This window comes from Winogradskyella aurantiaca, assembly GCF_003362725.1.
Lineage (GTDB): Bacteria > Bacteroidota > Bacteroidia > Flavobacteriales > Flavobacteriaceae > Winogradskyella_A > Winogradskyella_A aurantiaca.
This window is the reverse complement of sequence record NZ_QKTV01000008.1, coordinates 1-115,343: the sequence shown is the minus strand read 5'-3', so window position 1 is coordinate 115,343 and position 115,343 is coordinate 1. Positions and strand designations below refer to the sequence as shown.

At 38.8% G+C, this 115,343-nt stretch carries 110 protein-coding genes and 1 other RNA gene (1 of these 111 running past the window's edge); 45 read left to right on the top strand and 66 right to left on the bottom strand.

All coding sequences use genetic code 11. From position 1 onward, the window contains the following. The 5 genes from DN064_RS12905 to tpx all read right to left on the bottom strand — a co-directional run. Positions 1-1,103 carry the 5' portion of an LptF/LptG family permease gene (locus DN064_RS12905; RefSeq protein WP_115463081.1) on the bottom strand. 886 nt of this gene lie to the left of the window's left edge, so the window shows 1,103 of its 1,989 coding nt (coding positions 1-1,103); its start codon is at positions 1,101-1,103; its stop codon lies off the left edge, out of view. A 2-nt stretch (positions 1,104-1,105) separates the two neighbouring features. Then, complete coding sequence (locus tag DN064_RS12900; RefSeq protein WP_115463080.1) at positions 1,106-1,747, bottom strand: LolA family protein; 642 nt, start codon at positions 1,745-1,747, stop codon at positions 1,106-1,108. A 13-nt stretch (positions 1,748-1,760) separates the two neighbouring features. Further along, positions 1,761-4,160: an FtsK/SpoIIIE family DNA translocase gene (locus tag DN064_RS12895; RefSeq protein ID WP_115463079.1), complete on the bottom strand. Its 2,400-nt coding sequence runs from the start codon at positions 4,158-4,160 to the stop codon at positions 1,761-1,763. A gap of 63 nt (positions 4,161-4,223) precedes the next feature. Continuing rightward, on the bottom strand, positions 4,224-4,589 hold the full coding sequence (locus DN064_RS12890; RefSeq protein WP_115463078.1) for a diacylglycerol kinase: 366 nt from the start codon (positions 4,587-4,589) through the stop codon (positions 4,224-4,226). Next, complete coding sequence (gene tpx / locus DN064_RS12885; protein WP_115463077.1) at positions 4,589-5,095, bottom strand: thiol peroxidase; 507 nt, start codon at positions 5,093-5,095, stop codon at positions 4,589-4,591. Before tpx ends, DN064_RS12890 begins: the two co-directional genes overlap by 1 nt. A gap of 95 nt (positions 5,096-5,190) precedes the next feature. On the opposite strand from tpx, the gene DN064_RS12880 reads away from it, so the two are divergent. Continuing rightward, positions 5,191-5,679 carry a cupin domain-containing protein gene (locus DN064_RS12880; protein ID WP_115463076.1) on the top strand — a complete coding sequence of 163 codons (489 nt, stop codon included), beginning with the start codon at positions 5,191-5,193 and terminating at the stop codon, positions 5,677-5,679. Here the strand turns inward: DN064_RS12880 and pheT are convergent. Beyond that, complete coding sequence (gene pheT / locus DN064_RS12875) at positions 5,676-8,102, bottom strand: phenylalanine--tRNA ligase subunit beta (RefSeq protein ID WP_115463075.1); 2,427 nt, start codon at positions 8,100-8,102, stop codon at positions 5,676-5,678. The genes DN064_RS12880 and pheT overlap by 4 nt on opposite strands. Positions 8,103-8,217: 115 nt before the next feature. Here pheT and DN064_RS12870 point away from each other — a divergent pair, with 115 nt between their 5' ends. Then, positions 8,218-9,435 (top strand): peroxiredoxin family protein, encoded by a 1,218-nt coding sequence (locus DN064_RS12870; RefSeq protein WP_115463151.1) that lies wholly within the window; start codon positions 8,218-8,220, stop codon positions 9,433-9,435. Here the strand turns inward: DN064_RS12870 and DN064_RS12865 are convergent. The 6 genes from DN064_RS12865 to DN064_RS12840 all read right to left on the bottom strand — a co-directional run bounded on the left by DN064_RS12865 (position 9,424) and on the right by DN064_RS12840 (position 15,037). Further along, on the bottom strand, positions 9,424-10,155 hold the full coding sequence (locus tag DN064_RS12865; protein ID WP_115463074.1) for a DUF6624 domain-containing protein: 732 nt from the start codon (positions 10,153-10,155) through the stop codon (positions 9,424-9,426). The two genes, DN064_RS12870 and DN064_RS12865, sit on opposite strands and share 12 nt — an antisense overlap. Before the next feature lie 201 nt (positions 10,156-10,356). Then, a complete protein-coding gene (locus DN064_RS12860) occupies positions 10,357-11,343 on the bottom strand; it encodes a hypothetical protein (RefSeq protein WP_115463073.1) in 987 nt (328 codons plus the stop codon). Positions 11,344-11,460: 117 nt separating this feature from the next. Further along, positions 11,461-12,021, bottom strand: a complete 561-nt coding sequence (locus DN064_RS12855; protein ID WP_115463072.1) for a DUF4870 domain-containing protein — start codon at positions 12,019-12,021, stop codon at positions 11,461-11,463. A gap of 4 nt (positions 12,022-12,025) precedes the next feature. Continuing rightward, positions 12,026-13,288, bottom strand: coding sequence for an NAD(P)/FAD-dependent oxidoreductase (locus DN064_RS12850; RefSeq protein WP_115463071.1), 1,263 nt, complete (start codon positions 13,286-13,288; stop codon positions 12,026-12,028). A 143-nt stretch (positions 13,289-13,431) separates the two neighbouring features. Then, positions 13,432-14,373, bottom strand: a complete 942-nt coding sequence (locus tag DN064_RS12845) for an alpha/beta fold hydrolase (protein ID WP_157962318.1) — start codon at positions 14,371-14,373, stop codon at positions 13,432-13,434. 10 nt (positions 14,374-14,383) lie between these two features. Further along, complete coding sequence (locus tag DN064_RS12840) at positions 14,384-15,037, bottom strand: hypothetical protein (RefSeq protein ID WP_115463069.1); 654 nt, start codon at positions 15,035-15,037, stop codon at positions 14,384-14,386. Between the two features lie 153 nt (positions 15,038-15,190). Here DN064_RS12840 and DN064_RS12835 point away from each other — a divergent pair, with 153 nt between their 5' ends. After that, entirely contained in the window at positions 15,191-15,625 is a 435-nt protein-coding gene (locus tag DN064_RS12835) for a hypothetical protein (RefSeq protein ID WP_115463068.1), read from the top strand. Next, entirely contained in the window at positions 15,625-16,326 is a 702-nt protein-coding gene (locus DN064_RS12830; RefSeq protein ID WP_115463067.1) for a helix-hairpin-helix domain-containing protein, read from the top strand. Before DN064_RS12835 ends, DN064_RS12830 begins: the two co-directional genes overlap by 1 nt. Positions 16,327-16,382: 56 nt before the next feature. On the opposite strand, the gene DN064_RS12825 is transcribed toward DN064_RS12830, so the two are convergent. The 17 genes from DN064_RS12825 to recG all read right to left on the bottom strand — a co-directional run bounded on the left by DN064_RS12825 (position 16,383) and on the right by recG (position 36,327). Beyond that, positions 16,383-17,279 carry a hypothetical protein gene (locus tag DN064_RS12825; protein WP_115463066.1) on the bottom strand — a complete coding sequence of 299 codons (897 nt, stop codon included), beginning with the start codon at positions 17,277-17,279 and terminating at the stop codon, positions 16,383-16,385. A 48-nt stretch (positions 17,280-17,327) separates the two neighbouring features. Continuing rightward, the gene (locus DN064_RS12820; protein WP_115463065.1) at positions 17,328-18,917 is read right to left on the bottom strand and encodes a phytoene desaturase family protein; all 1,590 of its coding nucleotides are present in this window, start codon (positions 18,915-18,917) and stop codon (positions 17,328-17,330) included. Between the two features lie 79 nt (positions 18,918-18,996). Then, complete coding sequence (locus DN064_RS12815; protein WP_115463064.1) at positions 18,997-20,664, bottom strand: ArnT family glycosyltransferase; 1,668 nt, start codon at positions 20,662-20,664, stop codon at positions 18,997-18,999. Positions 20,665-20,783: 119 nt separating this feature from the next. Then, entirely contained in the window at positions 20,784-21,407 is a 624-nt protein-coding gene (locus DN064_RS12810) for a hypothetical protein (RefSeq protein ID WP_115463063.1), read from the bottom strand. Positions 21,408-21,477: 70 nt separating this feature from the next. Then, positions 21,478-22,017: a hypothetical protein gene (locus DN064_RS12805; protein ID WP_115463062.1), complete on the bottom strand. Its 540-nt coding sequence runs from the start codon at positions 22,015-22,017 to the stop codon at positions 21,478-21,480. Positions 22,018-22,052: 35 nt separating this feature from the next. Continuing rightward, positions 22,053-23,000 carry an alpha/beta fold hydrolase gene (locus DN064_RS12800; protein ID WP_115463061.1) on the bottom strand — a complete coding sequence of 316 codons (948 nt, stop codon included), beginning with the start codon at positions 22,998-23,000 and terminating at the stop codon, positions 22,053-22,055. After that, positions 22,918-23,787 carry a hypothetical protein gene (locus DN064_RS12795; RefSeq protein ID WP_115463060.1) on the bottom strand — a complete coding sequence of 290 codons (870 nt, stop codon included), beginning with the start codon at positions 23,785-23,787 and terminating at the stop codon, positions 22,918-22,920. The genes DN064_RS12800 and DN064_RS12795 overlap by 83 nt, the downstream gene beginning before the upstream one ends. A gap of 91 nt (positions 23,788-23,878) precedes the next feature. Beyond that, positions 23,879-25,264 carry a S41 family peptidase gene (locus tag DN064_RS12790; protein ID WP_115463059.1) on the bottom strand — a complete coding sequence of 462 codons (1,386 nt, stop codon included), beginning with the start codon at positions 25,262-25,264 and terminating at the stop codon, positions 23,879-23,881. Positions 25,265-25,340: 76 nt separating this feature from the next. Further along, positions 25,341-26,195, bottom strand: a complete 855-nt coding sequence (locus tag DN064_RS12785) for a DMT family transporter (RefSeq protein ID WP_232827494.1) — start codon at positions 26,193-26,195, stop codon at positions 25,341-25,343. Positions 26,196-26,287: 92 nt separating this feature from the next. Next, the gene (locus DN064_RS12780; RefSeq protein WP_115463058.1) at positions 26,288-26,653 is read right to left on the bottom strand and encodes a cystatin domain-containing protein; all 366 of its coding nucleotides are present in this window, start codon (positions 26,651-26,653) and stop codon (positions 26,288-26,290) included. Between the two features lie 453 nt (positions 26,654-27,106). After that, entirely contained in the window at positions 27,107-27,784 is a 678-nt protein-coding gene (locus DN064_RS14185) for a DUF4377 domain-containing protein (RefSeq protein ID WP_157962317.1), read from the bottom strand. Between the two features lie 68 nt (positions 27,785-27,852). Further along, complete coding sequence (locus tag DN064_RS12765; RefSeq protein ID WP_157962316.1) at positions 27,853-28,200, bottom strand: DUF2541 family protein; 348 nt, start codon at positions 28,198-28,200, stop codon at positions 27,853-27,855. Between the two features lie 39 nt (positions 28,201-28,239). After that, entirely contained in the window at positions 28,240-29,994 is a 1,755-nt protein-coding gene (locus tag DN064_RS12760) for an amidohydrolase (RefSeq protein WP_115463055.1), read from the bottom strand. Between the two features lie 26 nt (positions 29,995-30,020). Beyond that, positions 30,021-31,790, bottom strand: coding sequence for an amidohydrolase (locus DN064_RS12755; RefSeq protein WP_115463054.1), 1,770 nt, complete (start codon positions 31,788-31,790; stop codon positions 30,021-30,023). Positions 31,791-31,830: 40 nt separating this feature from the next. After that, entirely contained in the window at positions 31,831-33,222 is a 1,392-nt protein-coding gene (locus tag DN064_RS12750; RefSeq protein ID WP_115463053.1) for a short-chain fatty acid transporter, read from the bottom strand. Between the two features lie 355 nt (positions 33,223-33,577). Further along, the gene (locus tag DN064_RS12745) at positions 33,578-34,198 is read right to left on the bottom strand and encodes a class I SAM-dependent methyltransferase (protein ID WP_115463052.1); all 621 of its coding nucleotides are present in this window, start codon (positions 34,196-34,198) and stop codon (positions 33,578-33,580) included. Continuing rightward, positions 34,195-36,327, bottom strand: coding sequence for an ATP-dependent DNA helicase RecG (recG, locus tag DN064_RS12740; protein ID WP_115463051.1), 2,133 nt, complete (start codon positions 36,325-36,327; stop codon positions 34,195-34,197). The genes DN064_RS12745 and recG overlap by 4 nt, the downstream gene beginning before the upstream one ends. Positions 36,328-36,406: 79 nt before the next feature. On the opposite strand from recG, the gene DN064_RS12735 reads away from it, so the two are divergent. Next, a complete protein-coding gene (locus DN064_RS12735; RefSeq protein ID WP_115463050.1) occupies positions 36,407-38,356 on the top strand; it encodes a M1 family metallopeptidase in 1,950 nt (649 codons plus the stop codon). A gap of 68 nt (positions 38,357-38,424) precedes the next feature. Here the strand turns inward: DN064_RS12735 and DN064_RS12730 are convergent, their stop codons facing one another. Then, the gene (locus DN064_RS12730; RefSeq protein ID WP_115463049.1) at positions 38,425-38,946 is read right to left on the bottom strand and encodes a DUF7935 family protein; all 522 of its coding nucleotides are present in this window, start codon (positions 38,944-38,946) and stop codon (positions 38,425-38,427) included. Between the two features lie 44 nt (positions 38,947-38,990). Continuing rightward, the gene (locus DN064_RS12725; protein WP_115463048.1) at positions 38,991-40,259 is read right to left on the bottom strand and encodes an amidohydrolase; all 1,269 of its coding nucleotides are present in this window, start codon (positions 40,257-40,259) and stop codon (positions 38,991-38,993) included. 131 nt (positions 40,260-40,390) lie between these two features. Here DN064_RS12725 and DN064_RS12720 point away from each other — a divergent pair, with 131 nt between their 5' ends. Further along, entirely contained in the window at positions 40,391-42,733 is a 2,343-nt protein-coding gene (locus DN064_RS12720) for an ATP-dependent helicase (RefSeq protein WP_115463047.1), read from the top strand. Here DN064_RS12720 and DN064_RS12715 read toward each other — a convergent pair whose 3' ends face one another. Further along, positions 42,734-43,678 (bottom strand): hypothetical protein, encoded by a 945-nt coding sequence (locus tag DN064_RS12715; protein ID WP_115463046.1) that lies wholly within the window; start codon positions 43,676-43,678, stop codon positions 42,734-42,736. It lies immediately after the preceding gene. Then, complete coding sequence (locus tag DN064_RS12710; RefSeq protein ID WP_115463045.1) at positions 43,662-44,630, bottom strand: pepsin/retropepsin-like aspartic protease family protein; 969 nt, start codon at positions 44,628-44,630, stop codon at positions 43,662-43,664. The genes DN064_RS12715 and DN064_RS12710 overlap by 17 nt, the downstream gene beginning before the upstream one ends. Before the next feature lie 103 nt (positions 44,631-44,733). Here DN064_RS12710 and DN064_RS12705 point away from each other — a divergent pair, with 103 nt between their 5' ends. Then, complete coding sequence (locus DN064_RS12705) at positions 44,734-45,354, top strand: L-threonylcarbamoyladenylate synthase (RefSeq protein WP_115463044.1); 621 nt, start codon at positions 44,734-44,736, stop codon at positions 45,352-45,354. Here DN064_RS12705 and DN064_RS12700 read toward each other — a convergent pair. Continuing rightward, on the bottom strand, positions 45,351-46,562 hold the full coding sequence (locus DN064_RS12700; RefSeq protein WP_115463043.1) for a multidrug effflux MFS transporter: 1,212 nt from the start codon (positions 46,560-46,562) through the stop codon (positions 45,351-45,353). The genes DN064_RS12705 and DN064_RS12700 overlap by 4 nt on opposite strands. An 80-nt stretch (positions 46,563-46,642) precedes the next feature. Between DN064_RS12700 and DN064_RS12695 the strand changes: the two genes are divergently transcribed. The 6 genes from DN064_RS12695 to DN064_RS12670 all read left to right on the top strand — a co-directional run bounded on the left by DN064_RS12695 (position 46,643) and on the right by DN064_RS12670 (position 53,577). After that, complete coding sequence (locus DN064_RS12695) at positions 46,643-47,089, top strand: DinB family protein (protein WP_115463149.1); 447 nt, start codon at positions 46,643-46,645, stop codon at positions 47,087-47,089. A 75-nt stretch (positions 47,090-47,164) separates the two neighbouring features. After that, positions 47,165-48,880 (top strand): ABC transporter ATP-binding protein, encoded by a 1,716-nt coding sequence (locus DN064_RS12690; RefSeq protein ID WP_115463148.1) that lies wholly within the window; start codon positions 47,165-47,167, stop codon positions 48,878-48,880. 14 nt (positions 48,881-48,894) lie between these two features. Continuing rightward, positions 48,895-49,635 carry an SOS response-associated peptidase gene (locus DN064_RS12685; protein WP_115463042.1) on the top strand — a complete coding sequence of 247 codons (741 nt, stop codon included), beginning with the start codon at positions 48,895-48,897 and terminating at the stop codon, positions 49,633-49,635. A gap of 174 nt (positions 49,636-49,809) precedes the next feature. After that, positions 49,810-50,193 carry a hypothetical protein gene (locus DN064_RS12680; RefSeq protein WP_157962315.1) on the top strand — a complete coding sequence of 128 codons (384 nt, stop codon included), beginning with the start codon at positions 49,810-49,812 and terminating at the stop codon, positions 50,191-50,193. 192 nt (positions 50,194-50,385) lie between these two features. After that, positions 50,386-52,044, top strand: coding sequence for a serine hydrolase domain-containing protein (locus DN064_RS12675; protein ID WP_115463040.1), 1,659 nt, complete (start codon positions 50,386-50,388; stop codon positions 52,042-52,044). Positions 52,045-52,287: 243 nt separating this feature from the next. Continuing rightward, positions 52,288-53,577 (top strand): amidohydrolase, encoded by a 1,290-nt coding sequence (locus DN064_RS12670; protein WP_115463039.1) that lies wholly within the window; start codon positions 52,288-52,290, stop codon positions 53,575-53,577. A gap of 114 nt (positions 53,578-53,691) precedes the next feature. On the opposite strand, the gene DN064_RS12665 is transcribed toward DN064_RS12670, so the two are convergent. After that, on the bottom strand, positions 53,692-54,105 hold the full coding sequence (locus DN064_RS12665; RefSeq protein WP_115463038.1) for a MerC domain-containing protein: 414 nt from the start codon (positions 54,103-54,105) through the stop codon (positions 53,692-53,694). A 339-nt stretch (positions 54,106-54,444) separates the two neighbouring features. On the opposite strand from DN064_RS12665, the gene DN064_RS12660 reads away from it, so the two are divergent. After that, a complete protein-coding gene (locus tag DN064_RS12660) occupies positions 54,445-54,828 on the top strand; it encodes a Fur family transcriptional regulator (protein ID WP_115463037.1) in 384 nt (127 codons plus the stop codon). A 13-nt stretch (positions 54,829-54,841) separates the two neighbouring features. On the opposite strand, the gene DN064_RS12655 is transcribed toward DN064_RS12660, so the two are convergent. The 6 genes from DN064_RS12655 to DN064_RS12630 all read right to left on the bottom strand — a co-directional run bounded on the left by DN064_RS12655 (position 54,842) and on the right by DN064_RS12630 (position 60,788). After that, a complete protein-coding gene (locus tag DN064_RS12655; protein ID WP_115463036.1) occupies positions 54,842-56,383 on the bottom strand; it encodes an acyl-CoA carboxylase subunit beta in 1,542 nt (513 codons plus the stop codon). 23 nt (positions 56,384-56,406) lie between these two features. Further along, entirely contained in the window at positions 56,407-57,846 is a 1,440-nt protein-coding gene (locus DN064_RS12650) for an acetyl-CoA carboxylase biotin carboxylase subunit (protein WP_115463035.1), read from the bottom strand. A 1-nt stretch (position 57,847) separates the two neighbouring features. Next, entirely contained in the window at positions 57,848-58,324 is a 477-nt protein-coding gene (locus tag DN064_RS12645; RefSeq protein WP_115463034.1) for an acetyl-CoA carboxylase biotin carboxyl carrier protein subunit, read from the bottom strand. Between the two features lie 106 nt (positions 58,325-58,430). Beyond that, the gene (locus DN064_RS12640; RefSeq protein WP_115463033.1) at positions 58,431-59,105 is read right to left on the bottom strand and encodes a PrsW family intramembrane metalloprotease; all 675 of its coding nucleotides are present in this window, start codon (positions 59,103-59,105) and stop codon (positions 58,431-58,433) included. Beyond that, positions 59,102-59,656, bottom strand: a complete 555-nt coding sequence (locus DN064_RS12635) for an NUDIX hydrolase (RefSeq protein WP_115463032.1) — start codon at positions 59,654-59,656, stop codon at positions 59,102-59,104. Before DN064_RS12635 ends, DN064_RS12640 begins: the two co-directional genes overlap by 4 nt. Positions 59,657-59,699: 43 nt before the next feature. Next, entirely contained in the window at positions 59,700-60,788 is a 1,089-nt protein-coding gene (locus tag DN064_RS12630; RefSeq protein ID WP_115463031.1) for a M42 family metallopeptidase, read from the bottom strand. 99 nt (positions 60,789-60,887) lie between these two features. On the opposite strand from DN064_RS12630, the gene DN064_RS12625 reads away from it, so the two are divergent. After that, a complete protein-coding gene (locus DN064_RS12625) occupies positions 60,888-61,595 on the top strand; it encodes a DUF4294 domain-containing protein (RefSeq protein ID WP_115463030.1) in 708 nt (235 codons plus the stop codon). Next, positions 61,595-62,221 (top strand): PAQR family membrane homeostasis protein TrhA, encoded by a 627-nt coding sequence (gene trhA, locus DN064_RS12620; RefSeq protein ID WP_115463029.1) that lies wholly within the window; start codon positions 61,595-61,597, stop codon positions 62,219-62,221. The genes DN064_RS12625 and trhA overlap by 1 nt, the downstream gene beginning before the upstream one ends. Here trhA and DN064_RS12615 read toward each other — a convergent pair whose 3' ends face one another. From DN064_RS12615 to DN064_RS12595, 5 genes are all read right to left on the bottom strand, one after another. After that, positions 62,222-63,865 carry an AsmA family protein gene (locus DN064_RS12615; RefSeq protein WP_115463028.1) on the bottom strand — a complete coding sequence of 548 codons (1,644 nt, stop codon included), beginning with the start codon at positions 63,863-63,865 and terminating at the stop codon, positions 62,222-62,224. A gap of 66 nt (positions 63,866-63,931) precedes the next feature. Next, a complete protein-coding gene (locus DN064_RS12610; RefSeq protein ID WP_115463027.1) occupies positions 63,932-64,219 on the bottom strand; it encodes a hypothetical protein in 288 nt (95 codons plus the stop codon). Between the two features lie 177 nt (positions 64,220-64,396). Continuing rightward, complete coding sequence (locus tag DN064_RS12605) at positions 64,397-64,828, bottom strand: DUF4268 domain-containing protein (protein WP_115463026.1); 432 nt, start codon at positions 64,826-64,828, stop codon at positions 64,397-64,399. Continuing rightward, positions 64,828-65,499, bottom strand: coding sequence for a ZIP family metal transporter (locus DN064_RS12600; RefSeq protein ID WP_115463025.1), 672 nt, complete (start codon positions 65,497-65,499; stop codon positions 64,828-64,830). The genes DN064_RS12605 and DN064_RS12600 overlap by 1 nt, the downstream gene beginning before the upstream one ends. 5 nt (positions 65,500-65,504) lie before the next feature. Next, on the bottom strand, positions 65,505-66,239 hold the full coding sequence (locus DN064_RS12595) for a class I SAM-dependent methyltransferase (RefSeq protein ID WP_115463024.1): 735 nt from the start codon (positions 66,237-66,239) through the stop codon (positions 65,505-65,507). A gap of 81 nt (positions 66,240-66,320) precedes the next feature. On the opposite strand from DN064_RS12595, the gene DN064_RS12590 reads away from it, so the two are divergent. Beyond that, positions 66,321-67,481: a THUMP domain-containing class I SAM-dependent RNA methyltransferase gene (locus DN064_RS12590; RefSeq protein ID WP_115463023.1), complete on the top strand. Its 1,161-nt coding sequence runs from the start codon at positions 66,321-66,323 to the stop codon at positions 67,479-67,481. 12 nt (positions 67,482-67,493) lie between these two features. Here the strand turns inward: DN064_RS12590 and DN064_RS12585 are convergent, their stop codons facing one another. The 8 genes from DN064_RS12585 to rlmD all read right to left on the bottom strand — a co-directional run bounded on the left by DN064_RS12585 (position 67,494) and on the right by rlmD (position 73,706). Next, complete coding sequence (locus DN064_RS12585; RefSeq protein WP_115463022.1) at positions 67,494-68,285, bottom strand: hypothetical protein; 792 nt, start codon at positions 68,283-68,285, stop codon at positions 67,494-67,496. Between the two features lie 41 nt (positions 68,286-68,326). Then, positions 68,327-68,923, bottom strand: a complete 597-nt coding sequence (locus DN064_RS12580; RefSeq protein ID WP_115463021.1) for a class I SAM-dependent methyltransferase — start codon at positions 68,921-68,923, stop codon at positions 68,327-68,329. A 47-nt stretch (positions 68,924-68,970) separates the two neighbouring features. Next, positions 68,971-69,639 carry a class I SAM-dependent methyltransferase gene (locus tag DN064_RS12575; RefSeq protein ID WP_115463020.1) on the bottom strand — a complete coding sequence of 223 codons (669 nt, stop codon included), beginning with the start codon at positions 69,637-69,639 and terminating at the stop codon, positions 68,971-68,973. Positions 69,640-69,775: 136 nt separating this feature from the next. Next, positions 69,776-70,321 (bottom strand): DUF4136 domain-containing protein, encoded by a 546-nt coding sequence (locus DN064_RS12570; protein WP_115463019.1) that lies wholly within the window; start codon positions 70,319-70,321, stop codon positions 69,776-69,778. Between the two features lie 59 nt (positions 70,322-70,380). Next, positions 70,381-70,932 (bottom strand): DinB family protein, encoded by a 552-nt coding sequence (locus tag DN064_RS12565; protein ID WP_115463018.1) that lies wholly within the window; start codon positions 70,930-70,932, stop codon positions 70,381-70,383. Between the two features lie 34 nt (positions 70,933-70,966). Next, positions 70,967-71,701, bottom strand: coding sequence for a DUF6048 family protein (locus DN064_RS12560; RefSeq protein WP_232827493.1), 735 nt, complete (start codon positions 71,699-71,701; stop codon positions 70,967-70,969). Continuing rightward, entirely contained in the window at positions 71,667-72,281 is a 615-nt protein-coding gene (locus DN064_RS12555; protein ID WP_115463016.1) for a hypothetical protein, read from the bottom strand. Before DN064_RS12555 ends, DN064_RS12560 begins: the two co-directional genes overlap by 35 nt. A gap of 15 nt (positions 72,282-72,296) precedes the next feature. Further along, positions 72,297-73,706: a 23S rRNA (uracil(1939)-C(5))-methyltransferase RlmD gene (gene rlmD, locus DN064_RS12550; protein WP_115463015.1), complete on the bottom strand. Its 1,410-nt coding sequence runs from the start codon at positions 73,704-73,706 to the stop codon at positions 72,297-72,299. 155 nt (positions 73,707-73,861) lie between these two features. On the opposite strand from rlmD, the gene rocD reads away from it, so the two are divergent. Next, entirely contained in the window at positions 73,862-75,142 is a 1,281-nt protein-coding gene (gene rocD, locus DN064_RS12545) for an ornithine--oxo-acid transaminase (protein ID WP_115463014.1), read from the top strand. A 34-nt stretch (positions 75,143-75,176) separates the two neighbouring features. On the opposite strand, the gene DN064_RS12540 is transcribed toward rocD, so the two are convergent. Continuing rightward, positions 75,177-75,509 carry a CCC motif membrane protein gene (locus DN064_RS12540; protein ID WP_115463013.1) on the bottom strand — a complete coding sequence of 111 codons (333 nt, stop codon included), beginning with the start codon at positions 75,507-75,509 and terminating at the stop codon, positions 75,177-75,179. 10 nt (positions 75,510-75,519) lie between these two features. After that, the gene (locus DN064_RS12535) at positions 75,520-75,780 is read right to left on the bottom strand and encodes a DUF2752 domain-containing protein (protein ID WP_115463147.1); all 261 of its coding nucleotides are present in this window, start codon (positions 75,778-75,780) and stop codon (positions 75,520-75,522) included. Positions 75,781-75,879: 99 nt separating this feature from the next. On the opposite strand from DN064_RS12535, the gene DN064_RS12530 reads away from it, so the two are divergent. Both DN064_RS12530 and DN064_RS12525 read left to right on the top strand, forming a co-directional pair. Further along, positions 75,880-76,089 (top strand): hypothetical protein, encoded by a 210-nt coding sequence (locus tag DN064_RS12530; RefSeq protein ID WP_115463012.1) that lies wholly within the window; start codon positions 75,880-75,882, stop codon positions 76,087-76,089. Next, entirely contained in the window at positions 76,076-76,630 is a 555-nt protein-coding gene (locus DN064_RS12525) for a Smr/MutS family protein (protein WP_115463011.1), read from the top strand. Before DN064_RS12530 ends, DN064_RS12525 begins: the two co-directional genes overlap by 14 nt. On the opposite strand, the gene DN064_RS12520 is transcribed toward DN064_RS12525, so the two are convergent. Then, the gene (locus tag DN064_RS12520) at positions 76,627-77,547 is read right to left on the bottom strand and encodes a hypothetical protein (protein WP_115463010.1); all 921 of its coding nucleotides are present in this window, start codon (positions 77,545-77,547) and stop codon (positions 76,627-76,629) included. The genes DN064_RS12525 and DN064_RS12520 overlap by 4 nt on opposite strands. Before the next feature lie 90 nt (positions 77,548-77,637). Between DN064_RS12520 and DN064_RS12515 the strand changes: the two genes are divergently transcribed. Further along, complete coding sequence (locus DN064_RS12515; RefSeq protein WP_115463009.1) at positions 77,638-78,783, top strand: cysteine desulfurase family protein; 1,146 nt, start codon at positions 77,638-77,640, stop codon at positions 78,781-78,783. On the opposite strand, the gene DN064_RS12510 is transcribed toward DN064_RS12515, so the two are convergent. Both DN064_RS12510 and DN064_RS12505 read right to left on the bottom strand, forming a co-directional pair. Continuing rightward, positions 78,780-81,245 (bottom strand): TonB-dependent receptor, encoded by a 2,466-nt coding sequence (locus DN064_RS12510; protein ID WP_115463008.1) that lies wholly within the window; start codon positions 81,243-81,245, stop codon positions 78,780-78,782. The two genes, DN064_RS12515 and DN064_RS12510, sit on opposite strands and share 4 nt — an antisense overlap. Positions 81,246-81,254: 9 nt before the next feature. Continuing rightward, positions 81,255-82,952 (bottom strand): M23 family metallopeptidase, encoded by a 1,698-nt coding sequence (locus tag DN064_RS12505; protein ID WP_115463007.1) that lies wholly within the window; start codon positions 82,950-82,952, stop codon positions 81,255-81,257. A 153-nt stretch (positions 82,953-83,105) separates the two neighbouring features. Here DN064_RS12505 and DN064_RS12500 point away from each other — a divergent pair, with 153 nt between their 5' ends. The 4 genes from DN064_RS12500 (at position 83,106) to rny (ending at position 85,509) form a co-directional block, all read left to right on the top strand. Next, complete coding sequence (locus DN064_RS12500) at positions 83,106-83,396, top strand: hypothetical protein (RefSeq protein ID WP_115463006.1); 291 nt, start codon at positions 83,106-83,108, stop codon at positions 83,394-83,396. 12 nt (positions 83,397-83,408) lie between these two features. Then, positions 83,409-83,696, top strand: a complete 288-nt coding sequence (locus DN064_RS12495) for a cell division protein ZapA (protein WP_115463005.1) — start codon at positions 83,409-83,411, stop codon at positions 83,694-83,696. 55 nt (positions 83,697-83,751) lie between these two features. Beyond that, a non-coding RNA gene (gene ssrS / locus DN064_RS12490) (6S RNA) lies at positions 83,752-83,878 on the top strand. Positions 83,879-83,937: 59 nt separating this feature from the next. After that, positions 83,938-85,509 carry a ribonuclease Y gene (gene rny / locus DN064_RS12485; RefSeq protein ID WP_115463004.1) on the top strand — a complete coding sequence of 524 codons (1,572 nt, stop codon included), beginning with the start codon at positions 83,938-83,940 and terminating at the stop codon, positions 85,507-85,509. A gap of 47 nt (positions 85,510-85,556) precedes the next feature. On the opposite strand, the gene xerD is transcribed toward rny, so the two are convergent. Then, entirely contained in the window at positions 85,557-86,459 is a 903-nt protein-coding gene (gene xerD, locus DN064_RS12480; protein ID WP_115463003.1) for a site-specific tyrosine recombinase XerD, read from the bottom strand. A gap of 153 nt (positions 86,460-86,612) precedes the next feature. On the opposite strand from xerD, the gene DN064_RS12475 reads away from it, so the two are divergent. From DN064_RS12475 to DN064_RS12460, 4 genes are all read left to right on the top strand, one after another. Then, complete coding sequence (locus tag DN064_RS12475) at positions 86,613-87,098, top strand: hypothetical protein (RefSeq protein ID WP_115463002.1); 486 nt, start codon at positions 86,613-86,615, stop codon at positions 87,096-87,098. 144 nt (positions 87,099-87,242) lie between these two features. Further along, entirely contained in the window at positions 87,243-87,875 is a 633-nt protein-coding gene (locus DN064_RS12470) for a porin family protein (RefSeq protein ID WP_115463001.1), read from the top strand. 59 nt (positions 87,876-87,934) lie between these two features. Then, positions 87,935-88,348: a type II 3-dehydroquinate dehydratase gene (aroQ, locus tag DN064_RS12465; RefSeq protein WP_115463000.1), complete on the top strand. Its 414-nt coding sequence runs from the start codon at positions 87,935-87,937 to the stop codon at positions 88,346-88,348. Then, positions 88,349-89,053: a Dph6-related ATP pyrophosphatase gene (locus tag DN064_RS12460; protein WP_115462999.1), complete on the top strand. Its 705-nt coding sequence runs from the start codon at positions 88,349-88,351 to the stop codon at positions 89,051-89,053. Between the two features lie 45 nt (positions 89,054-89,098). Here the strand turns inward: DN064_RS12460 and lpdA are convergent, their stop codons facing one another. Then, positions 89,099-90,475, bottom strand: a complete 1,377-nt coding sequence (gene lpdA / locus DN064_RS12455) for a dihydrolipoyl dehydrogenase (RefSeq protein ID WP_115462998.1) — start codon at positions 90,473-90,475, stop codon at positions 89,099-89,101. A 266-nt stretch (positions 90,476-90,741) separates the two neighbouring features. Between lpdA and DN064_RS12450 the strand changes: the two genes are divergently transcribed. From DN064_RS12450 to DN064_RS12425, 6 genes are all read left to right on the top strand, one after another. Beyond that, complete coding sequence (locus DN064_RS12450; RefSeq protein ID WP_115462997.1) at positions 90,742-92,679, top strand: alpha-1,4-glucan--maltose-1-phosphate maltosyltransferase; 1,938 nt, start codon at positions 90,742-90,744, stop codon at positions 92,677-92,679. 2 nt (positions 92,680-92,681) lie between these two features. Beyond that, complete coding sequence (locus DN064_RS12445; RefSeq protein ID WP_115462996.1) at positions 92,682-94,316, top strand: maltokinase N-terminal cap-like domain-containing protein; 1,635 nt, start codon at positions 92,682-92,684, stop codon at positions 94,314-94,316. A 3-nt stretch (positions 94,317-94,319) separates the two neighbouring features. Then, entirely contained in the window at positions 94,320-96,227 is a 1,908-nt protein-coding gene (glgB, locus tag DN064_RS12440; RefSeq protein ID WP_115462995.1) for a 1,4-alpha-glucan branching protein GlgB, read from the top strand. 133 nt (positions 96,228-96,360) lie between these two features. Beyond that, positions 96,361-98,772: a glycoside hydrolase family 31 protein gene (locus DN064_RS12435; RefSeq protein WP_115462994.1), complete on the top strand. Its 2,412-nt coding sequence runs from the start codon at positions 96,361-96,363 to the stop codon at positions 98,770-98,772. A 56-nt stretch (positions 98,773-98,828) separates the two neighbouring features. Continuing rightward, a complete protein-coding gene (locus tag DN064_RS12430) occupies positions 98,829-99,665 on the top strand; it encodes a M48 family metallopeptidase (protein ID WP_115462993.1) in 837 nt (278 codons plus the stop codon). Between the two features lie 17 nt (positions 99,666-99,682). Beyond that, a complete protein-coding gene (locus DN064_RS12425; RefSeq protein WP_115462992.1) occupies positions 99,683-100,990 on the top strand; it encodes an MFS transporter in 1,308 nt (435 codons plus the stop codon). Positions 100,991-101,027: 37 nt separating this feature from the next. Here the strand turns inward: DN064_RS12425 and DN064_RS12420 are convergent, their stop codons facing one another. The 4 genes from DN064_RS12420 to DN064_RS12405 are packed head-to-tail and all read right to left on the bottom strand — an operon-like array spanning position 101,028 to position 103,957. Beyond that, positions 101,028-101,756: a head GIN domain-containing protein gene (locus tag DN064_RS12420; protein WP_115462991.1), complete on the bottom strand. Its 729-nt coding sequence runs from the start codon at positions 101,754-101,756 to the stop codon at positions 101,028-101,030. 16 nt (positions 101,757-101,772) lie between these two features. Continuing rightward, positions 101,773-102,864: a hypothetical protein gene (locus DN064_RS12415; protein ID WP_115462990.1), complete on the bottom strand. Its 1,092-nt coding sequence runs from the start codon at positions 102,862-102,864 to the stop codon at positions 101,773-101,775. After that, positions 102,842-103,396, bottom strand: coding sequence for a hypothetical protein (locus tag DN064_RS12410; RefSeq protein ID WP_115462989.1), 555 nt, complete (start codon positions 103,394-103,396; stop codon positions 102,842-102,844). Before DN064_RS12410 ends, DN064_RS12415 begins: the two co-directional genes overlap by 23 nt. Before the next feature lie 3 nt (positions 103,397-103,399). Beyond that, positions 103,400-103,957 (bottom strand): RNA polymerase sigma factor, encoded by a 558-nt coding sequence (locus tag DN064_RS12405; protein WP_115462988.1) that lies wholly within the window; start codon positions 103,955-103,957, stop codon positions 103,400-103,402. 229 nt (positions 103,958-104,186) lie between these two features. On the opposite strand from DN064_RS12405, the gene lon reads away from it, so the two are divergent. The 3 genes from lon to cmk all read left to right on the top strand — a co-directional run bounded on the left by lon (position 104,187) and on the right by cmk (position 108,447). Then, positions 104,187-106,640 (top strand): endopeptidase La, encoded by a 2,454-nt coding sequence (lon, locus tag DN064_RS12400; RefSeq protein WP_115462987.1) that lies wholly within the window; start codon positions 104,187-104,189, stop codon positions 106,638-106,640. A gap of 97 nt (positions 106,641-106,737) precedes the next feature. Continuing rightward, the gene (porQ, locus tag DN064_RS12395; RefSeq protein ID WP_115462986.1) at positions 106,738-107,757 is read left to right on the top strand and encodes a type IX secretion system protein PorQ; all 1,020 of its coding nucleotides are present in this window, start codon (positions 106,738-106,740) and stop codon (positions 107,755-107,757) included. Next, positions 107,758-108,447, top strand: coding sequence for a (d)CMP kinase (gene cmk, locus DN064_RS12390; protein WP_115462985.1), 690 nt, complete (start codon positions 107,758-107,760; stop codon positions 108,445-108,447). It abuts the gene before it with no gap. A gap of 20 nt (positions 108,448-108,467) precedes the next feature. Here the strand turns inward: cmk and DN064_RS12385 are convergent, their stop codons facing one another. Further along, entirely contained in the window at positions 108,468-108,845 is a 378-nt protein-coding gene (locus DN064_RS12385) for a LysM peptidoglycan-binding domain-containing protein (protein ID WP_115462984.1), read from the bottom strand. Positions 108,846-109,109: 264 nt separating this feature from the next. On the opposite strand from DN064_RS12385, the gene rpsA reads away from it, so the two are divergent. From rpsA to DN064_RS12350, 7 genes are all read left to right on the top strand, one after another. Next, entirely contained in the window at positions 109,110-110,954 is a 1,845-nt protein-coding gene (rpsA, locus tag DN064_RS12380; RefSeq protein ID WP_115462983.1) for a 30S ribosomal protein S1, read from the top strand. A gap of 123 nt (positions 110,955-111,077) precedes the next feature. Further along, positions 111,078-111,617, top strand: coding sequence for a bifunctional pyr operon transcriptional regulator/uracil phosphoribosyltransferase PyrR (pyrR, locus tag DN064_RS12375; protein ID WP_115462982.1), 540 nt, complete (start codon positions 111,078-111,080; stop codon positions 111,615-111,617). Positions 111,618-111,652: 35 nt separating this feature from the next. Then, complete coding sequence (locus DN064_RS12370; protein ID WP_115462981.1) at positions 111,653-112,582, top strand: aspartate carbamoyltransferase catalytic subunit; 930 nt, start codon at positions 111,653-111,655, stop codon at positions 112,580-112,582. A gap of 2 nt (positions 112,583-112,584) precedes the next feature. After that, entirely contained in the window at positions 112,585-112,914 is a 330-nt protein-coding gene (locus DN064_RS12365; RefSeq protein ID WP_115462980.1) for a ribonuclease Z, read from the top strand. A gap of 17 nt (positions 112,915-112,931) precedes the next feature. Next, positions 112,932-113,837 (top strand): ribonuclease Z, encoded by a 906-nt coding sequence (locus DN064_RS12360; RefSeq protein WP_115462979.1) that lies wholly within the window; start codon positions 112,932-112,934, stop codon positions 113,835-113,837. A 34-nt stretch (positions 113,838-113,871) separates the two neighbouring features. Next, the gene (gene pdxH, locus DN064_RS12355) at positions 113,872-114,519 is read left to right on the top strand and encodes a pyridoxamine 5'-phosphate oxidase (protein WP_115462978.1); all 648 of its coding nucleotides are present in this window, start codon (positions 113,872-113,874) and stop codon (positions 114,517-114,519) included. Positions 114,520-114,699: 180 nt separating this feature from the next. Continuing rightward, entirely contained in the window at positions 114,700-115,197 is a 498-nt protein-coding gene (locus DN064_RS12350; protein ID WP_115462977.1) for a CAP domain-containing protein, read from the top strand. Positions 115,198-115,343 lie beyond the last annotated feature (146 nt).

Genomic DNA, 115,343 nt, shown 5'->3' with positions numbered 1-115,343 from the left:
AGTGCGATGATATGTCTGTTTAAAATGACTTTTTTTATTTCATATTGAGTTTCGCTTGATTGAATAATACTTAAGGTACTGCTTGTCATACTTGATGCTAAATTGAGCACCTGAATTTTTGTAGGAGTCGATAGCAATTCAAGAATGGATTCACCGTCAAAAACTGAGTCTTTCGCTGGATTGATATCAATCCTTAGGGCGTCAAATGTTGTTCTGTTATAAAGTGTCTTAGCGTGGTCTTTAAAGGCGGTATCACGTTCCTTATTTTTTTGTGCTATTGAGCGTCTTAAACCACTTATAGGAAGCATATTAAAACGATCAGTGATGTCCTTGTCATCAAGATCTTGCTGGTTGATTTCTGCGAGATCTACATTAAGAATATAGCGATCAAATGTACTTTGAGCATGAGGTTTCTTACTAATGTAATCGCGCATGTTTTTACTTACCAATTCATCGTAATAATTACCATCTAGGAGTTCTAAAGACAAAATGTTAGAGTCTTCACTACTTATTAACTCTCCTTCATTAGCTCTTATTACAGTGTAATTCCCTCTTTTAGCTGACTTTTTTTGGTGAATTGTTACATTTTTCAAGTATTGACCGCGATCGCCACTTTTTTCCTCGACATGTATATTAATCCCACCAATCTCGTTAAATTGACCTTCAGCAATGGCCATGGCAGGTTTTAATTTAGCGATGTTATTCCTTAAATTATAGGATTCATATTCAGCCCAGGGAATAACGTTGTTAGCAAAGAAGAATGCAACTATAGCCAGACCAAAAATAAAAATGCTTAAACTACGCATGGCACGTTGCAGTGATATGCCATTGGCCTTCATGGCTGCAAACTCATAATTCTCAGCAAAATTACCAAAGACCATTATAGAGGCGAGCAAAATTGTCAAGGGTAATACTAAGGTGACCAGATTTGGGGTGAAATAAAGAAGGAACTTTCCAATTACAAAGATGTCCAGATCTTTCCCTGCCAGTTCTGTTATGTATAACCAAATGGTCTGTAATACAAAAATGAACATCAATATGGTAAAGACGCTCAAAAAAGTTCTTAAGAAGGTGGTAAGTATGTAGCGATCTAAAATCTTCAACCTTAGTCTATTTTATTGATGAAATACTCAGGGTATTTACTTTCATCAAATGTAAATAAGGTATCTGATAGTGGTTGATTGGTTTGAAAAGAATTAACAGTTAAGGTGGTTCGAGTGCCGTTTTTCCCAATTTCTATAAGGTTATAGATATGTTTTGTAGTGGCATCAATACCTAAGAGTACTTGTTCAACTTCCGAATTGGTATCCATTGGATTTAGTTTTACATATTGGATCTTACGTCCTTTAATACTCTGAACTATATCCATTTTATAAGTAAATCCTTCCTCATAAAAACTGAGCATTTTACTAGGGGTTATGGTGCCCTCTTCTTCAGTGTTATCAGAAGATATAGTGACTTCTTCATCTTCTGGGCTAATAGTATACAGCGTTTTTCCATCATACATTCGGGTAATACCCAGAACATTGAGAACATAATTCTCTCCGGCTATGGTGACGTCGCCTTTGGTAGTTTGCTTGATGTTTTCTGCTGAATTTTCCAGTTCGTACTTGAAGTCAATGATAATATTGTTGTATTGTTTAACCTTGGTACTTACATCCTCAAGAAGTGCTTTTGCTTCGGTATCATTTTGGGCGAAAGTCAAACATCCAACCATCAAAATTAAAACGCCTAAAATCCTTTTCATTTTGTTTCTTTTACTATTGTTTTTCGTTTTCTAAAAGTTGATCTAGGGCAACAAAATCTGGAATAAGGACCTTACGGGCTTTTGAGCCCTCAAACGGACCAACAATGCCAGCAGCTTCCAATTGATCAATTAACCTTCCAGCTCTGTTGTAACCTAGTTTCAGTTTTCTTTGCAATAACGATGCCGAACCTTGTTGTGCGGTAACAATAATTTCAGCAGCTTCGCGGAACAACTTGTCCCGGTCTGAAATATCGATATCTAAACTACTTTCTCCATCTTCTCCTATGTATTCAGGAAGAAGATAAGCATCGGGATAGGCCTTTTGAGACCCAATAAAATCAGTGATGCGTTCAACTTCAGGAGTGTCTACAAAAGCACACTGAATTCGAATCATATCATTACCCTGCGTGTATAGCATATCTCCACGCCCTATTAATTGGTCTGCACCAGAACCGTCTAAAATTGTCCGTGAATCAATCTTTGAGGTCACCCTGAAGGCGATTCTAGCAGGGAAGTTTGCTTTAATTATTCCTGTAATCACGTTAACAGACGGTCTTTGGGTGGCAATGATAAGGTGAATTCCAATGGCTCGTGCCAATTGGGCTAATCGAGCAATAGGGGTTTCAACTTCTTTACCAGCAGTCATTATAAGATCTGCAAACTCATCGACTACCAAAACAATATAAGGAAGAAAGCGGTGCCCATCATTAGGATTCAATTTTCTTGCTTTAAACTTCTCATTGTATTCTGCAATATTTCTACAGAAGGCATTTTTAAGTAGTTCATAGCGATTGTCCATTTCAATACACAGCGAATTCAAGGTGTTGATGACCTTTGTATTGTCTGTTATTATGGCATCCTCACTATCCGGTAGTTTAGCTAAATAATGCCTTTCAATTTTATTGTAAAGGGTTAATTCCACCTTTTTTGGATCTACCAGTACAAATTTGACTTCAGCCGGATGTTTTTTATACAGCAATGACGTTAAGACAGCATTTAACCCTACCGATTTTCCTTGACCCGTGGCCCCTGCCATAAGCAAGTGAGGCATTTTCGCCAGATCCACCACCATGGTTTCGTTACTAATAGTTTTACCCAAAGCCACTGGTAAGGCCATTTTTGAGGTTTGAAACTTTTTAGAGGCAATGGTAGAATGCATAGACACTACCGTTGCATTTTTATTAGGTACTTCTATTCCAATAGTACCTTTTCCTGGAATAGGGGCGATTATTCTAATACCCAGTGCAGCAAGTGATAGTGCGATATCGTCCTCTAAATTTTTGATCTTTGATATTCTTATTCCAGCATCAGGGACAATTTCATATAAGGTCACCGTGGGTCCAATTGTTGCCTTAATACTGGCGATCCCAATTTTGTAATTATTGAGCGTTTCTACAATACGATTTTTGTTCTCTTCAAGTTCCTCCTGATTGATTGCAATACTCTCATTGTTGTATTTTTTCAATAAATCTAGTGGTGGAAATTGAAATTTACCCAACTCTAATGTGGGATCAAATTGCCCGAAATCCTCTACTAGCTGTTTGGATTTTTTATTAATCTCAGATTCTTCTACTGTTTCTTCAACCTTTAACTCAATTTCAGGTTCCGGTTCGGGTTCTATTACTTCGAGATCTTTTTTTGGAATCTCCTTAACCTTAGTTTTAGTCTCTAAGGTGGAATGATTGCTAATTGTGGGTTCTGGTTTTTCAAGCGGAATTTCAAATGCAGACTTGATAGCGTCGGCTTCTTCTGAAAGTGAATTATCTACAAGCGCCACGTCAGATTCCAATGCAACCGACTCTTCTTTTATTTCTAAATCTTTTTTAGCACGTTTGAACCAACCCACCATTTGTTCACCGGTGACTTTAAACCTAATCGCTGCGTATGTAATCAAGCCAAATATCAACACCAGGATGGTGCCAATTTTGCCAATGTAGTCTTGTAATAAGTGGTTTATTTCAAAACCAATAACTCCACCCAGATAATCATAGGTATGGGTAAAAAACCCAAAAAATAATGAACACCAAATCACCACTAAAAACCCCCAGATCCAATGCTTAAGTAACTTGGCTTTATTAAGGTTAAGCGCTACGTAGACCCCAGACAGAAATAAAAGACCAGAAAATATAAATGAGGAGATACCAAAACCACGCATAATAAATAAGTCGCTAAGTTGTGCACCCACCAATCGCGCCCAATTTTGGGCTTCTTCATCTCGATTAGGAAATTCAGATAGTAAACTCTGGTCTGCCTTTCCTGTAAATAGGAACGACAAGAACGAAACAAATAGCAAGACACTAAGAATTATCAGCAAACTTCCAAATACAAGTTTTTGCTGATTAGAAAGTTTTAATGAAAAGGATTTTTTGGAGGCTTTTTTCCTGGGTTTTGCCTTGGTTGTTTTTTTAGCCATCAAGCAGCATTAGGTTAAAACAAAAATACAAATAAGTAACGTTTATCCTAATGGTTTTGGTATTTAGAGCAACTTGGGAAGATATATAATGCCACCAATGATTACGGCTGTTATGGCTGCGATGAAAACGGCCCCTGCCGCGATATCTTTGAGACGTCCAATTTTGTGGTGATGTTCAGGATGAATAAAATCCGCCATGGATTCAATGGCCGTATTTAAACCCTCAATACTCATAACCAATCCTATCATAGCGATCTGAATTACCCACTCAGTAGTAGAAATGTTAAAATAAAACCCCGCCGCAGTAACGGCAAGGGCTATAAAAAATTGTAGTTGAATGCTGGCTTCAGTCTTTAAAAGTAATACCATACCTTTAAAGGCGAAGCCAACACTCTTTAATCTGTTTAATAAAAAAGGCTCTTTAGGCATTATGCATTTTTCAATGCCTTTAAAGCGGCTTCGTAATTTGGCTCGTCGGCGATTTCGCTTACTTGTTCCGTGTAAACCACTTGATCATTAGCGTCGATAACAACTATGCATCTTGATAGTAGGGATTCAAATGGACCTGTAGTAAAGGCAACTCCATAATCTGTGCCAAAGGCACCACTTTTATAATCTGACAGGCTCACCACATCTTCGAGTCCTTCAGCTCCGCAAAAACGCTTCATAGCAAAGGGTAAATCTTTAGAAATACAAAGAACTTTAGTGTTTTTTAAGGAGCTTACCTTTTCATTAAATTTCCGAACCGATTGTGCACAAACGTCGGTATCAACTGAGGGAAAAATATTAAGAACCACAGCCTCTCCAGCAAAATCATCTAAATAAACATCTGTTAAATCTACACCGGTTAATTTAAAATCTGGCGCTTTACTACCAACTTCAGGTAGTTCGCCAATAGTTTCAACGGGAGTCCCGCCTAAGGTTATGTTAGCCATTATTTCATAATTTTGAGTGATTAAAAATAAGGATTAATTCAAATTGGAAGATTAAATCCGTAATAAAGTTTAGTCCCTTAGGTTAACCGTTAATTATGACCGCAGATACTATTATAAAAGAACTTGATTTAAAAGTCCATCCAGAAGGAGGTTATTATAGAGAAACCTACCGCAGCACTGGGGCTTTGGAACTTAGTGGCTATGAAGGTATAAGGAGTTTTTCAACTGGAATTTATTACCTATTACTGCAAGGAAAGATTTCCGCTTTTCACAAAATTAAACAAGACGAAATGTGGCATTTTTATAAAGGATCGTCACTTGAATTACACATTATTTCTCCAGATGGAAGTTACCAAAAAGTGATTGTAGGAAATCAGTTAAATTATGGAGAGGTTCCTCAATTTGTCGTGCACGGTGGTGACTACTTTGCAGCGCGAGTGTGCTCAGGTGGTCATTACAGTCTGGCAGGTTGTACAGTGGCCCCTGGATTTGATTTCAAGGATTTTGTAATGCCTTCTCGATCTGAACTAATTCAACAATTTCCTAAACACGAAGCAATTATAAGAGAACTAACGCATTCTTAACGCAGTTCCGCACCTAATTGACGCTCAAAATTACTCTGAAGTTTCTTCATCACCTTATCAACCTGTTTGTCAGTAAGTGTTTTGCGTTCGTCCTGAAGAATAAAGCTTACAGCATAACTTTTTTTACCATCAGGAAGGTTTTTGCCTTCATACACATCAAAGAGACTCACATCTTTTAAAAGAACCTTTTCAGTCTTTCTGGCAATTTCTGAAATGGCTTTAAATTCAACTTGCTTGTCTATAAGCAATGCAAAATCCCTGCGTACCTCAGGATACTTGGGGATGGCTTTAAACTTGATGTCCTGGCTTTGAACCAATGTAAGAATACTGTTCCAGTTAAAATCGGCATAGAAGACATGCTGGTCAATTCCAAAACTTTTAATGATGGACTTTTTAACAAGACCTAATTGCACGAGTTTTTGTTTTCCTTGATTAAGGCTAATACCTTCTGAGAACAAATCGGATTTGATAGGATTGGTTTGAAAATTGGAAAGTCCCAAACGATTTAAAACTCCATCAACAGATCCTTTTAAGAAAAAGAAATCAACACTATCGGAACTACCATTCCAGCGTTCTTCTTCTTTTGTTCCAGTTAGAAATAAGCCGAGATGTTTGTACTCTTCGCGCTCTTCTGAATACTGGTGATAAGTTTTACCAAACTCGAAGAATTTAAGATTCTCTCGTTTTCTGTTAATGTTATGAGACAGGGCTTCCAAACCAGAAAACAAAATGGATTGACGCATCACTCCGAGATCTTGTGATAGGGGGTTCAACATTTCCACATTGTGCTCTTCTTTTAATTGCTCACTTAACTCCAAATATTTTGCTGTTGTCAACGAGTTAGTCATTATTTCAAAATAGCCCTGAGCGACTAGCTGATTACTAATGACATTTCGCAGTTTGTAATCCTCAAATCTTGAAGAGTTGGAAATAGAAGCATTTAATTTGTTGGTGGTAGCTACATTATTATAGCCATAAACTCTAAGAATTTCTTCAATAACGTCTGCCTCACGTTGCACATCATTTCTATAGGCTGGAATGGTTAATCCCAAACCAGTTTCAGTAACGTTGTTTACTTTAATCTCGAGAGAGGTTAATATACTTTTTATTGTTTCTCTTGGAATTTCTTCTCCGATCAATTTTTTCGCGTTATCAAAGCTTAAACGAACCTCTATATCTTTAATTTTTTTAGGGTAAGCATCTTCGATATCACTTGCAATTTCGCCGCCAGCAATTTCAACAATCAAGAGGGCAGCTCGCTTGAGAGCATATTCGGTAATATTAGGGTCTATTCCGCGCTCAAAACGGAAAGATGCATCTGTATTTAAGCCATGACGCTTGGCAGTCTTTCTGATGCTAACAGGATCAAAATAGGCCGATTCTAAGAAGATAGAAGTAGTACCCTCAGTAACACCCGAATCTATGCCACCGTATACTCCAGCAATACACATTGGTTTTTCGGCATCACAAATCATAAGATCTTCTTCATGAAGTTCACGTTCAACGCCGTCAAGTGTGGTGAATTTAGTGCCTGCTTTACACGTCTTAACTACAACCTTATTTCCCTTGATTTTATTGGCATCAAAGGCATGTAAGGGTTGCCCTAATTCGTGTAGTACATAATTGGTGATATCTACAATATTATTGATAGGGGCCAAGCCAATAGCTTTCAATCGATTTTGTAACCAAATTGGTGACTCAGCAACCTTTAATCCAACTAAAGTAACTCCGCAATACCTTGGCGCACGGTCCAGATCCTGAACATCAACCTCCATCTTTAAAGTTCTTCTGTCAACGTGGTAAGACATGACCGATGGAGTAATAAGTTCTTTCGTAATTTCTTTTTGAATGAGGCCAGCTCGTAAATCTCGGGCCACACCCATATGGCTCATGGCATCAGCACGATTAGGCGTAAGACCAATTTCAAATATCTCGTCATTTTCAATATCAAAAACATCGGCTGCTAACGTACCAGCTTTTAAGGTGCTGTCTAGTACCATAATGCCCTCGTGTGATTGACCTAATCCTAATTCGTCTTCAGCACAAATCATTCCTTCACTTACTTCACCACGAATCTTACCTTTCTTAATGGTCCAGGCCTCTCCTTCTGGAGTATATAACGTTGTTCCAACCGTTGCAACTGGTACTTTTTGACCTTTGGCCACATTTGGAGCCCCACAAACGATGTGTAAAGCTTCACTATCTCCAACATCAACGGTAGTTACCTTTAATCGGTCTGCATTAGGATGTTGTTCGCAGGTAAGTACTTCACCAATCACAATCCCTTTTAGCCCTCCTTTCACAGATTCGAAGGTCTCAATACCTTCGATCTCTAATCCTAAATCCGTCAATAATGCACCCGTTTCTTCGGCGCTCCAATCAGTTTTTATAAACTGTTTCAACCAGTTATACGAAATCTTCATAGGGGTTTTTTATAGCAGACAAAGATAGCAATCCTCTTTGCTTAATGAAATGCTAAATAACCTTTTTTATGTAAGGGATTTGTTGTTATTTCGAACTCTTTACAAAACAAAATTTATGCGCCATTCTTTGCTCTACGCTATTATTTTAATGCTTGTTCTAAGTTGCAAGGATCAACCCAATTCACCAGTTTTAAAACAGGGGGTGTACCGGGCTGTGTTAACAGTACAGGACAATGAAGAACTTCCGTTTATCTTTAAGGTAATAGATGAATCTCATTTAGAAATTTATAATGCAGAGGAAGTGATTACAGTAGATCAGGTAACCTACAAAAATGACTCTGTTTATATTCAAGCACCAGTTTTCGAGGGATTTATTGCAGCGGCCATCAATGAAAGCGGCGATTTATCTGGTCATTTTACAAAAGAAAGTCTTGATCGTGTTGTGTCATTTTATGCAGATTATGGAAATACCAACCGGTTTGGAGCAGGTGAGGCCAATACAGATGTCTCAGGTGTTTGGGAAGTGGTGTTTTCGGAGGGCATGGAAGGAGATGAGTACATGGCTAAGGGTATTTTCCAACAAGATGGTAATAAAGTAACTGGTACTTTTAGAACTACAACTGGCGATTATAGATATCTGGAAGGAGTTATGGACAATCAAACCATGCGAGTTTCTGCTTTCGATGGGGCCCATGCCTTTGTGTTTGTGGCTGAGGTGACTGATTCTACTATGAAAGGACAATTTTATTCAGGAAACCATTGGAAGGAACCTTTCATAGCCAAGCGTAATCCTAATTATGAGTTGCCAAGTGCCGATTCGTTGACCTTTTTAAAAGAAGGGTATGATACATTGGAATTTGAGTTTCCAGACTCCGAGGGCAATATCATTTCTTTAAGTAATCCAGAATTTGAGGGCAAAGTAGTCGTGGTCCAGGTAATGGGTACTTGGTGCCCTAATTGTTTGGATGAAAGTAAATACTATACTCAGTTTTACAAGGCTAATCAAGATGCAGGCTTTGAAATTGTAGCCCTCGCCTTTGAGTATGCTAAAACTAAAGAAAAGGCCTTTCAGGGAATTGAGCGTTTACAGAAACGACTCCAAATAGACTATCCAATTTTGTTGGCTCAATATGGTTCGTCGGACAAGGGAAAAGCTAATGAAAAGTTGCCTATGCTCAACCATGTGTTGTCTTATCCAACCTCAATCTTTATAGATAAGCAAGGCAGGGTTAGAAAGATTCATACAGGATTTAATGGTCCGGCCACCGGCGATAAGTATCTTGAATTTAAACAAGAATTCGAAGGTTTTGTAGCCGAACTATTAGCTGAATAACCGCCTGCTTTTTCGTTTACGTACTTTACGCACAATTATGGTGAGAAAAATGGCCGCTAAGGACAGACCTAACAACAGGAGTAATGCTACATTAGTGACACCACCCGTTACCGAATTATTCTTCATGTGTGAGTCTGTCATATCAGCCAAATAGGTTTCAATAGGTTCTAGGCCAACTTTTGCACGTCGCTCATTTATTTGGTCAGGATCAATTGTGGATCTAGGCGAGGCCTTGCCAGATATAAGATTATAAGTAACTTGAGTCCCGTAAATTTGTTTTCCACCAGTATTTAGTTCTACTCGATCGGTTAGAAATGCAAAGTCCTGAGGGCTGGCATTCTGATACTCAACTTCATGGCGCATCATATTTAGAGCACGTTTTTGGAACTCAGGATCATGATCAGCATGTTGTACCAGCGCGAAATATAAGTAGGTGCCATTTTTACCCAGAACATCGTAGCCCGGATAGCCATATTTATTCAGAATTTGTTCGGCACGAACCTGATTAGATCTATAAATACTATCCTTAGTAGCCTTCCATTCTTTTAATGATAAGTGACTGTGAGAGGCTGGGGGAACGGCGTTATTTGCTGCAAATTGATCTGCTTCAAATCGCAATTGTAATTCCTTAACTAATAGAGTGTCAATATTTGATTGTGCCTGGGCTATTTGGCTGGAAACTATAAAAAGAAGAAGCCCGTAGCGACATAATTTAATCATGGATTAAGTCTTAATTGATTGATGTTAGTTGTATCCTTTTAAATTTGGACGACAACCATAAGACTATTGAATTGAGGATTTGTTACAGTAGGACTTGTTGCAAGAAAACATTCAAGATCAACCAATGACCAGACACCTGGTGCCTTTAAATTGTTTAGGCGAACACAAGTGCCTGGATCGGTTACATCTAAATCAGATCAATTATGGGATAACTGTGAATTGATTGGTTTGGGTATCTAAAATCAATTGACTTTCATTAAGCGATTGATTACCCATCCAACCACCTATTCGCGTTAATACCGTAGCTATTGGCTGTAGCATGGAATACATGTCAACATAAGAAACACGCTTCAGGGGTAATTCTTGGTCTGCTATGGTAAACTTATGATCACTCGGCTTGCTATTGATGTGTATTTTGTCTTCCCAACTTTTTGCATCATAGGTCACGATGGGTGCAGTATTATCTGTGTATTTATTAAAACGTTGTTTTGTTGTAATAAGGCCGAAGGCTGAGCACCCAGAATCATATAAGAATTCGTATGTTTTACCATCAATAGTTACTGGCAGCATTATACGGCGACCAGGAAAGTCAAACGGTTTGAAACTGTTGATTTCATCCATCCAGGTAGGACGCTTTTCAAAAAATTGAAGTTCTTGATTTTCAAAATCGATAGAAGTAATTCTATCAACTAATATATCGCTACCGATTGTACCAATGATATAAGTGGAGTTAGCATTAAATTCAGTGCTAAAGTTGGTGCCATAATTAGGATATATCATTATCATCGACAATGAGATCTGCTGTCCGCCCAATTCCATCTCTAAATTTTCTACAAATCTAGCCCCATTCTTTTTGATTTCTTTTATGTAACACCCCAGTTTCCTTAACGAAATAAGGTCCTTCTCATAGATATACGAGTTAGGAGCTCCAGTATCGAATTGCACATGGAGATTGTGCTCAAGTGTTCCAATTTTAACTGGTAACAGCATGGAGGATTGATTTTCTATATGGCCTTCTATGTTATTGTTGGTCCATTTAAAATTCATAGGCTTGGATTGATGACTAAGTTGTAAATAGGCGGGTCGTTCCTTAAAAAAATTAGTATTAATATTTCTGATGCTGATAAATCCAAAAATTAGGCTGAGACATAAGAATCCCAGAAAACTGTAACCGATTATTTTTTTCATGTCGTAGTAAGATTTGATTAATGATTTTAAAATTGTTTGGCGACAAAGAAATAAGTAAACCCAGTAATAGCATGGGTTTACATGCCGCCATTTTTACGACAATTACCTAAAATGGTCCTAAATTAATCTGAAAGAAAGTTGTAAAAAATCCAAATTCTGACGTTGAATTTTAAGTCCAGTTCTTATGACAATTAAAATATTAAAGGCATAAGCAAGAGCAAAAACAAGTAGCATAACTGGTATGCCTGGAAACCATCTAGAAATGGTAAATGGGCTTAAAATTAGAAGCAAGGACAAGCTTAATGAAAATAAAATTTGAAAATTTACAATGCGCCGCCCAACCGTATTGACCAATTCCAATTCTCTATTGCGCTGCCAGATAAGAAATGGAAATATCAGATTGCCAAAAGGAATACCTAAAAAAGATAATATGGATAGGTTGATAATTCTTATTGTTGTTATTTCAGAATCTTGTGATTGTTTCACCTGCTGATAAAGCGCCTGTAAAGACGAGGGTTCCATCTCAAATTCTTTGGCTAAAGCGTTAAGCGAGAAGCCTTTTGGGACTTTATTTGAGGCCTCTAATCGCTGGATGGTACGAAGGGATAGTCCAGTTTTGTTAGCCAAATCGGATTGGGTGTATCCCGCTTTTTCACGTATGGATTTTAGAACATTCAAGAAATTAGCTTTTGAGGCGTTCTGTTGGTTTGATGATCATTCTAAAATACTGGTCTTTATTGATGTAATAACCCAGCCAATTATACAGGGTTCTGGCTCTGTTTTTAAAATTAACCAATCCTGCAATATGTACAAAGATCCAAATTAACCAAGCTCCAAATCCCTTTACATAGTGTTTCTGACCTGGAAAATCAAGAACAGCCTTATTGCGGCCAATAATAGCCAAAGATCCTTTGTCATGGTATTTAAATGGTTTCCAGGCTCCTTTAGATCGTTTCAGGTTTTCAGCAAGATTCTTGGCTTGCTGCAAAGCAGGCTGCGCTAATTGTGGATGGCCATTAGGATAATCTTTATCCCCATAAACTAGGGCACAATCTCCCAAGGCATAAATGTTCTTATGGGATTGGACCTTATTGTAGACATCCGTTTTAAGGCGCTTTCCTGGTCCTAAACAAGTGTCTTGAAATCCATGAAACGTTTTTGCTGATACACCGGCAGCCCAGATGAGGTTTTTGGAAGCTATGCACACTCCGTTAGATAGGGTCACGGTGTCTCCATCGAAATCCTTTACCAATGTGTTCATGATCATTTTTACACCTAACTGTTCTAACTTTTTGGATGTATAGGATTGGGCATTTCCAGACATGGCTCCTAAAACCGAGTCTTGTCCATCAACAAGGGTTATGTCACCGAGGTCTTCCTCCTTGAGTTCGGGATAATCTTTAATAATCACAGAGCGTTTCATTTCGGCAAGAATACCAGACAATTCCACACCGGTTGGGCCAGCACCGGCAATCACGAAGCTTAAATGATTTTTGCGATCTTCATCGTTTGCTAATCGTGTGGCTCTATCAAAACGTGTGAGGATAACGTTTCTAAGCGATAAAGCATCACTTATGGTTTTCATTGGTAGACTCTTGGCTTCAATATTGGAATTTCCGAAGAAATTACTTTCTGTACCAGTAGCCATCACCAGTATATCGTAGTGGAGTTCTCCGTTGCTTAGTATAATTTTGTTTTCTTCAGGAACCACTTGTTCTAAAGATCCTAATCGAAATCGAACATTCTTAAGTCTTCTTAGGATTTTACGAAAGGGGTAACTAATGGCTGAAGGTTCCATAAAACCAGTGGATACCTGATAGATAAGGGGAGGAAAAAAATTGTAATTGTTACTATCTACTAAAATAAGTTCGAAACCCTGCTGGTTTCCCAGACGTTTTACCAGTTCCAGACCAGCAAAACCACCGCCCATAACAATAACTTTCATAGGTGTATTTCAAGACCATAAAGGTAATTAAATCCAAAGGATTATCGTTTGCAGGCACCTTATAATTGTAGCAGTGAGTGTACTTTTTTAATCTCTGTATTCCCAATGCTGAATGTTTCAAATACTTTCTAAATTGTTACTTTCTAATCTGATTTGTTCTTGTAGTTTTCGAACCATGCAATTGCATCCATACGATAATTATCAGGTAGAATGTGTCCGGCATTAAAAGTCTTGAGCAACTTCTCATTTGTAGTTAAAAGATTATAGAACTTGGAGAATTCTGCTGAGGTAGTGTAGAAGTCTTTTTTACCCATTAGTAATAAAAGGGGACTTTTTTGTCTAAGAACGTGAGTCATTGGAGTGATATCCAGCTGCCCTTGAATAACCTTTGGGGACCAGGTGTCAAATGTTTCAAGCCCTCTTGCAGGTAGGTTCAAGGGTGGTACACAGGCCACCACACAGGTGATTCTTTGGTCAAACATACTGGTCAATAGCGCAAGGTTGCCTCCCATACTGTAGCCTAAAGCCATAAAATTTGTTGAGGCATCGGCATTATTTCGTTCTATGTAGTCCATGATAATCCGTAAGTCCTTAACTGTACTAGTCATCAATTGCTCGAACAGTAAAGTGTCGGTTTCATTATTTGAAACTACCGGGGGTAAGCTGGTTGGTGGTCTAAAGCCTAATTCATAACTGCGTTCGCCATGAAATTTAGCATCGGGAATAATAAGATTGTATCCTAATTGAAGCAATGAATCTTTTATAGCTGTGGTGTTTTGACTCCATTGGAGGTATGGTTCGGATGGAAATAGCCAATCATCTTTAGAATCGCCTAAACCGTGGAGAAGGAAAATATAATTCTTAGCTTTATTTCTGCCATTCTCATAAAGATAAAATGGCGCTTTTGAGTCAAAGCCATCTATAACCACCTTTTTTAGCTGAGTCAAGGAATCCAAGCGTTGTTTAGAAACGACTTCTGCAATAGGTTGAACTTTGGCATCATAATCGAATTTAGTTGTGGTTGATTGGGCATACACGGATGCACCTATTGAAATAAAGCACAGAAAACTTAATAATTGATTCATACGTTTTATTTTAATCCACATTCGGTGCTAGAGGAGAGATCATGATATGTGCTCTATGTGTCCCCGGATTCATGATCCAAGGATGGTTGGAGGCAACCGGTTGTTCTGGTAAGCCGGTTGATGCCGCAGTGGCATAAGGTAGATACACGACATAACGCAGAATGGCCTGATCTACTTTATTAGTTCCTTGATCGTAGTTGGTTTCCGGACCGTAATAAATGTGTAAGGTGGTGCCTGTTGGAATATTCAATTCTCCTGAGGCCATCTCTGCTGCACGAATATCAAAAATTTCATCTCGGCTTTTACCTTGGGCACGTAATGCCCGTCCGCGTGCCATAAATGGCTCGAGATCTTTATGGTAACAAGCTGCATTAAATCCATCTTTTTTTGAATCGTCAACCAAAACAATAAACTCGTTGCTACCTTCTCTAAAGGTTACAAATTCCCCCTTCATGTTATAACCGATTACCGTGGCACTGTCCCTGCCAGCTTCAGGAGCGGCCATCAAAGCAGTGGCAACCAGTGCGTCATCAGAAGCAATGGCTTTTAGATGGGGTTTTACTTGAGTTTGAGGTTTTTTATAGAAATTATTAGCCGCTTCATTTTTTTCATTGCAGGACGCAAACAGAACTAATAATATGAGGAATTTAAATAAGGTTTTCATGCCTTGTATGATGTTATGGTTGGTATCTGAAGGTACAAAAAATACTAATGGGAGCTTCTTGTTTGCTGATCGCCTAAACTTTTGTTAATATTATTTGGAATCTTTCTAGATAATTTTTTTTAAGAGCATAAGCAATGTATTTTTACCGCCAAAATGGCAAAACCACCAATAAATCAAATACTGTCAAGGGTAAAAAAAATAGTGCTCACTGCATTATTATTCATAACGTTTGGTACGGTTCTAGAGTTATACCTGTTAGATCATTATGAGGATACCAAGCAATTGATTCCTATCATTTGTATTGGTGCTATGCTTTTATTAATGATGGTATTGGCTTTCCGTCCGTCAAACGTTATTTCTAAACTTTTCCAATTTATGCTCTTAATAACTGCGTTTTCGGGAATTTACGGAACATACTTGCATTTAATGGCTAATTATGAGTTTGAATTGGAAATGACCCCAAGCGCCTCAGGTTGGACTCTTTTCAAGGAAAGTCTTTCAGGTGCACTTCCAGCTCTGGCACCAGGGAGCATGGTAATACTAGCCTTAATTGGATATGTATACATAACACTTTTAAAACAACAATAATGAAACAATTCAAAACAATAATCTTAGGTACGGCCTTATTAAGTATGATTTTAATATCGTGTAAAGAAAACAAAGCTGAGGAGCAAACTCCCCAAACACCAGAAACTCCGGCTACAGAGGTGGCGCCTGAAACTGCAGAAACTCCTCAAGCAGAAATCGCTACTGTATTAAATGCTAATTTGGCCACAGAAGAAGAGTTACAAGGACTCAACTTACCAACTGAAGTTCTCTCAAAAATCATGGCAGAACGCCCGTTCTTAACTATGAATGATTTTGATAAAGCTTTAGGTGAGATGCCTAACAAGGAAAACGTGTACAAGTCCATCTTTGTGCCTTTTAATTTAAATACCACAGCTGAAGCGGACTTCAAGATGATTCCAGGGGTAGGGGATCGTATGGCACATGAATTTGAAGAATACAGACCATACACAAGTATTAAACAATTTAGAAAGGAAATTGGCAAGTATGTGGATGAGGATGAAGTGGCACGCTATGAAAATTATGTATTTGTGCCAGTTGAATTAAATTCAGCCTCTGAAGAAGATATTAAAGCATTACCAGGCGTGGGTGGGCGTATGGCGCATGAATTTGAGGAATACAGACCTTATAAAAACATGGAACAGTTTCGTAAAGAAATTGGGAAGTATGTTGATGATAAGGAACTAAGCCGATTGGAACGCTTTGTATATATAAAGGAATAAATTAATAATAGGCTATAAGGTAAAGGTCCCAGGATATTATAATTCTGGGACTTTTTCTAGTTATCGGCAGAAGTCGCTTGATTAGCCAATTGTTTTTGATATTGATTATGAATTATGATAATGGTCAATCCAAACAGAACAGCTACCACAATTAAAATGGTACTGATGAGACCACTGACACCAAATGATAACCTTATAAGTATTGTGGATACTACAAACCCAGAATTTCTTATGATTTTATGAAATTGATCGGTATAAAAGAAAGATAACAATAATAGTACCACGTCAACAAGGATTAAAACCGTAAAAAATTGATCGAAGAATAAATTATTAATACTTTCAAACGAGGGCGGGTTGCCTGATGATAAAGATAATTGGGAAGCCCAGTCTATTAAAGTAAATAAGGCCAAAACGAAGAATAAAGGGACCAATATAACCGCAATAGCACGTTTTCTAATTATAAATTGTTGTACGTTGCTGGTTGCAGTTTTGAGTTGTAGTTTTCGTCTACCTTGTTTTTGAAATTGATAAATAAGATAGAAAAGTATCAATGATGCTAGAAGATCGTAGGTAAATTGAAGATCATCTTTAATCTCAAACCAATTAGCTGATAATTCCAAAGCAGACAAATCTTTAAACAGTTTTCTAATTATTATAAGGGTAATAATTTCGTATTGTTTGGTGATATAGGTTGTAAATGATTTTGGTAAGTAATAGATTAAAAGGTATACTTCATAAATAAGGATAAATGAGAATGGGGTGTAAATAGCTGAGATCGGGCTTTTAAATAACTCAGTTTTGGTAAAAAGATCGATGATCCCGAAATCCGAGAGGTATATTAGACTCAAATGAATAAAGAAACTAATAAGCGCTACATAAAGTATTACTTTCTCAATTCGCTTTTTAGTTATTTCAGATAGTAAGAGCTGAAAAAGTTGATGTGCTCGTTTCATTTTAGGAATCCAAATCACGAATTTACAAATAATAAGACAATTGTCTGATTATGAATTCAATACCGATTTCATAATGTTTTTGCCTGTCATTGCAGTCGCTGTTAATACTCCAGAAAACAGTGCGCCTCCAACACCACAGGTCACAATATCCTGACCTGTTAAATAAAAATTCTTTATAGGTGTTTTAGGTTTTAGGAAATCTTGTCGAAACCGCTCTGGACTGTGGTCAAGACCGTATATTTCACCTTTATGATAGTTGGTAAAGTGTTTGGTAGTTAATGGTGTAGACAACTCATAACAATCCACCTTACATTTTACTTGGGGCAGATGTTTATAGACGACCTCTAGTAGTCGTTGGGCAAAATACTCTTTCTTAGCTTCGTAATCCTCTCCACGCTTTTTCCATCTGGTATCTTCCCAAAGTTCAAAAGTATCATAGGGAACCAGGGTAATCACATCAATCGTGCTTTTGCCAGGATAGCGATTGGACCAGTCAGGATCCTTAGCAGAAGGAAAGGAGAGATAGGCAACTGGTAAGGGATTATCCAAATCCTTGAGGTAATCTTCTACACAGGAATCATGATCTTTATGTTCTGGATATACCCAAAAATTGGTCTTTGGTAATTGTAATTCTTCTGGGGATCCATTGAGACCAATGTACAAACTGGCGTGCGCCACGGAAGGAGTAATCTTTTTGAGTTGCTTTCTTAATCGGTGCTTCTCAACAATGTTATAGGGTAACAATTGATTGTAAGTGGTTATAATACCTGCATTGCTAACAACCTTATCAGCTCGTATCTCATTCCCGTTTTCCATACGAACTCCCACAGCAGTATTGTTATCAATCAAAACCTCCTTTACTGCTGCGCTGACCAGAATGGTACCTCCTGCTTTTTCAATAACTGGGTCAATGGTAGCAACAATTTGAGATGAACCTCCAATAGGAAAACTACCACCATCAAAATAATGCCTTGCTACAGTGGCATGCATGGCAAAGCTACTCTGCTTAGGTGGTAAACCATAATCGCCGTACTGACCTGTTAATACCTTAATCAACCTTTCATTGGACGTCAAGGATCGCAGTACGTCATAGGTGGTTTTATCGGAGAGTTTGTAAAAAGGTCGCTTTAGAAATCCTCCAATCAACTTGTTTAGAAAAGGTGGTAGCGCTTTGCTGATGTAATAAGATCTTCCTTTTTTTATAGCCTCAAAGACCAAGCTTATATATTGGTTGATGGCGTTTTCTTCTTCGGGAAAATAACTAATCAACTTAGCCTTAAAATTTGTAACCCCTTTAACAAAGTCATAGTGTTGATCGCCAATAATAATACGGTCGTAAACCTCTCCCATATCGGCCCATTCCAATTGGCTTTCTGTGATATAGTCAAATAACTTCTTCATAAGACTGGATTCGCGCTGCATCTCACCAATATAGTGGATACCAACATCCCATTCATAGCCTTTACGTTTAAAGACATGGGTAAATCCACCCGGAGTATAATGGCGTTCTAATAACAAAACTTTTTGACCCTGTTTAGACAGTAGCGCTGCAGTAGACAAGGCTCCCATGCCAGAGCCAATAATTATTGTGTTGTAATGATCTTGTAGTTGGTGTTTCTTTTTATAAGATTGAACCATAGGGAAGATGTTAATTAGTGGCTACAAGTTAAGTTTTCTATTTTTTTGAGCTATTGATAATTTTATAACTCCTGAGCATTTATTTTAAATGAATCTTATATGTCTTACTAATGGCTTTAGGTGCAATGATGCCATGTCTTATTGTTATCAGCATCCCATAATCCCCAGATTTTATGCCATCTTTTATAGTCCATTCAATGTCGATAGTTGATGTAGTATTAGGTGGAAGTACTTTGGTTCCGGAATAACTGACAGGTATGTGTGTCTTATTGTAGCCTTCTAACAACATTAAACCAAAATCAAATCGGTCATCGACGGCATCGAGGTGGATTGGGTAATTGTAGGGATTATAGATAGCAACCTTGACTGTACCCTTTCGATCTAGCTTATCCAGTTTATCATCAAGAACCTGTGCTTTTAGCTTTGCACATACCACATAATTGTCAAGAAATTTATAATGCACCATCCGCCCCGAATCAAATACCATACTATCCAGATGTGCTGCAGGTAAATCGCTTATAACCAAAACAGGTCTATTATTAAATTCTTTCTCAACTTCAAAAAGATCATACTGGCTTTTACGATAGAATGCATTATTATCGGAAATAGCCTCAAAACCAGTGTAATAGTAATGTTTAGACGCTTTTTGATAGGAATTAATATACACTACCGGTTTCCCATTAGATAGTTCTGATACCGATTCAAAGAATTCTTTTTTGTCTTTATAAAACTCTGTTTTCACAGGAAGTTCAAACAGGATTACGATGCGTGCTAAAATGATTAGGGAAACAAAGATAATCGCGATTATCTTCAATGGCTTTAAAAGACTCGCTTTCTCTACAATAAGCTCAAACATTAAAACGGTAATGGGAATAATACCAACTGCTACCCAGTGTGCTTCAATTCGTGATCGCAAAGACATAAACAAGAACACGGTAATAATCCCTATCAACATTCTGAATAGAAACTTGCTATGATTATTGAGGCTAACAAGCAGTTTGGAATTTTTAAAAATTAAGAATAGAAAAGCCGGATTAAGGATGGCTAGAGTTCCAAGAAGATAGTCGTCCACATATTTTAAGCTATACTTACCGCTGGCCCTTTGAAATAGATGAAAATCAAATGTGATGAAATCATTCTGAATTTGCCAATACAAATGAGGTATAACTAAAATCAAAGCAATTAATCCAGATATATAGGTGCTCCAACGCTTGAGTAAATCTAATCGGAAAAGTACGGCTAGTAAAATCACAATACCCCCATGGTACTTGGAATACACGAGCAAGGCAGCAGCGGATCCAAACAATAGCATGTTGGCAATCGACTCTTTATCAGTAATTCGTTTTAAAGCCAGAAGGAACAAAGCGGTAAAAAAGAGCAGGGGTACGTCTGGTGTGGTTAAAAAACTATACACATGAAACAAGGGTAGAGACAATGCTATTCCAAAGAAAATGAGCTCAGCCTTGGGTATCTGACGCTTAATTGTAGGAATGAGATTCCAAACAGTTTTTAGGGTAAAACCCATCATGACCACTGTTAAAAAACGTATGCCTAAAACCGGACTTGGCATCACCATAGTTCCCACCTTAATCATATAGGCCACCAAGGGTGGATGATCAAAATACCCCAAGTCCAAATGCTTGGAAAACATCCAGTAGTAGGCCTCATCCTGTATGATAGGGGTGATTAAGGCCTGTATAAAGTTTATAAAGCAATAAACGATTATATAGCGATCGATTGTTTTCATTGGTAGTGGTTGATTAGAATTTTACTAACAAACACCCCAAATATACAGTGACCATTTTAAATCGAAGATCACAATAGAATTTTTGATTCTGATGATTTAAACCTGCTATGAAAAAAACATTATTGAACTGAGAAATAATACTCCCTTTCAGATTCGCTTAAGATTCTCCAGGAAACACGCTCGCATCGCTGAAAACCAATTTGTCCTGGGAAATTGGTGATTGGATAATCTTCAATAATGACCTCGTTTCGTGCTGTATTACGCAATTCAGCATTTCTAAAACTAAAGACAAAATCACCCGTTGTTATTGGTTTGAATCCAATTCGGTAGCGGAAGGAAGTCTCATCAGAATCCAACTCCGGAAGGGCCAGTACATCGGCATTTTCGCAGACAGGGATACCAAAAGTATCTCCTATGTCTAATACCAATTCAAATTGGTCAATAGCATCCTGGCAATTACTTATGTCTGTTGGATTGATGAATTTAAAGACCCCAAAATTGTCTGTTTGAGGGTCGATGCCAGTTATAGAATCGTTGGTCTCCAAATCTAAGACTTGAGAGGATACTAAGCCTTCCACCCAAATCGTATCGTTTAGTGAAAAATTGGATTCTGGGCTTATTTGTACGCGAAAGGTGTTAAATGAATAGCTGGGTTCCTCGTCTTCTTCACATTGAAACGCCATAAGAAAGGGGAGGAATAAAAAAATGAGGTATTTACGATAGTTCATGATAGCTGTTTTCATTTAGATTCAAATAAACAACAAAGGTTGCGTGTTAGGACCCTTTGGTAACAATTTACTAACTTTCAGAAAACTAAAGTACTTGAAAAACCATTTTACCACATTGCGCAAAAGCACTATCTAGCTCAAAGCCAATGCGGTGTTCTTGAATAATCTCTGAAACGCGCTGACCATAAGCTTCTCGTGTATCTTCGTTAATACTCTTATCCATGATATTGTAGTAATAGCTGTTTATAGAGCCATCTTTATTAAAGTAAAACCGATGCCAAATTTTAACGGTCTCAGCGGTAGTACCCCAGTCAAATTCCTTGGTCAGTAAATGTTGTCCTATATTTTGGTTCAGCGCTACCCAAGCTTCCATGGCCACTTCGCGGTCTTCAAAAGGTATTCTAGGATCGTTAAGATTGGGGCATTTAAGGTCTAGTTCTTTAACTTGTTGAACATAGGCGGGGTCTTTAAGAACATCATATACCCCAACGTTTTCAGCCATAGCTATAGTTTCTTCAATAGAATCTGTGACTGTTTTTTCTTGTGTACTTGTAGTGGAGTTTTTACAACTTAAGTTGATACTAATAAGGCACACCAAAAAATATGGAAAGTGTAATTTCTTCATAAATAACAATTTTCAGTAAATATATAACTAAAAACTTAGTTGAAAAGGAAATCTTTGATTTTTATCAATTCTGAACTGAATTTCTCTGGTTCATCCGTTGGGATTTCATGTGTGGATTTATCAAACCAAATGAGTTGTTTATCAGGAGTTTTTAAACCATTGAAAAAGCTTTCACCTTCCTCATAATTGGCCACATGATCCAAGCGGCTTAAAAATGAAAAATAGGGGCATTTTAGCTCTGTAATGGTGGAGGAGTGGTTTATTTCTTCTGCTTTCAGAAATATAGGCATCCATAGATCTGCCCAATCCTGAAATAGTTGTTTAGGAAAAGTATGTTCTGCATTTTTAACACCTGAATAATATGCCGACCACTTTCGCATGTAATACAAGTCGGTCCAGGTGTTAAAGGGTAGTTGAATTTTGTCAACTTCTTGATTGGCCATTCCATTAGGTTTTTTAGCTACTTGTTCTTTAAGCCAAAGTAAGTTGCCTTCTTCCGAAACCGCCCCGTTGGTTAAACCGCTAACTGAAATATACGCGTGGAGATTTTCCGGATGCTTAGTTGCATAATTAAGACCAAGGATATTGCCCCACGAAAAGCCAACTAGTAAGAGTTTATCTTTTTTAAATTTCTTGAGCAAATAAGTCACCACTTCTTCAGTATCCTTCATTAAAATATCCAGGCTAATTTCGGCGTCAGGTGACCAGGCTTCGGTAATACCAGCGCCGCGCTGATCCCATTGGGCAACTATATAATGCCGACGAACCTCTTTCATGAAGCTCTTAGAATAAGAACGTGATGAAAACCCGGGCCCTCCATGAATAAAAAGTAACAATGGAAGTTGGTCGTTCGTCGAATTGGCTCCAATCCATTGTTTAATACCACCAATACGCACCCCTTCATGCGTTTTTACCTTTTTTTGAGCTAAGCAAAAAGATGATACTATAAGTGCTATTATGACGATTATTCTGGAACGCTTCATATACTTGACTCTGTAATTTTCGAACTTCAAATAATTCGTAATCAGACCGCATCTGTGAGTAATTAAATTTACTAATTGAATTTAACTGTTGACTAAGATAAGTGATGTTAAAGGTTGGCAAATTGTACTCGTTAAATTTATAAGAGGTTCTGCGATTACTTTTTAAATAACTAATGTCTGTCCTTTGTCCTAAGCTATTATAGGTTATAATTCGTTCTAAGCGATTAGCTGTGGTTTTAACCCTATATACTTTTTGGACATTTCGAGCGTCATAGACATGAAGATGACTATAATCGAGTTTGCCATTTTTCTTGTAATATTCGATTTTAATCAGTCGTTCTTTATTGTCATATGAGCGGCGTTGGGTGAGAACAAATTTGTTATCATCAAAAGCTTTGACATAGGTTTCGTGTAACAAGCCATCAGCATTGTAGATGAATTTTTGATGTTTGCGAAGGGTTTCGTCTAAGCTAGTTCTAAGCGTTTCTTTATGAAGGCCCTCTGAATAAATATAGTTACTCCTTGCTCTAATTTTCCCGTCCTTAAATTCTTTAATGGCGACTAATAACCCATCAGCGTTATAACGGTATTGAAATTTAGAACTCATAAGACGATTGAAATTGAAATACTGATCTTCTATTTTTTGGCCCTTGGAGTTATAAAATCGAATTGCACTGAGTGTACTGTCATTAGTTCTGGGATTCAAAGAGTAAGTGACTCGTTCTCTTATTTGAAGTTGCTGGATTATAGAATCTTCATTAACATGACTTTCTTGGGCGATCCCCATAAAAGAACAGCAAAATATCAGAAGTAGGCTATAAGATTTCAATTCGGTCGTAAATGATTTCTCTCAAAAGTAAAAGAAAAATCAAAACCTCCTATTTTAGACTCAATGATTGCATGAGACTCTCAAGAATCTCATCTTGATCATCCAGTAAATGATCTTGGATTCTTATGTCAGGCATGACCCCATGTTCTTCGCTATTGCCATCGACTCTAGTTATATAACCTTTGGCCACCTTTATTTCAATACCTGTTTCAGGTAAATAGTAAGTAAACTGTGAGCCGTATAAATTTGGTGATTCTGTTGTTGGTTCACCTACTAAAGTGGCAAAACCGTAATCTTGGATTTGAGCTGCCGTAACTGTGGATTGTGAATGCGACTGCCGGTTGATCAGCACATAAACGTTACCAATAAAGCGCTTATTCTTTGCTTGTGGTTGATAATCCTCAAAACTAAATTTATAGGATTCCCCATTCTTGTGGCTTAAAAACGACTTCCAGTAGGCTTGCGTTGTATCGCGATGCTTTAGAACATCGTCTTTTAATCTTTGACTTGACTTTAGAATTAAGTCCGAAGTCCACTGAAACGGATGGTCGGCAATATAAGAAACCAGATAGTCACCAAAATCGTCTTGACCACCTGGATTGTTTCTTAAATCGATAATTAAGGTTTTGGTTTTATGACTTCTAATCTGTTGAAACGAACTATCAATAAACACTTTATAGGCTTCCAAATTACCACTTAATTCTCCTGGGTTTAAATAGGCGATATCAGATGTTTTAAATTCAAATTGCCGTTCAATATTGTAAACTTCATTGCGCTTCATTTCAAAATCATCTATTAAATTAACGGCTCTAAGCTTAAAGGATTGGGCTCGACCCTTATTAATAATAGTTACCTTAAAGTCTTGTATCTCACCAAATACCTGCCAATACAATCTTGGAAAGGAAATAAGCTCCATCTTAGCTAGTTTAAACGCGTGACGTTCTGCGGAAATATGTGGATAGATTTGCTTAAGAATGTCGTTTATAGGTTGACCATTAATGGCAATGACTTCACTTCCAATTTCAATTGAACTCTCGCTCGACCAGTTTTTTCTAATTAAGGCTTTGTTACCTTCAAAGGCCAATTCTAAAGGAAAAAGCGTGCCACCTGCGTAAGCATAATCGATATACAATTGGCCAGGAAAGGGTATTTCGGTATGTCCGTTATTAAGCTTGCTGATTAGCTTTTGATAGAGGTTTACTGTTTCTAAAGCTGACAGCGAGTCTTTCTCAATGCTCCCTCTTAAGTCCTGAAATGTGGAATTGAAATCCGCTTCAGAAGTATAGGCAAATGCATTTAAATGGGTTTCAACAAGACTGGTTCTTAAAGTTTCCAAATCCGATAGTACAGTTTGCTTTGAAAAGGTCTTCGAATTTTGACTTGCCAGACTAAAAGTCCATATGGATAAAACGATAGTTAAGATGTATTTGCTCATTGTGGTTAGTTTTTACTCTAACACAACGAATAAGCTCAAGTCTTGTTACAGATCTTTTTTTAGAAATGAATGGACTTTATTTATTTACTCTTAAACTTTCAATAACAACAGCAGAAATAACCAGTGTTCCTCCAATAAATGTATTTAGATTGGGTTGTTCGTTTAGAAACAAGTAGGCTAGTAAGATGCCGTAAATGGGTTGCATGGAACTTATTAGGCTAGCCGAGCTTGCTGAAAACTGCTTAAGACTCTTTACGAAAAGGGTATGGCCAAAAACGGTAGTTACAAGAGCTAAGGTCACTAATGCGGGTAAAAAGGGCGCCACTTCTCCCTTTTTAAAATGGTACATGGCTGGGATTAGAATCACCGTGACGACCAGCATTTGTAAAAACATCAAGCTACTTTGGTTATAACTATGAACCTTTGGCTTAAGTATGATATTGCGCAAGGCATAGCATAGGGCAGAAAGCACGCCAAAACAAATCCCTTTGAAGTAGTTGCTACTTAAATCAATTTCAGGCGTTAAAATTATCATGCCAATGATAACAAATAAACCAGTAAATATGTGTGAGCGATGAAATTTGGTGCCTAAGATTAAAGGTTCTAAAAGAGCTGTGATGACAGGGAAGGTGTAAAGGCTAATGAGAGCAATGGCGACATTGGATATCTGCAAGGAATAGAAATAGGTCATCCAATGGAATCCCATAAATAAGCCACTTAGTAAAATGGATAAGCGGTCTTCCTGCTTGACTTGTAGGCTGTATCCGCGAAATTTTATATAGCACCATAAGATTATGACTGAAAACAAAGCTCTAATAAAAATTGTCAAAGGAACAGCAAGATCAATATAGCGCCCAAGTACCCCTGAGGTACTTATTAAAAGCACGGCTAAATTGAGTTGAAACAGTTGATTAAAATGATGGGTTTTCAAAATTGGTGTATACAATCTAAAAACAGGTTCTAAGACCTGTTTAAATTAATTTTGGAACAAAGTACCATCGCTATTATTAATCCCAAGAGAGTCTAATTCAGTTTTTCAGAGCTTGTGAGTTGGTATTCGTTTTTTAAATTTCTATACACCACCACTTTCCAGTCTTCACCATTGTCTAAAGTGAAATGCACCTCATAATTTTTTCCACTAACAATTTGTGTTTTAGCAGCACTGATAGCACTAATCTTTGCCGAGAGATTTAGTGTGTTTACAGCAAATTCTAAGGCTTTCTTTACCTCGTCCGTAACTTCAGCATCTGACCATCCGCCGGCAAGGTTTTTTGGCTTTTCCATAGTCTCGTTGGTGCTTATTGGCTTGGACTCTTCTTTTCTGGTATGTTCACAATTAAATATACAAAACGTGACTATAATAAGGCTAATAACTTTAAAGGTTTTCATGAGTTATAGGTGTTAAAAATTATGTTTTGGTTGGTACAAATCTTCAAAGACCTCTGGATTGAAGTGCAAAGGTTTAAAATTAGGCAACCATTGCAATTGGTGATGCCTTGTTTTTAGAGGATCAAAATAATAACTATCCTGCCTAATGCCTATCCAACTTACTGTGTTATTTTCAAATTTACATTTATCATAAAGGTAAATACAACAATCATCTTGACATCCGTAAACAGGTAGCAAGCTCGTGGATTTTAATGAATTTCGGAAATCAAAAGGGTGCGGCTTAGGATGTGTTATCGGCATAAATTCTTCTCTGTATCTGCCTTTAGTAAACTCTTCGGGATAAGTATTTTTTAACTGATCCTGAAAGAAACACCCGTTAATAAACAGGTCTTTGTAAAGCGCTTGAGCATTACCTTGTAAATGACGATTGTGTAAACCTATGCTATCCAACGACTAGTCTACTTTTTTAAAGGTTAATAGTACCTGACCATTAGCATCCAGAAGATGCAATTGCCCAGGTTCTTGTCGGTATTGACGCACAGCATTCAAAGCCGCGTTAATTGCATTAGGCTGTACCATATCTGGACAAGCCTTTTTGGTGCTCATAAGTGGTCCAAACGTAAGAGTATTGGCTGAAACCTGCTTAATGCTACCTCTTAAGTTGTTGCAACCATCTGAGCCTAAAATTGTCATTTGTCGTGTGTTTAATTCTATATAAGGTCTTTTTTTGCTGTTTTCTACCGTTACAGCGGTATCAGCAATGTCAGTGAGGGCCCAAACGTCATTTAAGCGCAATAGTTCATCTGGTTTTTTAGAAATGACTTCCACTAGCTTATACCGTATTGAAGACGCATCTGCAGGAACATTAGCCGGGTCCATTCGAATGAGTTCTACTGATACCTCATAGATATAACCAGGTTCATATGTAAACCCTTCAATATCTTGGTAAAAATTGGACCACGCTTCCTCGGGTGAGTATTTTACTTGTAAGCATTGCATAGGGCCAACACCAACGCAGTCAATTCTTGCGCTATTAATCCATAAAGCCTTGGTTTCTGGTGTAATGTTGCAGGACATCATAGCAAATGATATTAGGATGAATACTGTTGTCGTAATTTGTGTTCGTCTCATAGTTTATTACTAACATGAATTTTATTAATCGCTCGTTAAGCCAAGCACGTCTACTTTGGCCCGTTTGGTTAAAAGCATGTTACCATAGGCTTCATAAGTAATCTCAACCTGCTTAAGCTTTTGTCTTTCTGTATTCTATACGGAATGGTACTGGTGCCTTTTGTCAAAATTCCAGTGCCCTTAGGATCGTGTGATTCTTCAGAACCATCGGAATAAATCAAGGTTGTCTGTTTGATTTTTAAACTGCCTTGACGGCATGTTAGTTTTATCTTAGACACATCCCTTTCATCACCGTAAAGTGTAATTCGATCTTTTTCGGCTTTATAGCTAACATCCTTTTTGGCTAAGATTTTCCAGTCGCTGTCTTGAGCATAAATTACTGAGCTAGTAAGTAAGACGGCTAAACAAATGGACAAAAATCTACTCGTTCTAGAAGGTATGGACATTATTCGGTGCTAATAGTTGCTCGGTTTCTTATAAACAGGACTTCCACCTTTAATAGTTTCTAAAACCTCTAGGTTTTGCAATTCTGAAGGTTCTATTTTAAGTGGATTGCGGTCAAGTATAACAAAGTCAGCCACCTTTCCTTTTTCGATAGTTCCTTTGGTGTTCTCTTCAAAATGTTGGTATGCGGCCCAGTCTGTTAATGCCTTTAGTGCTAAATAGGGGCTTATACGCTCATCTGGTCCAATGATTTGCCCACTCCTTGATGCTCGAGTTACCGTGGCTGATAAGACCCGTATAGAACTTGGTAATGCTACGGGGGCATCGTGGTGGCTGGTAAACCTCAAACCTTTTTTATAGGCTGTATTGGTTGGGGATATTTTGTAGGCACGCTCTTTACCCAAGACCGAATTCACGTGATAATCACCCCAGTAAAAGGTATGCATAGGGAAGAAAGAAGGCCACATTTGCTCTTCTACAAAACGGTCTAACTGGTCTTCTCTAGCGGTTTGAGCATGGATAATAACCGTTCTTCTATCGTTGTTACCAAATTCTTTATTGGCTTTACTCACTGCAGCAATGTATTGGTCAATGGCCGAATCACCATTACAATGGGCTAAGATTTGAAGATTGTTTTGATAGGCGTCAGCCACGTGCTTGTAAGCTTCCTCGTCCGTCATGCTCTCGTATCCGTGGTAATCATGAGGTTCGCCAGAGGGGACAATAAGATAGGGGTGTGATAACCAAGCGGTTTTGCCTTGGGGAGAGCCGTCTAGATTTAGTTTAACGCCACCCACTCTGTATTTGTTGGTATAGGTTTTACCTTGGTATTTGGAGTTGGCACCTTCTCTATTGCTAAGAATATCAACATACGACACAACATCTAATATAAGTGCATCGTTTTCAGCGGCCCGCTCCATGGTGGCAGAACCATCGGGAGTGCTGCGGCCTTCTTGTGCTGTGGTATAACCAAATGACGCGTAGAGCTCTTGCCCTTTAACCAGCATGTCATCTTGCAACTCTGGGGTCATATTAGGAAGGATAGCGGTTAACAGAACCATAAAGTGTGCCACCTCTTCTAATACTCCATTAGGCTCATTACTTCCAGAGACCCGTCTTATTTTTCCTCCTTTAGGATCTTTGGATTCGGCAGTAATTCCTGCCAATTCAAGACCTTTTGAATTTACAACGGCAAGGTGTCCGGATTGGTGTATAATATAAATAGGTATTTCAGTAGATACCGCATCTAAATCTTCCTTGTTGGGGTAGCGGTCTAATTGCGAATCGTCATAGCCAAAGCCAATGGCCCAACCCGTGGTATCAATGAAATCTTTGTTATTAGCAATCCATTCTCCCAGAATCTCTTTGAGGGCTTCAACACTATCTCCTGTGCCATCGGGCGCTGGAAGCAAGTTGGCGGAAGCGGCTTGTAAGCCCACATTAAATACGTGGCCATGCCCATCAATAAAGCCAGGGAGCATGGTCTTACCTTGCAAATCTACAAGATCTGCTTTGCCTTCAAAGCGCGCTAGGGCATCTGCTTTACTACCCGTAAAAATGATTTGACCCTCCCGCTCTACAACAGCCTCTAAATAAGCCGGCTCTTCACCTGCCATGCTTATAATATCACCACCATGATATAGGGTTTGTTTTAGCTTGTAGGGCTCTGCTACGGGTGTGCTATCCGCACTTTTTGCATTGTCGTTTTTGCAGCTAACGGCAAGAATAATTAGCGCTACTGCAATTATGGATTTCAATGGTTTCATACTCGATAATCTAAAAATTAATTGACTTATTTGGATTTTAAATTGTTGGCCTTGATAATGTTAAATGTACCGTTATAGATGGTGGCTAATACCTTTAAATCTTTAATGTTCAAAGGGTCAACCTTAAAAGGGCTGGCATCTAGTATTACAAAATTAGCACGTTTGCCCTCAGCAATGGAGCCAATTTGCTGTTCTAAATTAAGGGTGCGTGCAGCATCAATAGTTATGGCGCGCATGGCCTCATAAACTGAAATGCGCTGGTCTTGCGAAAATGCGCTGTTTTGAGAGGTTACGCGATTAACAGCGGTCCACGCAAGTGTCAGTGGTTCCATTGGAGCCATGGAAAAATCGGAGTGGAACGAGACCGGAACATCGCGTTGTACCAAGCTGTTGATGCGCACTAAATTTTCGCCGCGCTCCTTTCCTAAACCAACTTCACTGTACTTGTCGGCCAAAGCCCAAAGGTAATAAGGGTTCACAGATCCTTCGACACCCATATCTGCAATTTGCTGTGCCATATCGTCTGTAAAATACCCCATATGGTGTAACGTAAAGCGGTGATCGTTCCGAGGATTCCGCTCTTGGTCGAGTTCAAGGTAATCAAGAACTTGCTGAATGCCTTTATCACCGTTTGAATGCACGTGGATTTTATAACCGTTATCCCAGTACATACTTATTTGTTCTTGAAACAAATCTAAAGGTGTCATCCATTCGCCGTGATGGCCGTCTATATAGTCATCCTTCATTTGCATGGCTTGACTGTAAATTGCACCATCTGAGAAGAGCTTTACTTGTTTGGGTAAAAAGTGAATATTGTCAGTGCTGTAAGTGCTTTCTAAGGTCTCCATAAAATTCATGGCCTCTTTATTGCCACCTTTCATCGAAAAAAGTTGGGTTCCACTGGGTATTAAGTACACATCATAGGGAGGATTCTTTTCCATTTCCTTCTTAAGAAGGGCCAGCTCGCCATTAAAATCAGAACTTGGAAAGCCAGGTTCAGCTACAGTTGTAATACCATTTTGCTGAATTAATTGCGTCATCATTCCTAAGCCTTTCATGTAGCGTGTGGGCTCAAGCATTATTGTTGCCATTTTTGGTACCAATGCTAACCAGCCCCCCTCGTAAAAATGCCCTTTGTCCCATTCAACCTGGGGGTTACCCTTAAAATCCTCTTCAGTAATACCTAAAAGGGTAATTGCAGCATCGTTCAAATAAATTTCGTGAAACGAGCGGTGGATAATACCAACCGGTTTGTCTTTGGTAATGGTATTAATCTTGTCTCGTGATAACTCTCCATGCCATAGTTGATGGTAGCCCCAAATAAAATACATCTCACCTTCTTTAGCATTTTCGGTAATGGATTTGGTTATACGTTCCATGTAAGCCTCATGACCTGTGACCCCTTTTTTTGTGCCATTTGGTAGTACCCAGTCATAGGGCGCAATAATTTCATTGGGTAACATTGTGGCAGCTAACGACGGATGTACATGTGGCTCTACTAAGCCAGGCATTAAAACATTTCCTTTTAAGTCGTGTAGTTTAGCATCTGGAAATTGTTTGATTGCATCAGCGTTCTTGCCTACAAACACAATGTCTTCATTTTGCGTCACCACCGCTTCGGCGAGTTCCAATTCTTCCCCGTTCATAGTTATGATGTCACCACCATAATAAAATATTTGTGAGTCGGCTTTAATCTCAGATTGGTTGGTCTCATGGGTTTGTTTATTGGACCTGAATTCTTTACATCCAAAGAAGAAAGTCAGTAAGAGAAAAAGACTTAAATTTAATTTTTTCATAGCTTTTAATTTTATTTAATATAACTAAATAAATTGTTGTTTATAAATACGTTACTAATGATATTTGAACAACCATTAAAAGCAGAAAGGGAATGACTAGATACCCCATGACATCTCTGGCTTGCAGTTTTACTCCCTGTCCCATGACAGGAAATACCAATAAAAGAAAAAATGGTTGCATCAGGTTACTTAGACTTTCGCCATAAGCAATGGACATGGCAGCTCGTGATAACATTTGTGTTACTTCAGCTTCGGGAAGGCCTGCACCAATTTCAGCAACGGCCCCAAGAACACTCGGACCTACAACAGCAAATTCACCGCCAGCAGATGGAATGGCAAAATTCATTAACCCTCCAGTGAAATAAGAGAACATAGGATAGGTATCAATAGTGGCAACAGACGCCATTAATTCCGCAATACGCGACCCTAAACCAGTATGGATCATAATGCCCATAATGCCAGCATAAAACGGATACTGAAACAAAATCCCTGAAATGTTAGAGCTTGACCGTTTCATGGCAATGGTATAGCGCAACGGGGTTTTGTGAATCAAGAGACCAATGATTATGAAAATAAATATCATAATGTTAAAATTCAGGTCAAATCCATTTTTGTAGAAATAATTGATGATGTAACTAAGTCCCATTAGACCAATCAGTAGTTGTAGAACTTGACTGTTATTCAAACTGTCTGACAGGGCCCTAAATGGTAATTTATAGCTATCAGCCTCTTCTTTTATAGACTGTTCCTTTGTGTTCTTGGATGAGGAAAGCTCGTTGGATAATTCCATTGGTTGTTGGAGTCGGGGGACTAGAAATAAGATCATTAATGGCACCAAGACTAAAAAGAAGACAAGCATTACAATATTTAGACTAGAACCTAAAGTCAAATTTGTTTCAATAACATTTGACAGAATGCCTGCTTCAATCAGAAAGTTTTTTTTGGTGTTCAAGAGAAGGGGTATCGAGCTTGACAATCCGCAGACCCAGCTACTCCATGATAAATAGACACAAGCTACCAAAAAGGGATAATGCACTCCCTTAACTCTAAGGGCCAACTCTCTAGCTAAGACTGCAGTGATAATCACCCACCCAAAACTGACCAGGCACAACAAGGAACCGACAATCATAACAAAAAAATAAACCTGCTTAGGGGTGCCAACAAATTGAGCCAATTTATCTATCAAACGACCTACCATTGGAGAAATGGCAATACTATGGCCTGTAATGACAATGAGAGCGATTTGCATCCCAAAAGCTAGCAAGTCAAAGAAACCGTCGTACCAGGCTCTTACAACGTCCATAGGGCCCGAGCCTATGAAGATCATGGCAATAGATCCAGTGATCAGGGTTAAAAGCAGCGCAAAAACAAACGAGCTTGGCATAAGTTTAGTGAAGACATCGGTAAAGCGTTGGCCTAATTTGGTTAGCATAAAAAACAAATTAATGCTACTAAGTTAGCAGATATCGGAAGATCTTTCCAAATAAGAGGCGACACAGAGCTTTAAAGTTAATAAGGCGTTAATTAACAACTGGCTGCACTTCTTTAACAAGCTTATAACATTAGTGGGGCTTATATGAGTCTAACTTAGGGTTAACTAAAACAATCATTATAAAAAAGGTAGAGTTTGGATTGAATCTTCACTTCTGTATTCTCTAAGTATAACATAAATAGTTGCTCGATTGAAGGGTTTTTACTTTAATCGATAAGACTAACGATTCTTCATCATCAAAACACGTTCAGTTTTGTTTTGGAAGGTCTGACTGGGGTTGGGGTCAGACCTTTTTTTATAAACGCTTAAATACTCCAAATGTAAAATTCTGGATCGTATCAAACGGGGTTTCATGGTCTATCTGAAGTTGTTGAATACATTCAAAATGCTCAGTAAACATAGTGCTTAAAGCAGACGATGAGTATTGTTTTATAGGAATGCCACTGCACTTGGTGGGGCCGTTTTCTGAAAAAGTTCCCACTACCATAGCACCATTTTCCTGAATACTTGAGTTGACAAGACTTACATAAGATTTAATTTCCGAATCACTTGTTAAAAAATGCAGCGCTGCTCTATCATGCCATAGATCATAGCTTATTTCTGGTTGAAAGTCTAAAATATCTGATTCTATCCAAATGATTTTCTCTGAATTGTCTCCTAGCCGTTCCTTAGCTCGGTCTATGGCACTCTTTGAGATGTCCAAAACAGTGAGATTGGTGAAGCCCAACTCAATTAAATGATCTACTAGGAAACTATCGCCACCCCCAATATCTATAATTGCGGCATCTTTAGGCAAGTTTAAGGAGCCTATCAATTCAAGAGATGTTTTTGGTTTGGGTTGATACCAGCTAACTTTCTCTAATGGTTTGGTCTTGTAAATTGCTTCCCAATGTGCTTTTCTATCAAATGTACTCATGATATATAATTCCAGATATTTTTAAATTTTCCCATTTGTCGATAAGTATTTAGGATGTTGGCATGTTGGGGTAGGGCCAGTGTGGGATCATCTTTGAGTATACGTTTGGCTTCGTATCTGGCGCGTTCCAAAATCGTCTTATCCTTAACCACGTCGGCGATTCTCAAGTTTAGAACTCCACTTTGCTGTGTTCCCATAATATCGCCCGGTCCGCGCAATTTTAAATCTACTTCAGCAATTTCAAAGCCGTCGTTAGTCTTAACCATGGTTTCCAAACGGGTTTTACTATCATTACTTAATTTATGACTGGTCATTAAAATACAATAACTCTGTTCGGCACCTCTACCTACACGTCCACGTAACTGGTGCAATTGTGAAAGGCCAAAGCGTTCTGAGCTTTCTATGATCATTACCGATGCATTTGGGACATTAACACCAACCTCAATAACAGTAGTAGCAACCATGATTTGGGTTTCACCTTTAACGAATCGTTGCATTTCGTATTCCTTGTCAACAGCTTTCATCTTACCATGAACAATGGATATTTGATAATCGGGCATAGGGAATTCACGTGAGATGCTCTCATAACCATCCATAAGATCTTTATAGTCCATTTTCTCGCTTTCCTGTATTAAAGGGTACACGATATAGACTTGTCGACCTTTGGTTATCTCATCTTTTATAAAACGAAACACTTTAAGACGGTTATTATCGTACCGATGTACAGTCTTAATAGGCTTTCTTCCGGCAGGTAATTCATCAATGACCGAAATATCCAAATCTCCATATAATGACATTGCTAAAGTTCGAGGAATTGGAGTGGCTGTCATCACCAAAATGTGAGGGGGATTTATAGAAGATTTTTCTGATAACTCTGATTTGGATCCTTTTCGCCACAACTTAGAGCGCTGTGCCACTCCAAACCGATGTTGCTCATCGATTATAGCAAGGCCTAAATTTTTAAACTGCACCTTATCTTCTAGTAGGGCATGGGTACCAATTAAAATCTGTAAGTCTCCATTTTCGAGGGATTTATGAATTTCTTTACGTTGTAAAGTAGTGCTTGAACCAGTTAGTATATTTATACTGATATTCAGTTTATTACACAATTCACTTAATCCATTAAAGTGTTGAACTGACAAAATTTCAGTTGGCGCCATAAGGCAACACTGGAAACCGTTGTCAAGGCCTATTAGCATTGACATAAATGCAACAATGGTCTTTCCAGATCCCACATCGCCCTGCAATAACCGATTCATTTGGGCAGAACTGCCTAGATCGGAGCGTATTTCTTTTAAAACGCGTTTCTGTGCGCTTGTTAGTTCAAAGGCTAAATGCTCTTGATAGAAGCTATTGAAGTAATTGCCAACCTGGTCAAATGTAAATCCCTTTATTCGAGATTTGTGAATTAAATTCTTTAAAATTAGCTGTAACTGTATGTAAAATAATTCTTCAAATTTAAGTCGAAATTGAGCTTTACCTAAAACCTCATTAGACTTAGGGAAATGCACATTGAATAATGCATCAGATTTGGAAATCAACTTTAATTCTTTTAGTAAATCTGGTGACAAGGATTCTGAAAATTGTCCTTTGGTCTCCAAAAACAATTGCTGCATTATTTTAGAAATAACCCTGTTAGTAATACCTTTATTGGAGAGCTTCTCTGTTGATGGGTAAATGGGCTGCATGGCCGAGCGTAGATTTTTTTCATGCTCTGACTTTAATTCTAGGTCTGGATGTGGCATGCTGAATTTTCCTCCAATCAAATTGGCGCGACCAAATGCGACATAGGTCTGACCTACTTTAAGACTTTCTCGAATCCATTTTTGACCTCGAAACCAAACTAATTCCATGCTTCCTGTGTCATCAATAAAATCAGCAACTAAGCGTTTACCGCGTTTTTGTGTTACCTCTCTGAACCCTTTTAAAACTCCAATCACCTGTATTTCGGCACTGTTTTGCTGTAGCTGATTGGTCTTGTAGTAACTCGTACGATCAATATAGCGGTTTGGGAAGAGGTTGATGAGGTCCTGATAGGTGTGAATTCCTAATTCCGATTTTAAAAGGCTAGCCCTGTTAGGACCAACACCTTTTAGATAATCAATGGGGGTTTGTAAATTCACTGGCATGGGGCGAATTTACCAAAATATTGGCTTTTGATGGAATGGTATTTGTTGTACATTGCTCTGTGTCTAAATATAGTCTTAAATGAGAATTTTAGTCGTGTTGTTTGTTTTTATGTCTTTACTGTTGGAAGCACAGCAAACGGAATATGTTGATTTTAAGCAAATATCAGCTGATTTAGAATTTGTCCCTGATTCTGCCAAGGTGAAAGGACAAGTAGCAATTAGCTTTAAGATTTTGCAAACGGTAGATTCGGTGTCTATTGACGCCAAGAATTTTGAGGTATGTAATGGTGATGCGACCAAATGGATTAATTATGACCTCAAACACTCCTATGACGGTCAAAAGATCTGGATTAAAGGCAAATTTGTGCCTGGTGAAATGTACACCTATAACCTGCATTACGAAACCGTACCTAAAAAGGCGCTGTACTTTTTAACCAAAAATGGTAACTATCATATTTGGACTCAAGGGCAGGGGAAGTATACCAGTAACTGGTTGCCAAGTTTTGACGATGTTAACGAAAAGGTTGTTTTTGATTTGCAGATACAATTTGATAAAGATTACAAGGTTCTTGCAAACGGTCAATTGGATAAAATAGACGAATTGGAAGGATTGAAAGCTTGGCATTATTCTATGAAAAAACCAATGTCCAGTTATTTAGTGGCACTGGTCATTGGTAAATATGAGGTTGATTTAAAAAAGTCTGATTTGGGCACTCTCATTGAGCTCTATTATTATCCTGAGAAACAAGAGGAGCTGGAAACTACATACCGATACTCAAAAGGTATCTTTGATTTTATGGAGCAGGAGCTGGAGTATGAATATCCGTGGCTGGTTTATCGGCAGGTTCCCGTTCATGATTTTCTCTATGCAGGAATGGAGAATACAAGTCTTACTATATTTTCTGATGCCTTTGTGGTGGATTCAATTGGTTATAACGATGCTAATTATATCAATGTGAATGCTCATGAATTGGCGCACCAGTGGTTTGGTGATTTAGTAACGGCTAAAAGCGGGGAGCACCATTGGTTACAGGAAGGTTTCGCTACTTATTACGCGCTTTTGGCTGAAAGAGAATTATTTGGAGATGATCATTATCATTTTCAATTGTATCAGTCGGCTCAGGAATTAGGCAGGCAGGACGATGCAGGTAATGGCACTTCGCTTCTCAATCCAAAATCCAGCAGTTTAACGTTCTATCAACGCGGTGCTTGGGTGCTTCACGCCTTGCGTACTCAAATTGGAAATGCAGCATTTAGAAGGGCTGTCAATACGTATCTAAAAACTTATGAGTTTAGTTCGGCTGAAACGGATGATTTTTTGTCTATTGTAGAGGCGCAAACCGAGGAGGATCTGTCTGAATTCAAAGAAATGTGGATCGTTCAGAGACGATTTCCTTTTGAGGCTGCAATAGCTCTTCTTCGGAAGCAGTCTGAATATATTAATGAATATATAATGATTGATTGTTCAGCCAACAGCTCTAAATGTGCAGATTATTTAAAGTATGGGGTTTCTGATGAAGCTAAAATCAAGGTGATTTCGCAGCAACCTGGGCTGGTTACAAAAACTACATTTAAAAACGGTTATAAGGTGCGACGAGCTATTGCGCAGTATGTAACAACTATTCCTAAAGGCTTAAAGAGCGACTATGAAACACTTTTAAAGGATCCGTCCTATCAAACTGTGGAAAGCGCCTTATACAATTTGTGGGTTAATTTTCCTGCTGATCGTTCCAAATACCTTAGTTTGACCAAGTCTATTGAAGGTAATCATAAGAAAAATGTCCGGTTGTTATGGTTGATTCTTAATTTGAATACGCCTGAATACCAATCGGATCAAAATCAAGAGCTCTATAACGAGCTAGTGAGCTATACTAATCCCATGTATAATGCGGACCTACGCATGGATACCTTTCAATACCTCGAGCTGTTGAAGGCTTGCAACGATGCCTGTAAGATTAATTTAGAACAAGCCAAAAGCCATCACAACTGGCGCCTGGTTAAGTTTGCGAAGGAAACGCGAATGGAGTAGTGGTCTACTCGGAAATGAACCACCCTTGGTGGTGCAAAAACTCTTACTCTTGCCTGCACTAGGTGCTTTTACCACATTTCCCCCACTTCCTTTTTAATAAAAGAAAGAGCGGCATTACTGGGTGGTTGCTTGTCCATAAGGTCGGTTAAAACGACTTCTCTAAGCTTATTAGCGGTATCGGTTTTATCCGACATAGCGGACTTGCGTATGAGCTGAATTGTAGCATTTTTTGCTGCGGTTATAATACTCCAACATTCATCACTTACATAAATTTGTTGCGATAGGTTATGTTCAAATTCTTGTTCAATTGTTGCTTGAAGTAAATTTTCATAATCCCCTTTATTAGAAGAATTTGGGTGTACTCTAATTAATAATTTTGCCGGAGAAATACGTTCTAGAAATAAAGCCATGCGCTCATAGGCCTGAAGCCGTAATGGAAAGGCCTCACGTTGCATAGCTTTCTGTAATAAAAAGCGTCTTCGGTTGTATTCGTTCTCAATATGTTGTTTAAAAAAATAGTAGGCAATAGCTCCCGTTATGACCGCTGGAATCATGTATAGGAACATTTCAATAAATTTCTGTGTGTTCATGTATGTATCTCGTTAGTGTATATGGTAACGGTCTTAAAAAGACATTATTGGTCTAAATAGTCAAAAGTGAGTTGTGTTAGTGCTTTGACCCCTAGTTTTAACCCGTCTTCATCAATTTTAAAATCGGGAGTGTGATGCGGAAAGGCTTCTGTGCTTCCTGGTGTCATACCACCAATGAAGAAATAGACTCCGGGGACTTCTTCCTGAAAATATGAGAAATCCTCACCGCCAGTTGTAGCCTTCATAATTTGTACATTATCAGTTCCTGCTACTTTTTGCAAGGTGGGCAGCATGGCTGCTGTTAAGGCTGGATCATTAAAGGTAATAGAGGTGTTGCTCTGGAACGAGATTTCCGCTTCACCACCATAAGCCTTAGCAATAGTTTGGCTCATTTCGGTCATACGTCTAATAATCATTTCACGCATTTTAGGATCCAGGGTTCTCACAGTTCCAATAAGTTCGGCACTTTCAGGGATGATGTTAAAACGGGTTCCTGCGGTAATTTTACCAACTGTAATTACCGCTCCTTCATCAATTAACCGTGCTTCACGACTAATGATTGTCTGGAAACCATCTATGATCTTAGCTGAAATTAATATTGGATCCACACCTGACCATGGTTGTGATCCATGGGTTTGCTTACCCTTAACATTAACAACGAAACGTTCTACAGCGGCCATGATACCGCCGTCTTTGTATTTGATAGTGCCAACTGGTGTTTCAGAATTGATATGTAATCCAAAAATAGCATCTACATCTGGATTTTTAAGCACTCCTTCTTTAATCATGAGTTTAGCTCCTCCTTCTTCACCTGGTGGAGGGCCTTCTTCGGCCGGTTGAAAGATAAACTTAACAGTACCCTTGATCTTGTCTTTGTTGTTGCTCAATACCTCGGCCACTCCCATAAGTATGGCAGTGTGGGTATCATGACCGCAGGCATGCATCACCCCAGTTTCGGTATTTAAAAAGGTGGTGGTTACTGTGGATTTAAAGTCTAAGTCGTTGCGTTCCGTAACTGGAAGAGCATCGATGTCTGCTCGTAGTGCCACAACCTTACCAGGCTGGTCTCCTTTTAGAAGCCCTACAACACCAGTTTTTCCAACTCCTACAGTTACTTCCATCCCAAGCCCTCTTAAATGTTGCGCAATTTTTCTGGCCGTCATAAATTCACGATTGGATAATTCTGGATTTTGATGGAAATCACGGCGCCACTCAATAACCTTGGATTCAATGGCATCTATATCATTATCGACTGATGTTTGCGAAAAGTTCAAAAAGGGGGTCAGTAACAGAAGGACTAGGAGTTGTTTCATAGATTTTATTTTGTACTAATATATTGAAATTTGTCTATTCCCCTGTTTAGACCATTGTTTATAACTAATAGGAAATCCTTTGGCTAATGCCTAGTTGAATATGTAATTTCACTTTTTGAAATTTAGTCCATTTGGAAGCCTATTTAAGTCAGTTAAACGATGCACAATTAGCCCCTACCTTGCAAAAGGAAGGGCCTATGATTGTTATTGCTGGTGCGGGATCAGGGAAAACAAGGGTGCTTACCTTTCGCATTGCCTACTTAATGAGTCAAGGGGTAGATCCATTTAATATTCTGGCCCTTACGTTTACCAATAAGGCTGCCCGAGAAATGAAGGGTCGTATTGCGGATATCGTAGGGGAGAGTGAAGCTAAAAATCTCTGGATGGGTACCTTTCACTCCGTATTTGCCAAAATATTGAGAATTGAATCTGATCGCTTGGGTTACCCTAGTAATTTTACCATTTATGATACCCAGGATTCCGATCGTTTGATCACCTCTATTATCAAAGAAATGGGGCTAGATAAAGACGTGTATAAACCCAAACAAATTCGCTCACGAATTTCGTCTTATAAGAACAGTCTCATAACGGTAAAAGCCTATTTCAGCAACCCTGAACTTATGGAGGCCGATGCCGCTGCGCGTCGCCCGCGTCTTGGGGATATCTATCAAAATTATGTAGAACGCTGTTTTAAAGCGGGAGCTATGGATTTTGATGACCTTTTGTTAAAGACTAATGAGCTTCTAACGAGGTTTCCCGATGTGTTGATGAAATATCAGGACCGGTTTCGATATATTTTGGTGGATGAGTATCAGGACACCAATCACTCCCAGTATTTAATTGTACGCGCCTTATCCGATCGTTATCAGAACATATGTGTGGTTGGGGATGATGCTCAAAGTATTTACGCCTTTAGGGGGGCTAACATTAATAACATTCTCAATTTTCAGCGCGATTATGATGGAGTGAAGGTGTTTCGCCTGGAACAGAATTACCGTTCCACTAAAAACATAGTAAATGCCGCTAACTCCGTTATAGACAAGAACCAGCATAAATTAGATAAAGTCGTTTGGACCGCCAATGATGAAGGTGCTAAGATTAAGGTCAATCGTCTTATGACCGATGGAGATGAAGGACGTTATGTAGCGAGTACCATTTTCGAGTCCAAAATGCAGCAGCAGTTGCATAACAAGGATTTTGCAGTCTTGTATAGAACAAACGCCCAATCCAGAGCTATTGAAGATGCCTTGCGGAAACGGGATATTAAATACCGTATTTACGGAGGTCTTTCATTCTATCAACGCAAGGAAATTAAGGATGTTCTGTCCTATTTAAGGCTAATTGTTAATCCAAATGATGAAGAGGCCTTAAAACGCATTATCAACTTTCCAGCAAGGGGTATTGGACAAACCACGATAGACAAGTTGGTTGTTGCAGCGAGTTCACTGGACCTCAGCATATTTGAGATATTAAAGCGAATCGACGATGTGTCTGTACCTGTTAATTCTGGTACACGGAATAAACTGCGGGATTTTAAGACCATGATTGAGAGTTTTCAGGTCATGAATGAGGGGGCCAACGCCTTTGAATTGGCTGAGCATGTGGTTAAAACTGCCGGATTAATTCGTGAGTATAATAAAGACGGCACACCAGAAGGGGTAGCCAAAATGGAGAACATTGAAGAGTTGCTTAATGGAATAAAGGACTTTGTAGAAGGTCAGAAGGAGATTGCCGACAGTACAGCTTCTTTACCAGATTTTCTTGAAGATGTAGCTCTTGCCACGGACCTTGATAATGATAAAGGGGATCCGGATCATGTAGCTTTAATGACAATTCACCTGGCCAAAGGACTTGAGTTTCCGCATGTGTTCATCGTTGGAATGGAGGAGGATCTATTTCCCAGTGCCATGAGTATGAATACACGTAGCGAGCTGGAAGAGGAACGACGGTTGTTTTATGTGGCACTAACACGAGCAGAACAGCAAGCTTATTTAACCTACACCCTTAACCGTTACAGATGGGGAAAGTTGATCGATGCTGAACCAAGCCGCTTTATTGATGAGATTGATGATCAGTTTCTGGATGTCATTACCCCATTTGAAGAACAACGTTTTAATCCTATGTTGGATGCTTCTATTTTTGGGGATCCGGAACCCTCCAGACCAAGTTGGGCTGAGAAACTAAAATCTGTGGATCAGAAGCGCTCTCAAAAACGCTCCGCTAATAAGCCTGCTACTTCCAATAAGTTTACTCCTCCTAAGAAGTTAAAGCCGTTGTCTAAATCTCAAGGGGCTACTAATTTATTTGATAACAAGCTCACCGTTGGTAATATGGTCAACCACCAGCGTTTTGGTCGGGGTGAAGTGTTGAAGATTGAGGGTCAGGGTGCTGATACCAAGGCTGAGATCAAGTTTGAAAATGGCGGTAATAAGAAGCTGCTGCTGCGTTTTGCAAAGCTAGAGGTGTTAGGGTAGTTACTTAACCATGCATACGGAGTTGATGTTACCTCGGCTGTCATACTCAGCTACTGAATTGTAAGGATCTGTCATCCACTCACCATCCACAATAAACTTGTAATGGTGCTTGCCACCAGTTAATTCCACAGTAGCCATCCAGTAACCATCTTTTTTATGCATTTTTATTTCATGCTCATTCCAGTCGTTAAAACCACCACTTAAAATAACAGTGTCAGCATATTCATAACCCCATAATTTAAAATCTACCATTTTAGTTACCTCAATAACCGAATTGTACCCCTCGTGATCATTTTCAACAAGTGACAGGTTAGCAGGGTCTTCTATCCATTTTCCATCAACAATGAATTTGTATTCGTAGCGGTCTGGGCGCAATTGTAAGGTGACGGTCCAGCCATCATCGGTTGGTAACATCACAAAATTGGTCTCATCCCAGCGATTAAAGGTACCGCTAACAATTACTTTTTTAGCAGTGGAGTAGCCCTTAAGATTAAAAGTGACATTTCCATATTTGGTAGCAAAGGCTGAGTACAGACGTAGGTTATAGACATGCATCTCATCTCCGTACTTAGACCTGGCCGTTATTTTATTTTCAAATTCGTCTGTTGGTTCTGCCCAATGCTCGCCGTTCACCACAAATTTAAACTCCCAGTCAAAATCACCTGTAAAGTCTGATAATGGTTTTGTTAGCTCATAATTGCCATTCTCTACCTGTTCCATTAACCAGGAATTCGGGGACCAGTCGTTGAACTCACCTGCTACATAAACTTCTCTAACAGGGATATTAAAATCAGTGATATTACTGTAGTCTTCTACATTAAAAACAAAGGTCAGCCATTCGCCATTGATTCGATAACCAAGACGTGTTTTGGATTGCGCTATGGACGCGAAGCTCATAAGCCCAAACAGAAAGAGGATGATATGTTTTTTAGTTTGAATTTTCAATGATGACTGGCTGTGCAATAAAATATAACTGCTGTTTCTTGTAGTTTATAATTGTTCGTTGTTGTTTAAAGAATTCAAAACCAAGCACGCCGTCAGCAGTGGTGCCAAAAGCCTGCTTCATTTGACGCAAGTTAGTTAAAACCGTTTTCATAGGGCCGAAGTATATGGATTCATTCAATTGAACACGATACAGTTTGCCAGTGGTCACCTGTTTAGATTTGCCACTGGCATCTGACAATTTCATGGTTTTGGTGGGGTAAAAAAAGGCTTTTATACTTGGGTCAATCTTTTCGTTTAATTGGTTGTATTCTGCACCGGTATCCAATACAAATTTGGCAGGTCGCTTTCCAATAAATCCATTTAATAAGATACTATGACGCTTGAGTTTAAAGTCAACAGAGTCGATGATCTTTTCAGCATATACCTTGTTGGTCAAGCGCTCTCCATGACGATCAACCTTGGTCAAGGTAATCTGGTTTAGGTACAAATCAATAAACACCTCAAAATCCTTAAGAACACTGTAACCAATGATACCTAATAACTTCATTTTTTTGGTATCCTCGAAATGCGAGAGATCAATGACGTCAGCATTTAAACTTTTTACTGTAATGGCATTCATTTGAAAGGCATTCAAGACTTGTTGCTTAACATTGTCCATAGAAGCATGTACGCCTGATCGGTCCATACCATCCAGTTCATAGGTTTTACGATCCATAAAATGACGCTGGTTGAGAATTAAATTCAAAGAACCGGTGTCAATTATAAAATTTCCAGATCTACCTAATAAATCAGCTTCCACCACGATTAATTGGTCAATAACTTTAAATGGAATCCGTGTTGTATTGGCATTCACATAAACAGCCTTGCTAAATATAATGGGCGGTTTTACATCTTTAGCAAAGACCCACACGGAGAGTAACATTGATAAGATGGTGATTTTTGATTGATGCATATACTTATAGACGATAACAACAAGGGTACTGTTACAGTTTTTTGTTCCAAAACAAATGAGCTTGTATATTGGCCATCGTTTTTTTATTAAGTAACTTTAATTTATGGCCGAATTTGTTAAGATATACCCGGAAAATCCCAATGAGAGGGGTATGCAAAGGGTAATAGATTGTTTGCGTGATGGAGGACTTGTTATTTATCCAACAGATACGGTGTATGGTTTGGGTTGCGATATTAATAATATTAAGGCATTGGAACGCATTGCTAAGATCAAACAGGTCAAACTTGAGAAGTCCAATTTTTCGTTTATCTGCGAAGATTTAAGTAATCTCAGCGATTATGTTAAGCAAATAGACACCAGCACTTTTAAAATTTTAAAACGGGCGCTTCCAGGTGCCTATACATTTGTCCTTCCGGGATCAAAAAGTCTCCCACATCCCTTTAAGAAACGAAAAACAGTTGGTATTAGGGTTCCTGACCACGCTATTGCTTTGGGACTGGTTAAGGGCTTAGGAAACCCTATCGTCTCCACCTCTATACGGGATGAGGATGACATAATCGAATACACTACAGACCCTGAGTTGATTCTTGAAAAATGGGATAAGTTAGTAGATATGGTTGTAGATGGTGGTTATGGTGGTAACGAAGCGTCTACGGTTATTGACCTAGCACAATCACCCCCTGAAATACTGCGTGAAGGGAAAGGTAGTCTAGATATCTTTTAACGAGTACTGAACAATCCCTTAAAATACGGCATCTGGCCATAAAAAAGGACTAGAGATATAAATCCGCAGACTGAAAACCCAATGAATAAAGGGGTAACCGAGTCTTTAACAAAACTCCCAATAAAATCAGCAATGGGAACGGCCATGACGGTGGAAATGAAACCATTTAATGCCGAACCAATGCCTGCAATATGTCCCATAGGTTCCATAGCGAGGGCTCTTAAATTCCCGAAGAGAAAGCCAATGCAAAAAAACTGTACCGCGAAGAAACTTACCAAGATTACGACACTTGGATTGGGGTGGTTAGCATAAAGTAATAAATACAATATACTGGTAAGTACATAACCTAACATGGCCATATGTACCAGTTTCAACATACCTAAACGCACTACAAGCCTGCTGTTTAGAAAGGTGGCAAACCCCACAGAAATGGCTAAACTCGCAAAGATATAGGGAAACTCCTGTCCCAATCCATATTGGTCCTCAAAGATCTGTTGCGATGCACTGAGATACACCATAAAAGAACCGGTAATAAAACCAGACAAGAGGGTAAAGACCACTGCAGGTTTTATTTTAAAAAAAGCTTTAGTTCCTGTGACATATAAATTAAGTCGGTACGCTATTTTAAACTTGGGGTTCAGTGTTTCGGGCTGCCGCCACCAAAACCATAACATGACTAGTACCCCAAAGCCCAGAGTTACGCCAAATATCGATTGCCAGCTGTAGGCATTCATTAAAAATTGACCTAGAGTTGGTGCAATCACGGGTACCAGAATAAATACCATAACTACAATGGATATGATTTTAGCCATATAATCCCCACTATAACTATCACGTATCATCGCTATGGTCATGGTTCTCGGGCAAGCAAGTCCCACTCCCTGGAGCATCCTACCAAACAACATCATCTCGAAATTACGGGTAGTCAAACATATGATGGAGGCAATAATAAAGATTACAAATCCCGTGTAGACAATGGGTTTACGACCAAAACTATCCGATAAAGGCCCAAAAATGAGTTGGCCAAAACCCAAACCCAGAAATATAGTCGTTATAAGTTTTTGATTGTCTAAAGGATTCCTGACGGACAGGTGCTCTCCAATTTGAGGTAAGGCTGGTAATACCGCATCAATTGAGAGGGCCACAATAGACATCAACGCTGCCATAAGCAATATAAATTCCAGTTGCGACCTATCCGTTGTTTTCATGGCGCAAAAGTAAGCTAATAATTGTCTAATTTTAGAGTTTGACTATTAATCAAAAGTTAATAAAGCCAAGAGGCCCAATTATGGTAACAGAACATTTAACGCGTCTCTTTTCAAGAGACTTGGACAAGCTTATTGCTGAGCTTAATTCATATCAAAACGAATCGCACTTATGGTTGCTGGACAAAGACATTTCCAATACAGCTGGTAATTTGTCACTGCACCTTGTAGGGAACCTCAATCATTTTATTGGCGCAAGCATTGGTAATTCAGGTTATGTACGTCAGCGGGATTTGGAGTTTTCACAGAAAAACATCCCTAGAGAAGAAATAATCAAGAGTATTGAAGCTACCAAGCTGATGATAGCTGAGGTGCTAACGGCTGTTACTGAGGAAGAACTCAATCAGGAGTTTCGTCGCAATCCTTTTGAGGATTATATGTCAACGGAATTCTTTTTACTGCATCTCTTAACCCATTTGTCCTACCATTTAGGCCAGATTAATTACCATCGCCGATTATTGGATGTTTAATTTGATGGCACTATTAATTTAAAATCATTGTAACCATTGGAGAATAAAACAAATTCTAACAAGTCACGTGTGACCATGGTCCAGGCCTTTAAAACCATTATCTGGCCGCGACGTCGTCTAGTATTTATAGGCTTGATACTTATTGTTATACGAAGTTTGGCAGGTCTGATCCTGCCCTGGCAGAGTAAGGTGCTTCTGGATGATGTGGTTCCAGGAAAGGACCTGAGTGCCTTATATAGCTTAATAGCAATCGTTATTTCTGCCATATTTATTCAGGCATTAACCTCTTTCTTACTCACTAGGATATTAAGTGTACAGGCGCAATTTTTAATTTCTGAATTGCGGGCTCAGGTACAAAAGAAAGTACTATCACTTCCGATCCGGTTTTTTGACAATACCAAATCCGGAGCTTTAGTGTCCAGGATCATGACTGATGTGGAAGGGGTGCGTAATCTCATAGGAACGGGATTGGTACAGCTGGTTGGTGGTTCTATAACAGCAGTATTGTCTTTAATAATTCTTATTGGCCTTAATCCCTGGATGACCTTATTTGTGTTTGCACCACTATCGGTATTTGGCTATGTAGCACTTAAGGCCTTTAAGTACATACGACCAGTCTTTAGAACACGTGGTAAAATAAACGCTGAGGTTACCGGGCGTTTGACCGAAACCCTGGCTGGTGTGCGGGTTATAAAAGCCTTTAATGCCGAAGAGCAGGAAAACCGCACTTTTGAGTTTGGAGTGCAGCGCTTGTATGAAAACGTTAAGAAGAGCTTGACGGCTACGGCTCTTATGACCAGCTCTTCTACTTTTTTAATAGGTATTGCCACCACGGGAATCATGGGAATAGGAGGTTATTTTATGATTCAGCAGGAAATGACTGCTGGGGAATTTTTATTCTTTACCCTTATTCTTGGCTTTATGATTGCACCCATTGTGCAGATGAGCAATATAGGAAGCCAGTTGACCGAGGCTCTGGCAGGTTTAGACCGCACTGAAGAATTGATGAATCTCGATTCTGAAGAAGATGATAGTGAGCGTAACATTGTTATAGAAAAAATGAAGGGTGATATAGCCTTTAATAAAGTGTCTTTCTCTTATGAGCAAGACAAGCCTGTTCTTAAGAACATTTCATTTGAGGCTCCTTCTGGTTCAGTAGTGGCGTTGGTGGGTAGTTCAGGATCCGGGAAATCCACCATAGCTGGGCTTTCCGCCACCTTTTTAAATCCTGATGAGGGTATGGTGACTATTGATGGTCAGGACCTCTCTAAAGTGAAGTTGCAAAGCTTCAGGAAGCATTTGGGTGTGGTCTTGCAAGATGAATTCTTATTTGAAGGAAGCATACGCGAGAATATTATGTTTCCGAGACCACAGGCCACGGAGGAACAACTACAGCATGCTGTTAAATCGGCTTATGTTAATGAGTTTACGGATAGATTTGAAGAAGGGCTAGACACCTTAATAGGGGAGCGGGGAGTGAAGCTTTCTGGCGGGCAGCGCCAGCGTATTGCCATTGCTAGGGCTATTTTGGCCGATCCTAAGATCATTATTCTGGATGAGGCTACATCCAATTTAGATACGGAGAGTGAAGGTTTGATACAAAAAAGTTTATCGGAACTCACACACAACCGGACTACCATCGTTATTGCCCACCGCTTGAGTACCATTAAGCGTGCCAACCAGATTCTGGTAGTTGAGGCTGGTGAAATTGTGGAACGTGGTACACATGATGAGTTGTTAGCCAAGGAGGGTCGCTATTACGATCTGTATACTTTTCAAGCGAAAATTTAATTAAGGCGTTAAATATGTGTTATCAAACCAGACAAATACGAACCGTCAAGGATCTGGAACTCAAATACAAGGTGGGTCTATCCAACTCAGCCTACAGGGATTTGTTTGATCAACCGTCCTACCATCTCAATGGTTTTGCACACCCCAACATGCTTATTATCCCCCAGCAAAAGCCAGAGGTACTGGCGCCAGGCATCTGGGGTATTGTCCCTGCTAATAAACAGCCCGAGGAAATTAAAGCTTATTACAAGGAGAGCATCCGCTATGGCTCCGGATTAAATGCCAAGAGCGAAAAACTCTTTGACCACTTTATTTATAGGCATGTGGCCTTTAGCCAACGTTGTATTATTCCAGTTACTGGTTTTTTTGAGCCGCATACCCACTTAAAAAAGAAGTACCCCATTTACATTCATAGAAAAGATGACGACATTTTCTCATTGGCTGGGATTTATACGATAATTGGGAAACACGTCACCTTTTCAATTCTTACCAAGGCAGCCAATCCGTTTTTTGCCAAGATCCATAACGAGAAGAATAGACAACCAGTGATGCTTGACGCGGAAACCGAAAAAGAATGGTTAAATAGTGCTCTTGAGATGGAAGCAATTAAGACGATAATTGCTAGAGATAGTCTTAAAGAAGACTTGGAAGCCTATCCCGTGAGTAAGGATTTGTACAAGCGGAATGTGGATTCTAATGTTGATACCATTACCGATCCTGTGAGCTATGAGGTACTCAATGACACTTCATTTTAACAAAATTTTAGTATTTTTAAGTCACTTAAAAAATCAATTATGAAAACTTACTTATCACGTATTGCATTAGCCGCAATGGTAATTTCCGCCTGGTCATGCAAACCCAAATTTGACAAAAAGTTACACGAAGATATTGCGGCTGAACATACCGCCCTTGAAAAAGAACACTACAACATGGAACAGCTCCATGAAGATCTAGAGAATGAACATGATCGCTGGGTTGAAGCTCATGCAGCTTTGCCGGATGCTGACTCCATCCATATGGATATGGAGGCCAAGCATCAGGCCTTAATCGATGCTCATGCTGAAATTTTAAAAAAGCATGCAGGTTTATTAGAAAAGCATGCCGATTTAGAAGCCAAGCACGAGTTAGGTGAGTTAACGACTGAAGAAGCTCAGGCGGAGCATGAGGCTATGAAAAAAGAACATGCCGAAATGCAGGCTGATCATGAGCAAATGGAAGCCGATCACAACGTGATGCGTATTGATCACGAGGTCATCATGCAGGAACATGAAGCTGAGGCTGAAGAACAAGAGGAAATTTCTGAAGAGCACTAGCGAGTGTTTAAACAATAAAAAAAACCTGCATCTGCAGGTTTTTTTACGCCTAGTTCTAAGGTCTTTCGAGTAGACGTCTTAAGCCTTATTTTTTAAGAATGGCTATATTGAAGGAAATATATAAGTAAAATAAATACTTGGTGTTTGTTGAATAATTGACTTGAATATTGAACACATTAAAATCATAATAAAATGAAGCATCTAATAATATTTTTATTACTAACCTATTTTAGTTTATTCTCGGCAGAGGCTCAATTAAGTGACGTGCAGTCGAAAAAAATTGACAGCTTATTTATGGGTTGGACTGAAGCAAATCACCCTGGCGGTTCAATTGGAATTATGAAAAATGGTAGTGTCATTTACTCGAAAGCATTTGGTCTTGCAAGCTTGGAATATCAAATACCAAATACGGTAGAAACTATATTTAACGTAGGATCTGTGTCCAAACAATTTACAGCTATGGGAATTGTTTTGCTTCAGGAAAGAGGATTGTTGTCAGTTGATGATGATATACGCAAATATCTGCCGGATATGCCAGATTTTGGTCATAAAATTACTATCAGGCATATGTTACATCATACTAGTGGCATGCGCAGTTTACATGCTATGCTGGGCTTAGCAGGTTGGCGTGATGACGACTCAAGGACCAATGAAGATTTATATCGTTTCATGTTGAAACAAAAAGACTTGAATTTTTTACCCGGAGATGAATATTTGTATTGTAATACAGGATATATGCTTATGGTTAATATTATTGAAAACGTCACTAAAGAGAAATTTCCACAATGGATGAAGATCAATGTTTTTAGCCCTTTAAGAATGAAAGACACTTATGTAGAAGACAGATATGATCGTATCGTTCCCAATAATGCGACATCTTACTATAACACAGGAGAAGGTTTTTTCAGAGCTGTAGAGTATTGGGGTTATGTTGGTTCTGGCAATGTACATTCAACAACTTCTGATCTTCTTATTTGGCTGCAAAATTTTAGCACCCCCGTTCCTGGCTGGGAATCATCCTTTGAAACACTTACAACGACGGATAATCTTAACGATGGAAGTATCAACAATTATGGTTTTGGTGTGTTTATGGACGATTTTAAGGGATATAGCAAAATCCAGCATGGTGGTGCTATTGGTGGATTTAGAGCTTATTCAAGTCATTACCGGGAGGAAGAACTAAGTATTGCTGTTTTAACAAATTACTCATCCTCAAATTCTGGTGGAATTGAACGCAATGTGGCTAATATTTTACTAGAAGATAAACCAACTACAAAAAATATAACAATACCCAAAAATACAGAAAGCAAAATAGCCTATCCTTTAGAACAGCTTACTGGAAAATATGAAATTCAGGCAGGAGTCATTGCAACTATTTCGATAAAGAATGACTCTTTGAGTGTTTTACAAGAATGGAACAATTCTGAGTACACTATATACAACACCAAAGGCAACTCCTACGAAATACCAAACACAGATGGCATTGAGTTTATTTTCTCGGAGATTAAAGATCAAAAAACACAATTACTTACAGTTTACCAAAATGGGAATAAGATTGTAGCCAAAAGATTTACAGAAGTAGATTTATCAAGTATCAGTTTAAGTGACTACACTGGACGTTTTTACAGTCCTGAACTCGAAAGTACTTTGGATATTGATCTAAAAGACAATAAACTATCAGGTCATCATGCTAGGCATGGTGATTTCCCAATAGAAATTATAAAAAAAGACGCGTTACAGATTCCGAATTTTGCGACCATTGATATTGTTCGTGGTCCTGATAATAATATTACAGGAATCAAGGTTACCAATGGAAGGGCAAGAAATGTTTGGTTTGAGAAGCAGAAATAAAAACTTAAACGCATAATGTATGAATGCACTTGCGTGGCTAGTCGCTCTAATCGTTTTGAGCGCCAGTCGAAAGGCCCGTCTAGGCGGATTCTAGTATCCTACGACAGAGTTTGTATCGAACATGCGGATATTTTTGACAGAGGTTGGAATCGATTTGTAATTGGTAAATGCAGTACTTAAAAAAAATTATCACAAAAAACTCGAAACGAAGCTTTAGTTACCATACTGATAAATAATAACCTTATGAAAAACTTCTTTATACTAATACTTCTAAGCAGCTCCGTATTTACATTCAGTCAAACTTTCGATAAGCAAATCGAGAAGATGACCAATGCTAATGAAAAGCAGGTTATTGAATGGAGGCATTGGTTTCATGAAAATGCAGAGTTAAGTAATCGAGAATTCAAAACAGCAGATCGCATTACTTCCATATTAAGAGAAATTGGATATGAGCCACAAACAGGAGTAGCCAAGACGGGTGTGGTGGCCGTTTTAAAAGGTGGAAAACCCGGACCGGTGGTTGCCCTGCGTGCAGATATAGACGGCCTTCCGGTAAAGGAACGCGTAGACATTCCCTGGGCATCCAAACAATTAGGAGAATACAATGGCGAAGAGGTTCCGGTCATGCACGCATGCGGACATGATACCCATTTAAGCATCTTACTGGGTGTGGCCAAAATGCTTTGGGAAATAAAAGACCAAGTACCGGGTACGGTAAAATTTATTTTCCAACCAGCTGAGGAAGGAGCACCTCCAGGAGAAGAGGGAGGGGCTGAACTAATGATTAAAGAAGGAGTACTTAAGAATCCTGATGTGGATGCCATCTTCGGATTACACATCGATACTTTTGTTCCGGTAGGAATTTTACAGTGCCGACCTGAAGGTATTTATGCGGCTTCTAATTCCTTTCGAATTGATATCAAAGGTCGGCAAACCCATGGTTCAGCACCCTGGTTCGGTACAGACCCTATCGTCACTGCAGCGCAAATTATTAATAATCTCCAAACAGTAGTGAGCCGAAATGCTGAATTAACCAAGGCACCTGCTGTGGTGACCGTTGGGGCCATTCACGGTGGAAATCGCTCGAATATCATTCCTGAGGATCTTTACATGTTAGGCACCATAAGAACACTGGATCCCGATATGAGAGAAATGGTATTTAGAAGAGTACGGGAGGTGGTCACTAAGACGGCAGAATCTAATAATGCCGAAGCAAACATCACAATCGACAAAGGAAGTCCCGTAACCTACAACGACCCTAAACTATATGACCAGATGCTGCCATCCCTTATGCGTATAGCGGGTGAAGGGAAATACGAGGTTATGAGACCAATCACGGGAGCTGAAGATTTTTCTTATTTTCAAAAAGAAATCCCTGGATTATACTTTCAAATTGGTGGGAGTCCTCTGGGCAAAGATCCAAAATCAATAGCAGATCATCATACGCCTGACTTTTATGTAGACGATGCAGGAATGATGCTGGGAATGAAAGCCATGATGGGGCTCACTCTGGACTACCTAGTTAATAATTAAAATAGGTTATGGAATTAAATGAATCCAGAATCAACTTAAACTCTAATAGTGTTCTTTGCTTGTTTACATCACTATAACTATGAATTCCATACCCATCTTTGTCAATATTAGGAATTAGACCCGATTGCAGCATGCCTCGTCTGCACACTGGCAATAACGTCTGTTGTACAAGTGTAGACCAACCAGAGACAGGGCAGGGAGGTAAATGATGCTTTCGGCCAATATCAGCCATTCTAATTTTTCATTAATTATGACGAACGTAAGTACGCTCCAGGCCAACCAAAAGGCGTATTTAATCCAGTTTTTACTGGTGTTTTTTACCGTCCAATACACGGCCAAAAAGGACAGTCCAATAAATAAAAGGTCGATGCTCTGCCACCAAATTGGGACATTGTGATGAAGCTCATGGTCCATACTCGTGTGGGCTATAAATAAAAAGGGCGTCGCTACACAATGTATAAGACAAATACCGCTTGCTAGGGCTCCAAGGATGTCTACGTTATAGCTACTAAGTGCTTTAATAGTCATTTTATCTGATCTCTAGGTATAAGCTTAATCATCAACCCAATGCCCAATGTATGTGCCATTTTGAACAAAACCGAATAAACAGTTCAGAATAACAGATACATGTGTGACCAGAATTTATGGTTCGTTTAATCTATTGATGACAGTGAAACCCTTGAATTAAAGTCTGGTTTAGAGCATAAGTCCTAACATTACTAACCAAATAACACATAAGCGGTAAGTAAGTCTTTAGACTGATGGTTTGATAGATTTAAGAACTGATCTTGTTACAATTTAATGCAACTAAGTTGCAAAAATACACTAAAATTTGAATATGCAACTTAGTTGCGTTAATTTTGTTGCATGGGGGTCATACGAAAAACCAAATCGGTAACAACAATTCTCTCTTACTTTAGTGATGGTCATGAAGCCATCTCGGTGGTGGACCTTGTGGAGCGTTTAAGTGATGAGATGAACAAGACCACCGTTTATAGAGTATTAGACCGTTTGGAAGATGAAGGTCTAATTCATTCTTTCTCTGGTGCTAAGGGACTTACCTGGTATGCCAAATGCCATGATTGCAGCAGTCATCATCATCAAGATGTGCACCCGCATTTTGAATGTAAAGAGTGTGGGAAGGTTGAATGCCTGGATGTTAGTATTGAATTGCCACAAATAAACAATCGCCACATAGAAACGGCTGATGTGTTGTTAACCGGTCAATGTGACGATTGTAAAAATCTCTAATAGTTTATTCTAACTACAATGGTATGTTACCGTGCTTTCTGTCAGGCTCAGCTACCTCTTTATTTTCTAACATATGAAAGGCCTTAATTAACTTTCTTCGGGTATCCTGTGGGAGGATAACCTCGTCCACATAGCCACGTTCGGCAGCACTGTATGGGTTGGCAAATAGATCGGCATATTCCGCTTCTTTTTCTTTCCACTTGGCTTCCGGATCTTCAGCTGTGACAATTTCGCGTTTAAAAATAATCTCGGCAGCACCTTTGGCTCCCATAACTGCAATTTCAGCACTTGGCCAGGCAAAATTCATATCGGCCCCAATATGCTTGGAATTCATAACGTCATAAGCTCCACCATAAGCTTTTCTGGTAATGACCGTCACCCTAGGCACTGTGGCTTCACTAAAAGCGTAAAGCAGTTTGGCCCCATGAACGATGATCCCATTCCATTCTTGGTCCGTCCCTGGTAAGAATCCTGGAACATCTTCCAATACCAACAACGGAATATTAAAGGCATCACAGAAGCGCACAAATCGGGCTGCTTTTTTAGAGCTGTTGGTATCAAGAACTCCCGCTAAAAACATGGGCTGGTTGGCCACGATACCAATAGATTTACCCCCTAATCGGGCAAAACCAACAATGATATTCTCGGCATAGTCTTTATGGATTTCGTAAAACGAATCTGTATCAATAATCCCTTCAATGACCTCCTTCATATCGTAAGGTTTGTTAGGATTGTCTGGAACAATGGTTTCTAACTCCACACGTAGTTCATCTTGCAATTGGAATTCCAAATCTTCAGAAATCTCACGATTGCTCTGCGGTAGATAACTCAGTAGCTTTTTCACATCTTCCAGACATTCAATATCATTGGAAGAGGTTCTATGTGCCACTCCAGACTTGGTGGAATGTACACTGGCACCACCTAATTCTTCACTGGTGACTTCCTCGTTGGTGACCGTTTTTACCACATTGGGTCCGGTGACAAACATATAACTGGTATCTTCTACCATGATGGTAAAGTCCGTCATAGCAGGGGAGTAGACTGCACCACCAGCACAAGGACCCATAATGGCAGAAATCTGTGGAATGACTCCCGACGCCTGTACATTGCGATAGAAAATATCGGCATAGCCTCCTAAAGAGCGCACTCCTTCCTGGATACGTGCTCCCCCAGAATCATTAAGTCCAATAATAGGAGCTCCTACATTGACTGCCATGTCCATGATCTTACAGATTTTTTCAGCATGAGTTTCAGAAAGTGATCCTCCAAAAACTGTAAAATCTTGAGCAAAGACGTAAACCAATCGGCCATTAACAGTTCCGTACCCCGTAACCACCCCATCACCGTAGAACTTTTGTTTTTCCATACCAAAGTCCTTGGTTCTATGGGTGACCAAAGCACCTATTTCTTCAAATGAGCCTTCGTCCAACAAGTACATGACACGTTCACGGGCCGTTAGCTTCTTCTTTTGGTGCTGCTTTTCAATCCGAGCTTCGCCACCTCCTAATTTGGATAGGGCTAGTTTTTTATTTAATTCGTTTATTTTGGTTTCCATTGAATTGTATTTAATTGGTACGATTAATTAGGGACACGTAATAATTTTTGGTCTTCTAGATATTGCTTTAAAGCAAGCTTGGCGGCAATTTCAGCTTCAACCTCACTGGCTTCATCGAGAGTACTAGGCGAGTAGTAATCTTTGACAAAATGCGTATCAAAATTTCCAGATCTAAAGGCCTCATGTTTACACACGAAACGACCAAAAGGCAAGGTGGTTTGCACTCCTTTGACGTGGTAATTATCTATGGCGTAGATCATCCATTCGATCGCCTCTGATCGGGTTTTACCAAAGGTTATGAGTTTTGATAACATGGGATCATAATAAATAGGAATATCCATACCCTCTTCAAAACCATTATCAACACGAACGTGCTCACCAACCGGTAGCTGGTAGACCTCCAGATTACCAACACTTGGCAAGAAATCATTCAAGGGGTCTTCAGCATACACGCGCAATTCCAATGCATGGCCGTTAATCTTTAGATCTTCCTGTTTTATATCGAGGACTTCGCCACGTGCTACCTTTATTTGAAGTTCCACAAGATCCACTCCCGAGATGATCTCAGAGACTGGATGCTCAACCTGTAAACGGGTGTTCATTTCTAGAAAGTAGAAGTTATGGTCGGCATCCATTAAAAATTCCACCGTGCCAGCACCTATATAATCACATGACCTGGCTACATTAATAGCAGCTTGTCCCATTTTTTCGCGAAGTTCTGGTGTTAGAATGGCTGAAGGCGCTTCTTCTACTACCTTTTGATGACGACGCTGAATGGAACATTCGCGTTCAAAAAAATGCAGGTAATTACCATGCATATCAGCCATCACCTGAATCTCAATATGACGTGGGGAAGTCACGTACTTTTCAATAAATACAGAACCATCTCCAAAAGCCGATGTGGCCTCACTGATGGCTCGGCTCATCTGTGACTCTAAATCTGCCTCCTTTTCAACGATGCGCATTCCCTTTCCACCTCCACCAGCGGCTGCTTTAATCAAGATAGGAAAGCCGATCTCCTTGGCTATAGAAATAGCCTCTTTAGGGTCTGTAATGGCATGATCTACACCAGGTACCATTGGAATGTCGTAATCCTTTACGGCATCCTTGGCGGCTAATTTATCACCCATCATCTGAATGGCTTTAGATCGCGGACCTATAAAAGTGATGTCATTAGCCTCACATAATTCTGCAAACTCAGCGTTCTCACTTAAGAAGCCATAACCTGGGTGAATACCATCCACATCCATGGCTTTGGCTACTTCAATAATTTTATCTCCTCTTAGGTAAGATTCTGCAGAAGGAGCAGGACCAATACAAACAGCTTCACCAGCATACTTCACGTGAGGGGCATGACGGTCTACTTCAGAATAAACGGCTACTGTTTTAATTCCCATTTGTTTAGCGGTTCGCATGACTCTTATGGCAATCTCACCACGGTTCGCAACTAGTATCTTTTTCATCTTACTCAAATTCAATTAATAATGCGTTTTTATCCACGGTGTCAGTCTCGTTGACCTTCACAGATTTAATGATACCCTCACGAGGAGAGGTAATCACATTTTCCATTTTCATAGCTTCAAGAATCAATAGCGAATCATCCTCTTTAACCTCCTGGCCTTCCTTAACATTGATCTCAAGAATAAGACCTGGCATTGGCGCTTTGATATCATTCACCTGTTTATGCGCTCCTACAGAGAAGCCCATATGATCAATAAGTTGATCCAGATCGTCCTTTATCACCACCTCATAGCTATTATTATTGACTTTGATGGTGTACGACTTTTGGTTGAAATTGGAATCTAAAATTTGAGCCTTGACCGAAGCATTGTTTTGAAGAATGTGAAATTGATAGTCTTCGGTTTTAACAGCATCCAGATCCTGGAGACTGTCTTTACTAATGGTAAACTCTTTATTACCATTAACCTTTATTTGATACATAGGAATTTATTTTAAAACGAATGCTAAATTAGCTGTAAAAAGTCCTTGAAAATATGAAATAAATCATAATTCTTTAAAGAGTTTTAGGAATCTTAAACCACTTCTATTAGGTCTTGAAATTTGAATTCTTCTGGTGTGCTTTTATGGCTTTTCTAGATAATGCCACACCTACTATAAGCGATATAAAGGCACCGATGGATATACCCGGAATAAAGTTGATGAACAAAAAGAAATCATAGGCTCCATGAAATAATACCGCTAAAAATAGGCCCGTTAAATTGAGGCGCAATCGCGATTTGGAAAATTTAGCCTTACCCATGTAATAACCCATAAGTACTCCAAAGGTGGCATGGGCAGGAACGGCTGTAAAGGCTCTTACAATGGCAGTTGAGGAACCACCTTCTAATACATATAAAATATTCTCAGTACAAGCGAAGCCCATAGATACCATTACAGCATAGATAATCCCATCATAAGGTTCATCAAAAGCCGCTTTTGGTTGTGAATAATAGCGCACAACAATGTACTTGCTAAACTCTTCTGCAAGGGCGACCCCAATAAAGGCATGTATAAACTGTTGCCAAATACTGTACTCATCTGTAACACCAGTGAGATGACCCGTAAGGAAGTACAGCGCAAAAACTACGATGACACTTAGTACCGCCCCTAGTAAAAAACTTCCAATGAGAAGGGCTGGGGGCTCCTTATCATAACGGTCCTGTATGTACACATAGATGATAATTACCAGTACCGGTGCAACAGCCATCCAAAATAAACTCATAATAATCTTTTTTGAATTTGCCCAATGATAAACTGGTAATAGGGTATGTTGGTGGGTATAAAATGGCTGTTGGTTCTGCTGTTATTCAACAAAGTTTTAAACTCCGGTATAGAAACGAGTTTAATGGCTTCCACTTCTTCAGTATTGATAAGCAGTGAGGCCAAGGGAGTGTTGAATTCGGCAACAAACATTTGATGAAATTCATAATCTTTTATGGCGCCATTATTGTATTCTCCTTTATGCAGTTCGGCACCAATATGAATTAATTGCGATTCCTTGAGATCAATACCTATCTCTTCCTTGGCTTCCCTTAAAGCCGCTTCTTTAAAGGATTCGCCAGCATCAATATGCCCTGCTACCGAGACATCCCATAGCATTGGGTGAATTTGCTTCAGGTGACTGCGCTGTTGCAAAAGTATCTCACCAGATTTGGTGTACAACCATAAATGCACTGTATTGTGATACCACCCATTTTTATGCGCCTCAGATTTTAAAGCAGTAGTGCCGGTGGGCTCACCAAGTTCAGTAATAATATCAATTATTTCGTCCATAAAAAATAAACCTCAGACATCGAGTATCTGAGGTTTTATAGGTTTAATCGAAGTAACTAAAAGTATCTCCGCTCTTAATTTTCAGTAGCGATTCGTAAATCAGTTTAATCACATTTTCCACATCATCTCTTTGTACCATCTCTACAGTAGTGTGCATGTATCTCAGTGGTAATGAAATTAAGGCAGAAGCAACGCCTCCATTGCTATAGGCAAAGGCATCTGTATCGGTTCCGGTAGCTCTAGAAAGTGCAGCTCGTTGAAACGGAATTTCCTTTTCTTCAGCGGTTTCAGTAATTAAATCACGAAGACGTTGTTGTACTGCTGGCGCATAGGCTACCACAGGGCCTTTTCCTATTTCTGCCAATCCTTGTTTTTTAGGATCAATCATTGGAGTAGTGGTGTCATGGGTCACGTCCGTTACAATGGCGACATCAGGCTTTATAGTTTCAGTGATCATTTCGGCACCACGCAGCCCAATTTCTTCCTGAACAGAATTGGTGATGTACAATCCAAAAGGCAGCTTTTTTCCATTTTCATACAGTAAACGTGCCACTTCAGCAATCATAAAGCCACCCATTCTGTTGTCCAGAGCGCGGCAAACAAACTTATTACCGTTTAGGACATGAAACTCATCAGGATAGGTGATCACACAGCCCACATGGACTCCCATATTTTCAACTTCCTCTTTATCCTTGGCTCCAATGTCTATACAAATATTGTCCGGTTTTGGTGGCTCTTCTTTAACTCGACTTCTGGTATGAATGGCTGGCCATCCAAAGACACCTTTAACAATACCTTTTTTGGTATGAATGTTCACAATTTTAGACGGGGCAATCTGGTGATCGCTACCACCATTTCTAATGACGTAGATCAATCCCTTGTCTGAAATGTAATTAACATACCATGAGATTTCATCGGCATGGCCTTCAATTACCACTTTATAATCGGCCTCTGGATTGATGACTGCAACTGCAGTTCCATAGGTATCGGTAATAAATTCATCAACGTATGGTGTCAGATAGTTCATCCATAGTTTCTGGCCGTCCCATTCGTATCCTGTTGGGGCAGCATTATTTAAATATTTTTCAAGAAATTCTAGTGAAGAATCGTTCAAAATACTCGTGTCTGGCATAGGTCTTTAATTTTTGCCTAAATTAACAATATTCACAGGAATTTAGGGTTTAAGGAGCTATTAATTCTTAATTTTGAACGTCCGTTCAGGTGACGATTTATGAAGGTTTTTAAACTGCAATACTTCCTATATTTTTTCTTTATTCTTGTTGTATTTTCTCAAGGTATAAGGGCTCAGGAAAACCCTGTTAAAAAGGACAGTACTAAATTTGTGTATTTGATTGAAGGGGATTCCATTCCCATAACCTCTATTGAATTACGGGAAGTCCTGGTATTGCCAAAACTGCGTTTTGATAACAATGAGGACCGTCGCAATTACATCATTTTAAGAAGGCGCACGCTAAAAGTGTACCCTTATGCCAAATTAGCTGCTGAACGACTGGTGACCTTAAAGGAGCGATTATCATCTATAGATAAGCGTCGCGATCAAAAGAAGTATGCCAAGCGTGTCCAGAAGTACATTGAGCAGGAGTTCTCAGCTGAACTCAAGAAGCTTACCCGTAGTGAGGGCCGTATATTATTGAAATTAATTCACCGACAAACCGGTGAAACAGCGTTCGACTTGATAAAAGAATTGCGCAATGGGTGGCGGGCCTTCTGGTACAATAATACTGCTAGTATTTTTGATCTTTCTCTTAAGGTTATTTATGATCCCATAAATGTTAAAGAGGATTTCTTAATTGAGGATGTTTTGCTTAGGGCATTTCAGAATGAGATTCTGGAACGTCAGGAACCTGCTTATGAGATTGATTATTACAATCTAAGCGATAAATGGAGATATCAACCCCCAAAAGAGATAGATAAGTAATGCGTCAACAAACCAATACAGAAGAGCGTTGGAATGCCCTCACTCACGGAATTGCTGCAATTTTTGGAGTCCTTGGACTCATAGTCATGTGTATAAAGGTAGATGTGGATCAAAGTTGGGGCTTGTTCAGTGTCATGGTTTACGGACTGTCACTTGTCATTCTGTTTACAGCATCAACACTGTATCATTATGTGCGTTCAGAAGCCTGTAAGCATTATTTCAGGATTGTAGATCACATCAGTATTTACCTGCTAATTGCCGGTACCTACACACCGGTTTTGCTACTATTACTTTCGGATTCTTTAGGCTGGACTTTATTCTGGATTATCTGGGGTATAGCGGTTTTTGGATTGGTATTAAAGCTCTTTTTTACCGGTAAATTCGAGATCTTTTCAACCCTTTTATATCTGGTAATGGGTTGGTTGATTGTCTTTGACTTCACCAATCTTTCGAATGCCATGGATCCCTTAGGTATTGCCTGGTTGTATGCTGGTGGATTATTTTACACGGTAGGAATTGTGTTTTATGTGATACAAAAAATACCTTTTAATCACGTCATATGGCATTTGTTTGTCATGGGAGGCGCTTTCTGCCATTTTATGATGATCTATTTCTATGTCCTGTAGTTATTTCTTTTTCTTTTTCTTTTTTTTGTTGTTGTTGTTGTTGGTACCCAGTAATGCTCTAACACTTTTTGCTGGAATGATATACTGCGTGCCATCCAAGACTCCAGCTACAATGTGCTGAAAGGGTGATCTGTAAATGTTGCGCTCGGTATTGTAAGTAGCTGTTTCGTAGCGTTTCTGATTAGGCAGGTTGTTATGTTTAATTGCGGCATTGGCTATTGAACTTAACATGCCATCCTTTTTATTACTACCATCATCATTTTCCTTGTAAACTGTTAATTGCAGATTTTCATAATCCATTACTAGGCTGTTGCTGGAACCATAAAAAGAGGCATTCATTTTATAGTCAAGATGTTTCATTTGCCCTTCTTTAATTTCCACTCCCAGAAGTGGTACAAGGCTTCTACTAAGCGCTGTCATGTCCATGGGCCCTACCGTAGTATACAGTTTAAAAGAATCCCTATCATAAGGAACATTTAGTGCTATATTCATATCACCTGCACCATTTAATTTCGCCGTAAAATTGGCATCAAAATCCTTGAATTCCTCCTTGCGCTCAGGAAAGGTGGTTAGCTGTGTAATGGCGCCATTGACATCCGTAATTTCTATAACCCCCGTTTTTTTCTTGTTAACACTTAATTCTCCATACAATATGGTTGAATTGCTGATAAGAATGGAATCCAAATCAATCCTAAAGGGAATCTTATCTACAATCCCCTTAAACAACGGTTTTTCAACGTCCGGTGGTCTGGGGAGGTTTTTATTTCGTTTCATACTCAACATGAGTCCATCGATATGCATGCGCTCTGCCTCAATGTCCAGGTCTGACCAAAAACTAGATGAAAAGTTCATATTAGAAATACATAGCGAGTCTAAGGCAAATTCCATGACGTCATCCTGTAAACCTCGTTCTTCACTAATAGCTACCCAGTCTTTATAATAATGAAGTGAGACATCTTTTAAGATAATGCTCTCATTGGTCATGCTGTAATCAATAAAGCCTAATTTGGCCTCTGTGTAAGGATTGATCTGATAGTAGGCAGAATCCAATTCCACCTCGAGATTACCAAGCTTAAATGGTATAATATGTGTTAACTGAACCGAATCCGTTTCAATTTCACTAGCCACAATATTGATTCGGCTCAATTCGCCGATAAGGGTGGAGTCACCTTCTTTCATAAGAACCGATCCGTCTTTGATCTGAAACTGGTCTAGGTCTAACCTTGAGAGAATATCACTAAACAGCCCTTGCATACTTTGACCTTTAGTTTTTTTGGTAGAGTCTGCATAGATAGCGAGATCAAAGGTTGGGGAAACAAATTTTAGTTCATCGATAGAAACCGATTTGCTGAAAACGAACCTGCTCCACTTAAAACCACTGAGCTCCGCATAATCAACAGATCCGTTAACTATGACACCAGTAGTCTTTTTTGTCAGTGGAGTAATTTTTACCTCATCCAGAGTAATGCCTTTAAAAAGAGTGTGCAAATCAAAATCGGCATAAGTAATGTCGTAAGCCCTGTCTGGGTTCTTATTGATAAGGGCCTGGAACTTGGTTTCCAGAAACCACTCAGTTAACTTTAAAAGTCCAAATAAAACAACAACTACAATGAGTACAATTTTTAACCATTTCTTCATAATCATAGACAGGTATCAGCCTTTGTGCTGACACTCTGATAGTTAAAAATAGTCTTTTTTCTTGAAGCTGAACTAGGAGTGCAACATCCAAGTCTCAAATAATTCCATAAGATCGCCAACGGCTAGTGTCCCCCATAAAACAAGAAGCGCTACCAGATATTTCAAACCGCGAGGCACATTGAGATGTAATATTCGGCTAACAGCGGTATCAAATCCTGGTAGGTATACTAGGGCAAAAAGCATGTACAAGACACCAAATAAGACGCTTACATACCAGACATTTAATAAACCTATGAGAAGAAAAAAACCAAAAAAGAGGAAGGAACTAAAGCTCCAAAGCGAGATTGACCCTGTTTTCATTTGCTATTAATTAATCAATGGATGAAGCTAATATATAGAAATAACAGGGCACTACAAGGTAAAAAATTACGGATAATGTAATAATTATACACCTTTTATGAACAATTAATAATTAATTGGGAAATAAATAGCGATACATTAAATAATTCTCTTATTACCTTAATTTCTATAAGACTATTAAGAGGGCTTTATAATATCTCTGTATTCTTGAAAAAAGGCTTCAAATAGCATCATGTGTGTGTTAAAGAATTTCATTACCTGATGCCATGAATTCTTATTATGAATGGAAACTTTGGCTTCCAGGGGTATATATATGCGTGATATTTCCTTACCATTATCCAGATAGAAGCTTTCTTCAAAGATGGCGTCTGGAAGAAAATCATTGAGAAGAATACTTTTTAAGGCTAGCAATTTTTCCCAGCAGTTGATGCGGTTTTCAAGATCGTCCTCCAGATCCAGTGTCACATAGGCTTTCTTAGTATCGAAATAAAATTTAAATGAAAGACCCTTAATTTTGGTGTTATACAAGATCCATTTTCTTGGGAACGATTTTCCAAAACTGGTCCAGAATTCCTGGCGTAAGAGTCTACTTTCTTCTTTACTAAACATTATATAAAATAGGCTACTGCTATTCCGGCAACAATGGCGATAAGTTTTGACAAGTTAAACGAATGCCCGTCACCAGATTCAAAAATTATAGTTGTTGAAATGTGCAGAAAAATTCCAATAACTAATGCATTGGTAGCATATATGGTTTCAGGTTCTAGGGGTAATACGGCACTGCTCCAGGCCCCGAGCGGTGTCATTAAAGCAAAGAGCATAATAAACATTGTAATCTTAAGGCGTGATAACTTGGTCTTTAAAAAGTAACTTGTAAGTAGTATGGCAATAGGTATTTTATGAATGAGCACTCCATAAAGCATGCTGTCGTGGTGATGAATGGGAAAACCTTCTAAAAATGAGTGCAGTGCCAGACTAATAAAAAGTACAAAAGGGAAGCGGTGCTGGGATTTGCTAAAATGCATATGTCCGTGTTCTGCACCTTTTGAGAAAAATTCTAGAATGATTTGTAATAGGATGCCGCACATAATAAGCACTCCTGTTTTTTTGGCATTCATATGCTCGTATACCTCTGGCAATAGGGAAAACAAACTCATGGCCAATAAAAAGGAGCCGCTAAAAGACAGTAACAAGCGTATGGTAGACGATTTATGATCATTAATGACCAAGGCAATTCCGGCACCTACTAAAACAGCAAAAAAAGGAAGTACAAATTCCATGTGCTTTATTTAAAGATCATAATTAAACGTTCGGAATGTTGGGGGTGAAATTTTCCAAGATTATAATCACCAAAGACATCTAGTAAATGTACCCCTGCTTGCTCAAACAATTGTTCAAAATCTTCTAGAGTGAAGGCTTTAACACGTTCCTGAAATTCATAGTCTTGCCCTTCTTGAGTAAATGCAATATCCTTAATAATGTGTTTGTTTTCAATTTTACGCTTCAACCGAAAATCAATACCCTCCACCGTTTTGGTGTTTTCTGCCACTAAATGTGCTTCAACGTAGGCAACATTCATAAAATCAATCACCCCAAAACCATAAGGGTTCAACTCTTGACGAATGGCCTGGATGGTTTTTAAATTGCAGGTCTCATCCTCAAAGTATCCAAAACTGGTGAATAAATTAAAAACAGCATCAAAGGTATTTGGATAAGGGCGGCTCATGTCATGAACCTCGAAATTAAGAGATTCATTTTCAAACTGTTTGGCGTGAGCGATGCTTTGTTCAGAGAGGTCCACACCTGTCACCTGATACCCAAGTTTGTTTAGGTAAATGGAGTGCCTGCCTTTACCGCAGGCCAAATCTAAAATAGACCCATTTTTAGGTAAATTAAGATAGTTGGTAAGTTTATCCATAAACGACTGTGCCTCGTCATAATCCCTGTCCTTGTATAGGATGTGATAAAACGGGGTGTCAAACCAGGACGCATACCAATGCGTTTTTGCCGAATGGGTCATCAACACTAATTATTAGATTTAAGCACAAAGGCTTACAGGCAGCAAAAATAAATTATTTTTGCATCCACTTAGACGCTGCTCATGGAGAATAATTTCAGTATGCTTGCCAAGACCCTTTATGGGTTTGAACCCATTCTTGCCCGCGAATTACGCAATATGGGTGCCATAAATGTCAAGGAAGGAGTACGCAGTGTCTCATTTGAAGGTGACAAAGGTTTTATGTATAAAGCCAATTTAGGCTTGCGTACAGCCATCAAGATTCTTAAACCTATTAAGAGCTTCCATGTTACCAATGAAACAGATCTTTACAATCAGGTGAGGCGCTTTAAGTGGGAGCGCTATTTAAAGGCAGAAGGCACCTTGGCTATTGATGCTACAGTACATTCTCAGGTATTTACCCATTCTAAGTATGTTGCCTTAAAAGTTAAGGACGCCATTGTGGACCGCTATAGAGAATTGGATGGTATACGTCCCAATGTGGATTTAAAATTCCCAGATCTTCGGGTCAATGTGCACATCGACAGAAGCCGCTGTACCCTGTCATTGGATACCTCAGGACAGTCCTTGCACCAACGTGGTTATAAAACAGCTACTAATATTGCACCTATTAATGAGGTTTTAGCGGCGGGAATGATTCTTATGAGTGGTTGGGATGGACAAACCGACTTCATGGACCCCATGTGCGGTAGTGGCACCATTTTGGCCGAAGCTGCCATGATCGCTTGTAACATACCACCCAATTTAATGCGTAAGGAGTTCGCTTTTGAACGCTGGCAGGATTGGGATGTGGATCTGTTTGAGACCATTGAAGAGTCCCTTTTAAAAAAGACCCGCGAATTTCATCACGAGATTATTGGTTATGATAAATCCCCGTCAGCAGTACGTAAGGCAAAGGCCAATATTAAGAATGCCCATCTGGAGGATTTTGTTAAAATAGCCCATGAGGACTTTTTTAAAACTAAAAAGAATACTGAAGGCAAACTCACCATGGTATTCAACCCGCCTTATGGGGAACGTTTGGAATTATTGGACCTTGAAAAATTCTATGGGGACCTGGGTACTACGTTGAAACATGGTTATCCTGGAACCGAAGCCTGGTTGATTACCTCGAATCTGGAAGCTTTGAAGCATGTAGGATTGCGCCCTTCCAGGAAAATCAAACTATTTAATGCCAAACTGGAATCTCGCTTCGTTAAATACGAGATGTACGAAGGCAGTAAAAAGGCTAAGAAAAACACATAGGTTAGTTTTATACTAGTTGATCTTGTATTGACCAATTCCCAGAAATCGTTTTAGAATTTTACTAGGTTTAAAATAATTACGGTGGTAAAAGGCGTGTTTTTGCTTAACAATGGATTTAACATCGCGCGAAGTTGGCGGTTTCGATTGCTTGTCAATGACCAAATGAGGCCATTCCATACAGGTTAGCTTGAATTTTAAATCCATAAATTGCTGACTCAGTGCAATCTCCCCTTTAGTAATAATATTTTCTTTTTCTGTTTCTTCGCTCCCCGGAAAACCACTCTCTAATTGATTTAGATAGTGCATACTGGATAAAAATGCATAAGTCTGCACATGAGGTAGATCATTACTGTCGCTTCTTAAATGAAGGTCATAGAAATTAATTGTGCTACCACAGATGGCCACTTTATCGAATCGTTCAAATTGGTTGATAAATCCTTGGTACCAATTCTTAAGGTAAGGGCCATGCCCACTTCTGTTTTGGAAAAAAACGTAATCATCCGATGCTGCTAGTGGGGTCACTTTGTCTAACATATGATTAAAGGAACTAAAATCTCTCCCCACATTGGACTTATGAAAAATGCTACAGAGTTTAATGAAGGGATGGTTTGCAAACAATTGTTTTACACGATCTATAAAGTTATGATCATGTTCACCAACAGGATTAACTTCACTAATGGCAACGAACAACTGCACCGCGTCCACACCTGGATCCTGCTCCTTTAAGCGCTTTAGATTTTTTAAATCTGTAGCAAAGGAAGGCATATCATTAGCGGTGGCATAGCAGTGAAAGTATGTTCTCATGTGGTTATAGATTCTTATACCATGACAGGGGTAAAAGTAGTTTAAACAATAATCCCCAAACCGTAATGATAGGGGTAGTTATAGAGGCTTTTCCCGGTGTCTTTCGCAATATCAATCACTGCTTTTCTCACTTCTGGAAAGCTATTGGTATCGTGAAAGATGCAGCATTTACTATGTTCAACCGCCCATAAGCCACACTCATAAGTCTCTTTATAATTATGTATAATATCTACATGCGCAAAGTCGTACTGCTTGGTATCCTTTACAATCCAGTCTTTATAATCCGATTTATGGAGGGTGATGTTACTGTAGTCTTTTAAATTCTCTTTAGTGGTTTCATAATGATCTTCCTTGTGAAGCGTATGAATATCTCCACAAAAAATATCCACACCAGTGACATTTTTAAAATAGTTAGAAAACACCACTGATGAATAGCCAAATTCAACTCCAAACTCAATACAACTATCGCGATTAATATCAAATTGCTCAAGAATGTCTTCTATGATGGCCTCTAGACCTATCCATGCCGATTTAATTTCCAAAAGTCGTGGAGGTATGCCCTTTTTCTTGGGTTTATATTCTTGAATTGGAAGCTGCCGTTGCACTAGCCACTCCTTTACTTTACTCTTTAAGCCCATTAGAAAATATTGATTTTAGTTAGTTGCAGTTTAATTTCGTTACTAGATTAAAAAGAGGGGGTCCCTGTTTGTTCATGAAACGGAGCTTCACGTGGCTTTTTCTCAACTACCAGGATACTGTCATAATAATGCAGTGAATCCACAGATTTGGTAAATGAATTTACCTTTAGCGAGCGCTGCTTGGAATGAAACGCATGAATAAAATCGATGAAATTCTTACTGTATTCTATAAATGAGCTACGGCGTTTATGACCACCTCCCCATCTGCTTAAATAAGACGTGTGCAAGTCTTCACACAAATAGACCCCATCGTCCTTGACATGATCAAAAAGTTCCTCATAGGAGACAATTTGTTGCTTCATAGTATGACCGCCATCGTCGATAAAAATATCCACTTTAGGAATTTGAGCCTTAACCTGCCTTAAAAACTTACGGTCAGACTGCGAGCCAATGAATATCTTTATATTTTCCTCTTCCAGATCCTGGCATTTAGGGTTGACATCAATGCCATAAATCTTGGCCTTATCTCCAAAGTAGTTTTTCCACATTTGAAGACTACCTCCATGTGATACCTCAATTTCCAAAATGTTAATTTCTTTATTTCTAAAACGGCTGAAATGACGCTCATAAACATCGAAATAGTGATTCCACTTGTGGATCAAACGTCCATCGTTATTTCTAAAGTAAACTTCTAAATCAGATTTTGATTGTTCCATACAGTTCTTGAGTGCTTTTGATTAATTGTATTGATGATTAACGTGTATTCTAATGCTACGAATATAACCAAATAAAAACGGGATTTATAAGACAAACTACAATGCTAAAATCAAGAATTTAATTCTAACAAAAGACCTATTGTACCACCTTGCTTTTAGGGTAGGTTTCAAACAACTGGTTTATCAGGTCGACTGTATAGCTTTTAACTTGGGCCTTGTTTTTCTTCAGATCACATGGCATGGAGGCCTGCCAGAGCACGGTATTGGTTTTAAAATTAGCAACATAGGCAATCAGAGTCTCCTGGTTGTAAGTTTCTTTATGAATCTCACAGCTTTCCCAGTATTCCAATTCGTCTGAATGTTCGCAATTATTAAATTTGGCTGTTTCCTCGTTAATGGCAATTCTAAAGCCCGCCTGTAATTGCGGCTCAAATACATTAGTCCTGTGGCCTCTGACCTCCATGGCATTACCTATGGCGTCACCCACCAATTGGCGTGCCTCTTCATTATCAATCTTGGGGTGGTCCAGGTGGATCACCATCATATCGTCGCTACACAAGACATAAGTGGAGTAGCTATCAAAATCAACAGAAAGATCGTAATCGTACATCACAGACTGGGTGCTCACGCAGCCAAAGAGAATCAAGGTTATTAGCCCCAAACAAGTTTTAAACGCTCTCATAACAAAAGGATTTAGTATCCTAATGTCATGAATTTAGTATAAATAGCCTATGATAATTATCAGCTTTGGGCCGTCTCTAGGTATTGCTGCTGGAAGTCTTTTAAGATCTTAAGATGGTGGTCCACATGGTAAGCAGACCACATGATGAGCTCTCTAATAGGCATCTTGCCCATTAAGGGGTGGGGTAGGATGTTCTTGTCCAGGAAGCTATCAGACAAATGGGTGGTTTTATAGGATAGCTTTTTTTCTTCTACCAGTAAGCGATCTAGTAGGTATTGTTTTTCGCTAAGCGCTGGTATCCCCATGTTTTGTGAGCCTTTGTAGACCAGGCCTTTGCTCTGTTCCAGACGTTCTTGATAGCGTTTTACCACTTGTTCATAAGGCCGCACCTCCCGGTTGGATTTTCCATATTTCCAGGACAATATGAATTTGGGTAGGCTTAAGGCCAGATTCAAGGGTTTGGTACTTTGCAATAGGTGCTTGGTATGCTGCCCAGTAGTCCATTTGCCCTCAGGGGCAAACTCCCAAAAACCGTCGTCTGAGGTTTTTACAAAATTCACATAATTGCTATAGGATTGGTCGAGTAGTTCTGCAATGGCGGCTGTTTCCATAGCTTCTAATCTACAAAAATCTTTGTGATTAAGATTATTCCTCGTAGACTACCTTGTCCTTTTTAAAGACTGGTATGCGGTAAGAGAGGGTATAACCAAAGCCCCAGCCCAAAGGACCACTATCAAAGGTCTTGTTAAAGCCCGGTATCCAGAGGTTTTCAAAATTATCCGGTGATTTCTCGGTAATAAGGCCTTTTAGTTGGACGTTGATGCCCATATACAAATTCTTAACCAGTTCAGCCTTGATACCAAACACCATTTCTAGCCAAAGCGCATTGAGGCCTGAAAATTCTTGTGGATCGTCTACGATGACTTCATTATCCCAGTAACTGTTATTAACGTTGTAAATACTGTAGGCATTAAGGGTTTGATTAAAAGAACTTCCACCAACACGAAATCCTACAAAGATAAGGTTATCCATATCCAACCAGTTCTGGTACATGTTATAGTCCACCCCAGCTTTTAAAAATGATCCTTGTGAAGTGGCATTAAGGGCATTGTCAGAAATGGTACGTTCTTCAATTCCTAGTTCCCCAGCGATGTAAAGCTTTTTGGTAATCCTAAAGTCTCCAATGATCTCAAAACCCGAGTAGTTTTTATCTACAGCAGTACGGATGAGTTTTCCAATATCGGTTCCCAGACGCAGGCCATACTTTTGTTTGTAGATGGTGGAATCTTTAAGTGTGACTTCTTCCTGAGATGCCCCCGTCATAGTTCCAACAAGCCAGAACAGGCTAATGCAAAAGATCAATATGGGTCGCATCTTCATTCTCTACTATAATATTATCGGTGATGTTGTTATCCGGAAATCGGAATCCAAGGATCCAATTGTCACCATCGTCCACTATTTCTACACGTAAATTCTTAAATATACTTTTGTAGCCACAGGCTCTGGACACATACACGTATTCAGTTACATAAGTGAAATTGACAATGTCCACATTAGAACTGGTCTCGTCATCATTGTCTAGACGCAAATCTGTACGGCGTTCAAAGGCATAGCTGGTGGTTGTTGTTACTGGTTCACCATCAGGACCTACTTCGGGTCCCACAATAAGTGGTGGTTTTACCTCATTAACACTCACATTAAAAACCCGAGATGTTTCAAAGGGTTCTCTAAGTATGGCACTGGAATTATCTTCGTTTGTTGGAGGGTCAAAAGCTGGGTCATTACCATACACCGATAATTGCGGTGCAAACTTGAGTTCCTCTTGGTTGGCAATGTCATAAAACTCAATCAGCAAGCGTGGAGTAGTAGGGGTAAATTCTGAGCAAATATCGTCGCGCTCGCAATCCGACAACAACATTGCGGCGATAAAAAGGAATAGAATGTGTTTTAAGGATTTCATTTGGTTGTCAGGGCCTCAAATTTTTTCCAATAATACAACATTTTCTACATGATGCGTCTGTGGAAACATATCCACTGGTTGCACTTTAACTACTTTATACTGATCCTTCATTAATTCCAGGTCACGGGCCTGTGTGGCGGAGTTACAGCTTACATAAACAATCTTTTCGGGATTGAGCTTCAGCAATTGCTGCACCACATCTTTATGCATTCCATCACGCGGTGGATCTGTGATCACCACTTCTGGTTGCCCATGTTCGGCAATAAAGGCATCGTTAAACACTTGTTTCATATCCCCTACATAAAACGAAACGTTGTCGATACCGTTTAATTGTGCATTCTCTTTGGCCGCTGAAATAGCATCGGGAACGGCTTCAACACCCACCACAAATTTGGCCTTTCTGGATACAAACTGTGCAATGGTCCCAGTCCCGGTATACAAATCGTAAACTAGCTCGTTACCGCTAAGACCTGCAAAGTCACGTGTGATTTTGTACAATTCGTAGGCCTGCTCAGAATTGGTTTGGTAAAAGGACTTAGCATTGATCTTAAACTTCAGACCTTCCATTTCCTCAAAAATATAATCGCGTCCCGCATAACAAATAATATTCTGATCGTAGAGCGTATCGTTAGCCTTGTTATTAACAACATAGAGTAGGGCAGTGATCTCAGGGAAACTAGTCTTTAGAAAATTCATTAGGCTTTCAATAGCCTCAACATCATTTTCAAAGAATTGAATTAGCACCATTAACTCTCCGGTACTACTGGTACGAATCATCAAGGTACGAAGCAAACCAGTCTTATTACGGGTATTAAAAAAGGCCATGCCTTGCTCGGTAGCAAAGGTTCTAACAGCATTTCTTATAGCATTGGAGGGGTCTTTTTGTAACCAGCAATGTTCGATGTCGATGATCTTATCCCACATGCCGGGAATGTGAAAACCTATGGCGTTGCGGTTACCAATAGGATCTTTTGAATTGATCTCTTCTTCTGTTAACCAACGACTATCGCTAAACGAGAATTCCATCTTATTGCGGTAATAATACTGAGCTTCTGATCCCAGAATGGGGGTGACCTCAGGTAATTCTATATGACCAAGACGTGTTAGGTTGTTAACCACTTCTTTCTCCTTGTATTCCAACTGTGAAGCATAATCCATATGCTGCCATTTACAACCTCCACAGGTACCAAAATAAGCGCATTTGGGATCGGTGCGTTTGCTGGAATATTTGTGAAAATGTACAGCCTTACCTTCATAATAAGCTTTGCGCTGTTTGTAAGTTTGAATGTCCACGACATCCCCCGGAACGGCATTATTAAGGAAGATCACGCGGCCATCCTCAGCTCTGGCTACCGATTTACCTTTGGCCCCAGCGTCTATAACTTCCACCTCCTTAAATAGTTTTCGTTTGTTTCGTCTTGACATGGCGCAAAAATAGAATAATTGGCAGGATTACTCTTCAAATTCCTGATAGATTTAGTAATTTGCACAGCCTTAAGTTTGGATGATTTCTCTCCTTGTAAACCTGGCAATTTGCTTAAGCAGGAATCGATTTTTGTTTGTTTTAAAAAACTATAGCTATGGCTGTTTTAGATCACATTTCCTCTCAGGAGGCAATGGCACTTGAAAACAAGTACGGTGCACAAAATTACCATCCGCTGCCTGTTGTATTAAGTAAGGGAGAAGGCGTTTTTGTATGGGATGTAGAAGGAAAAAAATATTATGATTTTTTATCGGCGTATTCGTCACTTAACCAGGGGCATTGTCACCCAAAAATAGTGAATGCTATGACTGAGCAGGCACAGCGTTTGACGCTGACCTCTCGAGCATTTTATAATGATATGCTTGGGCGTTACGAGAAATACGCTACGGAGTATTTTAAGTTTGATAAGATGCTACCCATGAATTCTGGTGCTGAGGCGGTAGAAACCGCCTTGAAACTGTGCCGTAAATGGGCTTATGAGGTTAAGGGTATTGACCTTAACAAGGCAGAAATTGTGGTTTGTAATAACAATTTCCACGGACGTACCACCACCATTATTTCGTTTTCTAACGATCCTGTGGCTAGAAAGAATTTTGGGCCTTACACCAATGGATTTATTAAAGTAGAATACGATAATCTTGAAGCTTTAGAAGCAGTTTTGAGTAGCAATCCTAACATTGCGGGATTTCTGGTAGAACCTATTCAAGGGGAGGCTGGAGTATATGTACCCAGTGAGGATTATCTGATTAAAGCCAAGGCTCTTTGTGAGCAGTACAATGTCTTGTTTATTGCTGATGAGGTGCAAACAGGTATTGCCAGAACAGGGCGCTTGTTAGCTACCTGTGGTAATTGTACTTGTGCCGATAAAGATTGTTCAGGTACCCCTGATGTAAAACCAGATATTTTGGTTTTAGGCAAAGCCTTAAGTGGTGGTTTGTATCCGGTATCTGCCGTTATGGCGAGTAACGAGATTATGAACGTCATCCAACCTGGAAACCATGGAAGTACCTTTGGTGGTAATCCCATTGCAGCGGCAGTGGCCATTGCTGCCTTAGAAGTGGTAAAAGATGAGCAATTGGCAGATAACGCCGATTATCTTGGCAAGGTGTTTAGAGCTGAAATGAACAAGTATATTAAGACCAGTTCTATTGTTTCCAGCGTAAGAGGAAAAGGCTTATTAAATGCCATCGTAATAAATGATCATGAAGATTCTGATACCGCATGGAATATTTGTTTAAAACTACGTGACAATGGTTTGCTAGCCAAGCCTACCCATGGAAATATTATACGATTTGCACCACCGCTGGTGATGACCGAAGATCAGCTGTTGGATTGTGTGAGCATCATCACTAAAACCCTGGCAGAATTTGAAGTATAAAAAAAGCGACCAATTGGTCGCTTTTTTGTTGATGCTATTGTCCTTGCATTTCTAAGAGTTTCTCTTGAAGCAGTTCTGGATCCTGAAGTGCTTCCACACCGATGGCAGCAATGATCCATACAATATATATTATAAACAGGATACTCAATACAATACCAATGACCCCCATAATTTTACCTGCCTGTACATTACCATAGCCATCGTACTTTTCAGGTTCGGCTTTGTAGAGTTTGGTAGCCTTGGTTCCTAAAATAACGGCAACGATACCAAAAATGGTACCTGGGAGCCCGTAACAGCAGCAACCGATAATTGAGAGTATACCCATTACCAAAATTAGGGTGTCATTTGGTAGTCTTTGTTTTTCCATAATAAGTGGATTAAAAGTGTTTTATAAAATAACTGATTACAATAATAAGAATATTAAGAATAAATAAGCCCAGTAAAATCTTGTGTCCAAACTTAAAATTTAGCTTCAGGTGCAGAGCCAGAATGGCAAACATTAAAATCAAGGTATAAATGGCTGGATACATCTGAAAAGCAGCTAAAAATTCTCCCTGAAATACTAGGGCAAGTGAGCGTTGAAAACCACAGCCAAAGCACTCAAAACCAAAGTTTTGTTTCCATAAACACGGGAGCATGTGTTCTTCTATATGGGCGGTGGAACTGTGCATAAAACAAAAATAATCTAATTTAAGAAACATCATTTTATCTTTTAAGGATTCTCTTAATTTTGCAGTATGCGAGCGCTTAAAAGAAATTTCAGCTACATTTTGATTCTGGTCGGTGGTATTTTGGCCCTTTACGAGCAAAGCCTTTCTGAGCCTAATCAGTATTTATTGATCCTTGGTTTATTTATGCTTATGGCAGGTATCTACTTCACCTCGCGCCGAATTCCACCTAAGAATATGAGCAACGAGGAAGATCAAGAAACAGATGAGCAAGTTTAAAGCTGGAGATTGGGTGGAAACTTTGGATGATAACATCCGAGGGAAGGTGTTATCTCTAAATGGTAGCACGGTTCAGCTAGAAGACTCTGATGGTTTTGTAATGGAGTTTCAAGAGGTGGATTTGATTAAAATCCCTGAGTCTCAGATTCATGCGAAAATTGATTGGGACGATGTTACCAAAGCTCGACTGCACAAAGAACTTGGGGAAAAGAAACGCAAGACCGTTCCTAAAACTCCTAAAAAGCGCACAGAAAATATCTTCTCCGTGGATTTACATATTGAGAAGTTGGTGGACTCCACTAAGGGCATGACTAATTATGATATGCTAAATCTACAGCTAGATACCGCTCGCAAGCAATTGGATTTTGCCATTAAAAAGAACATGCAGCGCATGGTGTTTATCCACGGTGTGGGTGAGGGGGTCTTAAAAATGGAATTGTACACTTTATTGCGCCGATATGATCACATCAAATTCTACGATGCCGATTTTAGAACTTACGGCTATGGAGCTACAGAAGTGAGGATATATAAGGAGTCTTAATCCTCCTCGCTATTGGAAATAATTATACTGGTAATGTAGGTTCCGAAGGTGGCACGTTGGTAGCTAATAACTTGTAAACTGATGTCCACAGCAATAAACTTTGTGGTGTATTGTTCCGTATAGTTATTAAAATTATCAGGAGCGGGCTCAAAACTTTCACTGGCTTCCTCATCCAGAAAACGCGGCGTATTGATATTTTGTGATTCCTCATCAAAGTCATCAAATAAGTTACCGTTCCTGTTTTCATCCTCCTCAATTGTTGGAGTGTTATCACCATCATCATCTGGGTCCAAATAATCAGGAAGTTCATCACCATCAGTATTCCGTGGGTTGGTGGCTGGATTGTTATCCCCATCTGCATTATCATCTTCTAAGGCTGTTGGAACATTATCGCCATCGTCATCCTGGTCTAAATAGTCGGGAATGCCATCTTCATCAGTGTCCGTCGGGTTTGTGGAGGGATCGTTATCTCCGTCTAAGTTTAGATCTTCAGTTTCTGTAGGAATCCCATCATCATCAAAACTTATGAGTGAGGTGGATAGTTCAACTTCACCTGAACCTGCTTCATAGTCGGCAGTAACAACAACACTACCATCATCAACGATGGCACATAAATCTGGATCGCTGTTATAGGTCCGATACAAAAACCGTCTTTCATTTTCATTAATAGGGAAGACCACTGGGTCATCTTCTGAAATCACTGAGTCAAATAAGCGCTCATTAAATTCAGTTCTTGGAATTATGAATATTAATGCTTCTGCTGGATCTTGATTGATATCATAGATTAAGAACTCATCAACAAAATTGTCACAACGTTCTAACTCCCCACTAAAAATTAATTGATTGGTAATTACATCCCCGTCTGAGCAGGCTACAAGGCCCAATAGTACTATGGCAAAACCAAATAATCGCTTCATAAAACTGTTTCCTTATTGGGCAAAAATAGCTAATTGCAGTCTTAAAACGTTATAGGCTGGAAATAATTATAATTCTTCTAATTTTGCGGTATGAATCCTATCTATTTAGACAATGCTGCCACGACGCAAATTCGCCCAGAAGTAGTGGAAACTATGACCAGGGTATTATCAGATACCTTTGGTAATGCCTCCTCCACCCACAGTTTTGGGCGGTCTGCTAAAGCCATTCTGGAACAATGCCGTAAGACCATTGCCTCTTATTTTAATGCACAGGCCTCTGAGATTATTTTTACTTCAGGTGGCACTGAGGCTGATAATCTGGCTATGAGGAGTGCGGTAAGGGATTTAGACGTGGTACGTATTATAACCTCCAAAATAGAACACCACGCTGTTCTACATACTGCTGAGGCACTCGCTAGTGAATATCAAATAGACCTTGTCTTTGTTAACCTTAATGACAAGGGGCAAGTGGATCTAACTCATTTGGAAGATTTATTAATCGATGGGAAAAAGACTTTGGTGTCCCTGATGCATATTAATAACGAAATTGGGAATATCCTGCCACTTCAGGCCGTAGCTGAATTGTGCAAGACGCATGACGCCCTGTTTCATAGCGATATGGTACAATCAGTAGGACATTTTAAAGTAGATATGGAAGCCGTGCCTGTGGATTTTTTTGCGGCGAGTGCCCATAAATTCCATGGACCTAAAGGTGTTGGGTTTTGTTATGCACGTAAGCATTCTGGTTTAAGAGCATCCATTCTTGGCGGCGAACAAGAACGAGGTGTTCGTGCGGGTACAGAATCCATCCATAATATTGCGGGCATGGATAAGGCCCTGGAATTATCTTATGCCGAACTGGAAACCGAACGTGATTATATATTGAGTTTAAAAAGACATTTTATTGACAGCCTTAGAGTGCAGGTTCCGGACATTCAATTCAATGGCTTGTCTTCTAACCTGGATGAGAGTACCTATACGTTGGTTAATGTGCGTCTGCCTATTGGTGCCGATAGAGCTAGTTTACTCCAGTTTCAGTTAGACCTTAAAGGTATTGCTTGTTCCAAGGGCTCTGCTTGCCAAAGTGGTAGTGTTGGACAATCACACGTACTGGAAGCCATCTTGTCCGAGGCTGAACTGCAAAATCCGTCCTTGCGGTTTTCCTTTAGCAAATTCAATACTAAAGACGAGATTGAAACTACTGTTCAGGTAATTTCTGATTTTCTTAATGCTTAGAAGCGCGCTGAAAGTCGTACGTTAAAGACCCTAGGAGTTAAAAAGTTGGGTATGGCATACTGTACTTTGGTATAAACGTCGCGTACCCAGGTATTGGTAATGGAATTCTGATTATCGAAAATATTATAGATCTCCGCTCCTAAAGACAGATATTTAAAAGCCGACTTCCACCGTGCCTTATATGTTCTGTTTTGATCTACCAGTACATAATTGAAACCAACATCTGCACGTCTATAGTCCGGTAAACGGAACTGGAAATTATATGGGTCGGCATAGCTGGGTGAACCACCAGGTACTCCCGTATTATATACCAAATTGAGATATACTTTAAGATCGGGAATATTAGGCATGTAATCCTGAAACAGAACTCCAAATTTTAAACGTTGGTCTGTGGGTCGTGCAATGTAACCCCGATTATCAATGTTCTCTTCGGTCTTTAAATAGCCAAAACTAAACCACGATTCGGTACCAGGAACAAATTCCCCGTTGAGTCGCATATCCAATCCATAAGCATAGGCCACAGCATTGTTGCGGGCACGGTAGCGGATACGTACATTTTCTATGGTGTAAGGATTAACATCCCACATCCCTTTGTAGTAGGCCTCAGTGACCAGTTTAAAAGGACGATCCCACATTTCGAAGCTGTATTCATGACCCAGGACCACATGAAACGACTGTTGTGCCTTCACCTCAGGTCGTACAGTTCCGGTTGAATCTCTTAGTTCTCTGTAAAACGGTGGCTGGGAATAGAGCCCGCCGGCCACACGAAATAGCATGTCTGATTTCCAATTGGGCTTGATAGCCAATTGCCCTCTGGGACTGATAGTAGTCTGTGAGACACTGCTAATGTTTTCTCCAGAGACGGTCCAATTGTGTGCACGGATCCCCAGATTATAAAACACTTCGTTATCACCCCAGGTGGTGTTTTTGGAATATTGAGCAAAGGCCTGAAGACGATTGATCTGTACATTGTTTAGAGCCCTAATACTCTGAAACGGTACTATGGGCCCGGTAAAAGGTTCGTAAGGCTGTTGATTGCTTTGGCCTGCAATAGGCGGTCTAATAGAGAATCCTGCCGAATCAATAACTTCCCATTCAACCAGTCGATCTCTTATGTCTTCATGGGTGTATTTAACAGACCATTCGATGGTGCTGTTGTCATCTGGTTTGGTATCCCCACGATGTTCCACATTGATAATAAGGGCATCTAGATTGTTACGCGCATGGTTTAATTGGGAGCCTATGCCTTCGCTGAATTCAACTTCCCCTAAATTTTCATCTCCAATATTGTTATTCACTTCTCCTAAGCGGTATCTGGCCAAAATATCAAAGTATTCCTGTTCTGTGGTATGAAATGCAGAGGCAATCAGCTTTAAGTTGGTCTTGGAGTTAAGGAAATAATGTCCTTTAAAAGCCCCAAATGCGGTGTTGTATTCATCTTGTTCCTGACCATCATAAACCACTAAAAGTGCTATTGGGTCCTGTATGGTGCCAAAATTAGTCTGTCTATTGCGAGGTTTAAAATTATACTGGTTAGAGGATAAGGTTCCTAAAAAACTCAAATGAAACTTGTCTGAAAATCGGTAAGTAAGGTAGGATTGTACGTCGACAAAAACCGGTTCTACGATGCCTTCAGTTTCAAGACTGTTTAACAAGAGGCTATTATCTCTGTAGCGAGCCCCAATAATGTATGAGAATTTAGAATCCTTGGTAATACCTTCAACAGCAAGACTGGCGCCTAACAGACTTAGATCGGCCCGGACACCAAAATTCAGAGGATTCTTATAAGTAATGTCTAATGTTGACGAAAGTTTATCTCCATATTTAGCTTGAAATCCACCTGCTGAAAAATCGACATTTTGTACCATGTCAGGATTTACAAAACTCAATCCTTCCTGATTACCAGAACGGATCAGGAACGGACGGTAGACTTCTATCTCATTGACATACACCAGGTTTTCATCAAAATTACCACCTCGCACCGAGTACTGTGTGCTAAGCTCATTGGAGATGTTAACTCCAGGTAAAGTCTTTAAAATGTTTTCAATACCAGGTTGGGCTCCTTTTATAGTTCTGATAGTTTCTGGTGAAATGCTGACAATTCCATCTACCTGTTGTCTCGTATTGGTATTAATAACCACTTCAGACATTTGAACCGTATCCAGATTTAGCACTGGATTAAATTCCAACTCCTGACCATTTTTTAGATTGAAAGTGGCTTCAAGACGTTTGAAGGTAAGGTGTGAAAATACTAATGTAACATCCGTGTCAGCAGGTATTTTGATGGTGTAAAAGCCATTTTCGTTACTAGTTGTTCCTTTATCAGCACCATAACTAACATTAACGTCTGGAATGGGTTGATTGTTTTCATCTAGAATAACTCCTCTTAGCGTACCTGTCTGCGCAGACACTGATAAGGTCAACAATAAAAAGAAGAGAAATAAAGTCCAGGAGGCTTTCAAATAGAAAACTTATTTTCTGTAAAACACTGCATCAAATGTAGAACTATTTCCAACATTATCTGTAACAATGACTTTTAAATTATTAGTGGTTTCATTTATGACCTCGTCATTGAAATCGTGGACGAGCATTCCCGTTTTATAATCGTATTCCATTAAAATCCATTTGCCATTAACAGTGGCTCTATAGTTGCTAATTCCACTTTCCTTATCTGAAATTTTTAGTTTTAAGTAGCGGTAATTACTTAACCATTTCTTATTTTGAAAATTAACAGGTTTTATTTTGGGTGCTTCGGTATCGGAGGCTAATACAAAGCTACCAAGTGTTTTGGTTCTGGCCGATAGTTCGTTTCCTTTTCTGGTAGCTCCAATGTAGCTGGGCTTTTTATAATAACCATACAGACGGGCAATGTAGAGGTGATCAATATCCTTGTCTTGATAAGCATCTAGATTGTAACTTATGGAAAAGTTTTTTTGCATAGGCACTCTATCAACGTCCAGAAACAAGGTATCTGCACTGTACTTAAAACTGATATTGGTATCTTCATAAACTGTATTAGGGTAGAAGGTTACCGTACTGTTTTGCCCCTGAAGATAGGTGGTGGCACTTTCGCTAATTGTATGTTTGGCTGTATTGTTTTCCTTGGCTTTTGGTAGCATTTCTCCGTTCAATCCATGAATTGGAATTCGGACAGAGGCTGTGTTGTCATCAAAGTCTTTTACTAGAATTTTATATACAGAAAACGTACTGTCTTCAATTTTGCAGTAGCCATTATTATCCAGATTAGTTATAAGTGATAAGGGATTGTTTTTTTCAAGAAACAATTTTTGAATACGTCGATTTTTGTCCTTGTACACGGCATAATCAATAAAACGGTTTAAATGTTTAGTCTCACTGAAACTAAAGCGTTTAAAGTCGACTTCTAGTTTATCAGTTCCATTGAACCTTGTCTTAATATGGGAGAGTCCATTTTTATTTGGTGCCAGATCTTGCTGGTCATAACTTACAATACCAAAGCCAATTTCACCATACGCTGTAATTTTCTCCGTCTGATAGACTCCATTGGCAGCAGGAATTAAGCGCAATTGTTGTACTTCATTTTTACCATTAATTAAGGCCTGATCATCTCTAGGGTAGGCATAAACATTGGTAATTCTAGGTCGTTTGCTGTCTTTAGCTTTGACCCCAAATAGCATAGGATTGATGGGACGTTCCTGATTATCTCTAATTTCGAAATGTAAATGTGGGCCTCCAGAACCTCCTGTATTACCCGAATAACCAACGAGTTCTCCCTGATCCACTAGTAATTCAGTGTTTTTTGGAAAGGTCTCTACTTCAAAAGATTCTTTGTCGTACTGCAGCTTTTTAATAAAGCCTTCAATCTTTGGGCCGAATTTTTGTAAGTGTGCATAAACAGTAGTGTAACCGTTGGGGTGCGTAATATATAGTGCTTTCCCATATCCAAAATGGGAAATTTTTATGCGACTTACGTAGCCGTCTGCAGAGGCATTAACCTTAACTCCTTCTTTGCCTTTGGTTTTTATATCAATACCTGAATGAAAATGATTGGAGCGCAACTCAGCAAAAGATCCTGATAAAATTATAGGGATGTCCATTGGACTTTGAAAGTAATCCTGAGGGTAAGGATTCTGCGCACTCAGTGAGGTGTAAATGAGGGTAAGAAATAAAAAATTAAAGACTTTAGGCATAAATGCGAAAATATTAATTTGAACAGCCCTGAGCAACAGATACTTTGGCAATTTTCAGACTTATTAACGCTTGCTAATCAAAATTTATTCCAAAAGAATTGGGTTTTCTCGTGAGGTATTTTAATTTTGTTTAAGCAGTATTGTTTTACTTTAATGAGCAAAATTGAGGAAATTGTTGATGCTTTAGAGAATAAGATTAGTAAGATTCTCCACAAGCAAGAGGTTTTAAAACAAACCAATGCTAAACTAACAGAACAATTGCAACAACAAGAACAACAACTATTGCAGTACCAGGATGAAATAACTGAATGGACTGAAAAGTATGAAACGCTCAAGACTGTAAACAGTATGCTGGGTAGTGACGAGAATAAACGAGAAACGAAGCTCAAAATAAATTCATTAATTCGGGAGATTGATCAGTGTATTGCTCAATTGGCCGAATAAGAATTAGAGGATATGGCTGAACCATTAAAAATAAAGCTTTCAATTGCTAATAGGGTTTATCCATTGACCATTGCACCGAGTCAGGAAGAGGGGTTGCGTAAGGCAGCTAAGAAGATAGAGGGGATGATTGGTCAGTTTGAGCAGAATTATTCGGTACGAGATAAGCAAGATGTTTTGGCCATGTGTGCTTTGCAGTTTGCAGCTCAGGTAGAGCAAAAATCTTTAGATAAAGCCTATGTTAATGAAGAGGTTGAAGACAAGTTAAAAGCTTTAAATCAATTGCTTTCAGAACATATTTAGGCACGTTCTTTAAATAAAATATGGTTACTGCCTACATCAGTTAGATGTTTGATAAACTCAACGCTAATTCTTTAAAAAGGGTGAGTTGAAGTTGTAAAATCGAGCTGCCATTTATCGTTATACGGTACTTCGGGCAGATTTTTGATCAGCTTGTTAGCCCTAAACTTGTTTTTAAGGAGTTTATACAAAATCCAAAACTGATGTAGGCTTTTTTTATAGATACAATTAACTAAACTAACAGATGGATACAAGCATAATCGCAATAGGTGCTGCCGTCCTTGGAATCATAATTGGGTTTGTAATTGCTAAAGCCTTAGAAAAAGGAAAAGCATCACAAATCTTAAGAGAAGCCAGGAAAGATGCAGAGACTATTGTTAAGGAAGCCAAGGTAGAAGGAGAGAGCTTACGCAAGGAGAAAGAGCTTAAGGCAAAGGAAAAATTTATAGAACTTAAAGCGGAACATGAAAAGGTAATCCTGACCAGGGATAAAAAAATGGCTGAGGCCGAAAAACGAATTAGAGATAAAGAATCTCAGGTCTCTAATGAACTTTCTAAAGGTAAAAAGTCTAACCAAAAGTTAGACGAAAAAATAAAAGACTACGACTTTAGATTGGAGTTTCTTGAAAAGAAAAAGGTAGAGTTGGAAAAGGCTCATAAAAGCCAAATCAAACAGCTTGAAGTTATTTCCTCATTATCAGCTGAAGAGGCTAAGGAACAATTGATTGAATCACTTAAGGAAGAGGCCAAAACAGATGCTATGGCATTTATACAAGATCGATTGGAAGAGGCTAAATTAACTGCACAGCAAGAAGCTAAGAAGATTATAATTAACACCATTCAACGTGTTGGTACTGAGGAGGCTATTGATAATTGTGTTTCTGTATTTAATATTGAATCAGATGATATTAAAGGGCGGATTATTGGTCGAGAAGGAAGAAACATTAGAGCTATTGAAGCGGCAACCGGGGTAGAGATTATTGTTGATGACACTCCAGAAGCCATTATCTTGTCTTGTTTTGATTCTGTGCGACGTGAAGTAGCCCGATTATCTCTTCACAAATTGGTGACAGACGGACGTATTCACCCTGCTCGAATTGAGGAGGTGGTTAAAAAGACTGAGCGTCAAATAGAGCAAGAAATTATTGAGGTTGGTAAGCGCACAGTCATTGACTTAGGTATTCACGGTTTACATCCTGAATTAATTAAGATGGTTGGACGCATGAAGTACCGTTCGTCTTATGGTCAGAACTTATTACAACACTCTCGTGAGGTAGCTAAGCTTTGTGGTATTATGGCGGCAGAATTAGGCTTGAACCCTAAATTGGCTAAGCGTGCCGGATTACTTCATGATATTGGAAAAGTACCATCCTCCGAAGCAGATATGGAAACTCCACATGCCATCTTGGGAATGCAATGGGCCCAGAAATATGGTGAGAAGAAAGAAGTGTGCAATGCTATTGGTGCCCACCACGATGAGATAGAGATGACAACGTTGATTTCACCTATTATTCAGGTTTGTGATGCTATTTCAGGTGCTAGACCTGGTGCTAGAAGACAAGTGCTGGATTCTTACATGCAACGTCTTAAAGATCTTGAGGATGTGGCCTTTGGATTTAACGGGGTTAAGAAGGCCTATGCTATTCAAGCAGGTCGAGAATTGCGTGTTATCGTTGAAAGTGAAAAGGTAAGTGATGATAAAGCGGCAGGATTGTCTTTTGAAATATCGCAGAAGATCCAAACGGACATGACCTATCCGGGTCAGGTAAAGGTTACGGTGATAAGAGAGACACGTGCCGTTAATATTGCTAAATAACTCATCTAAAACTATACTAGGTAAAGGCGTGCGAAAGCATGCCTTTTTTATTTAGTTCTAGGATGAAAGGTATTAAGGATCTTTGTAAGGTGACGTCGGTCCATATGGGTATAAATTTCAGTAGTGGTAATACTCTCATGACCTAACATCATTTGAATAGCGCGCAGGTCAGCGCCGTTCTCAAGTAGGTGGGTCGCAAATGAATGTCTGAAGGTGTGAGGTGATACTTTTTTATTTAGTCCTGAGGCACTATTCAGTTGTTTGATAATAGTGAAGATCATGGCTCTAGTTAACTGTTTACCACGTCTGTTGAGGAATAAAATATCGGAAGCGCTATAATCTATCGCCATATGACTTCTAATCTCATGGATATATAAATTAATATACTTTTGTGTATGCGGTCCAATAGGGATTAGGCGTTCTTTGTTGCCCTTACCTTGTACTTTTATAAAACCTTCTTCAAAGAATAGATCTGATAGCTTTAGATTAATGAGTTCACTTACCCTGAGGCCACAGCCATAAAGGGTTTCTAAAATAGCCCTATTTCGCTCGCCCTGTGGTTTGGAAAGATCAATTGCACTAATTAATTGATCGATTTCCGCCGTTGAAAGGGTGTCTGGAAACTTTTGTCCCAATTTGGGAGATTCAATTAGGTCGGTAGGGTTTGTGGTTCGGATATCTTCAAAGATGAGATAATCAAAAAAGCTACGTAGGCCAGAGATGATGCGGGCCTGCGATCTCGGTTTTAGAGATTTTGAAATCTCATATATAAATTCCTGAATATGATCCTTGTCAATAGTTTTAGGCGATAACTGGTTGTCATTGCGTAACTGAACGTATTTAATGAGCCTGTTTAAATCAAACTCATAATTGTTGATAGTATTTTCGGAGAGCCCCCTTTCAATTTTCAGGTAGTTTTTATAATCACTAAGTGCTGTTTTCCAGGTCATTTATTAACCCTTTTTTAGAGGTGCTCCAGTTATCAATGAGGTGAAAATAGACAATAATAAAAAAGCAGCCTAATTGAACATTTTTAATTCTTCCGCTTCATTGCAATAAGACTCAAAGAAATTAGTTTAATTTTAAGCGCAATGAGAGTTATTATGAAGTATTTATTTTCCGTATTCTTTGTTTTATGCCTATCATCGTCAGTTTTAGCGCAAAATAAACTCCACCTAGGACTATCGGCTAATATTCCTATTGGTGATGCTAATAATTTTTCATCCTTCGCTCTAGCTGGTGATTTAAACTATCTGTTTGATGTTTCTGAGTACTGGGATGTGGGGCCATTTACTGGAACTTCATATGCTTTTGGAGAGCGTGTGGAAGGAATGCAGCTACAAGATGTGCAATTTGTGCCTTTTGGCGGAGCAGTACGATTTGAATTTCTGCCGCGTATCAACTTTGGATTGGATATTGGTTATGCCTGGGGTATAGGGTCTATTACAGATAGCGGACTTTATTTTTCCCCACGTGCTCAGGTCACAGTCACCAAGCGTATTGATATTGTTGCCGCTTATCGGGGTATAAGCCGCAGTGGTAGTTCCTGGGATATGATAGGGATTGGGGCTGAGTTTCTTTTAAATTAGCAGTTATTCCGTTTATACAGGTCTAAATTTCTTATTTCTTTGATTTTGAAGACCATAAATTAATTTCATCAATTTTATAAGAAAATTCTTTAATAATTTGTCCATTAAGAGTTACATTTGATTTAAACTTTTAACTCTTAATTCATGAATAAAACATTACAATTAGTTGGATTTTTAATTATAGTGATGACTTTTAATCTGTCATTTGCTCAAGCTTCAAAGGGTGATATAGAATTAGGATTTGGTGGCGGTATTAATTTCGCTACAATTTCCGATTTTGAAGGTGAAACCGCGAATGGTGGTTATACAGCCTTTAATATTGCCGCTTCAGGCGAGTATTACTTTTCTGATAGGTGGGGGATTAAAATGAGGCTAATCTATGATAATAAAGGTTGGGGTGACGGCTTTGTTACCGATGAAGAGTTTAATACTATAATTACAGATTTTAGATTGTCTTATCTATCAATTCCTGTTATGGCTAATTGGCATTTTGGAAAACGTAGAAACTGGTATTTAAACTTTGGTGGTTATGTTGGATTTTTAACTAGCGCCAAAGACACGACATTAAGTCTTGATGTCAAAGAATTGCTTAATAGTACTGATTTTGGTCTTACTTTAGGCATTGGGTATGCCTTTAGACTAAATGAAAGAACTCGACTCTTCATTGAGTATGATGAACAACTAGGTCTGAGCGATATTTTTGTAGAGAATCCCTTTACTAACTCCATTACCAATAGACGATCCTCCTTTAATTTAGGAGTATTATTTCAGTTATAAATTGAAGAACCGAGCATTTGACTCGGTTTTTTTTTTAAGGATAGTTATCTTTAAGCCCTATGAAACTTATCATCATTAACGGCCCAAACCTTAATCTATTAGGTAAACGGGAACCAGAAATTTATGGAAGTCTCACTTTCGATGACTATTTGCAAGAGCTAAAAAATAGCTACCCAGGGGTGAATTTTGACTATATACAGTCCAATATTGAAGGGGAGCTCATTGATGCCATTCAGAAAGCTGGATTTGATTATGATGGCATCATTTTAAATGCTGCTGCTTATACCCATACTTCTGTGGGCATTGGTGATGCTATAAAAGCCATAGAAACGCCGGTTATTGAGGTGCATATATCTAATACGTTTTCAAGGGAAGAATTTAGGCACCATTCTTACATATCCCCACATGTAAAGGGAGTAATTCTTGGTTTTGGTCTACAAAGCTATAAACTGGCGATAGAAAGTTTTTTATAAATGCATCCCAGTGTTTTCAATTGGAGTACCGGTAAGGACTCTGCTCTGGCTTTATACCACATACTAAACTCTAAAAATTATACGGTTGAATCTCTTGTAACTAATGTCAATCAAAATTTTAAGCGCGTTTCGATGCACGGTTTACAAGAGGAACTTCTTGATGTTCAGGCAGAAGCTATAGGATTACCACTAAAAAAAATCTTCTTCTCTGGGGATGTATCGATGGAAGCTTACAGCGAACAAATGAAAGATTTGGTAACCAAACTGATTTCTAGTGGTATTACTCATAGTATCTATGGGGATATATTTTTAGAAGATTTAAAGGACTTTAGGGAATCTATACACGAAGGTTATTCTATGGAACTAGTTTATCCTCTGTGGAAAAAAGATACTCGGGAGTTGCTTGAGGAGTTTATAGATTTAGGGTTTAAGGCGATACCTGTATGTATAAATGCTGATAAACTGGATCCTTCTTTTTTAGGCAGAATTATTGATAATGATTTTTTAAAGGACTTGCCCGAATATGTGGATCCTTGTGGTGAAAATGGCGAATTCCACACCTTTGTATACGACGGTCCTATTTTTAAGCGACCAGTTGGATTTGATGAAGGGGAAAAAGTATTGCGAACCTATGGCACGGCGTCTAACGATGATTCCAAATCCTGGGACACAAGATTTTGGTATTTGGATTTGATAGCAAAATAAAAAAGCGGCCATAAAGCCGCTTTAATATATTTAGAGAGCGTATTATTATAAATGAATTACTTCGTCGTAGGCGTCGGCCACAGCTTCCATTACCGCCTCACTCATGGTCGGGTGTGGGTGAACTGCCTTTAATACTTCATGTCCTGTGGTTTCCAGTTTTCTACCTAAAACGGCCTCCGCAATCATATCGGTGACACCAGTACCAATCATATGGCAGCCTAACCACTCACCATATTTGGCATCGAAAATCACCTTTACAAAACCTTCCTTATTACCACCAGCACTGGCTTTTCCGGACGCAGAGAATGGGAATTTACCAATCTTTACATCCAGTCCTTGTTCTTTGGCTTGAGCTTCAGTTAACCCAACACTAGCAACTTCTGGTGTGCAATAAGTACATCCAGGTATGTTGCCATAATCTATTGGTTCCACATGCATCCCTGCTATTTTTTCAACACACAAAATTCCTTCAGCAGAAGCAACGTGTGCCAAGGCTTGACCTGGTGTTACATCCCCAATAGCATAGTAACCAGGAATATTCGTTTGATAGTAAGGGTTAACAAGGATTTTATCTCTGTCTACGGCGATACCAACATCTTCCAATCCTATATTTTCAATATTTGATTTAATACCAACAGCAGATAAAACAATATCAGCCTCTAATACCTCTTCTCCTTTTTTGGTTTTTACTGTGGCTTTAACTCCTGTTCCAGAAGTATCTACAGAGGTGACTTCAGCTGAAGTCATTATCTTAATGCCGTTCTTTTTAAAACTACGCTCTAGTTGTTTGGACACCTCGTCATCTTCAACAGGTACAATTTTGGGCATATATTCAACGATGGTAACTTCAGTTCCCATAGAATTGTAGAAGTAGGCAAATTCTACTCCAATGGCACCAGATCCAACAACAATCATTTTCTTTGGTTGTTTTTCAAGGGTCATGGCCTTTCTGTAGCCAATAACCTTTTTACCGTCCTGAGGTAAACTTGGCAACTCACGAGAACGCGCTCCAGTCGCAATGATTATATGATCAGCTTCATAGTCGGTACCTTCTACTTCCACCTTTTTACCAGGTTTTATTTTCCCATAGCCTTCAATAACATCGATTTTGTTCTTTTTCATTAAGAACTTAACCCCGTTACTCATACCATCAGCAACTCCACGACTACGCTTAACAACTGCATCAAAATCGTGCTCAGCATCCTTCACTTTAAGACCGTAATCTTCAGCATGTTTTAAATATTCGAACACCTGTGCTGATTTTAATAAAGCTTTGGTTGGAATACAGCCCCAATTCAAACAAACACCACCTAAACTCTCTTTTTCTACTATAGCAGTTTTAAACCCAAGTTGACTTGCTCTAATTGCTGTTACATAGCCTCCGGGACCACTTCCAAGTACTATAATATCGTATTTACTCATGTGAAGATTATTAATAATTTTTCAGGCTACGAATTTACAAAACCTAAATGTATTATTAAACAACAAAAAGGGATATCACCCAGACGTATCATTAAGCCCAATTGGATCAAAATCTTTAAAAACCAATCATATTTTAAATTAGAATTAATATGAATTAATTACGCAATCGTTGTAATATGTTGATAAGCTCAATAATAGACTCAAGTGTCTAGGAGTCAAGCCTAATTTTATTAATTTCGAAATCTGAACGCAAATTTTTTCCAATAATGCAAAATCAAAAGCGAGTTGTTGTTGATTATGTATCGCCTCAAATTAACGGTGGCGATTTTTTTATTAAGCGAATCGTAAACGAGGTTGTCCAGGTGGACGCTCATGTTCTCGTGGATGGCCATGATGTAATTGCTGCATCAGTACTTTACAAGCATGAGGATGCCAAAAATTGGAGCGAATCCAGAATGCAACTCCTTGTCAATGATGAATGGCAGGCGAGTTTTGTGGTGGAACGTCAAGGATTCTACACCTATAAAGTAGAAGCTTGGGTGGATTACGCTTTAAATTGGCAGCATGGTATTGAGCGAAAGATTGAAGACGGTCAAAAAGTAACCTCTGAACTTTTAGAGGGAATCACCTATTTAAAACCGCTTTTAAACCGCGTTACAAAATCTGAAAAAGACTATTTAGAGTATTGCATTGGTGTTTTTGACAAGGAGTCAAGTTATGAGGAGGCTGTTGAAGTTGCTAAAAGTGCAGAGCTTCATAATTTGTTTATCAAGTATCCAGAGAAGTTTCTCTCCAATACATCAAAGGATCTTAAGGTATATGTCGATCGTAAGAAGGCCCTCTTTAGTACATGGTATGAATTCTTTCCAAGATCAGCTTCAGAAGTAGAAGGGCAGCATGGCACCTTTAAGGATTGTGAGCGTTTATTACCAAGAATAGCAGAGATGGGGTTTGATACGCTCTATTTTCCTCCAGTACATCCAATTGGTTATGTGAATAGAAAAGGAAAAAACAACACGACAGAGGCATTTGAAGGAGACGTAGGATCTGCGTGGGGAATAGGATCTCCAGAAGGGGGGCACAAGGATATCCATCCGCAGTTAGGGACAGTTGAGGACTTTAAAAGATTAGTTGAGAAGGCAGCTGACTTGGGTATAGAGGTAGCTATGGATTATGCGCTTCAAGCTGCTCCTGATCATCCCTGGGTGACCGACCACCCTTCCTGGTTTAAATGGAGACCTGATGGTACCGTTCAATATGCCGAGAACCCTCCAAAGAAATATCAGGATATATTGCCCATTTATTGGGAAAGTGAAGATTATAAGGCGTTGTGGGATGAATGTCTGGATATATTAATGTATTGGATTGATTGCGGTATTAAAGTATTTAGAGTAGATAACCCCCATACCAAGCCATACTTCTTCTGGAATTGGATCATTTCTGAAGTCAAGAAAAAGCATCAGGATATAATCTTTTTGGCAGAGGCCTTCACCAAGCCAAAGGTGATGCAACAACTAGCAAAGCAGGGTTACTCTCAGTCGTATACCTATTTTACATGGCGAGTTACCAAGCACGAGTTAACAGAATATCTTACAGAATTGACCACAACGGATCAGCGTGAGTATATGCGACCAAATTTCTGGCCTAATACTCCGGACATTAACCCTTATCATTTGCAAGGAGCTAACGAAAGTCGATTTATACAGCGTTATGCTCTTGCGGCAACCATGAGTTCAAATATCGGTATTTATGGTCCTGTGTTTGAACAAATGATAAATGAGGCCATTCCTGGAAAAGAAGAGTATTACATGTCTGAGAAGTTTCAACTTTGTCATTATAACTGGGATGTTCAAAATAAATTGACGGCTGTGATTTCAAAAATCAATTCCATTAGGCACGAACAGCCAGCCCTTCAGCAGACTAATAACATACGATTCTGTCATATTGAAAATGATAACCTGATTGCTTTTTATAAGTGGAATCATGATAGAGCCAATGAATTATTAATTATAATAAGTTTGGATCCTTATTATGCTCAACAAGGAACAGTTCAAATACCATTAGGGGAATTTGGCATTCATACAGGGCAGCAAATAACCATTCAGGATCTTTTTACTGGAAACAGTTATAATTGGTATGATGAATGGAATTTTGTTGAGTTGCATCCTAGTTTGCCATTTCATATATTTAAGATTATTAAATAACAATGGCCAATAAGACTGCAAAAGCTAGCGCTTTAAAACAACCTCCCTATAATTTTGATGTCGTCTGGGAAGAACTTATGGAGAATGAAGATTTCGTAGAAATCTTTCTGTCAGAGGTTTTAGAAAAGTACATTATAAGGCAGCGGTGGTATGGCGGAAAATCCAGTAAGCTAAAGTACATTGAGTTATCCGAGTATTTTAGACTTCAGCACAAAGAAGAAGTATACTATGGCTTACTTCTGGAAGTTAATTTTGTGGAAGCTTTTTACCAACACTACTTTTTACCAATTGCCTTTGTTTCGGATGAAAGTTTTGCTCAGGCAGATCGCATTTTGCCGATTAGTATTCAAAATCAGGAAGGCTTTATCATTGAGGCGACCAACCTTGAATCTTTCAGAAAGGTAGTGTTTGAGCGTATCTTAAACGCGCTCCCAAATGACACCACTAGAGTTCAATACAATAAGAGTCATATTTTCAGGGATTGTCAGTATGAGTCGTCACGATTTATGGGACTTGAACAAAGTAATACCTCTATTGTTTACAATGAGAAATATGTTCTAAAGTTCTTTAGACGTATTTATGCTGATCGCAATCCAGATTATGAGATGAGTCGTTTCTTATCTGAAAAGAAAGAGTTTAAAAATACTCCAGCTTATTTAGGAAGTATTCAGATAAAGGATCATGAAGGGACCAATATTACGATTGGATTAATGCAGGAAATGGTCCCTAATCAAGGTGATGCATGGGATTATATGCAGAAAGAAATTGATAAGGTATTTCGTAATCTAGAATATAAAAACATTCAAATATCACGTTTGCCAAAAACGATAGATTTTCATCGTATGGATATTAGGGACATTCCGCCTCAGATTATAGATTGGGCAGGATTAAATGTGTTTACTAAGATCCAGCAATTGGCTACAAGAACGGCTGAAATGCATATTGCCTTAGGTTCTGAATTTGAAGACACTGCCTTTACTCCAACCCGTTTTAATGGAGATTACACCGTGTGGTTGAAGAATCGTCTTTTGTACCAGTTTCAGAATCGTTTGAATGCTGTTGAAAATAACCTGCATAAATTGGATGGTCTGGCCTTGGATCTAGCAGAAGAGTTTCTTGAAAAGAAAAATGACATAAGAAAACGCTTCGTTCAGTTTGATTGGACTAAATTAAAAAGTGAACGACTAAGAGTACATGGAGATTATCACTTAGGGCAGATTCTTGTTAAGGATGATGATTTTTACATTCTTGACTTTGAAGGGGAGCCAGAGAGTACTATCAGAGATCGAAAGGTTAAGCAGCCACCTTTAAAGGATGTAGCTGGCTTGTTTAGGTCGTTTCATTATGCAATTTATGCGACTATTTTTAACAATGCAGAGACCTATAAAAATGATCAGGCAGAATTATTTGAAGCTGGTGAAATTTTATACCAGTATTTCGTTGGGCTGTTTCTGGGGACTTATGTTGTTGAAATTCAAAATGCCAATATCAATATTGGCTACGAGCAAGAGCGCTTGTTTTTATTAAAATATTCACTGTTAGAAAAGGCTGTTTATGAATTGGGCTACGAGCTCAATTCGCGTCCAAGATGGGCCGTTATTCCATTAAAAGGCATTTCTAATATTATTAATAACTAATTCATGGCAGAGGTCATTGCACACAGCAGATTTACAGAATTTGACATCAATCTATTTAAGTCGGGGAAACACTATCGGCTTTATGAAAAGTTTGGTTCATATATTACCCAGGTTGATGGAGAAGAAGGCACATATTTTGCTGTTTGGGCCCCTAGTGCCAAGATGGTTTCAGTAGTTGGAGATTTTAATTTTTGGCTAGAGGGTGAACATCAGTTAAACGTCAGATGGGATGCCTCTGGAATCTGGGAAGGATTTATTCCAAATGTAGGAAAGGGTAATATCTATAAATACAAGATTCAGAGTCATAATAACGACATTAAAACCGAAAAAGCGGATCCGTATGCGCGACGTTGTGAGCACCCACCAAAAACAGCTTCTATTGTATGGGATGACGACTACAAATGGGAAGATTCTAAATGGATGAAAGTTCGTAAAAAGAACAATGCTATTACTGCTCCGTTTTCAGTCTATGAAGTGCATCTTGGATCATGGAAAAAGAAAATTGAAGAAAACAGATTTTTATCCTACGTAGAACTGGCTGATGAGTTGGTGTCTTATGTTAAAGAAATGAATTTCACCCATGTGGAATTAATGCCAGTGATGGAGTATCCTTATGATCCGTCATGGGGATATCAGTTAACAGGTTATTTTGCACCCACTTCACGATTTGGCTATCCCGAAGAGTTTAAGCTCTTAGTGGATAAACTTCACCAAAACGGCATTGGAATTATTTTAGATTGGGTGCCTTCTCATTTTCCGGAAGATGCTCATGGCCTGGGCTTTTTTGACGGGTCACACTTATATGAGCATCCCGATAGACGCAAAGGGTATCACCCTGACTGGAAAAGTTTGATTTTTAATTACGGACGAAATGAAGTGAAGTCTTTCTTAATTAGTAATGCTATTTTTTGGTTGGATCAGTATCATGCAGATGGTTTAAGAGTTGATGCAGTTGCATCGATGTTATTCCTAGATTATAGTAGGGAAGATGGAGAATGGGAGCCTAATATGTTTGGTGGAAGAGAGAACCTTGAGGCAATCGCATTTATGCGCGAACTAAATGAGGCGGTGTACAAAGATTTTCCCGATGTACAAACCATAGCTGAAGAATCTACCTCATTTCCAATGGTGTCAAAGCCGACATACATAGGAGGTCTGGGTTTTGGTATGAAATGGATGATGGGTTGGATGCATGATACACTTCAGTATTTTGCAAAAGAACCTATTTATAGAAGACATCATCAAAACGACCTTACCTTTTCTATGACCTATGCCTTTACTGAGAATTTCATGCTTCCTTTAAGTCATGACGAGGTGGTTTATGGCAAGCACTCAATTTTAGGAAGAATGCCCGGTGATGAATGGCAACGCTTTGCCAATTTGAGGTTATTATACAGTTACATGTTTACGCATCCTGGCACCAACTTATTGTTTCAAGGAGCAGAATTTGGCCAAAGTGAAGAGTGGAATTTTCAACAGAGCCTTGATTGGCACTTGTTGCAGTACGATCCTCACAAAGGGGTCCAGGAACTTATAAAGGATCTGAATAAGCTCTATAAAAATGAACCAGCCTTACATGAAAAGCAATTTTCAGCTGAAGGATTTGAATGGATTGACTATAATGATAGTGAGAACTCGGTGTTAGTTTACATACGTAAAGGAGAACAGGAAAAGGACGACCTTATTATTGCTTTAAACATGACTCCTGTGCCTAGAGAGTCTTATAAGATGGGTGTGCCAAGAGCTGGAAAACTAAAGGAGGTTTTTAATAGCGATAAGAAGAAATACTTTGGTAGTGGTTCTTACAAGAACAAAATGCGAACCACAACCAATGAGGCATGGCAGTTCAGAGATCAAAGTATAAGTGTTCATATTCCCCCACTAGGTGCTATCGTCCTTAAGTACAGTTAGTAAAGACTGAATTACTCGATTAGTTTACCAACTATAACGTTATAGTTGAAAACTCTTAGCAATATGAGCTATAAAGCCTTTTAAAAGAGTTGATTTTTCCGTTTTTTTACAACCATTTTTCAAAAGCGAAGCAATGATTGTAAATACAGAACTCGAACAGAAAGGCAATCAGTTCCCATCATATATAGTTGATTTTAAGAAGGATGTAGATACTTTGTATTTTACAACACAAAACGATGTCATTCTTCAATTGACTGTTGTAAGAGACAGTGTCCTTAGATTCAGATATACGACAATAGGAAAGTTTGATAAAGATTTTTCATATGCCATTACTAAATATGCCAGTACTGGTTACAACAAGCTAGAGATAGAAGAAGACAAGGACTGTTACCATGTCATCACCTCTAAACTCCACTGTAAGATTGAAAAACAAACTTTAAAGATCTCAATCTATGATGTGGTAGATAAGTTTCTTATCAATCAGGATGAGATAGGTTTTCATTGGGAAGAAAGCTACCAATATGGTGGAAACATTGTTAAAATGAGCAAGGTTTCCAGAGATGGTGAGAGCTACTATGGCCTGGGTGATAAGCCTAATCATGTAAACTTAAAAGGGCGTCGTTATGATAATTGGGTAACAGACTCTTATGCTTATGGCAAAGATACCGACCCAATCTATAAAGCTATTCCGTTTTATACTGGTTTGCATCACGGAAAAGCATATGGAATTTTCTTTGATAATACCTTTAAAACGTCTTTTGATTTTGCTCATGAAAGGCGCAATGTGACCAGTTTCTGGGCCCAGGGAGGAGAAATGAATTATTATTTTTTCTATGGTCCGAAAATGACGGATGTGGTAGAGAGTTATACGGATTTAACGGGGAAACCACATCAATTACCACCATTATGGGCTCTAGGGTTTCATCAATGTAAGTGGAGTTATTACCCTGAAGCTAGAGTTAAAGAGATTACCAACAAATTTAGAGAGCTTGAAATCCCTTGTGATGCCATTTATTTGGACATCGACTATATGGATGGTTTCCGCTGTTTTACCTGGAATAAGGACTATTTTCCAGATCCCAAGAAGATGGTTAAAGAATTAGCAGATAAAGGTTTTAAGACTGTTGCTATTATTGATCCAGGAATTAAAATCGATAAGGATTATTCAGTATTTCAAGAGGCTATTGAAAACGACTATTTCTGCAGAAGGGCAGATGGAGATTACATGAAGGGCAAAGTCTGGCCGGGACAATGTTACTTCCCAGACTTTACAAATCCGGAAGTGCGGGACTGGTGGTCTGGACTTTTTAAGGAACTTATTGAAGAAACAGGTGTAAAGGGTGTGTGGAATGATATGAATGAGCCTGCGGTTATGGAAGTTCCAAATAAAACTTTTCCAGACGATGTGCGTCATGACTACGATGGCAACCCGTGTAGTCATAGAAAGGCTCATAATGTCTATGGCATGCAGATGGCGAGAGCCACCTATCAGGGGCTAAAAAAGTACAGCTATCCTAAACGACCATTTGTTATTACAAGGGCAGCGTACTCTGGTACACAACGCTATACATCCACTTGGACGGGTGACAATGTTGCTACCTGGGAGCATTTGTGGATTGCAAATATTCAAGCACAACGACTTGCTATGTCTGGTTTTTCATTTGCGGGTAGTGATATAGGTGGATTTGCAGAACAACCTTCGGGTGAGCTTTTTGCTAGGTGGGTTCAGTTAGGCGTTTTTCATCCTTTCTTTAGAGTGCATTCGTCAGGTGATCATGGCGATCAGGAACCTTGGGCCTTTGATGAAGACATTACAGCTATAGTTAAAAAGTACATTGAGATTAGATATCAGCTGTTGCCATATTTATATACAGCATTTTGGAATTACACCGACCATGGAACGCCAATATTGAAGTCTCTGGTGTTATACGATCAAGAGGATGTTCAAACTCATTACAGAACCGATGAGTTCATCTTTGGTGAGCATATACTAGCTTGCCCTGTACTAGAAGGTAATGCTAGAGGTCGTAGGATGTATATTCCAAGAGGAAACTGGTACAATTTCTGGACAGATGAGGTGCTTAAAGGAGGTAAAGAACTTTGGGTTGAGGCAGATATTGATGTGATGCCTATTTATGTAAAAGAAGGTGCGATTATCCCTAAGTTTCCAGTGCAACAATATGTGGGCGAGAAAAAAATTGATGAAGTTACCCTAGATGTTTATTACAAAGAGGGAAAGGAATCAAGTCAATTATTTAGTGATGCTCAGGATGGGTATGATTACACAAAAGGGCGTTACAGTCTAAGAAATTTTAAACTTACAGGTCGTAAAAAAGAACTGATTATTAATCAGTTTAAAGAAGGTAAGTTTATTACTGAGTATTCACAGTTTAAGGTTCGAATTCATGGCTTGCCTTTTGAAATAGGTGAAATTCAAGTAGATAATGAGGTGATACCTCTTAATCATTTGAAAATCAATGGTACGTATTCAATGATTGTGGATAAAAACTTTTCGGAGTTGCATCTAATTGCCAAAGAAAACTAAAGGGTATTAATTTTTGATTTCCATATGTGATTCGTAGATTTATATTTGATAAGTCTATGGACATGAAGACCACAATTGCATATCTTGCTTTTTTTGCGTTACTATTTAGTTGTGCTACAAATCCTTTTACTGGGAAGAAGACATTGAAGCTTCCGGGGACGGAAAATTCTACTTTAATTCCAGCTGCATTTGCCCAGTATAATGAAGTCTTAAGTGATAGTAAGATAGTTAAAGGAACTCCAGATGCGGAAATGATTAATAGAGTTGGTAAACGTATTGCCAATGCTGCTGAACGCTGGTTGAATGCTAATGGTTATCAGGCTTATTTGGAAGACTACGACTGGGAATATACGCTTATTGAATCTGAACAAGTTAATGCCTGGTGTTTACCAGGAGGGAAAATAGCATTCTACACAGGAATCTTACCAATTGCCGAAAATGAGACTGGGGTGGCCATCATTATGGGTCATGAAGTGGCTCATGCCCTTGCTAATCATGGGCAACAACGCATGAGCAAGGGGATGTTGCAGCAATTAGGTGCCGGAGCGGTAGCGGCAGCCTCTAGTAGTGAGACGGCACAAGAACAGCAACTCTATATGGCTGCTTACGGATTGGCGTCCACTTACGGTTTTATGATGCCCTACAGCAGAAAACATGAGACTGAAGCAGATAAAATTGGATTAATTCTATCAGCCATTGCAGGTTATAATCCGGAAGAAGGGGCGAAGCTTTGGGAACGTATGAAAGCTAATAGTGGCGGTGAGGCACCACCTGAATTCATGAGCACACACCCAAGTAATGATACCCGTATTCAAACACTCCAGAAAATGGCTGATCAAGCTAAGACTGAGGCTGAAAAATTTGGAGTAACTTCGTTTCGACCCATTAACTAACGCATCAATTTAATTTTATGACAGTATTCGATAAAGGCAGTAAAAAACTTTTAAATGCCTGGGCATTCTATGACTGGGCTAATTCGGTTTATACTTTAACGATCGCCTCATCTTTGTTTCCTATTTTTTATTCGGCACTGTTTTTAAGTGATGTTAAAATGGTTATGGCCTTTGGGTATGAATTTAAAAGTACGGCCCTCATCACCTTTGTAACTGCTTTTACTTTTATGGTGGTGGCCGTGTTATCTCCAATACTATCAGGAGTAGCCGATTATCTTGGAAACAAGATGACCTTTATGAAGTTTTTCTGTTATGTAGGATCACTTGGGTGCGTAGGCTTGTACTGGTTTAGTTTGGAATATATTCACCTAAGTCTATTGTTTTATTTTATGGGCTTAATTGGTTATTGGGGAAGTCTGGTATTCTATAATTCTTATCTGCCAGACATAGCGCTGCCAGAGCAACAGGATAGCATTAGTGCCAAAGGATTTGGATTAGGTTATTTAGGTAGTGTCATATTGCTATTAATTAACCTTGCCATGGTTATGAGTCAAGAAGATGGTGCAGATAAAATGCAGATGATGCGCTATTCCTTTATAACGGTTGGAATCTGGTGGGCTGGATTTAGTCAGTATACATTTAAGGTTCTACCTAAAGGAGTCTCCAATGGGGGTAAGGTAACTAAGGCAGTCTTGCTACATGGTTTTAATGAGCTACGAGGAGTGTGGCAACAACTAAAAGGTAACCTACGTCTAAAACGTTACCTCTATGCCTTTTTTGTCTTTAGCATGGCCGTACAAACCATCATGCTGGTGGCTGTTTATTTTGGTGAGGAAGAGATCAACTGGGGGGATGCTGATGCAAAAACAATTGGGTTGATAGGGAGTATCCTTATTATTCAGCTGGTGGCAATTCTTGGGGCATTTTTAACCTCAAGAGCATCTGCAAAATTCGGAAATGTGAATGCGCTCATTGCTGTGAATGTCATTTGGATGGTTCTTTGCGTCTATGCTTACTTTATGTACACTCCGGTTCAGTTTTACGTAGCGGCAGGAATAGTGGGATTGGTAATGGGAGGTATACAATCCTTAGCGAGATCCACTTATTCAAAGTTTTTACCAAAAACTGAGGACACCACATCCTTTTTTAGTTTTTATGATGTAGCTGAGAAAATAGGAATCGTTATTGGGATGCTTATTTATGGCTTTATAGACCAGATAACTGGTAGTATGCGCAACTCCATTTTATTTTTAGTGGTGTTTTTTGTCATGGGTGTACTGTTATTATTTAGGGTACCCCGATTGCATAAAAAAACCACGGCCTAAACCGTGGTTATTTTTGATTGATGAAAATATAGATTGATTAGTTCTGAATACTGCCAGAACCGGTTACTTTACTATCTTCTCTTGTTGGATTACCTCTGTATTCAATATCCCCAGAGCCTGTAACACGGGCTTTTAAAGTTCCAGAGCAATTAACTCCGGCATCACCTGATCCAGTGACAGACACCTCCACATTGGTTGAATCTAAATCGAAGCCATGGAAATCTCCAGAACCTGTTACACTAGCAACTAAATTAGTGGCAGATCCTTTTAAGGTTAGGTCACCGGAACCAGAAACACTGGCCTTTGCTTTACTAGAGCTAATTTTGAGAACTACATCGCCACTTCCAGAAATAGAAGAATCAAAATTACTGCTGACCAGAGTGCCTTCATTCCATACGTCTCCAGATCCAGAAAGAGAAACACTGTTTACACTTTCAAAAGGTATTGTTATTAAGATAGGCTTATTGCGACTAGGCTTTAAATTGGTGTTATTCTTAACCTTTACTATTAGATCCCCATTTTTAACTTCGGTAATAATATAGTCGATGAGGTTCGACTCAGCTTCAATGGTTATTTTTCCTTCGGTACCAGGAACTAATTTAAAGTCCATAAATCCTGAACATTTAATACCATCGTAGTCGCCAGTTGATCTGTTTACTGTTGTAGCGTCTCCATTACCGTTTACTTTCTTTCCACCCCATTGAGCAAAAGATAAACTTGTTGCAGATATGAAGGTGATTATCATTAGTTGTTGTATAGTTTTCATAATTTAAAGGGGTGGTTTATAGTTTTTTAAAGTTTACACTTCCGTATTCAGACTTGATAGATACTTTGTTAGGAGAATTTTGATCGCCATAATATCCTAAATAGTACTTTTCAGAAGATTCAATTCGACTCTTTACAAATTCAAAATCATCAGAATTTCTCATGGACGCATATTCCAACTCCACTTCAAACTTGAAATTGTAATTGGCATCGTGCCCTATGGTCATTCCAGCATAATCTGTTTGGATATCAATGTTTCCGGCACCAGCGGCCATTTTATCTATTTTAATGGATCCGTAATCTGCTTTTATAGAAACATTTTTGTACACATTTCCAAGCCTCAGAGTTAGGTAATCACCATTGCCTTCTAGGTTATTGATGTTATCAACCTTTAACGAACCATAATCACAGTTATAGGTTACATCTTCCACAGCTTCAATGGCTGATTTGGTATAGTCAGCATTGATATCAAGCTGGTTGGCCTTAGCTACTGTATAACTACTATAATCGGCGTTGATATTTCCACTTTTTATGTATTCAAAATAACACCCATTTGAGTAATCAAAATATAGGCTATTGTTATCGGCCATTAATTCTTTAGTAGTAATTTTACCATAATCACAACTGATTTGCGCGCGTCCCATTAGTTCGTCAACGTTAATAGCTCCATAATCATTTCTGATGTTGATGTTGTTGGTTTTTGGGATCTTTACCACATAATTAACCTCAATTTTTAGGTTGCTTTTGCCCCAATTCCACCAGGAACCATTTTTCTTTTTTCCAAACTTCGTTTCTGCCGATACCATGCTGCTGCTGTTTGAAAATTGAACATCAATATCGTTTAATCGATCATTGACCTTATCTTCATTAGATCCAGTTACCTTGATAGTAATATCAAAATCAACGGTGTTTCTGTCCCAGGTGACGATATCCACATTCCCATAGCTGTTATCAACTTTAAGGGTAGCGTCTGAATTGACATTAAAGGATTTTTGAATGGACTTTTCTCGGGTGGTCTTAAGAGTTTTGTCCACGCTTGGGTTTTCTGCCAGTAAAAGTCCTGGCAAAAGCATCATCACCAACAATTTAAATTGTAGTTGTAGTATCATTTTGTTCAGCGTTTAATTGTTTTACGTTCTCTATTTGTTCTAAAAGATTGGTTAGTATATCGATCCTGTTTTGGAAATTGGAGATCATAGCGTAGATAACACGATTGTCCTCCTGACTGTTTTCCAAATCCAGTTTTAATTTATCATATTGTAGTTCTAATCTGTTAAGCTGTCTCAAGCCGTCGTATATAATGTTTTCAGTTAGAGGGGAGCGTTCAGCTTCTATCTTCTTAAGCTCATCGTTAATGGCAATTGTAAAGAAATCCTGTGTTCTTGAAAATTCTTCAGAAACAGTAGCAAGTTCCATACCCTGAGAGTTATTTGGTTGTCCGATAAAAACGGCTAAAGCAATAATAGCAACAGCGGCAACCGCTAGGAATGATTTTAATACTGGGCCTATGTTTAATCCTTTATCAGGATGAATTGATTTGAGTTTCTTTTCAAAACGCAATTCATGGCCTAACTGAGGCATTTCAGAATCGAATTCTTCTCTAAAATTTTTAAATAGTGTATTTAAATTATCATCTTTCATAATTCATGAGTTTTTTAGCGAAGTTAATCGCGTTCTCAGTTGAGTTTTGGCTCGTGAAATCAAGGTTCTGCTATTGCCATTGGATATCTGCATTATTTGAGCGATCTCTTCATAATCATAACCCTCAATCAAATGCAGCGTTAAACTAATAGCGTAACTTTCTTTAAGTCCATTTATGGCTTCCTTAATCTCAGAAGCAGATATATTTGCAGGTTCAAAAACTTCCTCAGCACTTTGATCTTCCATTTTATAGAGCATATCCTCAATGCCTGTAGTGTTCTCTTTTTGTTTTTTATGATAGTGGCCAATACTATTATTAACAACAATACGTTTTAACCAAGCTCCAAATTTACTGTTCTCACTAAGCTTATCTAGCTGTGTGAAAGCTGATAAGAAGGAATCTTGCATGATGTCCTCTGCTTCGAAACTGTCTTTTACTATTCTTAAACTTGTATTATACATTGCTTTATAATATCTGCGATATAATTCCATTTGTGCCTGCTGATTTTGACTACGGCACATGTCCACTAATTGATTGATATGGTGATTGGCTAGTGACAAAAAAGTGATTGGTTTATTCTATAGATACAATGACAATTGAATTGTTACAGTTATACCTAAAAAAATACAAGAAATAATTCTGGATTGGCATAAGAATTGACTTCTATGTATCAGCAACTGAACTTGATTCAATACTAAAAGTTTGAATATCAGTTGATTAAAATTGAAAATAAATCAAAAGATTGGTCTGTTACAAGTACAATGTGACATATTGACCTTATAAAATACTATGGGAAAATCAAATTTTTTAAGCCTTGACAGTTTGTCACTGCAGGATTTTGATGAAAATTCAGAGTTAATTCCGTTAATGACCCCTGAGGATGAGGAATTAATTAATAGCGAAGAGTTACCAGAATCATTACCAATACTTCCTCTTAGGAATACGGTGTTATTTCCTGGTGTGGTAATTCCAATTACAGCTGGGAGGGATACCTCTATTAAACTTATTAATGATGCCAACAAGGGGAGTAAGGTAATAGGAGTGGTTGCTCAAAAGGATGAGACCGTTGAGAATCCAGGTCTAAAAGATATCTATAAGGTGGGAACTGTAGCCCGAATTCTCAAGGTGCTAAAAATGCCTGATGGCAATACCACAATTATCATTCAGGGGAAAAAACGCTTTGAGATTAATGAGATCGTTTCGCAAAAACCGTATTTAAATGCCACAATATCTGATCTGCCGGAGCAAAAACCTGATAGTGGAAATGACGAGTTTAAAGCAATTATAGACTCTATAAAAGACTTGTCTTTGGAGATAATTAAGCAGAGTCCTAATATCCCGTCTGAAGCTAGTTTTGCGATTAAAAATATTGAGAGCAATTCTTTTCTTATCAACTTTGTATCGTCTAATATGAACCTTAAGGTGAATGAAAAGCAAGAATTACTTGAAACTAGCCACCTTCAGGATCGAGCACTTTCCACATTAAAGTTTATGAATATCGAATTTCAGAAACTTGAATTGAAGAATGACATTCAGTCAAAAGTGCAGAGTGATATGAATCAGCAGCAGCGTGAATATTTCTTGCAGCAGCAAATGAAAATGATTCAGGAAGAATTAGGTGGCGGGGTGTCCTATGGTGAAGAGATAGAGGAAATGCGAACTAGAGCTAAGGATAAGAAGTGGGATGAGTCTGTGAAAGAACATTTTGATAAGGAGATTGCAAAAATGCAACGCATGAATCCTCAAGTAGCCGAATATTCCATTCAAAGAAATTATTTGGATCTATTTTTAGAATTACCATGGAATGAGTTTAGCGAGGATCAATTTGATTTAAAACGCGCCATGAAAATTCTCGATCGCGACCACTATGGATTGGACGACGTTAAAAAACGTATCATTGAGTATTTAGCAGTTCTAAAGCTAAGAAATGATATGAAATCTCCAATTCTTTGTTTGTATGGCCCTCCAGGTGTTGGAAAAACTTCTTTAGGAAAATCTATTGCTGAAGCGTTAGGCAGAGAGTATGTTCGAATCTCCCTTGGAGGATTGCGTGACGAAGCTGAAATAAGAGGGCATAGAAAGACTTACATTGGTGCTATGCCAGGTAGAATTATTCAAAGCTTAAAAAAGGCAGGGACTTCAAATCCGGTTTTTGTACTTGATGAAATAGATAAATTATCTAGCGGACATCAGGGGGATCCTTCATCGGCAATGCTAGAAGTATTAGATCCAGAACAAAACAGTGAATTTTACGATAACTTCCTGGAAATGGGGTATGACCTTTCTAAGGTTATGTTTATTGCGACCTCCAACAGTTTAAATACCATTCAACCAGCTTTACTGGATCGTATGGAGATTATCAATGTTAGTGGGTATACCATCGAAGAAAAGGTGGAAATCGCTAAGCGCCATTTACTTCCGAAGCAATTAGAGGAGCACGGTCTGGACCAATCGGCGCTCAAGATAGGTAAAGCGCAATTAGAGAAAATTGTTGAAGGCTACACCCGTGAATCAGGAGTAAGAGGTCTTGAAAAGCAAATTGCTAAGATGGTTAGGTATGCCGCCAAGCACATTGCAATGGAAGAGGATTATGATATAAAAGTTACTAAAGATACTGTTCTAGAGGTGCTTAAAGCGCCGAGACTCGAGCGTGATAAGTATGAAAACAACGATGTTGCAGGTGTGGTAACAGGTCTTGCCTGGACACGAGTGGGTGGCGATATTCTGTTTATTGAATCTATTCTTTCTAAAGGTAAGGGTTCCTTAACCATAACAGGTAATCTGGGAACGGTCATGAAAGAATCTGCCACCATTGCAATGGAATTCATAAAGTCCAACGCTGAAAATCTAGGAATCAACCCTGAGGTATTTGGTAAGTACAATGTGCATATTCATGTTCCTGAAGGGGCTACCCCCAAAGATGGTCCTAGCGCAGGAGTCACCATGTTGACTTCTCTGGTTTCACTATTTACACAGCGTAAGGTAAAAAGAAGTCTCGCTATGACTGGGGAGATAACTTTACGTGGAAAAGTATTGCCAGTTGGTGGTATTAAGGAGAAAATTTTAGCTGCTAAAAGAGCACGAATCAAAGAGATTCTTCTGTGTGAAGACAATAGAAGAGATATTGAAGAAATTAAACCCGAATATCTAAAAGGCCTGAAGTTTCATTTTGTAAAAGATATGACTGAGGTTCTGGAAATTGCTTTGACCAAGCAAAAGGTGAAGAATGCAAAGACCTTATAAACGGAATCCCCAAAGAAATAACTTTGGGGATTTTCATTTAAAAAATAAAAATTGAGCACTATCGTTTTTATATAGATTTAATTAATTTGCGTGCTTGATGAAGAGAAGACTAACTGCCTCAGTACTATTGCTGTATTCTTGTTGCGCATTGGCCCAATTAGGTGGTGAGTCTACTTATCAGTTTTTAAATCTAGTATCATCACCCAGACAAGCCGCCCTCGGTGGGAAAATCATTACCAATTTTGATCATGATGTCACAGAGGCTTTGTATAATCCGGCATCTCTCAATTACAGAATGCACAACCAATTGGCCGTAAATTACTCGAGCTATTTAGGAGGTATAGGATACGGTACAGCGGCATATGCCTATACCTGGGATCGACGTCTTCAAACCTTTCATTTTGGAGTGACTTACATTAATTACGGGAGTTTTGACGGGTATGACTTAAATGGCTTGTTTACAGGAACCTTTAGCGGAAATGAGGTTGCCTTATCGGGTACCTACAACTATGATATTCCTAGAAGTGATTTCTATATAGGTGGTACCTTTAAAGTCATTACTTCGGCTCTAGAACAGTATAATTCTATTGGAGTCGCAGTGGATTTAGGTGTTATGTATATTAATGAAAAAATTGATTTTCATGCTGCTCTGTCTGTTAGGAATATTGGAACTCAGATTACAACATACGCCGGTACTAGAGAACAACTTCCATTTGAAGTCAATTTGGGACTCTCGCAGTTGTTGCAAAATGTACCATTACGTTGGCATTTGACATTTGAAAATTTACAGAAATGGCCAATTGCCAGTTCTAACCCTGCCAGAGCTACTACTGATTTGGATGGTAATCAAACACAAGAGAGTGTGGGATTTTTTAATGAAGTATTAAGACATACTATTCTTGGTGCAGAGCTCTTTCCAGATAAAGGGTTTAATTTAAGGGTTGGTTACAGTTTTAGGCGTGGTGAGGAACTGCGCATAGAAGACAGTAGGAGCTTTGCGGGATTATCCTTTGGTGTTGGAATAAAAATGGGACGAATTAGATTCAATTATACACACGCCAGATACTCATCAGCTACAAACAATAATTTTTTTGGCCTTCAAATAGATTTGCAATAAATGAATATGCTAACAATTGCTATAGACGGTTTTTCTTCAACAGGTAAAAGTACAATTGCTAAACTTTTGGCCAAGGAGCTGTCTTATGTATATGTGGATTCTGGAGCTATGTACAGAGCGGTTACTTTACATGCTATGCGGCAGGGCTTGATCTCTAGTAACAGATTTGATCGTGAAGGGTTGATCAATTCCTTAAGTGAACTAGAAATACGGTTTGAATATAATAAGGAGCTTCAAAAAGGTGATGTTTACTTAAATGGTGAAAATGTAGAGGGTTTAATTCGAAATCTTGAAGTTTCACAATTAGTAAGTCTAGTGGCGGCGGTTCCAGAGGTTAGACGGAAATTAGTTGAGCAGCAGAAAATGCTAGGTGACCAAGGAGGTGTTGTTATGGACGGTAGGGATATAGGGACGGTAGTTTTTCCTGATGCAGACTTTAAGTTTTTTATGACGGCCAGTCCGGAAGTTAGAGCTGAGAGACGGTTTAAGGAACTTCAAGATCGTGGTGATAGCATCAGTTATGATGAAGTATATGAAAATGTCATTAATCGCGACGAATTAGATTCAACCAGAAAAGACTCTCCATTAATAAAAGCGGAGGATGCAGTTGAGTTTGACAACTCAGATATAAGTATTAAAGACCAGCTTCGAGCGATGTTAGATATTATTAGCTCAAAACTTACTGAGTAATAGGTTGTGTGAACTGGCCTTTAAAGATTAGGAATAATCAACTCTTGCCCAGGATGAATTAGATCAGGACTCTCGAGAATATCAGAATTAACCTTAAAAATGCTCTTATATTTCATAGCATCCCCATAATAATGTAAAGCAATTTTACCTAAAGTTTCACCTGATTTTACGACATGTCTATGATAGACAGTGGTGTCTGCTACTCGAATGTCAGCTAGAATATCTTTAGGGTTTTCACCTCCTATACTCTTGATCTTATCCCAAAGCAGGTTTTTTTCGTATTGGGTTTTTGCAGTTCCCTTTATTTTCAAAATTCCGTTGTCTTCAGTCACGTCACCGTCTTGAATATTTAAGGCTTCGCCAAGGTTTAATACCTCTTGATACTTAGATTTAACCATGCTGGTTGATTGTTGAGATTAATAGTAATATCAAATATATAAAAATGAAAGTGTTAAGCCTTTTTTTAACCTAAAATCTGTGTGCAAAAAAGGGGCTTTTCGAGAGGAGTGAATTATTTGTTAATAAGGATTTTATATTGTATTTTTGCAGACCTTTTTACGAGTAGTAGAGCGAAAAGGAATATTAGTTAAAAAATAACATGCTTCTGTGTTGATGATCGTTGAGAGCTCTGCAATTAGCACAGGATACAAATTTTATCAGCAATGGCTGAAAATAAAAAAGAAAAAGCGGCAGAAACAACTACTGTTGAAGCTGTTGAAACTCCAAAAGTAGAAGTGCACGTTTCAGAGGCACAGACTAACCCAGAGAAATTTTTAAAAGAATTTGATTGGCACAATTACGAAGAAGGAATTGAGCAAGTGGCAGATTCTAAACTAGCTGAATTTGAGAAGTTAGTCTCTGAAAATTTTGTTGACACCTTAGATGATGAGGTAGTTGAAGGTACTGTGATAGCTATTACAGATAGAGATGCAATTATCGATATCAATGCAAAATCTGAAGGTGTTATTTCTTTAAATGAGTTCCGTTACAATCCTAACTTAAAGGTTGGTGATAAAGTAGAGGTACTTATTGATGTTAGAGAAGATATTACAGGTCAGTTAGTCTTATCTCACAGAAAGGCTAGAGTTATTAAAGCATGGGATCGCGTGAATGCAGCTCATGACACTGGCGAAATCGTTAATGGTTTTGTTAAGTGTAGAACTAAAGGAGGTATGATTGTAGATGTTTTTGGAATTGAAGCATTCTTACCAGGTTCTCAAATTGACGTAAAACCAATTAGAGATTACGATCAGTATGTCAATAAAACAATGGAATTCAAAGTGGTTAAAATCAACCATGAGTTCAAGAACATTGTAGTATCTCATAAAGCGCTTATCGAAGCAGATATCGAGGAGCAAAAGAAAGAAATTATAGGTCAATTAGAAAAAGGTCAAGTATTAGAAGGTGTTGTTAAGAACATTACTTCTTATGGAGTCTTTATTGACTTAGGTGGTGTAGATGGATTAATCCACATTACAGATCTTTCTTGGTCTAGAATCAACCATCCAAATGAGATTGTTGAGTTAGATCAGAAATTGAACGTTGTAATCTTAGACTTTGACGAAGATAAATCGAGAATCCAATTAGGTCTTAAGCAATTGAGTAAGCACCCATGGGAAGCGCTTGGTGAAGAGGTAAAAGTTGGTGATAAGGTGAAAGGGAAAGTTGTTGTAATTGCTGATTACGGTGCTTTTGTTGAGGTTGCTGAAGGTGTTGAAGGTCTTGTTCATGTTAGTGAGATGTCTTGGTCAACGCATTTAAGATCTGCTCAGGATTTTGTTACCGTAGGAGATGAGATAGATGCAGTGATCTTAACACTAGATCGCGAAGAGCGTAAGATGTCTCTTGGAATTAAGCAATTGACTCCAGATCCTTGGACTGATATTACTACAAAATACCCTGTAGGTTCTAAGCACTCAGGAATTATTAGAAACTTTACCAATTTTGGTGTATTTGTTGAATTAGAAGAGGGGATTGATGGATTAATTTATATTTCTGATCTATCCTGGACTAAGAAAATCAAACATCCAAGTGAGTTCTGTACTGTTGGTGATAAGCTTGACGTTGTTGTACTTGAATTAGATGTTGAAGGACGTAAGTTAAGCTTAGGTCACAAGCAGATTACTGATAACCCTTGGGATAAATATGCTAAGGACTTTGCAATCAACACCGTTCACAATGGTGCTATCGAAGAGGTTGTAGATAAAGGAGCAACAGTTAAATTTAATGAAGATATTACTGCATTCATCCCTAACCGTCATATGGAAAAAGAGGATGGTTCTAAACTTAAAAAAGGTGAGGAAGCAGAATTTAAGATCATTGAGTTTAATAAAGAGTTCAAACGTGTAGTAGCATCTCATACGGCTGTATTTAAAGCAGAAGAAGCTAAGATTGTTAAGGCTGCTGCTAAGAAAGCAGAGGCTGCAGCAGCAGAGGCGAAACCAACTTTAGGTGATGCTAATGATGCACTTCAGGCTCTTAAAGATAAAATGGACGGTAAGAAGTAATTCTTATTTCTAAATATCAATTGAAGACCTTCTAATTTTAGAAGGTCTTTTTTTATGTAATCATAAATAGTTAGATATTCCAATATTTGGTTAAATTTGCCGAGCAATAGGATTGGAAGCCATATGAGTCAAAAAATTTTACTCAATTCTAAAGAAGTAAATATCACTCTTCATCGACTAGCTTGCCAACTTATTGAAAATCACAACGATTTTTCTGATACTGTATTGATTGGTTTACAACCAAGAGGGACTTATTTGGCTCATCGTTTGGCCAGAATGCTTAAAGAAGACTATAATATAAAGTCATTAAAACTTGGGCTTTTAGATATCACATTTTTTAGAGATGACTTTAGAAGAGGGGATAAACCACTCTCTGCTAATACAACGGAAATTAATTTTATAGTTGAGGATAAGAATGTGGTCTTTGTAGATGACGTATTATATACAGGTCGCAGTATACGGTCGGCTTTAACCGCAATTCAATCATTTGGAAGACCGCGCCATATCGAGTTGCTGACATTGATTGATAGGAGATTTAGTCGCCATTTACCTATTCAGCCAAATTATAGAGGACGTCAGGTAGATGCTATCAATGAAGAGCGTGTTGTTGTGAATTGGGAAGAAAATGATGGGAAGGACTCTGTGTTGCTCGTTTCTGAGTAATGAAGGGTGCTCCTTAATGATAATAAAGATCTAATATGAGTTCGTTAAGTGTTAACCACTTACTTGGAATTAAGTACTTACAACCTTCGGATATTGATTTGATATTTGAAACTGCTGATCAATTTAAGGAGGTCATCAATCGGCCTATAAAAAAAGTTCCTTCCTTAAGAGACATAACTATAGCGAACTTGTTTTTTGAGAATTCTACCAGAACTAAACTCTCATTTGAATTAGCCGAAAAGCGCTTATCAGCTGATGTCATTAATTTCTCAGCCTCACAGTCTTCGGTTAAAAAAGGGGAGACCTTAATTGATACTGTGAATAACATTCTATCCATGAAGGTAGATATGGTAGTTATGAGACACCCAAATCCAGGGGCAGGGATATTTTTATCTAAGCATATAGATGCCAGTATAGTAAATGCTGGTGATGGGGCCCATGAGCATCCAACACAAGCCCTATTAGATTCTTATTCTATTAGAGAACGACTAGGATCTGTAAAAGGAAAAAATGTGGTGATTGTTGGCGATATTCTACATAGTCGAGTGGCATTATCTAACATTTTTGCCTTACAGTTGCAGGGTGCCAATGTTATGGTTTGTGGTCCAAAAACATTGTTGCCAAAATACATTGCGGATTTAGGTGTAAAGGTGGAAACCAATCTGAAAAAAGCATTAGAATGGTGTGATGTTGCTAATATGTTGAGAGTTCAGAACGAACGGATGGATATTAGTTATTTTCCTTCCACCAGAGAATATGCGCAGCAGTTTGGACTGACAAAGGACATTATGGATTCGTTGTCTAAGGAAATTGTAGTTATGCACCCTGGGCCTATCAATCGTGGTGTTGAAATCACAAGTGAAGTTGCTGATTCGGACCAATCGATTATTCTAAATCAAGTTGAAAATGGAGTGGCTGTTCGTATGGCGGTCATCTATTTATTAGCTTCAAAAATTAAGCCTTAGGAATGAATGTTGAAATAAAGGAAGATATTGCACTTTTGGTACCAGATAATAGTTCTCCTGGGTCCATAATCGAAGACTTCAATTCCGCTTACACAGACGCAAAAGATCATCATTTGGTATTGGATCTTTCTAATCAGAGTACAGAAACTACTGATATCATCATAAAGTTTCAGGATATTTCAGATTCACATAGAAGTGAAGGCAAGTCCTTTGTGTTTATCGCTAACTGTGATCTTGATTTACTACCAGAAGCGTTAATTGTTGTACCAACCTATCAGGAAGCTCTAGATATAATTAAAATGGAATCTATAGAAAGAGACCTTGGATTATAATTTTTTAACAACCCCAAATGAAGCTTAATATTCTTGGCTGTTATAGTGCTGTACCGAGAAAAAATACCAACCCAACATCTCAGGTTCTTGAGGTTAAAAATCATGTTTTTTTAATTGATTGTGGTGAGGGTACCCAGGTACAACTTAGACGTCATAAGATCAAGTTTAATCGGATTAAGCATATTTTCATATCGCATCTTCATGGCGATCATTATTTTGGATTAATAGGACTTATAAGTACGTTTAGACTCTTAACAAGAGAAACCGAGTTGCATGTTTATGGGCCAAAAGGATTAAAGGAGGTTATTACTCTACAATTAAAATTGTCTGATTCGTGGACTAATTTCCCATTATTTTTTCACGAGTTAGAATCAAAAACGTCTGAGGTTGTTTTTGAAGATGAGTCGGTTAAGGTATCTACAATCCCTCTAGATCATCGCGTATACTGCAATGGTTTTCTATTTAAAGAAAAACCAGGGGAACGACAATTAGATATGAATGCAGTGCTTAATGCTGACATCCATCAATCCTATTACCGCAAACTCAAACAAGGTGCGGACGTAGTTAATGAAGATGGTAACTTGGTTCGCAATGCCAAGGTGACCAATCCACCAAAACCTACGAAGTCATACGCATTTTGTAGTGATACAGCTTATAAAGAGGCTATTGTGCCATTGATAAGCGGAGTGACTGCACTTTATCACGAGTCCACATTTTTAGAAAAGAACGCAGCACTCTGCGTAATAACTAAACATAGTACGGCCAAGCAGGCAGCTGCTATTGCCAGTTTGGCCAAGGTGGGAATCTTAATCTTAGGCCATTATTCCACACGCTATGATGATATTGAGGTTTTTAGACAGGAAGCTCAAGAGGTATTTGAGAATGTAGAGCTAGCTGATGATGGCAAAGTGATTGAATTTTAATTCCATTTCTTTTGCTTAAGCCTTATTTTTGAATATGGAAAAGGACTTAAGTGATTACAGGCAAAGCTACGAGAAGGGTGAACTAAGACAATCTAATACCCCTGAAAACCCTTTGGAGTTGTTTAGGGATTGGTTTCTTGAAGTTGAAGAACACTACAACACAGGGGAGATCAATGCCATGACAGTGTCAACGCTTGGGTTAGATGGTTTTCCAAAATCTCGAGTAGTACTTCTAAAGCGTTATAATTACGAAGGATTTGTATTCTATACTAATTATGAGAGTGAGAAGGGCAAAGCCATAGAACACAATCCAAACTTGTGTCTGTCATTCTTTTGGGCTGAGGCAGAACGTCAGATTATTATAAAAGGAAAAGCTGAAAAATTACCTCAAAACTTGAGTGATGGGTATTTTGAATCCCGACCTCAAGGAAGTCAATTAGGGGCCATAGCCTCCGATCAAAGCTCTGTGATTCCAGATAGAGCTTATCTTGAACAAAAACTGCTAGACCTCGAAAAGGAGTACGCAAACAAAGAGATAAAACGTCCAGACAATTGGGGTGGTTTCTTGGTTAGACCTATTGAAATTGAGTTTTGGCAAGGTAGACCCAATAGATTGCATGATCGGATTCGTTATAAGCTACAAGACGACTATAATTGGAAAAAAGAGCGCTTGTCCCCTTGATCGTTTAAGCGCTATAATAATCGATAAAATGCTTGTTTGTCACTATAAGCCATCATTTTTAACGATTAAAAGTATAAAAAATCGACGAAATGCATGCTTTTAATCGAAATTAACATTTAGTTAACACTTTGATATAATTCAGTAGGTAAATTAGTAGTCCCAAAATAAACTTAACCTACTATGAAACGCTTATCTGCATTGCCTATTTTGGCATTTGTAGCTATGATGGGCTTCTCCTCCTGTTCTACGGATAATTCTTTGGAGGAGACTATCGCGGCTAAAGATCTTAACAATCCTCCTAATGTTAAAGTCATTGAAATTGAAGTGTTGGAATTGATTAATCAACACCGCATTAGTATAGGGCTTAATCCTTTATTAGATCACTCTGTTGTCAAGGCAGTCGCTTTTACACATACAGATTACATGATTGAAGCGGATGATATATCGCATGATAATTTTTACCAACGAAAAGAAAGTCTTGAAGTTAATGCAGAGGCTGTAAGTGTTTCAGAAAACGTAGCCTATGGGTTTAGTTCCCCTCAATCATTAGTAAATGCATGGCTTAATAGTCCTTCTCATAGGGCCACTATTGAAGGTAACTTTACAGATTTTGATATATCAGCCGAACAGAACGAGAACGGTAAATGGTACTACACCAATATTTTTATAAAACGTTAGTTAGTATTTCACTTAATTCAACCAAAAACCCCCACTGTTGTGGGGGTTTTTTAATATATGTGTATTTGTAGATTATTTTTTAAGGATGTAGAAGTAAGATCGTCTGTTAAGTTGGTGTTCTTCTTTAGAACACTTAACGCCATTAC

Coding starts and splice junctions, on each gene's coding strand:
- DN064_RS12790 (WP_115463059.1), bottom strand. CDS start 25,264: ATGAGCAAATACATCTTAACTATCGTTTTATCCATATGGACTTTTAGT.
- DN064_RS12710 (WP_115463045.1), bottom strand. CDS start 44,630: ATGCATCAATCAAAAATCACCATCTTATCAATGTTACTCTCCGTGTGG.
- DN064_RS12780 (WP_115463058.1), bottom strand. CDS start 26,653: ATGAAAACCTTTAAAGTTATTAGCCTTATTATAGTCACGTTTTGTATA.
- DN064_RS12610 (WP_115463027.1), bottom strand. CDS start 64,219: ATGAAAACAGGGTCAATCTCGCTTTGGAGCTTTAGTTCCTTCCTCTTT.
- DN064_RS12595 (WP_115463024.1), bottom strand. CDS start 66,239: ATGACCCATTCGGCAAAAACGCATTGGTATGCGTCCTGGTTTGACACC.
- DN064_RS12640 (WP_115463033.1), bottom strand. CDS start 59,105: ATGAGTTTATTTTGGATGGCTGTTGCACCGGTACTGGTAATTATCATC.
- DN064_RS12725 (WP_115463048.1), bottom strand. CDS start 40,259: ATGAAACAACTCCTAGTCCTTCTGTTACTGACCCCCTTTTTGAACTTT.
- DN064_RS12675 (WP_115463040.1), top strand. CDS start 50,386: ATGAAGCATCTAATAATATTTTTATTACTAACCTATTTTAGTTTATTC.
- DN064_RS12850 (WP_115463071.1), bottom strand. CDS start 13,288: ATGAAAGTTATTGTTATGGGCGGTGGTTTTGCTGGTCTGGAACTGGTA.
- DN064_RS12435 (WP_115462994.1), top strand. CDS start 96,361: ATGATTGTAAATACAGAACTCGAACAGAAAGGCAATCAGTTCCCATCA.
- DN064_RS12635 (WP_115463032.1), bottom strand. CDS start 59,656: ATGGACGAAATAATTGATATTATTACTGAACTTGGTGAGCCCACCGGC.
- DN064_RS12685 (WP_115463042.1), top strand. CDS start 48,895: ATGTGTTATCAAACCAGACAAATACGAACCGTCAAGGATCTGGAACTC.
- glgB (WP_115462995.1), top strand. CDS start 94,320: ATGGCAGAGGTCATTGCACACAGCAGATTTACAGAATTTGACATCAAT.
- cmk (WP_115462985.1), top strand. CDS start 107,758: ATGAATATGCTAACAATTGCTATAGACGGTTTTTCTTCAACAGGTAAA.
- DN064_RS12430 (WP_115462993.1), top strand. CDS start 98,829: ATGGACATGAAGACCACAATTGCATATCTTGCTTTTTTTGCGTTACTA.
- DN064_RS12450 (WP_115462997.1), top strand. CDS start 90,742: ATGCAAAATCAAAAGCGAGTTGTTGTTGATTATGTATCGCCTCAAATT.
- DN064_RS12520 (WP_115463010.1), bottom strand. CDS start 77,547: ATGAAGCGATTATTTGGTTTTGCCATAGTACTATTGGGCCTTGTAGCC.
- DN064_RS12420 (WP_115462991.1), bottom strand. CDS start 101,756: ATGAAAACTATACAACAACTAATGATAATCACCTTCATATCTGCAACA.
- DN064_RS12575 (WP_115463020.1), bottom strand. CDS start 69,639: ATGGAACAATCAAAATCTGATTTAGAAGTTTACTTTAGAAATAACGAT.
- DN064_RS12470 (WP_115463001.1), top strand. CDS start 87,243: ATGAATAAAACATTACAATTAGTTGGATTTTTAATTATAGTGATGACT.
- rlmD (WP_115463015.1), bottom strand. CDS start 73,706: ATGTCAAGACGAAACAAACGAAAACTATTTAAGGAGGTGGAAGTTATA.
- pdxH (WP_115462978.1), top strand. CDS start 113,872: ATGGAAAAGGACTTAAGTGATTACAGGCAAAGCTACGAGAAGGGTGAA.
- DN064_RS12830 (WP_115463067.1), top strand. CDS start 15,625: ATGAAACAATTCAAAACAATAATCTTAGGTACGGCCTTATTAAGTATG.
- DN064_RS12880 (WP_115463076.1), top strand. CDS start 5,191: ATGACCGCAGATACTATTATAAAAGAACTTGATTTAAAAGTCCATCCA.
- DN064_RS12425 (WP_115462992.1), top strand. CDS start 99,683: ATGACAGTATTCGATAAAGGCAGTAAAAAACTTTTAAATGCCTGGGCA.
- DN064_RS14185 (WP_157962317.1), bottom strand. CDS start 27,784: ATGAGACGAACACAAATTACGACAACAGTATTCATCCTAATATCATTT.
- DN064_RS12665 (WP_115463038.1), bottom strand. CDS start 54,105: ATGACTATTAAAGCACTTAGTAGCTATAACGTAGACATCCTTGGAGCC.
- DN064_RS12705 (WP_115463044.1), top strand. CDS start 44,734: ATGGCCGAATTTGTTAAGATATACCCGGAAAATCCCAATGAGAGGGGT.
- DN064_RS12660 (WP_115463037.1), top strand. CDS start 54,445: ATGGGGGTCATACGAAAAACCAAATCGGTAACAACAATTCTCTCTTAC.
- DN064_RS12820 (WP_115463065.1), bottom strand. CDS start 18,917: ATGGTTCAATCTTATAAAAAGAAACACCAACTACAAGATCATTACAAC.
- DN064_RS12730 (WP_115463049.1), bottom strand. CDS start 38,946: ATGAACACACAGAAATTTATTGAAATGTTCCTATACATGATTCCAGCG.
- DN064_RS12845 (WP_157962318.1), bottom strand. CDS start 14,373: ATGAATCAATTATTAAGTTTTCTGTGCTTTATTTCAATAGGTGCATCC.
- tpx (WP_115463077.1), bottom strand. CDS start 5,095: ATGGCTAACATAACCTTAGGCGGGACTCCCGTTGAAACTATTGGCGAA.
- DN064_RS12445 (WP_115462996.1), top strand. CDS start 92,682: ATGGCCAATAAGACTGCAAAAGCTAGCGCTTTAAAACAACCTCCCTAT.
- DN064_RS12415 (WP_115462990.1), bottom strand. CDS start 102,864: ATGATACTACAACTACAATTTAAATTGTTGGTGATGATGCTTTTGCCA.
- DN064_RS12585 (WP_115463022.1), bottom strand. CDS start 68,285: ATGAGAACATACTTTCACTGCTATGCCACCGCTAATGATATGCCTTCC.
- trhA (WP_115463029.1), top strand. CDS start 61,595: ATGCGTCAACAAACCAATACAGAAGAGCGTTGGAATGCCCTCACTCAC.
- DN064_RS12460 (WP_115462999.1), top strand. CDS start 88,349: ATGCATCCCAGTGTTTTCAATTGGAGTACCGGTAAGGACTCTGCTCTG.
- DN064_RS12560 (WP_232827493.1), bottom strand. CDS start 71,701: ATGAAGATGCGACCCATATTGATCTTTTGCATTAGCCTGTTCTGGCTT.
- DN064_RS12870 (WP_115463151.1), top strand. CDS start 8,218: ATGCGCCATTCTTTGCTCTACGCTATTATTTTAATGCTTGTTCTAAGT.
- rocD (WP_115463014.1), top strand. CDS start 73,862: ATGGCTGTTTTAGATCACATTTCCTCTCAGGAGGCAATGGCACTTGAA.
- DN064_RS12695 (WP_115463149.1), top strand. CDS start 46,643: ATGGTAACAGAACATTTAACGCGTCTCTTTTCAAGAGACTTGGACAAG.
- DN064_RS12735 (WP_115463050.1), top strand. CDS start 36,407: ATGAGAATTTTAGTCGTGTTGTTTGTTTTTATGTCTTTACTGTTGGAA.
- DN064_RS12535 (WP_115463147.1), bottom strand. CDS start 75,780: ATGCTCCCGTGTTTATGGAAACAAAACTTTGGTTTTGAGTGCTTTGGC.
- DN064_RS12645 (WP_115463034.1), bottom strand. CDS start 58,324: ATGTATCAAATAAAGGTTAATGGTAATAAAGAGTTTACCATTAGTAAA.
- DN064_RS12900 (WP_115463080.1), bottom strand. CDS start 1,747: ATGAAAAGGATTTTAGGCGTTTTAATTTTGATGGTTGGATGTTTGACT.
- DN064_RS12580 (WP_115463021.1), bottom strand. CDS start 68,923: ATGGGCTTAAAGAGTAAAGTAAAGGAGTGGCTAGTGCAACGGCAGCTT.
- DN064_RS12755 (WP_115463054.1), bottom strand. CDS start 31,790: ATGAAAAAATTAAATTTAAGTCTTTTTCTCTTACTGACTTTCTTCTTT.
- pheT (WP_115463075.1), bottom strand. CDS start 8,102: ATGAAGATTTCGTATAACTGGTTGAAACAGTTTATAAAAACTGATTGG.
- DN064_RS12680 (WP_157962315.1), top strand. CDS start 49,810: ATGGAACAGCTCCATGAAGATCTAGAGAATGAACATGATCGCTGGGTT.
- DN064_RS12825 (WP_115463066.1), bottom strand. CDS start 17,279: ATGAAACGAGCACATCAACTTTTTCAGCTCTTACTATCTGAAATAACT.
- DN064_RS12630 (WP_115463031.1), bottom strand. CDS start 60,788: ATGCCAGACACGAGTATTTTGAACGATTCTTCACTAGAATTTCTTGAA.
- DN064_RS12370 (WP_115462981.1), top strand. CDS start 111,653: ATGAGTTCGTTAAGTGTTAACCACTTACTTGGAATTAAGTACTTACAA.
- DN064_RS12860 (WP_115463073.1), bottom strand. CDS start 11,343: ATGAAAAAAATAATCGGTTACAGTTTTCTGGGATTCTTATGTCTCAGC.
- DN064_RS12670 (WP_115463039.1), top strand. CDS start 52,288: ATGAAAAACTTCTTTATACTAATACTTCTAAGCAGCTCCGTATTTACA.
- recG (WP_115463051.1), bottom strand. CDS start 36,327: ATGCCAGTGAATTTACAAACCCCCATTGATTATCTAAAAGGTGTTGGT.
- aroQ (WP_115463000.1), top strand. CDS start 87,935: ATGAAACTTATCATCATTAACGGCCCAAACCTTAATCTATTAGGTAAA.
- DN064_RS12500 (WP_115463006.1), top strand. CDS start 83,106: ATGAGCAAAATTGAGGAAATTGTTGATGCTTTAGAGAATAAGATTAGT.
- DN064_RS12805 (WP_115463062.1), bottom strand. CDS start 22,017: ATGAAGAAATTACACTTTCCATATTTTTTGGTGTGCCTTATTAGTATC.
- DN064_RS12515 (WP_115463009.1), top strand. CDS start 77,638: ATGAATCCTATCTATTTAGACAATGCTGCCACGACGCAAATTCGCCCA.
- rpsA (WP_115462983.1), top strand. CDS start 109,110: ATGGCTGAAAATAAAAAAGAAAAAGCGGCAGAAACAACTACTGTTGAA.
- DN064_RS12865 (WP_115463074.1), bottom strand. CDS start 10,155: ATGATTAAATTATGTCGCTACGGGCTTCTTCTTTTTATAGTTTCCAGC.
- pyrR (WP_115462982.1), top strand. CDS start 111,078: ATGAGTCAAAAAATTTTACTCAATTCTAAAGAAGTAAATATCACTCTT.
- DN064_RS12525 (WP_115463011.1), top strand. CDS start 76,076: ATGAGCAAGTTTAAAGCTGGAGATTGGGTGGAAACTTTGGATGATAAC.
- DN064_RS12750 (WP_115463053.1), bottom strand. CDS start 33,222: ATGCTAACCAAATTAGGCCAACGCTTTACCGATGTCTTCACTAAACTT.
- DN064_RS12760 (WP_115463055.1), bottom strand. CDS start 29,994: ATGAAACCATTGAAATCCATAATTGCAGTAGCGCTAATTATTCTTGCC.
- DN064_RS12650 (WP_115463035.1), bottom strand. CDS start 57,846: ATGAAAAAGATACTAGTTGCGAACCGTGGTGAGATTGCCATAAGAGTC.
- rny (WP_115463004.1), top strand. CDS start 83,938: ATGGATACAAGCATAATCGCAATAGGTGCTGCCGTCCTTGGAATCATA.
- lon (WP_115462987.1), top strand. CDS start 104,187: ATGGGAAAATCAAATTTTTTAAGCCTTGACAGTTTGTCACTGCAGGAT.
- DN064_RS12505 (WP_115463007.1), bottom strand. CDS start 82,952: ATGCCTAAAGTCTTTAATTTTTTATTTCTTACCCTCATTTACACCTCA.
- DN064_RS12690 (WP_115463148.1), top strand. CDS start 47,165: ATGGTCCAGGCCTTTAAAACCATTATCTGGCCGCGACGTCGTCTAGTA.
- DN064_RS12475 (WP_115463002.1), top strand. CDS start 86,613: ATGAAGTATTTATTTTCCGTATTCTTTGTTTTATGCCTATCATCGTCA.
- DN064_RS12835 (WP_115463068.1), top strand. CDS start 15,191: ATGGCAAAACCACCAATAAATCAAATACTGTCAAGGGTAAAAAAAATA.
- DN064_RS12655 (WP_115463036.1), bottom strand. CDS start 56,383: ATGGAAACCAAAATAAACGAATTAAATAAAAAACTAGCCCTATCCAAA.
- DN064_RS12350 (WP_115462977.1), top strand. CDS start 114,700: ATGAAACGCTTATCTGCATTGCCTATTTTGGCATTTGTAGCTATGATG.
- DN064_RS12810 (WP_115463063.1), bottom strand. CDS start 21,407: ATGAAAACAGCTATCATGAACTATCGTAAATACCTCATTTTTTTATTC.
- DN064_RS12540 (WP_115463013.1), bottom strand. CDS start 75,509: ATGGAAAAACAAAGACTACCAAATGACACCCTAATTTTGGTAATGGGT.
- DN064_RS12565 (WP_115463018.1), bottom strand. CDS start 70,932: ATGGAAACAGCCGCCATTGCAGAACTACTCGACCAATCCTATAGCAAT.
- DN064_RS12360 (WP_115462979.1), top strand. CDS start 112,932: ATGAAGCTTAATATTCTTGGCTGTTATAGTGCTGTACCGAGAAAAAAT.
- DN064_RS12895 (WP_115463079.1), bottom strand. CDS start 4,160: ATGGCTAAAAAAACAACCAAGGCAAAACCCAGGAAAAAAGCCTCCAAA.
- DN064_RS12625 (WP_115463030.1), top strand. CDS start 60,888: ATGAAGGTTTTTAAACTGCAATACTTCCTATATTTTTTCTTTATTCTT.
- DN064_RS12605 (WP_115463026.1), bottom strand. CDS start 64,828: ATGTTTAGTAAAGAAGAAAGTAGACTCTTACGCCAGGAATTCTGGACC.
- DN064_RS12555 (WP_115463016.1), bottom strand. CDS start 72,281: ATGAAATCCTTAAAACACATTCTATTCCTTTTTATCGCCGCAATGTTG.
- DN064_RS12615 (WP_115463028.1), bottom strand. CDS start 63,865: ATGATTATGAAGAAATGGTTAAAAATTGTACTCATTGTAGTTGTTGTT.
- DN064_RS12365 (WP_115462980.1), top strand. CDS start 112,585: ATGAATGTTGAAATAAAGGAAGATATTGCACTTTTGGTACCAGATAAT.
- DN064_RS12590 (WP_115463023.1), top strand. CDS start 66,321: ATGGAGAATAATTTCAGTATGCTTGCCAAGACCCTTTATGGGTTTGAA.
- DN064_RS12890 (WP_115463078.1), bottom strand. CDS start 4,589: ATGCCTAAAGAGCCTTTTTTATTAAACAGATTAAAGAGTGTTGGCTTC.
- lpdA (WP_115462998.1), bottom strand. CDS start 90,475: ATGAGTAAATACGATATTATAGTACTTGGAAGTGGTCCCGGAGGCTAT.
- DN064_RS12495 (WP_115463005.1), top strand. CDS start 83,409: ATGGCTGAACCATTAAAAATAAAGCTTTCAATTGCTAATAGGGTTTAT.
- DN064_RS12385 (WP_115462984.1), bottom strand. CDS start 108,845: ATGGTTAAATCTAAGTATCAAGAGGTATTAAACCTTGGCGAAGCCTTA.
- DN064_RS12410 (WP_115462989.1), bottom strand. CDS start 103,396: ATGAAAGATGATAATTTAAATACACTATTTAAAAATTTTAGAGAAGAA.
- DN064_RS12570 (WP_115463019.1), bottom strand. CDS start 70,321: ATGAGAGCGTTTAAAACTTGTTTGGGGCTAATAACCTTGATTCTCTTT.
- DN064_RS12800 (WP_115463061.1), bottom strand. CDS start 23,000: ATGAAGCGTTCCAGAATAATCGTCATAATAGCACTTATAGTATCATCT.
- DN064_RS12600 (WP_115463025.1), bottom strand. CDS start 65,499: ATGGAATTTGTACTTCCTTTTTTTGCTGTTTTAGTAGGTGCCGGAATT.
- DN064_RS12745 (WP_115463052.1), bottom strand. CDS start 34,198: ATGAGTACATTTGATAGAAAAGCACATTGGGAAGCAATTTACAAGACC.
- DN064_RS12840 (WP_115463069.1), bottom strand. CDS start 15,037: ATGAAAACCTTATTTAAATTCCTCATATTATTAGTTCTGTTTGCGTCC.
- DN064_RS12795 (WP_115463060.1), bottom strand. CDS start 23,787: ATGGGGATCGCCCAAGAAAGTCATGTTAATGAAGATTCTATAATCCAG.
- DN064_RS12815 (WP_115463064.1), bottom strand. CDS start 20,664: ATGAAAACAATCGATCGCTATATAATCGTTTATTGCTTTATAAACTTT.
- DN064_RS12530 (WP_115463012.1), top strand. CDS start 75,880: ATGCGAGCGCTTAAAAGAAATTTCAGCTACATTTTGATTCTGGTCGGT.
- DN064_RS12700 (WP_115463043.1), bottom strand. CDS start 46,562: ATGAAAACAACGGATAGGTCGCAACTGGAATTTATATTGCTTATGGCA.
- xerD (WP_115463003.1), bottom strand. CDS start 86,459: ATGACCTGGAAAACAGCACTTAGTGATTATAAAAACTACCTGAAAATT.
- porQ (WP_115462986.1), top strand. CDS start 106,738: ATGAAGAGAAGACTAACTGCCTCAGTACTATTGCTGTATTCTTGTTGC.